This is a genomic window from Arthrobacter sp. NPDC055138, assembly GCF_053607305.1.
In genome coordinates this window covers 492,936-597,243 of sequence record NZ_JBSGTH010000001.1, presented here as the reverse complement: position 1 = coordinate 597,243, position 104,308 = coordinate 492,936, and the positions used below count along the sequence as shown (strand labels likewise).

102 protein-coding genes and 1 pseudogene are annotated in these 104,308 nt (G+C 66.0%); 52 read left to right on the top strand and 51 right to left on the bottom strand.

What is annotated here, in order from left to right; genetic code table 11:
- The first annotated feature begins 196 nt into the window (after nt 1–196).
- From ACWF5H_RS02890 to ACWF5H_RS02880, 3 genes are all read left to right on the top strand, one after another.
- Nucleotides 197–1,798 carry an aldehyde dehydrogenase (NADP(+)) gene (locus ACWF5H_RS02890; RefSeq protein ID WP_452034722.1) on the top strand — a complete coding sequence of 534 codons (1,602 nt, stop codon included), beginning with the start codon at nt 197–199 and terminating at the stop codon, nt 1,796–1,798.
- A gap of 3 nt (nt 1,799–1,801) precedes the next feature.
- Nucleotides 1,802–3,130 carry an enolase C-terminal domain-like protein gene (locus ACWF5H_RS02885; RefSeq protein ID WP_452034721.1) on the top strand — a complete coding sequence of 443 codons (1,329 nt, stop codon included), beginning with the start codon at nt 1,802–1,804 and terminating at the stop codon, nt 3,128–3,130.
- A gap of 120 nt (nt 3,131–3,250) precedes the next feature.
- Nucleotides 3,251–4,219: an AEC family transporter gene (locus tag ACWF5H_RS02880; RefSeq protein WP_452034719.1), complete on the top strand. Its 969-nt coding sequence runs from the start codon at nt 3,251–3,253 to the stop codon at nt 4,217–4,219.
- Nucleotides 4,220–4,295: 76 nt separating this feature from the next.
- Here the strand turns inward: ACWF5H_RS02880 and ACWF5H_RS02875 are convergent, their stop codons facing one another.
- Nucleotides 4,296–5,858, bottom strand: coding sequence for an ABC transporter substrate-binding protein (locus tag ACWF5H_RS02875; RefSeq protein ID WP_452034717.1), 1,563 nt, complete (start codon nt 5,856–5,858; stop codon nt 4,296–4,298).
- Nucleotides 5,859–5,975: 117 nt separating this feature from the next.
- Between ACWF5H_RS02875 and ACWF5H_RS02870 the strand changes: the two genes are divergently transcribed.
- Nucleotides 5,976–6,698, top strand: coding sequence for a GntR family transcriptional regulator (locus ACWF5H_RS02870; RefSeq protein ID WP_452034715.1), 723 nt, complete (start codon nt 5,976–5,978; stop codon nt 6,696–6,698).
- On the opposite strand, the gene ACWF5H_RS02865 is transcribed toward ACWF5H_RS02870, so the two are convergent.
- The 4 genes from ACWF5H_RS02865 to ACWF5H_RS02850 form a co-directional block, all read right to left on the bottom strand.
- On the bottom strand, nt 6,665–7,432 hold the full coding sequence (locus tag ACWF5H_RS02865; protein ID WP_452034714.1) for a ribonuclease activity regulator RraA: 768 nt from the start codon (nt 7,430–7,432) through the stop codon (nt 6,665–6,667). The genes ACWF5H_RS02870 and ACWF5H_RS02865 overlap by 34 nt on opposite strands.
- Before the next feature lie 120 nt (nt 7,433–7,552).
- Nucleotides 7,553–7,858, bottom strand: a complete 306-nt coding sequence (locus ACWF5H_RS02860; protein ID WP_452034712.1) for a hypothetical protein — start codon at nt 7,856–7,858, stop codon at nt 7,553–7,555.
- Between the two features lie 61 nt (nt 7,859–7,919).
- A complete protein-coding gene (locus ACWF5H_RS02855) occupies nt 7,920–8,240 on the bottom strand; it encodes a DUF3040 domain-containing protein (RefSeq protein WP_452034710.1) in 321 nt (106 codons plus the stop codon).
- 386 nt (nt 8,241–8,626) lie between these two features.
- Nucleotides 8,627–10,117, bottom strand: a complete 1,491-nt coding sequence (locus ACWF5H_RS02850; RefSeq protein WP_452034708.1) for a CitMHS family transporter — start codon at nt 10,115–10,117, stop codon at nt 8,627–8,629.
- A gap of 163 nt (nt 10,118–10,280) precedes the next feature.
- Here ACWF5H_RS02850 and ACWF5H_RS02845 point away from each other — a divergent pair, with 163 nt between their 5' ends.
- From ACWF5H_RS02845 to ACWF5H_RS02815, 7 genes are all read left to right on the top strand, one after another.
- Nucleotides 10,281–12,167 carry a sensor histidine kinase gene (locus ACWF5H_RS02845; protein ID WP_452034707.1) on the top strand — a complete coding sequence of 629 codons (1,887 nt, stop codon included), beginning with the start codon at nt 10,281–10,283 and terminating at the stop codon, nt 12,165–12,167.
- Nucleotides 12,160–12,816: a response regulator gene (locus ACWF5H_RS02840; protein ID WP_364652078.1), complete on the top strand. Its 657-nt coding sequence runs from the start codon at nt 12,160–12,162 to the stop codon at nt 12,814–12,816. Before ACWF5H_RS02845 ends, ACWF5H_RS02840 begins: the two co-directional genes overlap by 8 nt.
- A 101-nt stretch (nt 12,817–12,917) precedes the next feature.
- Nucleotides 12,918–13,559, top strand: coding sequence for a trimeric intracellular cation channel family protein (locus ACWF5H_RS02835; protein ID WP_452034705.1), 642 nt, complete (start codon nt 12,918–12,920; stop codon nt 13,557–13,559).
- Between the two features lie 11 nt (nt 13,560–13,570).
- Nucleotides 13,571–14,527 (top strand): Lrp/AsnC family transcriptional regulator, encoded by a 957-nt coding sequence (locus ACWF5H_RS02830; protein WP_452034703.1) that lies wholly within the window; start codon nt 13,571–13,573, stop codon nt 14,525–14,527.
- Between the two features lie 171 nt (nt 14,528–14,698).
- Entirely contained in the window at nt 14,699–15,463 is a 765-nt protein-coding gene (locus tag ACWF5H_RS02825) for a DUF5058 family protein (protein ID WP_452034701.1), read from the top strand.
- Between the two features lie 27 nt (nt 15,464–15,490).
- A complete protein-coding gene (locus ACWF5H_RS02820; RefSeq protein WP_452034700.1) occupies nt 15,491–16,216 on the top strand; it encodes a hypothetical protein in 726 nt (241 codons plus the stop codon).
- 43 nt (nt 16,217–16,259) lie between these two features.
- Nucleotides 16,260–17,510, top strand: coding sequence for an amidohydrolase (locus ACWF5H_RS02815; protein ID WP_452034698.1), 1,251 nt, complete (start codon nt 16,260–16,262; stop codon nt 17,508–17,510).
- Nucleotides 17,511–17,529: 19 nt separating this feature from the next.
- Here the strand turns inward: ACWF5H_RS02815 and ACWF5H_RS02810 are convergent, their stop codons facing one another.
- Nucleotides 17,530–18,627: a Gfo/Idh/MocA family protein gene (locus ACWF5H_RS02810; RefSeq protein WP_452034697.1), complete on the bottom strand. Its 1,098-nt coding sequence runs from the start codon at nt 18,625–18,627 to the stop codon at nt 17,530–17,532.
- An 86-nt stretch (nt 18,628–18,713) separates the two neighbouring features.
- Nucleotides 18,714–19,505 (bottom strand): IclR family transcriptional regulator, encoded by a 792-nt coding sequence (locus tag ACWF5H_RS02805; RefSeq protein ID WP_452034696.1) that lies wholly within the window; start codon nt 19,503–19,505, stop codon nt 18,714–18,716.
- 237 nt (nt 19,506–19,742) lie between these two features.
- Here ACWF5H_RS02805 and ACWF5H_RS02800 point away from each other — a divergent pair, with 237 nt between their 5' ends.
- The 3 genes from ACWF5H_RS02800 to ACWF5H_RS02790 are packed head-to-tail and all read left to right on the top strand — an operon-like array spanning nt 19,743 to nt 22,375.
- Nucleotides 19,743–20,459 carry a CoA transferase subunit A gene (locus ACWF5H_RS02800; RefSeq protein WP_452034694.1) on the top strand — a complete coding sequence of 239 codons (717 nt, stop codon included), beginning with the start codon at nt 19,743–19,745 and terminating at the stop codon, nt 20,457–20,459.
- Between the two features lie 24 nt (nt 20,460–20,483).
- Complete coding sequence (locus ACWF5H_RS02795; RefSeq protein WP_452034693.1) at nt 20,484–21,188, top strand: CoA transferase subunit B; 705 nt, start codon at nt 20,484–20,486, stop codon at nt 21,186–21,188.
- On the top strand, nt 21,185–22,375 hold the full coding sequence (locus ACWF5H_RS02790; protein WP_452034691.1) for an acetyl-CoA acetyltransferase: 1,191 nt from the start codon (nt 21,185–21,187) through the stop codon (nt 22,373–22,375). The genes ACWF5H_RS02795 and ACWF5H_RS02790 overlap by 4 nt, the downstream gene beginning before the upstream one ends.
- Nucleotides 22,376–22,489: 114 nt before the next feature.
- Here the strand turns inward: ACWF5H_RS02790 and ACWF5H_RS02785 are convergent, their stop codons facing one another.
- The 4 genes from ACWF5H_RS02785 to ACWF5H_RS02770 form a co-directional block, all read right to left on the bottom strand.
- Nucleotides 22,490–22,966, bottom strand: coding sequence for a DUF1990 family protein (locus ACWF5H_RS02785; RefSeq protein WP_452034689.1), 477 nt, complete (start codon nt 22,964–22,966; stop codon nt 22,490–22,492).
- Between the two features lie 96 nt (nt 22,967–23,062).
- Nucleotides 23,063–23,719: a uracil-DNA glycosylase gene (locus ACWF5H_RS02780; RefSeq protein WP_452034688.1), complete on the bottom strand. Its 657-nt coding sequence runs from the start codon at nt 23,717–23,719 to the stop codon at nt 23,063–23,065.
- A 347-nt stretch (nt 23,720–24,066) separates the two neighbouring features.
- Nucleotides 24,067–24,669 carry a biotin transporter BioY gene (locus tag ACWF5H_RS02775; RefSeq protein ID WP_452034686.1) on the bottom strand — a complete coding sequence of 201 codons (603 nt, stop codon included), beginning with the start codon at nt 24,667–24,669 and terminating at the stop codon, nt 24,067–24,069.
- A gap of 108 nt (nt 24,670–24,777) precedes the next feature.
- Entirely contained in the window at nt 24,778–25,764 is a 987-nt protein-coding gene (locus ACWF5H_RS02770) for an LLM class flavin-dependent oxidoreductase (protein WP_364652091.1), read from the bottom strand.
- 197 nt (nt 25,765–25,961) lie between these two features.
- Here ACWF5H_RS02770 and ACWF5H_RS02765 point away from each other — a divergent pair, with 197 nt between their 5' ends.
- The gene (locus ACWF5H_RS02765; protein WP_452034685.1) at nt 25,962–26,609 is read left to right on the top strand and encodes an SAM-dependent methyltransferase; all 648 of its coding nucleotides are present in this window, start codon (nt 25,962–25,964) and stop codon (nt 26,607–26,609) included.
- Between the two features lie 55 nt (nt 26,610–26,664).
- Here the strand turns inward: ACWF5H_RS02765 and ACWF5H_RS02760 are convergent, their stop codons facing one another.
- Together ACWF5H_RS02760 and ACWF5H_RS02755 are read right to left on the bottom strand one after the other, a co-directional pair.
- A complete protein-coding gene (locus ACWF5H_RS02760) occupies nt 26,665–26,853 on the bottom strand; it encodes a DUF1918 domain-containing protein (protein WP_364652093.1) in 189 nt (62 codons plus the stop codon).
- Nucleotides 26,854–26,908: 55 nt separating this feature from the next.
- Entirely contained in the window at nt 26,909–27,460 is a 552-nt protein-coding gene (locus tag ACWF5H_RS02755) for an acyl-CoA thioesterase (protein WP_452034684.1), read from the bottom strand.
- A 124-nt stretch (nt 27,461–27,584) separates the two neighbouring features.
- Between ACWF5H_RS02755 and ACWF5H_RS02750 the strand changes: the two genes are divergently transcribed.
- Both ACWF5H_RS02750 and ACWF5H_RS02745 read left to right on the top strand, forming a co-directional pair.
- Nucleotides 27,585–28,373: an IclR family transcriptional regulator gene (locus tag ACWF5H_RS02750; protein WP_452035330.1), complete on the top strand. Its 789-nt coding sequence runs from the start codon at nt 27,585–27,587 to the stop codon at nt 28,371–28,373.
- A 111-nt stretch (nt 28,374–28,484) separates the two neighbouring features.
- Nucleotides 28,485–30,404 (top strand): FAD-binding monooxygenase, encoded by a 1,920-nt coding sequence (locus ACWF5H_RS02745; protein WP_452034683.1) that lies wholly within the window; start codon nt 28,485–28,487, stop codon nt 30,402–30,404.
- Nucleotides 30,405–30,495: 91 nt separating this feature from the next.
- Here the strand turns inward: ACWF5H_RS02745 and ACWF5H_RS02740 are convergent, their stop codons facing one another.
- Both ACWF5H_RS02740 and ACWF5H_RS02735 read right to left on the bottom strand, forming a co-directional pair.
- The gene (locus tag ACWF5H_RS02740) at nt 30,496–31,725 is read right to left on the bottom strand and encodes a M14 family zinc carboxypeptidase (protein WP_452034681.1); all 1,230 of its coding nucleotides are present in this window, start codon (nt 31,723–31,725) and stop codon (nt 30,496–30,498) included.
- A 272-nt stretch (nt 31,726–31,997) separates the two neighbouring features.
- Complete coding sequence (locus tag ACWF5H_RS02735; protein WP_452034680.1) at nt 31,998–33,782, bottom strand: BCCT family transporter; 1,785 nt, start codon at nt 33,780–33,782, stop codon at nt 31,998–32,000.
- Between the two features lie 73 nt (nt 33,783–33,855).
- Here ACWF5H_RS02735 and ACWF5H_RS02730 point away from each other — a divergent pair, with 73 nt between their 5' ends.
- Nucleotides 33,856–34,479 carry a cob(I)yrinic acid a,c-diamide adenosyltransferase gene (locus ACWF5H_RS02730; RefSeq protein WP_452034678.1) on the top strand — a complete coding sequence of 208 codons (624 nt, stop codon included), beginning with the start codon at nt 33,856–33,858 and terminating at the stop codon, nt 34,477–34,479.
- A 66-nt stretch (nt 34,480–34,545) separates the two neighbouring features.
- Nucleotides 34,546–35,337, top strand: coding sequence for an IclR family transcriptional regulator (locus ACWF5H_RS02725; protein ID WP_452034677.1), 792 nt, complete (start codon nt 34,546–34,548; stop codon nt 35,335–35,337).
- Between the two features lie 78 nt (nt 35,338–35,415).
- Here the strand turns inward: ACWF5H_RS02725 and ACWF5H_RS02720 are convergent, their stop codons facing one another.
- Nucleotides 35,416–37,455 carry an ABC transporter ATP-binding protein gene (locus ACWF5H_RS02720; RefSeq protein WP_452034676.1) on the bottom strand — a complete coding sequence of 680 codons (2,040 nt, stop codon included), beginning with the start codon at nt 37,453–37,455 and terminating at the stop codon, nt 35,416–35,418.
- Nucleotides 37,452–39,185 (bottom strand): ABC transporter ATP-binding protein, encoded by a 1,734-nt coding sequence (locus tag ACWF5H_RS02715; RefSeq protein WP_452034674.1) that lies wholly within the window; start codon nt 39,183–39,185, stop codon nt 37,452–37,454. Before ACWF5H_RS02715 ends, ACWF5H_RS02720 begins: the two co-directional genes overlap by 4 nt.
- Nucleotides 39,186–39,405: 220 nt before the next feature.
- On the opposite strand from ACWF5H_RS02715, the gene putP reads away from it, so the two are divergent.
- A complete protein-coding gene (gene putP, locus ACWF5H_RS02710) occupies nt 39,406–40,917 on the top strand; it encodes a sodium/proline symporter PutP (RefSeq protein ID WP_452034673.1) in 1,512 nt (503 codons plus the stop codon).
- Nucleotides 40,918–41,044: 127 nt separating this feature from the next.
- On the opposite strand, the gene ACWF5H_RS02705 is transcribed toward putP, so the two are convergent.
- Nucleotides 41,045–41,335, bottom strand: coding sequence for a DUF1540 domain-containing protein (locus tag ACWF5H_RS02705; RefSeq protein WP_364652102.1), 291 nt, complete (start codon nt 41,333–41,335; stop codon nt 41,045–41,047).
- A 239-nt stretch (nt 41,336–41,574) separates the two neighbouring features.
- Here ACWF5H_RS02705 and ligM point away from each other — a divergent pair, with 239 nt between their 5' ends.
- Nucleotides 41,575–42,981, top strand: coding sequence for a vanillate/3-O-methylgallate O-demethylase (gene ligM, locus ACWF5H_RS02700; RefSeq protein WP_364652103.1), 1,407 nt, complete (start codon nt 41,575–41,577; stop codon nt 42,979–42,981).
- Nucleotides 42,982–43,070: 89 nt separating this feature from the next.
- Here ligM and ACWF5H_RS02695 read toward each other — a convergent pair whose 3' ends face one another.
- Both ACWF5H_RS02695 and ACWF5H_RS02690 read right to left on the bottom strand, forming a co-directional pair.
- The gene (locus ACWF5H_RS02695) at nt 43,071–43,370 is read right to left on the bottom strand and encodes a hypothetical protein (RefSeq protein WP_452034671.1); all 300 of its coding nucleotides are present in this window, start codon (nt 43,368–43,370) and stop codon (nt 43,071–43,073) included.
- A 262-nt stretch (nt 43,371–43,632) separates the two neighbouring features.
- Entirely contained in the window at nt 43,633–44,499 is an 867-nt protein-coding gene (locus tag ACWF5H_RS02690; protein WP_452034670.1) for a methylenetetrahydrofolate reductase, read from the bottom strand.
- 159 nt (nt 44,500–44,658) lie between these two features.
- On the opposite strand from ACWF5H_RS02690, the gene ACWF5H_RS02685 reads away from it, so the two are divergent.
- Nucleotides 44,659–45,966 carry an MFS transporter gene (locus tag ACWF5H_RS02685; protein WP_452034669.1) on the top strand — a complete coding sequence of 436 codons (1,308 nt, stop codon included), beginning with the start codon at nt 44,659–44,661 and terminating at the stop codon, nt 45,964–45,966.
- Nucleotides 45,967–46,182: 216 nt separating this feature from the next.
- On the top strand, nt 46,183–46,926 hold the full coding sequence (locus ACWF5H_RS02680) for a maleylpyruvate isomerase family mycothiol-dependent enzyme (RefSeq protein ID WP_452034667.1): 744 nt from the start codon (nt 46,183–46,185) through the stop codon (nt 46,924–46,926).
- A 95-nt stretch (nt 46,927–47,021) separates the two neighbouring features.
- Here ACWF5H_RS02680 and ACWF5H_RS02675 read toward each other — a convergent pair whose 3' ends face one another.
- Nucleotides 47,022–48,035, bottom strand: coding sequence for a PDR/VanB family oxidoreductase (locus tag ACWF5H_RS02675; RefSeq protein ID WP_452034666.1), 1,014 nt, complete (start codon nt 48,033–48,035; stop codon nt 47,022–47,024).
- Between the two features lie 20 nt (nt 48,036–48,055).
- Nucleotides 48,056–49,162 carry an aromatic ring-hydroxylating dioxygenase subunit alpha gene (locus tag ACWF5H_RS02670; protein ID WP_452034664.1) on the bottom strand — a complete coding sequence of 369 codons (1,107 nt, stop codon included), beginning with the start codon at nt 49,160–49,162 and terminating at the stop codon, nt 48,056–48,058.
- A 179-nt stretch (nt 49,163–49,341) separates the two neighbouring features.
- On the opposite strand from ACWF5H_RS02670, the gene ACWF5H_RS02665 reads away from it, so the two are divergent.
- A complete protein-coding gene (locus tag ACWF5H_RS02665; RefSeq protein WP_452034662.1) occupies nt 49,342–49,956 on the top strand; it encodes a PadR family transcriptional regulator in 615 nt (204 codons plus the stop codon).
- Between the two features lie 89 nt (nt 49,957–50,045).
- Here ACWF5H_RS02665 and ACWF5H_RS02660 read toward each other — a convergent pair whose 3' ends face one another.
- The 8 genes from ACWF5H_RS02660 to ACWF5H_RS02625 all read right to left on the bottom strand — a co-directional run bounded on the left by ACWF5H_RS02660 (nt 50,046) and on the right by ACWF5H_RS02625 (nt 58,847).
- Nucleotides 50,046–51,623, bottom strand: coding sequence for an acyl-CoA synthetase (locus ACWF5H_RS02660; RefSeq protein ID WP_452034660.1), 1,578 nt, complete (start codon nt 51,621–51,623; stop codon nt 50,046–50,048).
- Nucleotides 51,624–51,835: 212 nt separating this feature from the next.
- Nucleotides 51,836–52,828 carry an ABC transporter substrate-binding protein gene (locus ACWF5H_RS02655; protein WP_452034659.1) on the bottom strand — a complete coding sequence of 331 codons (993 nt, stop codon included), beginning with the start codon at nt 52,826–52,828 and terminating at the stop codon, nt 51,836–51,838.
- A gap of 104 nt (nt 52,829–52,932) precedes the next feature.
- Nucleotides 52,933–53,928, bottom strand: coding sequence for an ABC transporter substrate-binding protein (locus ACWF5H_RS02650; RefSeq protein WP_452034658.1), 996 nt, complete (start codon nt 53,926–53,928; stop codon nt 52,933–52,935).
- Nucleotides 53,929–54,135: 207 nt separating this feature from the next.
- Nucleotides 54,136–55,131, bottom strand: coding sequence for an ABC transporter substrate-binding protein (locus ACWF5H_RS02645; protein WP_452034657.1), 996 nt, complete (start codon nt 55,129–55,131; stop codon nt 54,136–54,138).
- Between the two features lie 181 nt (nt 55,132–55,312).
- The gene (locus ACWF5H_RS02640) at nt 55,313–55,768 is read right to left on the bottom strand and encodes a MaoC family dehydratase (RefSeq protein ID WP_364652115.1); all 456 of its coding nucleotides are present in this window, start codon (nt 55,766–55,768) and stop codon (nt 55,313–55,315) included.
- 33 nt (nt 55,769–55,801) lie between these two features.
- Complete coding sequence (locus ACWF5H_RS02635) at nt 55,802–56,980, bottom strand: acyl-CoA dehydrogenase family protein (RefSeq protein ID WP_452034655.1); 1,179 nt, start codon at nt 56,978–56,980, stop codon at nt 55,802–55,804.
- A 29-nt stretch (nt 56,981–57,009) separates the two neighbouring features.
- Nucleotides 57,010–57,912 carry an amidohydrolase family protein gene (locus ACWF5H_RS02630; RefSeq protein WP_452034654.1) on the bottom strand — a complete coding sequence of 301 codons (903 nt, stop codon included), beginning with the start codon at nt 57,910–57,912 and terminating at the stop codon, nt 57,010–57,012.
- Nucleotides 57,913–57,914: 2 nt separating this feature from the next.
- On the bottom strand, nt 57,915–58,847 hold the full coding sequence (locus tag ACWF5H_RS02625) for an SDR family NAD(P)-dependent oxidoreductase (protein WP_452034653.1): 933 nt from the start codon (nt 58,845–58,847) through the stop codon (nt 57,915–57,917).
- A gap of 122 nt (nt 58,848–58,969) precedes the next feature.
- Between ACWF5H_RS02625 and ACWF5H_RS02620 the strand changes: the two genes are divergently transcribed.
- Entirely contained in the window at nt 58,970–59,458 is a 489-nt protein-coding gene (locus ACWF5H_RS02620; RefSeq protein WP_452034652.1) for a MarR family winged helix-turn-helix transcriptional regulator, read from the top strand.
- Between the two features lie 266 nt (nt 59,459–59,724).
- Here the strand turns inward: ACWF5H_RS02620 and ACWF5H_RS02615 are convergent, their stop codons facing one another.
- The 5 genes from ACWF5H_RS02615 to ACWF5H_RS02595 all read right to left on the bottom strand — a co-directional run bounded on the left by ACWF5H_RS02615 (nt 59,725) and on the right by ACWF5H_RS02595 (nt 63,505).
- Nucleotides 59,725–60,591, bottom strand: a complete 867-nt coding sequence (locus tag ACWF5H_RS02615) for an ABC transporter ATP-binding protein (RefSeq protein ID WP_452034651.1) — start codon at nt 60,589–60,591, stop codon at nt 59,725–59,727.
- Entirely contained in the window at nt 60,581–61,354 is a 774-nt protein-coding gene (locus tag ACWF5H_RS02610) for an ABC transporter permease (protein ID WP_452034650.1), read from the bottom strand. Before ACWF5H_RS02610 ends, ACWF5H_RS02615 begins: the two co-directional genes overlap by 11 nt.
- Nucleotides 61,351–62,196, bottom strand: coding sequence for an ABC transporter permease (locus tag ACWF5H_RS02605; RefSeq protein ID WP_452034648.1), 846 nt, complete (start codon nt 62,194–62,196; stop codon nt 61,351–61,353). Before ACWF5H_RS02605 ends, ACWF5H_RS02610 begins: the two co-directional genes overlap by 4 nt.
- Nucleotides 62,197–62,450: 254 nt before the next feature.
- Nucleotides 62,451–62,690 carry a PLD nuclease N-terminal domain-containing protein gene (locus tag ACWF5H_RS02600; protein ID WP_364649526.1) on the bottom strand — a complete coding sequence of 80 codons (240 nt, stop codon included), beginning with the start codon at nt 62,688–62,690 and terminating at the stop codon, nt 62,451–62,453.
- 71 nt (nt 62,691–62,761) lie between these two features.
- Nucleotides 62,762–63,505, bottom strand: a complete 744-nt coding sequence (locus ACWF5H_RS02595) for an NUDIX hydrolase (RefSeq protein WP_452034647.1) — start codon at nt 63,503–63,505, stop codon at nt 62,762–62,764.
- A 73-nt stretch (nt 63,506–63,578) separates the two neighbouring features.
- Between ACWF5H_RS02595 and ACWF5H_RS02590 the strand changes: the two genes are divergently transcribed.
- A complete protein-coding gene (locus ACWF5H_RS02590; protein WP_452034646.1) occupies nt 63,579–64,181 on the top strand; it encodes an NAD(P)-dependent oxidoreductase in 603 nt (200 codons plus the stop codon).
- Nucleotides 64,182–64,234: 53 nt separating this feature from the next.
- Here the strand turns inward: ACWF5H_RS02590 and ACWF5H_RS02585 are convergent, their stop codons facing one another.
- Both ACWF5H_RS02585 and ACWF5H_RS02580 read right to left on the bottom strand, forming a co-directional pair.
- A complete protein-coding gene (locus ACWF5H_RS02585) occupies nt 64,235–65,278 on the bottom strand; it encodes an LLM class flavin-dependent oxidoreductase (RefSeq protein WP_452034644.1) in 1,044 nt (347 codons plus the stop codon).
- Between the two features lie 29 nt (nt 65,279–65,307).
- Entirely contained in the window at nt 65,308–65,946 is a 639-nt protein-coding gene (locus ACWF5H_RS02580; protein WP_452034642.1) for an NADPH-dependent F420 reductase, read from the bottom strand.
- A 106-nt stretch (nt 65,947–66,052) separates the two neighbouring features.
- Here ACWF5H_RS02580 and ACWF5H_RS02575 point away from each other — a divergent pair, with 106 nt between their 5' ends.
- The 4 genes from ACWF5H_RS02575 to ACWF5H_RS02560 all read left to right on the top strand — a co-directional run bounded on the left by ACWF5H_RS02575 (nt 66,053) and on the right by ACWF5H_RS02560 (nt 68,260).
- Nucleotides 66,053–66,559 (top strand): MarR family winged helix-turn-helix transcriptional regulator, encoded by a 507-nt coding sequence (locus ACWF5H_RS02575; protein ID WP_452034640.1) that lies wholly within the window; start codon nt 66,053–66,055, stop codon nt 66,557–66,559.
- Nucleotides 66,560–66,568: 9 nt separating this feature from the next.
- Nucleotides 66,569–66,862 carry a DUF503 domain-containing protein gene (locus ACWF5H_RS02570; protein ID WP_353918177.1) on the top strand — a complete coding sequence of 98 codons (294 nt, stop codon included), beginning with the start codon at nt 66,569–66,571 and terminating at the stop codon, nt 66,860–66,862.
- 105 nt (nt 66,863–66,967) lie between these two features.
- A complete protein-coding gene (locus tag ACWF5H_RS02565; RefSeq protein ID WP_452034639.1) occupies nt 66,968–67,399 on the top strand; it encodes a hotdog fold thioesterase in 432 nt (143 codons plus the stop codon).
- A gap of 30 nt (nt 67,400–67,429) precedes the next feature.
- Nucleotides 67,430–68,260 (top strand): aldo/keto reductase, encoded by an 831-nt coding sequence (locus ACWF5H_RS02560; RefSeq protein ID WP_452034638.1) that lies wholly within the window; start codon nt 67,430–67,432, stop codon nt 68,258–68,260.
- Between the two features lie 72 nt (nt 68,261–68,332).
- Here the strand turns inward: ACWF5H_RS02560 and ACWF5H_RS02555 are convergent, their stop codons facing one another.
- Complete coding sequence (locus ACWF5H_RS02555; protein ID WP_452034636.1) at nt 68,333–69,436, bottom strand: fatty acid desaturase family protein; 1,104 nt, start codon at nt 69,434–69,436, stop codon at nt 68,333–68,335.
- Between the two features lie 305 nt (nt 69,437–69,741).
- On the opposite strand from ACWF5H_RS02555, the gene ACWF5H_RS02550 reads away from it, so the two are divergent.
- From ACWF5H_RS02550 to ACWF5H_RS02535, 4 genes are all read left to right on the top strand, one after another.
- Nucleotides 69,742–69,948, top strand: a complete 207-nt coding sequence (locus ACWF5H_RS02550; protein ID WP_127512299.1) for a cold-shock protein — start codon at nt 69,742–69,744, stop codon at nt 69,946–69,948.
- Between the two features lie 117 nt (nt 69,949–70,065).
- Complete coding sequence (locus ACWF5H_RS02545; protein WP_452034635.1) at nt 70,066–70,773, top strand: hypothetical protein; 708 nt, start codon at nt 70,066–70,068, stop codon at nt 70,771–70,773.
- Nucleotide 70,774: 1 nt separating this feature from the next.
- Nucleotides 70,775–71,464, top strand: coding sequence for a PspA/IM30 family protein (locus ACWF5H_RS02540; protein ID WP_452034633.1), 690 nt, complete (start codon nt 70,775–70,777; stop codon nt 71,462–71,464).
- Nucleotides 71,465–71,670: 206 nt separating this feature from the next.
- Nucleotides 71,671–72,708, top strand: coding sequence for a D-2-hydroxyacid dehydrogenase (locus ACWF5H_RS02535; RefSeq protein WP_452034632.1), 1,038 nt, complete (start codon nt 71,671–71,673; stop codon nt 72,706–72,708).
- Here ACWF5H_RS02535 and xdhC read toward each other — a convergent pair.
- The 3 genes from xdhC to ACWF5H_RS02520 are packed head-to-tail and all read right to left on the bottom strand — an operon-like array spanning nt 72,705 to nt 77,397.
- On the bottom strand, nt 72,705–73,562 hold the full coding sequence (xdhC, locus tag ACWF5H_RS02530; RefSeq protein ID WP_452034631.1) for a xanthine dehydrogenase accessory protein XdhC: 858 nt from the start codon (nt 73,560–73,562) through the stop codon (nt 72,705–72,707). The genes ACWF5H_RS02535 and xdhC overlap by 4 nt on opposite strands.
- Nucleotides 73,563–73,564: 2 nt before the next feature.
- Nucleotides 73,565–75,940 carry a xanthine dehydrogenase molybdopterin binding subunit gene (gene xdhB / locus ACWF5H_RS02525; RefSeq protein WP_452034629.1) on the bottom strand — a complete coding sequence of 792 codons (2,376 nt, stop codon included), beginning with the start codon at nt 75,938–75,940 and terminating at the stop codon, nt 73,565–73,567.
- Complete coding sequence (locus ACWF5H_RS02520; protein WP_452034628.1) at nt 75,937–77,397, bottom strand: xanthine dehydrogenase small subunit; 1,461 nt, start codon at nt 77,395–77,397, stop codon at nt 75,937–75,939. The genes xdhB and ACWF5H_RS02520 overlap by 4 nt, the downstream gene beginning before the upstream one ends.
- A 255-nt stretch (nt 77,398–77,652) precedes the next feature.
- Between ACWF5H_RS02520 and ACWF5H_RS02515 the strand changes: the two genes are divergently transcribed.
- The gene (locus tag ACWF5H_RS02515; protein WP_452034627.1) at nt 77,653–78,138 is read left to right on the top strand and encodes an SRPBCC family protein; all 486 of its coding nucleotides are present in this window, start codon (nt 77,653–77,655) and stop codon (nt 78,136–78,138) included.
- Between the two features lie 13 nt (nt 78,139–78,151).
- On the opposite strand, the gene ACWF5H_RS02510 is transcribed toward ACWF5H_RS02515, so the two are convergent.
- Entirely contained in the window at nt 78,152–78,940 is a 789-nt protein-coding gene (locus tag ACWF5H_RS02510; RefSeq protein WP_452034625.1) for an IclR family transcriptional regulator, read from the bottom strand.
- 241 nt (nt 78,941–79,181) lie between these two features.
- Between ACWF5H_RS02510 and ACWF5H_RS02505 the strand changes: the two genes are divergently transcribed.
- The 9 genes from ACWF5H_RS02505 (at nt 79,182) to ACWF5H_RS02465 (ending at nt 89,689) form a co-directional block, all read left to right on the top strand.
- Nucleotides 79,182–80,582, top strand: coding sequence for an LLM class flavin-dependent oxidoreductase (locus ACWF5H_RS02505; protein ID WP_452034624.1), 1,401 nt, complete (start codon nt 79,182–79,184; stop codon nt 80,580–80,582).
- Between the two features lie 49 nt (nt 80,583–80,631).
- A complete protein-coding gene (locus ACWF5H_RS02500) occupies nt 80,632–81,954 on the top strand; it encodes a flavin monoamine oxidase family protein (protein WP_452034622.1) in 1,323 nt (440 codons plus the stop codon).
- A 9-nt stretch (nt 81,955–81,963) separates the two neighbouring features.
- A complete protein-coding gene (locus tag ACWF5H_RS02495) occupies nt 81,964–82,476 on the top strand; it encodes a flavin reductase family protein (RefSeq protein WP_452034621.1) in 513 nt (170 codons plus the stop codon).
- A 106-nt stretch (nt 82,477–82,582) separates the two neighbouring features.
- Complete coding sequence (locus tag ACWF5H_RS02490; RefSeq protein ID WP_452034619.1) at nt 82,583–83,281, top strand: dienelactone hydrolase family protein; 699 nt, start codon at nt 82,583–82,585, stop codon at nt 83,279–83,281.
- 294 nt (nt 83,282–83,575) lie between these two features.
- Nucleotides 83,576–85,171 (top strand): MFS transporter, encoded by a 1,596-nt coding sequence (locus ACWF5H_RS02485; RefSeq protein WP_452034617.1) that lies wholly within the window; start codon nt 83,576–83,578, stop codon nt 85,169–85,171.
- Between the two features lie 224 nt (nt 85,172–85,395).
- Nucleotides 85,396–86,436: a lactate/malate family dehydrogenase gene (locus tag ACWF5H_RS02480; RefSeq protein WP_452034616.1), complete on the top strand. Its 1,041-nt coding sequence runs from the start codon at nt 85,396–85,398 to the stop codon at nt 86,434–86,436.
- A gap of 34 nt (nt 86,437–86,470) precedes the next feature.
- Complete coding sequence (mdlC, locus tag ACWF5H_RS02475) at nt 86,471–88,081, top strand: benzoylformate decarboxylase (RefSeq protein WP_452034614.1); 1,611 nt, start codon at nt 86,471–86,473, stop codon at nt 88,079–88,081.
- A gap of 146 nt (nt 88,082–88,227) precedes the next feature.
- Complete coding sequence (locus tag ACWF5H_RS02470; RefSeq protein ID WP_452034613.1) at nt 88,228–89,247, top strand: squalene cyclase; 1,020 nt, start codon at nt 88,228–88,230, stop codon at nt 89,245–89,247.
- Nucleotides 89,240–89,689, top strand: coding sequence for a hypothetical protein (locus tag ACWF5H_RS02465; RefSeq protein WP_452034611.1), 450 nt, complete (start codon nt 89,240–89,242; stop codon nt 89,687–89,689). Before ACWF5H_RS02470 ends, ACWF5H_RS02465 begins: the two co-directional genes overlap by 8 nt.
- A 299-nt stretch (nt 89,690–89,988) precedes the next feature.
- Here the strand turns inward: ACWF5H_RS02465 and ACWF5H_RS02460 are convergent, their stop codons facing one another.
- Together ACWF5H_RS02460 and ACWF5H_RS02455 are read right to left on the bottom strand one after the other, a co-directional pair.
- Nucleotides 89,989–90,792, bottom strand: a complete 804-nt coding sequence (locus tag ACWF5H_RS02460) for a hypothetical protein (RefSeq protein ID WP_452034609.1) — start codon at nt 90,790–90,792, stop codon at nt 89,989–89,991.
- A gap of 17 nt (nt 90,793–90,809) precedes the next feature.
- Entirely contained in the window at nt 90,810–91,271 is a 462-nt protein-coding gene (locus ACWF5H_RS02455) for a hypothetical protein (RefSeq protein ID WP_452034608.1), read from the bottom strand.
- Nucleotides 91,272–91,468: 197 nt separating this feature from the next.
- Between ACWF5H_RS02455 and ACWF5H_RS02450 the strand changes: the two genes are divergently transcribed.
- Both ACWF5H_RS02450 and ACWF5H_RS02445 read left to right on the top strand, forming a co-directional pair.
- Nucleotides 91,469–93,034: an APC family permease gene (locus ACWF5H_RS02450; RefSeq protein ID WP_452034606.1), complete on the top strand. Its 1,566-nt coding sequence runs from the start codon at nt 91,469–91,471 to the stop codon at nt 93,032–93,034.
- A gap of 129 nt (nt 93,035–93,163) precedes the next feature.
- Nucleotides 93,164–93,535, top strand: coding sequence for a VOC family protein (locus ACWF5H_RS02445; protein ID WP_452034605.1), 372 nt, complete (start codon nt 93,164–93,166; stop codon nt 93,533–93,535).
- Between the two features lie 62 nt (nt 93,536–93,597).
- Here the strand turns inward: ACWF5H_RS02445 and ACWF5H_RS02440 are convergent, their stop codons facing one another.
- The 7 genes from ACWF5H_RS02440 to ACWF5H_RS02410 form a co-directional block, all read right to left on the bottom strand.
- The gene (locus ACWF5H_RS02440; RefSeq protein ID WP_127512273.1) at nt 93,598–93,801 is read right to left on the bottom strand and encodes a cold-shock protein; all 204 of its coding nucleotides are present in this window, start codon (nt 93,799–93,801) and stop codon (nt 93,598–93,600) included.
- A 193-nt stretch (nt 93,802–93,994) separates the two neighbouring features.
- Nucleotides 93,995–94,672 (bottom strand): hypothetical protein, encoded by a 678-nt coding sequence (locus tag ACWF5H_RS02435; RefSeq protein WP_452034604.1) that lies wholly within the window; start codon nt 94,670–94,672, stop codon nt 93,995–93,997.
- Nucleotides 94,673–95,099: 427 nt separating this feature from the next.
- The gene (locus ACWF5H_RS02430) at nt 95,100–95,459 is read right to left on the bottom strand and encodes a dihydrofolate reductase family protein (RefSeq protein ID WP_452034602.1); all 360 of its coding nucleotides are present in this window, start codon (nt 95,457–95,459) and stop codon (nt 95,100–95,102) included.
- Nucleotides 95,447–95,698 carry a hypothetical protein gene (locus tag ACWF5H_RS02425; RefSeq protein WP_452034600.1) on the bottom strand — a complete coding sequence of 84 codons (252 nt, stop codon included), beginning with the start codon at nt 95,696–95,698 and terminating at the stop codon, nt 95,447–95,449. The genes ACWF5H_RS02430 and ACWF5H_RS02425 overlap by 13 nt, the downstream gene beginning before the upstream one ends.
- A gap of 176 nt (nt 95,699–95,874) precedes the next feature.
- Nucleotides 95,875–96,381: a ferritin gene (locus tag ACWF5H_RS02420; RefSeq protein ID WP_452034599.1), complete on the bottom strand. Its 507-nt coding sequence runs from the start codon at nt 96,379–96,381 to the stop codon at nt 95,875–95,877.
- Nucleotides 96,382–96,465: 84 nt separating this feature from the next.
- Entirely contained in the window at nt 96,466–96,984 is a 519-nt protein-coding gene (locus tag ACWF5H_RS02415) for a YbaK/EbsC family protein (RefSeq protein WP_452034597.1), read from the bottom strand.
- On the bottom strand, nt 96,981–97,703 hold the full coding sequence (locus ACWF5H_RS02410) for an alpha/beta fold hydrolase (RefSeq protein WP_452034595.1): 723 nt from the start codon (nt 97,701–97,703) through the stop codon (nt 96,981–96,983). Before ACWF5H_RS02410 ends, ACWF5H_RS02415 begins: the two co-directional genes overlap by 4 nt.
- Nucleotides 97,704–97,881: 178 nt before the next feature.
- Here ACWF5H_RS02410 and ACWF5H_RS02405 point away from each other — a divergent pair, with 178 nt between their 5' ends.
- The 6 genes and pseudogenes from ACWF5H_RS02405 to ACWF5H_RS02380 form a co-directional block, all read left to right on the top strand.
- Nucleotides 97,882–98,970, top strand: coding sequence for a DNA alkylation repair protein (locus tag ACWF5H_RS02405; protein WP_452035328.1), 1,089 nt, complete (start codon nt 97,882–97,884; stop codon nt 98,968–98,970).
- Between the two features lie 252 nt (nt 98,971–99,222).
- Entirely contained in the window at nt 99,223–99,987 is a 765-nt protein-coding gene (locus tag ACWF5H_RS02400) for a glucosamine-6-phosphate deaminase (protein WP_452034593.1), read from the top strand.
- Nucleotides 99,988–100,034: 47 nt separating this feature from the next.
- Nucleotides 100,035–101,048 (top strand): LLM class flavin-dependent oxidoreductase, encoded by a 1,014-nt coding sequence (locus tag ACWF5H_RS02395; protein WP_452034591.1) that lies wholly within the window; start codon nt 100,035–100,037, stop codon nt 101,046–101,048.
- Between the two features lie 84 nt (nt 101,049–101,132).
- Nucleotides 101,133–102,314 (top strand): FAD-binding domain, encoded by a 1,182-nt coding sequence (locus ACWF5H_RS02390; protein WP_452034590.1) that lies wholly within the window; start codon nt 101,133–101,135, stop codon nt 102,312–102,314.
- A 122-nt stretch (nt 102,315–102,436) separates the two neighbouring features.
- A complete protein-coding gene (locus tag ACWF5H_RS02385; RefSeq protein WP_452034589.1) occupies nt 102,437–103,582 on the top strand; it encodes a hypothetical protein in 1,146 nt (381 codons plus the stop codon).
- A gap of 394 nt (nt 103,583–103,976) precedes the next feature.
- Nucleotides 103,977–104,308, top strand: a pseudogene (locus tag ACWF5H_RS02380) (hypothetical protein); the annotation flags it as partial.

The following is a 104,308-nucleotide window of genomic DNA, read 5'->3' as shown; positions in this document are numbered from 1 at the left end:
GAAGGACCGAAACAAGAAGGACGTTTCCGACTTGTTGGCTTGGGTGGCCGCCACGGGACCCCTCCCGGGGAACACCGTCCGACAGAACCCCGGGGTTCCGTCCCCGGAAGCGGCCGCCCGATACGGGCGCCCGCTTTCCGGCCCTCAGCCACAGCCGACCACCCGCAGCAAAGAAGCAGTAAAGAAGGAGCATCCGATGCCCACCACGCAGACAACTCTGACAGGCCATTCGATCATTGCCGGCGAATCCGTCACCGGCACCGGCGGTACCGTCAACGGCTTCGACCCTGCCAGCAACGAAGTCCTCGAACCCGCCTACAGCCTCATTGACGCAGCCCAGCTCGCCACCGCCACTGCTGCAGCCGAGGAAGCGTTCGCCTCCTTCAGCTCGCTGGATCCGGAAACTCACGCCGTCTTCCTGGAAAAAATCGCCGACAACATCGAAGCCGTCGGCGCCGAGCTGGTCGAGCGTGCGATGGCCGAAACCGGACTCCCCGCTGCCCGGCTGAACGGCGAACGCGGCCGCACCACCGGCCAGCTGCGTCTCTTTGCGTCGGTGGTGCGCCAGGGCGACCACCGCGGTGTCCGCATTGATCCCGCTCAGCCGGACCGCCAGCCGATGCCGCGCGCCGACATCCGGCAGCGCAAGGTTCCGCTGGGTCCGGTTGCCGTCTTCGGGGCGAGCAACTTCCCGCTGGCCTTCTCCACTGCCGGCGGTGACACCGCCTCGGCGCTGGCCGCCGGCTGCCCGGTGGTCTTCAAGGCCCACAACGCCCACCCTGGCACCAGCGAAATCGTCGGCCATGCCATTGCCGACGCCGTGCGCGACTCCGGCCTGCATCCCGGTGTGTTCTCGCTGATCTACGGTCCCGGTGCCAGCATCGGCCAGTCCCTGGTCTCCGACCCGGCGATCAAGGCCGTCGGCTTCACCGGCTCCCGCTCCGGCGGCACCGCTCTGGTGGCCACCGCCGCCGCACGGCCGGAACCCATCCCGGTCTACGCCGAGATGAGCTCGATCAACCCGGTCTTCTTCTTCGACGGCGCACTCAAGGGCGACCTGGACGCGCTGGCTGCGGCCTACGTCGGCTCGGTCACCGGCTCCAGCGGCCAGCTCTGCACGGCGCCGGGCCTGGTCTTCGTTCCGGCCGGCGAAACCGGAGATGCTTTCGCGGCCGCGGTGCACCGCGCGATGGCCCCGTCCGCAGGACAAACCATGCTGACCCGCGGCATCGCCGAGTCCTGGACCGCCGGCGTCGATTCCCTCGGCAAGCAGGATGGCGTGGATCTGGTGGCCCGCGGCCAGGCCGGAGCCACGCAGAACGCCCCGGCGCCGGCAGTGTTCGGCACCGATGTCCCCACGTTCCTCTCCAACGACGTGCTGCACGAGGAAATCTTCGGCGCGGCGTCGCTGATGGTCCGCTACACCTCCACGGACGACCTGCTCGCGGCCGCCAAGCGGCTGGAAGGCCAGCTGACCGCCACTCTGCACATGACCGATGAGGACCAGTCCACTGTCGCGCCACTGTTGCCGGTGCTGGAGCGCAAGGCAGGCCGCATCCTGGCCAACGGCTGGCCGACCGGCGTCGAAGTGGGACACGCCATGGTCCACGGCGGCCCCTTCCCTGCCACCTCGGATACCCGCACGACGTCGGTGGGCACCCTGGCGATCGAGCGTTTCCTCCGCCCGGTGGCGTACCAGAACATCCCGGACGCCCTGCTTCCGAAGGCCCTGCAGCAGTCCAACCCGTGGCAGCTGAACCGGCGCATCGACGGCACCATCGAAGGCGCAGGAGAGTAAAGCATGAGCAACCAACCCACCATTGCCGCCGTCGAGGTGGTCCCGGTTGCCGGGCACGACTCGATGCTGCTGAACCTCTCCGGTGCGCACGGTCCGTTCTTCACCCGGAACGTGGTCATCGTGACCGATTCCGACGGGCGTACGGGCCTGGGCGAAGTCCCCGGCGGCGAGAAAATCCGCACCACCATCGAGGATGCCGGTGCCATGATCACCGGCCGGCCGGTGGCCCGTTTCCGCAGCCTGCTGCGGGAAATCGCCGCAGCGTTCGCCGACCGCGACTCCGGCGGCCGGGGGCTGCAGACTTTCGACCTGCGCACCACCGTGCACGCCGTCACGGCCATCGAATCGGCGCTGCTGGATCTGCACGGACAGTTCCTGGGTGTCCCGGTGGCCGAACTGCTGGGCGATGGCCAGCAGCGTGATGCGGTGCCGATGCTCGGCTACCTGTTCTATGTAGGCAACCCCGACGCCACCGATCTGCCGTACCTGCGGGAGCCCAACGGGGCGGACGCCTGGGAGCGCGTGCGCCGCGAAGAGGCCATGACGCCGGAGGCCGTGGTCCGCCTGGCCGAGGCCGCACAGGCCCGCTACGGCTTCCAGGACTTCAAGCTCAAGGGCGGCGTGCAGGCCGGCGACCTGGAAGTCGACGCGGTGACCGCGCTCAAGGATCGCTTCCCGGATGCCCGCATCACGCTGGACCCGAATGGCGGCTGGCTGCTGCAGGACGCCGTCCGGCTGGGCAAGCGCATGCAGGGCGTGGTGGCGTACGCCGAAGACCCGTGCGGCGCCGAAGGCAAGTTCTCCGGCCGTGAAGTCATGGCGGAGTTCCGCCGGGCCACCGGACTGCAGACGGCCACCAACATGATCGCCACCGACTGGCGCGAAATGGCACATGCGGTGCGCACCAACGCCGTCGACATTCCGCTGGCCGATCCGCACTTCTGGACGATGGCCGGCTCCGTCCGGGTGGCGCAGTTGTGCAACGAGTTCGGCCTGACCTGGGGCTCGCACTCGAACAACCACTTCGATATCTCGCTGGCCATGTTCACCCAAGTCGGCGCGGCTGCTCCGGGCGAGATCACCGCGTTGGACACGCACTGGATCTGGCAGGACGGCCAGGGCCTGACCAAGGAGCCGTTGCTGATCCGCGACGGCGAGATCAAGGTGCCGCAGGCCCCGGGCCTGGGCGTCGAACTGGACCGCGAGCGGCTGGCCGAGGCGAACGCACTGTACCTCGAGCATGGCCTCGGCGCGCGCGACGACGCCGTCTCCATGCAGTACCTGGTTCAGGGTTGGGAATTCGATCCCAAGCGCCCCTGCCTGGTCCGCTAGGACCTTCCGCCCGCCCCGCGCACCGCGGGGCGGGCGGATTTTTCTGTTTTACCGTGTGAGGCTCTGTCCGGTCGGCCGCTTCTGGCCGGCCGGACATTGCCGTGATGTGAAGGAGGTTCCGTGGAAGGAGTCCTGCTCGGCTTCGGCGTCGTGCTGGTAATCGTGGCGGTGGGCTTCGCGGCCGCAGCCATCTTGCCGCAGAAGGCGCCGGACATGCAGCGCGGGCTCACGCCGGTGATCTTCTACATCACCAATCCGGCGCTGATGCTGGTGTTGCTCGCGGACACGGACCTGGCATCTGTGATCGGTGTGTACACCCCGATCGCGCTGATCACAGCCGCTGTTGCCGGCGCGGCCTACGCGCTGTTCAGCCGCTTCGTGCTGCGCCGTTCGGCCGCACAGACGGCCGGCGGCGCCATGGCCTCCACCTACGTGAACGCCGGGAACATCGGTGTGCCCATCGCCCTCTACGCGGTGGGCAGCGCGGACCCGGTGGTCTCGGTGCTGCTGGCCCAACTGCTGGTCATTGCGCCGATCTACCTGTCCGTCTTCGCGTGGTGCCAGCGGAAGGCCGCGGCCGCTAAGACCCGTCATCCCGACGGCGGTGCTCCCGCGACTGTCCCGCTGTGGCGCACCGTGGTGCGGTCCATCCTGAACCCCGTCACCGTTGCCACCGCCGTCGGCGCCCTGATGTCGCTGACCGGGCTGCACTTTCCGGAGGTGCTCTGGGCACCGATAGAAATGGTGGGCAACGCTTCCATTCCCCTGCTGCTGATGCTGTTCGGCATGAGCCTGTACGGGCAGAAGCCGCTAACCCAGCGGAGCCTGCGCGCAGATGTGGCACTGGGCACTGTCGTGAAGCTCATCCTGATGCCGGCCCTCGCGTGGGCGATCGGGCATTTCCTCTTCCAGCTGGACGGAGTCCCGCTGCTGGGCGTTGTGGTCATGGCCGCCTTGCCCACAGCGCAGAACGTCTTCCTGTTCGCCAGCCAGTTCAGGATGCAGTCCACCCTGGTGCGGGACATCATCTTCCTCACCTCGCTGCTCTCGCTTCCCGCAGTCCTGCTCGTCGCCCTGCTGCTGGGCTAACCTCTGGGGTCCTCCAAGAGCGATGCGGCCCGCGGTGTCGATGACACCGCGGACCGCAGGGGACTCACCCCATTTATCAGTTTGCCGGGCTGACCGCAGCCAGCCTCAGTTCGTCCCCGGTAGCGGAGTCTGGCTCGTAGTCCACACCCGCGGCCTTGGCCAGGACACCGGTCATCCGCGCGATGTAGGCGAACTGCACCACCTCGTTCCGTTCATACGCGAAGGCGTCGGCAAAGGCCCGCTGCCGCTCCTCGCCAGTCTGTGCCGAGGCCTTGGACAGGACGTCGTCGAACGCTTCCGTGCCGAACATGCTCATCTGGCCGTCGGTTGTCATATAGGAGTCGACGCTGAAGGACGCATCGCCGGCCTGGTTGCCGTGCTGGACGACCATCGCGATGGCACCCTCGTTCAGAATGAACGGACGCACTTGATACTGCAGCCCGGTAGAGGTTTCAACGACCTTGGCTTCGGCATTGAGGCCTATCTGCTTTAACTGTTCCTGCAGCACTTCGGTCAACTGGTCGATCTTCGGGAACTGCCCGCTCCGGGCAACGATGGTGATTTTCTGGTCCACTGGCACGCCGTCGGCTTTTGCTTCCGCGACCAGTTCCTTGGCCTTTTGCAGGTTGAATTCCCACGGTTCAAGATCGTCGTTGTAGCCAACGACGCCCGGCGGAATAATCTGTGAGGCCGGCTCGCTCTTGCCCGCGTAAAGGGACTGGGTGATGCCGGTCTTGTCGATGGCAAAGTTGATCGCCTGCCGGACCCGAATGTCGTCCAAGGGTGCAATATCGCCGCTGAACCGCAGCGCGACCGTCTCGTTGTTCGGATAGTCGATGCCCAGTTCTCCCGCGCCGTCGTCAGTGCTGAGGCCCATCGCAATGTCGGCTTCGTTTCCGGTGACCATCGCGGCCCGCACGGTTCCCTCCGACCGCCATTGGTACTCGGCACGTTGGTAAGCGGGTGCGCTGCCCCAATAGTCCTCGTTCCGCTGGAGCGTGATCTTGAGTCCCGCCTCCCAGCTGTCGATGGCGTAAGGGCCGGTGCCGATGGGTTCGCGGACCTTGGCCTCAGCGTCGGTCGGGGCTCCGATCTCAATGAAGGACAGGCGAAGCGGCAGAACCGGGTCCGGGTCAGGAGTGCTGACCTTGAGGGTGAGGCTGTCCACGGCCTCGACGACCAGATCCGCGTCGCCAAAGATCTGCCCTTCGACGTCACAGCTGAGATCGCCATTGACGGCGCGGTCGATCGCGAAGGCAGCCGCTTCAGCGTTGAAGGGTGTCCCGTCCTGGAAGCTGACGCCCTCGCGCAGCGTGAAGGTCCATTCCGTGTCTCCGCTTGCTTCCCAGCTGGTCGCGAGCAGCGGATGGAGTTCGCCGCTGGTCGGATCCCGCTCGATGAGTGGTTCCGTGATGTTGGACCGGACGACGACGCCGGTGGAAGCCAGCGACGAATCGCACGGCTCGAGCGTCGTCGGCTCCATCGGCAGCACCAGCCTGAGCGCCTGCCCGCCGGCGGGAGCATCAGCCGCCGAATTGGCCACGGAACATCCGGATAACGCCAGTGCTGCCGCAGCAGCGATCACGATCGGGGCACGGATCGGACCACGCCTCGTGTTGTGTGCATCAGAAGAAAACATCGTTGATTCCTTAGGAAGATGGAGATGGATATTTGAGCCGGGCGGCCGGGCCGGTCCGGAAGATCATGAGCAGTACCCGACACCTCGACTCTGGAAAGGTGAACTAAGCTGACCAGCATGACCTCGTTGCCGGACGCTGTTTCCTTGTCCCCGTTGCCCGCTATGGGGCCGGCACCGACCCGCTCCGGCCTGATCGTCGAGTCCCTGAAGAGCGCGATCTTTTCGGGCACGCTGCGCCCCGGTGAAACCCTCGTGGAACGAAGGATTGCCGACCAGTTGGGCGTTTCCAAAACCCCGGTCCGGGAAGCCCTGATCGTCCTGGAGCGGTCCGGCTTGGTGGCCACGGCTAACCGGCGCATCGAAGTGCGTCGGCTGAGCTTTGCCGATGTCCGCCATATTTACGAGCAGCGGGTCCTGCTTGAGCCGTGGGCCATCGAGGACGCAGCCCGGATCGATCCAGGCTTTACCGCCGCGCGCCAGGCCTTGGATGATGCGCGGCAACACGCCAAGGAGGGAAACACGGCGGGCCAGGCGCTGGCGAACCGCCGCTTCCACCGCGGAATGTACTCGAACTGCGAGAACGACTTCGTGGTCAAGGCCTTGGACAGCCTCCAAGACCTCACGGCCCTCGCCGTCGTCGGCGTGCTCTGGGAACGCTGGCCGCGCGGTGCTGCCGAGGCGGCCGAGCACGAGGCGATCTACGAGGCTGCACACCGAGGGGATGCCAAGGCGGCCGCCGCCATGATGCGTGACCACATCACGGCCTCCATAGACCTTGTCAGGCAGCACGAGCGCCGCTCGGATGCTCATTCCGCGGAGCGCGACAGCTTGTCCTGGTAAGCCTGGCGAACCTGCTCGTTGGGCGGATAGGTTCCGCGCAACGGCTTTCCGCCTTCAATCTGTTCCAGGATGAACTCTTCAAGGCGTTCTTGCTCCAGGGCGTCCCGGGCAACTTCCTCCGCAAGATGCCGTGGAATGCAAACGACGCCGTCCCTGTCTCCGACCATGATGTCGCCTGGGTAAATCGGCACCTCGGCACAGCCGATGGGCACCTGGACGTCAACCACATGGTGCTGCGCCAGATTGGTTGTCGGCGAGGCGCCAGCGGAGAAAGTCGGCAAGTCCAGATCCTCGAACCCTGCCATGTCCCGGAAAGAGCCGTCGGTGACAATCCCCCCGGCTCCTCTGACCTTCAGCCGCGTGGCCAGGATATGCCCCAGCGACGCCGCCCGTTTGCGCCCGCGGGAATCGACGACCAGAACTTGGCCGGGCTGCACAGCTTCGACGCCGGTGCGCTGCGGATGATCGTAGTCCTGAAAGATTTCGGGAATATCGATGTCTTCCCGCGCAGGAATGCACCGCATGGTGAAGGCTTCGCCCACCATCCGCTGACGGGAGGGATTAGAGAACGCCAGGCCCTCGAGGTACGTATTACGGTAGCCGCGGGACATCAATTGTGTGGTGATGGTGGCGGTACTGACGCGGAGCAACGCCTCCCGCACGGTGGAACTCAACGGAACGCGGATTTGCTGCTCTCCCTCTGCTGGCGCAGAAGGGACAAGGCCTAGGGACATGGGCTTCCTCTCACTCGATATCTTGGTATACCAAGATATCGAGGAGCCTAGCGCAGAAGTAGCAGGAAAGGAACGCCTCCCGGCTACCGAGCGCCGGGCCTTGCCAGAACGACCGGGCGCTCACGCAGCGCGGAGGCGCTCCCCCACAGAACGGTCCCCGAGCTCTACACCGAGGGCAAGGCGGATGCCCTCTTTCGATGCCAAGGTGTCCGCCAGATACTCCGCCAGCCCGCGTGCGGTGACCAATCGGCGATCGGCGATAATTCCGCCTTGCAACACCGCCTGCGTGCGACCGATGTCAGCAGGGGTGAAGCTGGCACCTCCGACGCCGTCTTCCACCATCAGTTCGATACTGTTGCGGAAGACCCGCTCGTCACCTATGTGTGGCGACGCCGTCAGGGTGAAAACAATCTTGCTCTGTGTCACATTTACCTCTTAAAAAAATTAGTGCGCGGCTTATTATGCAGATCGCGCCCGTTACGCTCTGCTAGCGCCTTTCCGGTTTTTCCCGGCTTTCTTCCCGCGCTGCGACCTGAGGATTTTGGAACAGTGAATTGCCGAGAACTCCGTAGGCGCCGACGGCAGCGAGAATGAACCCGACGACGGCGACTGCCAAGAACTTGGCAGCGAGCCCCACGGGCAGGACCATGATCCCCATCAGCAGCACCAGCGACAGCCAAACATGACGAGCCTTGACCGAGGTGCCACGGGATCCCGACCGCAGTCTCCGGACAAAATCAGGGTCGTCCAGGCTGAGATAGTGCTCTATGGCCTCGAGCTGTTCTTGTTCTTCAGGGGATAAGGGCATCCGCATCTCCTCACGGGCTGCACCGCCGAGAGCTTGCGTCGTCGTGGTGGTCTTAGGTGTTCGCCGCGACAAAACGGTCCCACAGAATCATCACGACGTCAGGTAGGGGTAGCCCTGCAGACCTAGGTTGATGGAAGTTTGAAAAGCAGGAATTTCACTACCTACTCGGATTGTATCCAGTGGCCTGGAATTAAGCTAATAATCGGTTCGCTGCGAGCAAATGGGGAAGCAAGAGAGTTTGTCCGTATTTATTCAATCATTCGCGGGGCATTCTTTTCGTGACCGGAAAGTGAATGCACAACAACACCCTGGCCGTTAAATGCCAACGGCACCCGGACTGGTCGAGACCAGAATCCGGGCGCCGCCGTCGATGGTGTGGTGGTGGTTCAGCCCCAGGGGATGGCACCGAGCAGGATCCCGACGGCCAGCATGACCAGCGAGACGATGGCCGCGCGCCAGAGCACCTTCTTGTGGTGGTCGCCCAGCTCCACGCTGGCCAGCGAGACCAGCAGCAGGATGGCCGGCACCAGCGGGCTCTGCATGTGCACCGGCTGGCCGGTGATCGAGGCCCGGGCCATCTCGGCGGGGGCAATGCCGAAGTGGGCGGCGGTCTCGCTGAGCACCGGCAGCACGCCGAAGTAGAACGCGTCGTTGCTCATGAAGAAGGTCATCGGGATGCTGAGCAGGCCGGTGATGACCGCCATGAACGGGCCCATGGAATCCGGAATGATGTCCACCAGCCAAGCCGCCATGGCGTCCACCATGCCGGTGCCGTTGAGCACACCGGTCAGCACGCCCGCTGCCATCACCATGGAGACGACGGCAACAATGCTTTTGCCGTGCGCAACCAGCTGGGCTGCCTGCTCCTTGACGTTCGGGAAGTTGACCACCAAGGCGATCGCGGCGCCCACCATGAAGACGTAGGCCAGCGGGACGATGTCCAGCACCAGGATCACCATGACGGCAACGGTCAGGGCCAGATTGAACCAGAACAGCTTCGGGCGCAGGGTGGAGCGGTTGGGATCCAGGGCCGAATCGGTCAGCGATCCGCCGGCGGTCTCCTCCTCGGCAGGGGCATCCAGCACAGCCACCGAGCCGCCGGCCGGGGAGGTGCCGGGAACCGGCTTGCCGGTACCGGCGCCGCGGCCTCCGCCGAAGACCGAGCCAGCGTTTCCGCGGGAGGTGCCGGCACCGCCGTCGTTGTTCTCCGCAGCTTCGGCCCACAGATCGGGCTTGCCCTTGTCCGCGGCCTTCGGGTTACCGCCGGCCAGGCGCTTGCGCTCGCTCAGGCCGAGCGTCCAGGCGAACACCATCACAATGATCATGCCGGCCAGCAGCGAGGGGATCATCGGAACGAAGACATCGGTCGGCGAGACATCAAGCGCCGCGGCAGCGCGGGCAGTCGGGCCGCCCCAGGGCACAATGTTCATGGTGCCGTTGGCCAGGCCGGCCACGCAGGTCAGCACTACCGGGCTCATGCCCAGCCGCAGGTAGATCGGCAGCATCGCGGCCGTGGTCAGAATGAAGGTGGTGGAACCATCGCCGTCCAACGAGACGACGGCGGCCAGCACCGCGGTGCCCAGCACCACCTTGGCCGGGTCATTGCCCAGGGTGCGCAGGATGAAGCGCACCAGCGGGTCGAACAGTCCGACGTCGATCATCAGGCCGAAGAAGATGATGGCGAACATCAGCAGGGCTGCTGTGGACGTCAACGACTTCATCGACTCGAGGACCATGTCGCCCAGACCAAGGCCTGCCCCGGCGAAAAGGCCGAAGATGGTGGGCACAATAATCAGGGCCAAAACGGGTGTCAGTTTCTTGGTCATGATCAGCGCCATAAAGACCGCGATCATTGCGAAGCCGAGAAATACCAGCACAGCAACTCCTTTGTTCTAACGCAGCCGGTGTGACCGGCCCTACAGACATTAGGGTGGTCCGCGTCACGGATGGCGGTTTAGCTCCCTTCAGGTGCATACTGCTTATTGCGCACGTTTTGCTCATTTAGCTCACAGTCGGCGGAAGCCGCACCCGGGAGGCACCATGGAGAACGGGGGCGGCCGCCGTCCGCGGATGGGCTTCTCCGGCCGTATGCTGCTTCTCCAGGTGTCCGTGGTGGCGGTGGTGCTGCTGCTCTCCGCCCTCGTCACGGGCTGGCTCACCTACCAGCGGCTGGGGGAAGATGCGGAGGGCCAGGCGCTTGCCGTGGCCCGCACTGTGGCGGCCTCGGATGCCGTTCGGGCCGGGACCGCTGCACTGGCTGACGCCGGGCCTGAACAGCTGTCCCGCAAAGCGCTGGCGGGCGGGCCGCTGCAGGAGTTGGCCGAAGACATCCGGCTGCGGACCGGGGCGCTGTTCGTGGTGATCACCGATGATTCCGGCCTGCGGCTGGCGCACCCCAATCCGGCGGAGCTGGGCCGGATGGTCAGCACCGACCCCTCAGAAGCGCTGGCCGGACGCGAGGTCACCGTGCAGGAACAGGGCACGCTGGGCCACTCGGCGCGCGCCAAGGTGCCCGTGTACGCCCCGGGTTCCACGTCAGTGGTGGGCGAGGTCAGCGTGGGGTTCTCCAGCGAGGACGTCCTGCAGTCCCTGGCTAGCAGCATCCTGCCCATCGCCGCTACCACCGCGGGAGCGCTTGCGTTGGGTCTGGCGGCATCGCTGCTGCTGGGCCGACGGCTCAAGCGGCTGACGCTTGGACTCGAGCCCGAGGAGATCGCCGCCCTCACCCAGGACCAGGAGGCGGTGCTGCGCGGCGTGGACGAGGGCGTCATCGGCGTTGCCGCCGACCGCCGGATCACCGTCTTCAACCGCGAAGCCAAGCGGCTGCTGGGCTTCGCCATTGATGCCGAACTGGTAGGCCAGCCGCTCGCGGGACTCCAGCTGCCGGGCCTGGCGGAATCCGGCCTGCCGGACGCGCTGGGCCAACTGCTCGATGCCGCCGACCCGCAGTCCCCGACCGTGGAACTGGTGGTCGGCTCCCGCGTGCTGATCCTCTCCGCCCGGGAGGTGCAGGCCAGCCGGACTCCCGGCCGGCGCGGCTACCGCCCCGGGACGGGCATCGGCGCGGTGGTTCAGCGCGCCCCCGAACTGGGCTGGGTGATCATGTTGCGCGACCGTACGGCGGTCCAGTCGCTGACCCGCCAGCTGGATGCGGTGGGAGCGCTGAGCACCGCGCTGCGAGCGCAGCGGCATGAGTTTGCCAACCGGCTGCATACGATTTCCGGTTTGCTGGCCACCGGGAATCCCGACCAGGCGCAGGACTACCTCACCTCGATCATGCAGACCGGTCCGCTGAACTACCCCGCCGAACAGGCCGAACTGCTGCAGGATGCGTACCTGCAGGCCTTTGTCGGGGCCAAGAGCATGGAGGCGGCCGAGCGCGGAGTGACGCTCCGGGTGGGCCCGGAAACGCTGGTCCGCGGCCGGGTCACCGATCCGCAGGACGTGACCACTGTGATCGGGAACCTAGTGGACAACGCCGTCCGGGCGGCGGTGCACGGGAGCGATCCGGACCGGTGGGTGGAGGTGGAGATCATGGACGAACTAACCGACGGCGGCGGAACGCTGCATCTGGTGGTCGCGGACTCCGGGGACGGACTGCCCGGGCTCGCCGACGGCGCGGCAGCCGACGACGGCGGCTCCGGGCTTGAGCGGATCTTCGCCGAAGGATTTTCGACGGCGGGCGGCTCCCCGAACGGGACGGCGGAAGCGTCGGCGGATGCGGGGTTGGCCGAGGCCGATCCGGTCGTCCTGCCGGACATCCACGGCCAGGGCTTCGGCTTGTCGCTGATCCGTCGGCTCGCGCGTCGCCGGGGCGGGGACGTCTGGGTGGCCGATCCAGGACGTCCGGGCGGCCCGGGGGCCGTCTTCTGTGCCCGGCTGCCGGGCACCGTCGAACCAGCATCACCAGGAGCAAACCATGACTGACTTATCGGTACTGATTGTGGACGACGACTTCCACGTGGGGCGCCTGCACGCCAGCTACGTGGATTCCGTCCCAGGATTCAGCGCGCTCGCGCCGGTCGGAACGGCGGAGCAGGCCTTGCGCACCGTGCACGGCCATGCCCCGGACCTGATGCTGCTGGACGTGTACTTGCCGGATGCGCTGGGCCTGGACCTGCTGCGCAAAGTGGACGTGGACACCATCATGCTGACCGCGGCAGCGGATGCCCCATCGGTCCGCAAGGCCCTGCGCCGCGGTGCGCTCGGTTACCTGATCAAACCGTTCACGGCCGAGGAACTGGCGCGGAAGCTGCGCGCCTACGCCCGTTACCGGCGGCTGTTGGCCGAGCAGCTTGCGGTGGACCAGGACACGGTCGACCGAGCGCTGCATGCGCTGCATCCGGCCGAGGCTGCGGTGGCTGCCCGCACCCGGTCCGCCACCGAGGCCGCCGTGCTGGAGGCGCTGGCGTCCGGGCTGCAGCGTTCGGCGGCGGAAGTGGCCCAGTCCGTCGGAGTCTCCCGGGCCACCGCGCAACGCTACCTGTCCGCCCTGGCCGACGACGGCGCGGTGGAGATCCACCTGCGCTACGGCAGCACCGGGCGGCCCGAGCACCGCTACGGCCGGGCCGGCTGACGGCGTGCGGACAACCCACCGCACCGCATCGCACCGCACCGCTGCGCCGCTGTGGCCGGGGCGCGCGCACCGCCGCATGAACGGGAGCGAAGAATGATTGGATGGCAGGCATGACCATTGGCTTGGTACTGGACCTCTTCGGCACGTTCTTCTTTGCCATGTCCGGTTGCATCCTGGCGGCCCGTCGAAAGTTCGACATTATCGGGTCGCTGTTCCTGGGCACGCTGGCAGGGCTGGGCGGCGGAATCATCCGGGACCTGATCCTGGGCACTGTCCCCAGCGCCTTCACAAATCCGCTCTACTTCGTGCCGCCGGTCCTGGCGGCGCTGTTGGTGTTCTTCCTGTTCCGCAGCGTGGAGCGGTTCCAGCGTCCGCTGTTGATCTTCGACGCCGGCGGGCTGGCCCTGTTCTGCATCACCGGAACCGTCAAAGCTCTGACTCTTGGCATGAACCCAGTTGCTTCGGCGCTGCTGGGCCTCACTACAGCCGTTGGCGGCGGAATGCTGCGCGACATCGTCGCCAACCGGGTCCCGCAATTGTTCAACCCGGATGACCTGTACGCCGTGCCGGCCATGCTGGGCTCGGCACTGGTGGTGGTGTTGTGGTCCGCCGGGATCTACGGCACGGCGGCCGCCGTGGGCGTGGCCGCCGTGGTGTTCGGACTGCGTGTGGTCTCGCTGCACTACGGCTGGCACATTCCGCACGCCGCGCCCGTGCGGTACACGGACCGGCACGGCGACTGATGGGAAGCACGATGGTTGAGTTGAGCTGGTTGGAAAAGCAGATTGTGGCTGCGCTACAAGTCGATCCGCGGGCGTCCTGGCGCACCATCGCCGCCGTGCTGCGGGAGCCGGAACGTACTGTAGCCCGGCGAGGCGGTGACCTACTGGCCTCCGGTGTTGTGGCCGTGCGCGGGATCCAGTTGAAGCCCAAACCGGTCCTCGTCGAGATGCGCTGCGCCCCGGGCACATCGCGGATGGCTGTCCAGGCGCTGTCCCAGCGCACTGATACTTCCTTCGTTTACACCATCACCGGCAGCAGCGACTGTGTTGCCGAAATACTGACTGACCGTGCCCGGCTGCATACCGCCCTCTCTGATGAGTTGCCGGCCATCGTTGGGCTCCAGCGGGTGAATACCTATCCCATCCTGCGCTACTTCAAGACTCTCCGCGCGTGGCAGCCAGGTATTCTGACCGCGGAACAGCGACGGGCGCTCCGTCCGGTCCCGCTCAACGATCCGAAGATTTTCGGTGAGCATCCTTCGCTGACGGAAACAGACGGGCAGATCGTAGCCGCCCTCTGTGAAGACGGTCGAATGTCATTTGAAGCGATCGCCAGACGCGCCGGTACTTCTGAAGCAACCGCGCGGCGAAGGACGGACTGGCTGCTGGAGACCAACTGCTTGAACCTGCGCGCTTTGGTGGAGCCCTCGTCCTTGGGACTGCCCGTGGAAGCGCTGCTCTGGATCAAAACGGCACCGGATCGACTGGAGTCGTTGGGCCGGAGACTGGCCCAACTCATGGAAGCCCGCTACGTTGCCGCGATTACCGGCGAATACCAGATTCTCGCCGACGTGACGGTGGCCAGCAATGAGGCGCTGTACGACTTCACCAGCAGCAGCGACTGGACGGTCGACGTTGCCGAGCTGAGCACGTCGCTACTGCTGGATGCACGAAAACGTGGCGGGCGGCTCAACCCGGTCTTGTCTTAGGTCCCGTCCGGACGACGCTTTTCGCCACCGGGCCGCCTTGACGGCTGCCCGGTGACGGATTTGGCCAGAAAAGTGACCGTTTCCTTCACGTCTTGCACCGGTATGGCTGAAACAAGCAAGGTTGGTCCATCCTGTCCTAGCTTTTGAGACGTGCATCACGCCGGAGGAAACATGTTGACCCATTTGGTACCGACCGCCGCCGGCGGCGGCAGCTCGACGGATGTGCTGGCTTTAGCCAACATGCCGCTTCTGTGGATCTGCGCGGCCGGCGTCTTTGCCGTCATCGCCGTGCAGTCTGTCATCTACATGAAGGCCGTACGCAAGGCTGCGCCTGCGGCAGGCATCACGCAGGAGGAACTGAAGGTCTCGTTCCGCTCCGGCGCCATTGCCGCCATCGGTCCGTCGCTCGCCGTCGCACTCGTGGCCGTTGCCCTGCTGGCCGTCTTCGGGACGCCGGCGGTGCTGGTGCGGATCGGCTTGATTGGGTCGGCTGCCTACGAGACCGGCGCAGCGAGCATCGCCATTGGAACCACCGGAGCCGAGCTGGGCGGCGCTGGCTACACCCAGAACGCCTTCGCCATTGCCTTCTTTGCCATGAGCTTGGGCGGTGCCATGTGGATGTTGGCCACCCTAATCCTGACGCCACTGATGAAGCGAGGCGGCAGCAGGCTCGCCAAGACCAGCCCGGTGGCGATGGCAATCGTTCCTACCGCCGCCCTGCTCGGCGCCTTCGTCTCGCTGAGCATTGCCGAGGTGCCCAAGTCGCTAGTGCACGTGGTCGCCCTACTCACGGCCGCAGCTGTCATGGGGCTCTGCGCCGTGATCGGCCGGTCCCCCAAGCGAGCATGGCTTCGCGAATGGAGCCTAGGCTTCGCCATCGTGGCTGCTCTTGCGGTCGCCTACGTTGTCCACACCGCCGGCATGCCCGCGGCCTGACCAGACCCGACGCGAGAAGGAACCGAAATGTCTTCACCTGTTGTTGCCACAATTCCGGAAGCCGCCGCAGGGCTGGCCGAATTCGACCGCACTACGTCCCGCTGGGGACGATTGACCATGCTCGCCGGATTGCTGGTGTCGCTCGCGGGTCCGCTCTACCTGGTGTTCTTCGCTGACCTGGACGTGACCGCCGCCCAGCTGTGGACGGCCTTCGGAGCAGTGGCCGCGGTGTTCATGATGATCTGGCTGGTAGAGCCCATCACCTACTTCCCGATCCTGGGTCCGGCCGCAATGTACCAGGCGTTTATGATCGGCAACATCTCCAGCAAGCTGCTGCCCTCGGCGCTGGTAGCCCAGAACCGGATCGGTGCCAAACCCGGCACGCCTCGCGGCGACTTCGCAGCCGTCGCCGCCATCTGCGGAGCGGCGGCCCTTCACTTGCTCTCGCTGGCCGTTTTCGTCGGTCTGCTGGGTACGTGGTTGATCAGCATCATTCCCGTCGACGTGATCGACGTGGTCCGGCTGTACATCCTGCCCTCGGTGCTGGGTGCCGTTGTGGTGCAGGCGATCATCTCCGTCAAGCAGCCGCGGATCACCGCTGTGGCTGTGGCTGTCTCACTGCTGGTTCAGTTCGTCCTGGTGCCGCTGGTTCCCGGCACAGCCTTCCTCGCCACGGGAATCGCAGTCATGGCCACTATCGCGGTCTCGTGGCTGGTCCGAGATCGCATGCCGCAGCCCGCCGTCGAGCACTGACCCGCCCCAAAGACCCCACGCCCACGCGATCCACCGGAGAGACATGACAGACATACTCGCATCCCAGTCCACCCCTCAAGCCACCCTCGCCTTAACCGGCGAAACCCAGGCGGAGATGCACGACCTCTACAAGCACCTGCACGCGCACCCGGAGCTCTCGATGCAGGAGCACAACACCGCTGAACTGATCGAGCAACGCTTGGCAGGACTGGGCGTCGAACACTTCCGCTGCGGCGGAACGGGTGTGGTGGGCATCCTGCGCAACGGCCCCGGCCCCATCGTCGGCTTCCGGGCGGACACCGACGGGCTTCCCATCCAGGAAGACACCGGTCTGGATTACGCCAGCACCGCCACCGGCACCCTGCCGGACGGAACAGTCGTGCCGGTGATGCACGGCTGCGGGCACGACACCCATGTTGCGGTGCTGCTGACCGTGGCGGGCCTGTTCGCCGAAGCGCGCAGTGCCTGGTCGGGCACGTTGATCCTGATCTTCCAGCCGGGCGAGGAAACCGGGGCCGGCGCGGCGGCCATGGTGGCCGACGGCCTGTGGGAGCGCGCGCCGCAGCCGGAGATCATATTTGGCCAGCACGTGATGCCCGGTCCGGCGGGAACGTTGTCTCTCTCGGTGGGCAGCGCGATGGCGATGGCGGACTCGCTCAAGGTCACGGTCCGCGGCCGCCAGTCCCATGGGTCACAGCCGCAGGATTCGATCGATCCGATAGTTTTGGGCGCCCATATGGTGGTCCGGCTGCAGACCATCGTCGCTCGCGAACTGGACCCGCGGAAGTCCGCCGTCGTGACGGTGGGAACGTTCCAATCCGGACTCAAAGAAAACATCATCCCGGCCGCGGCGGAATTTACGTTGAACATTCGGACTTTCGACGACGATGTGCGCGCCCAAGTGCTGGCATCGGTTCGCCGCATCATCGCTGCCGAGGCCGTAGCCTCCGGCGCCCCGGAGCCGCAGGTCGAGGAGCTCTACACCTTTCCAGCCTGCTACAACGACCCGGACGAAGCTCAGACACTGGCCGCCGTCTTCGGCGAAGCACTCGGCGAGGAGGCTGTGTCGGTACAGCCTGCGCTGATGGGAAGCGAAGACTTCGGGCATCTAGGCGCGGCCATCGGGGTCCCATCGGTGTTCTGGATGTTCGGGGGCCATCCGGCTGAGGTGCTGGACGGTCCCGGTCCGGTGCCGATGAACCATTCGCCGTTCTTCGGACCGGCCATGGAACCGACGTTGTCCACGGGAGTCAACGCGGCGGTCACGGCGCTGCTCTCGCGGCTCGCGGCCTGAGCTGGGTCGGCCGCCCGAATCAGCTGCCCGGATTCCTATCCCGGTTTTGCCGGTGGATCTCCTCGATGATGCGGATGGCCGCAAGGGCATCCGCCGGCTCCACCGGAACCGGGGTGCCGTCGTTGATGGCCGCGGCCAATTGCCGGTAGAAGTCCGGGTAGGCGCCTCGCTCGGACGGAATCCTGCGGGTGTCCCCCGGCGTGCCCAAGCTGCCCCAGCGCTCTTCGGGTTCCACACCATAACCGTCCGTCCCGGGCACCGCACCGGCATTGAGTGCCGCCTCCTGGCCGTCCGTCCCCCAGGAGGTGAAGGCCGCGGCCGAGCCAAGGACGTGGAACCGCGGTGCGGCCAGTGCGGAGATCAGATTCATGGATAGCCGCGAGCGCACACCGGATTCGTGCAGCAGCGAGACAAACGCGTCCTCGTCCGCTCCGGATCCGGCCGCGGCCCCCGACGCTGGTTCGGCCGCGCCTCGGGCGGACGCAGTGTGGCGGGCGGTCTCGCCGTAGACCGTGGCGGCCGGACCGAAGAGCGTGAGCGCCTGGTCGATCAGGTGCACACCCAGATCGAAGAGTATCCCGCCGCCCTCAGCGACGCCCGACGTCTCCTTCCACGCCCGCAGCCCCTCCGGCTTCCACCGCTCAAAGCGTGATTCGAAGGTGTACACCCGGCCCAGTGCGCCGTCGTCGATGAGTTTCTTCAGGGTGAGAAAATCCGCGTCCCAGCGGCGGTTCTGGTACACCGAAAGCACCACGCCGGACTGCCGGGTCTTGGCGATCAGGTCCTCGCCCTGGGCGGAAACCGGGACGAAGGGCTTGTCCACCACCACGTGCATCCCGCAGTTAATCGCCGCCTCGGCGAGCGCGTAATGGCTGCTGGGCGGGGTGCTGACCACCACCAGGTCCAGCAGCTCCGGGGCCGCGAACAGTTCGTCCGCCGTCGCCTCGATCCGTGCGTCGGGGTGTGCGGCTGCTGCCTGCGCCGCCCGCTCTGGACTGGAGGTCACGATGGCATCCAGCGAATAGTCCTCGGAAGCTTCCAGGAACGGCGCATGGAAGACCCGGCCGGAGAGGCCAAAGCCAATCACGGCGGTGCGCAGCGGCCGATGTGCGGCCATGGACAACTCCTCGCGTGTATCCGGGTGCCGGCCCGGGGTGGCGGCTGCGTCCGAGCCTACCGGGTGGCCTCCCGACTGCTCCCGAGCTACCGGCCGGCCTGCGGCTGCTCGCGCAGCTTCTGCGTGAGCTTGTGCGCTTCCTCCAGCAGCAGCTTGCCTAGGAACTCCTGCCTGTCCGGGCGGAAGCGCTGCTCGATGCCGGTCAGCGACAGCGCCCAGGCCGGCTGGCCTTGCCGGTCAAAGACGGCGGCGCCCATCCCCCAGCTGCCCTCCAGGATCAGTCCGGGATTGACCGTGTAGCCGCGCTCCCGGGTCGCCGCCAAGTTGCGGCGGATCTGTTCCGGCGCATGGGCCGGGCCGAACCGCTGCAGCCGGGCACCGCCGTCGTCAAGCAGCCGGTCAATCTCCTCGGCCTCCAGGAACGCCATGATGGCCAGCCCCGCGGAGGCAATGCCCAACGGGAAGCGGACGCCTTCGTGCAGCACGAACGAGCGCACCGGGAAGCTTCCCTCCACCCGGACCAGGCAGACCGTCTCGTCGCCGCGGCGGATGGAAAGGAACGCGCTCTCGCCGGTCTCGTCCGCCAAGCGTTGCAGGCTCGGCCGGGCCAGGTCTTCGATGGCGAACCGGCTGGCGGCCACCGAGCCGAGTACGTAGAGCTCCGGCCCCAGCTGCCAACTGCCGGTTTCGGCATGGTGGTCCAGCAGCCCCTCGGCGGCCAGCGAGTTCAGCAGCCGGTAGACCGTGGGCCGGGTCAGGCCGGACGCCTGCACAATGTCGCCGAGGGCGGCCCCGGTCTCCGGCGCGCGGCCCACGATCCGCAGCAGCCTGGCCACCCGGCTAACCACCTGGGCGCCTTGCACTTGCTTGTCCGGCATCAGGTTCCTTTCTCGGCCAGCGGACGCCCGCCAGCAGCCTTTTCACTGCATCAATCCACAATGTGGACAGTCTATCCGACCGCGTCCACAGTATGAATAGGCATCTGGAGCCATCGTTGACGTGGCCGGCGAAACACCTTTAGGCTGCCGGGTAGAAGCTGTCCACAAGATGGACAGCCGAGCAGGAACCGGTGTACCCCCCCCGCAGGGGAAAGCACTCAACGAGGAGGAAAGCAGATGTCCAAACTGACCGCAGGACCCGCCGCCGCGCTGGCAGGCGTGCTGCATGACGGCATGACCATTGCGGTGGGAGGGTTCGGGCTCTCCGGCATCCCCGCGGACCTGATCGACGCGGTGCGTGATTCCGGCGTCAAGGACCTGACCGTGGTGTCCAACAACATGGGCATCGACGGCAAGGGCCTGGGCGTGCTGATCGAAGCCGGGCAGGTGCGCAAGGTGCTGGCCTCCTACGTGGGCGAGAACAAGCTGTTCGCCCAGCAGTTCCTGGCCGGCACCTTGGAGGTCGAGTTCAACCCGCAGGGCACCCTCGCCGAACGCCTCCGCGCCGGCGGGGCCGGCATCGCGGCCTTCTACACCAAGACCGGCGTCGGCACAGTGATCGCCGAGGGGAAGCCGCATCAGGAGTTCGACGGCGAGCTCTACGTGCAGGAACGCGGCATCGTGGCCGACCTGTCGCTGGTCCACGCGCACACCGCTGACACCGACGGCAACCTGATCTACCGCCACACCGCCCGCAACTTCAACCCGGTGGTGGCCACTGCCGGCCGCGTCACCATTGCCGAGGCCGAGGTGATCGTGGAACCGGGCCAGTTGGACCCGAACCACATCGTCACCCCGAGCGTGTACGTGCAGCGGCTGGTGCAGGCATCCGACCGCGTCAAGGACATCGAACAGCGCACCGTCCGCCCCCGCCCCGCCGCCGTCGGCGCCTGAGAACAACCCCTGAAGGAGAGAACCATGGCCTGGACACGAGATGAAATGGCGGCCATCGCCGCCAGCGAACTGAACGACGGCGACTACGTCAACCTGGGCATCGGCATTCCCACGCTGGTGGCCAACAACCTGCCCGACGGCGTGCGGGTAGTGCTGCAGAGCGAGAACGGGTTGCTGGGCATGGGCCCGTTCCCCTACGACGGCGACGAGGACGCGGATCTGATCAACGCCGGCAAGCAGACCGTCACGGTGCTGCCCGGCGGCTCCATCTTCGACTCGTCCACCAGCTTCGGCATGATCCGCGGCGGCCATGTGAAGATCGCCGTGCTGGGCGCCATGCAGGTCTCCGCCGCCGGCGACCTGGCCAACTGGACCATCCCCGGCAAGATGGTCAAGGGCATGGGCGGCGCAATGGACCTAGTGGCCGGCACCCCGCGCGTGCTGGTGCTGACCGAGCACGTGGCCAAGGACGGCACCCCCAAGATCGTCAACGAATGCTCGCTACCGCTGACCGGCGTGCGGGTGGTGGACCGGATCATCACGGATCTGGCGGTCTTTGATATTGAGAACGACGGCGATGCCCCCTCGCTGCGCCTGGTCCGCCTTGCGCCGGGGGTCACCGTGGCAGAGGTGCGGGAGAAGACCGAGCCGGACTTCGCCGTCGCGCCCGAACTGGACGAGGATCCGGAGACCGCTCTGGAAGCCGCACTGGAAGGAACGCACCGATGAGCCTGCAGGAACAGTTCGGCAAGGACATCCTGCTCACCGGCTGGGGGCACTCCCCGTTCGGCAAGCTGGCGGATGAGACGCTGGAGTCGCTGATTGTTGGCGTGGCCCGGGATGCCATTGCCAACGCCGGGCTGGAGCCGGGGCAGATCGACGAGGTCTACCTGGGCCAGTTCAACTCCGGCATGGTGCCACTGGGCTTCGCGTCCTCGCTGGCGCTGCAGGTCTCCGATGAGCTAGCCAACGTGCCGGCCACCCGGGTGGAGAACGCCTGCGCATCCGGCTCGGCCGCGGTGCAGCAGGGCGCCAAGTCGCTGCTGGCCGGCACCGCGCGCAACGTGCTGGTGATCGGTGCGGAGAAGATGACCCACGCCGGTGCCGACGTTGTCGGTGCCGCCCTGCTCGGCGCCGATTACGAGGCGGCCGGCAAGCCGAGCTCCACCGGCTTCGCCGGGCTGTTTGCCGAAACCGCCAAGCACTACCAAAAGCGCTTCGGCGACGTGGGCGACGTGCTCGGCTCGATCGCGGCGAAGAACCACCGCAACGGCGTGGCCAACCCCTACGCCCAGCTGCGCAAGGACCTGGGCGAGGAGTTCTGCCAGACCGTCTCGGACAAGAACCCGGTGGTCGCCGAGCCGCTGCGCCGGACCGACTGCTCGCCGGTCTCGGACGGCGCCGCCGCGGTAGTGCTCAGCACGGAAGCGCCGCGTTCCGGGGCCGCGACGGCTGCGGTGCGGCTGGCCGGATTCGGCCAGGCCAACGACTTCATGCCGGCCGAGAAGCGCGATCCCACGGCCTTCGCGGGCAGCCGGGCTGCCTGGCAGCGTGCGCTGGGCATGGCCGGTGTCGACTTGGCGGACCTGGACCTGGCCGAGGTACATGACTGCTTCACCATCGCCGAACTGATCATGTACGAGGTCATGGGACTCACTGCTGCCGGCGAGGGCCGCCGGGCCATCGAGGAGGGCATGGTGTACCGCGACGGCAAGCTGCCGGTAAACCTGTCCGGCGGGCTCAAGGCCAAGGGGCACCCGGTCGGCGCCACCGGCGTCTCGCAGCACGTGGTCACCGCCATGCAGCTCTCCGGCACGGCCGGGGACATGCAGCTGGCGGGTGCCCGGCGCGCGGCCGTGCACAACATGGGCGGGCTGGCGATCGCCAACTACGTCAGCGTGCTCGAAGCCGTCTAGCCGACCGCCAGCTGCCGGTCCACCACCCATCGACTGCACCGATCCGACCCTTCCGGAATGTCCGGGAGGGCCGGATTGGTGCAGTCGATCGTGTTTTCAATGCGCCCGTTGTACTTAACCCAGCGCGCGCAGATACCGCCTGCGGGCAAAGCGCTGCGCGATCTGAAGCAGTGGGTAGAGAGTCCGCCATGGCTGTTGCGGCGCTGCCCGGGTCAGCGAGCGCACCGTGAACTGCACTTCCCCGCCGCCGTCGCGGTGCACGATGAACGCTTCCTCACCGTTGACGGGATGACCCGGAAGGGTGCGGTAGGCGAACCCAACCCGGTCCGCGGTTTTAACGACGGCCACCACTTCAACCGGCTCCTCGATGCTCACGCCGAGCAGGCTGGCCGTAATGAGAACCTTCTCTCCTTGGCGCACCGGCCCCCTTGAGTCCACCGAAAACCCGCTCTCAGTTTTCACCTTCCAGCGCAGCACGTCCCTGGCGGCCCGTTCCCACAGGTCATCCCCGCTGCCCAGGACGGATGAAGCTTCCGTGCGCCGGAAGGCCGGGTCGGACGGTGGCCACGCCGGAAGCTGCGGGCTGGTCATTCCGGGCTCCGGACTGGTCATGCCGCGGCCTCCGGGCCGGTCGCTACGCAAGGTCCGGTCCGGTTATGCCGCGCATCCGCGCAGTCGTACTCGCAGTCACTGGTTCCTCCGGATGCCGCCGTTATCCAGCAGGTCCTGCAGGCCCTGCCGAAAGAGTTCCTTGCCGCCGTGGGCGGGGTGGCGGATCTTGGGCACTTGCAGTCCGCTGGCGGTCACGCTCCGGTGCCCGATGTTCCCCACCGCGACGACTGAGTCGATACCGAACAGCCGGACCAGGTCCTGCCAGAAGATCGTGCCGGCCGCGATCTCCGGCGCCGACGGCGTACGGTTGGACTGCGGGCGCCCGGCCTGGTGCGGATGGAACGGATAGGCACTCCACAGCAGCGGCAGGATGTCCAGTTCGGCCAGCACGGTCCACATCACCGTGGCGGTGGGCTCGGCCGGCACGGTCAGCACCTCCGGGGGCATCACGTACCCGTTGTCCGGCCCGAACATGCCGAAAGGATCGTTGCCGGAAATCAGCGCCTTATTGGTGAACGGGACGCCGGTGACGGTCATGCCGCGGTAGCCCGGGGCCTCCCCCACCAGCAGGACGCTGGGCCGGCGTTCCAGCATCTGCTCGAAGTAGCGGGTGATGTTATGCCTGCGGGCCGCGTTCTCAGGCAGCTCGGTGGAGAAGAAGTTGCGGCTCGCAGGCCCGGCTCTGAAACTCCCCAGCCGTTCCACGAACTGCCGGATCCCCTGCTCCGTCATCGATGCCGTCCCATCATGCTTCGAGCCTAGCTTCGCGGTGGGCGCCGATCGAACGGACACAACGAGTGGTGAGAAGACGGCATCCCTGAAGGGCAAAGATGCCACCTTCTCACCACTCGTTGTAGGGAGGTGGGTTTGCGCGCGTGGGGAGGTGGGTTTGCGCGCGTGGGGATGTGGAGTTTGCACGCGTGCATTAGCGCGGCTACAACTGGGTCTCGCCGCGCACACAACAGCCGCGCACACAGCAAACGCCGGCACCCACGGCGAGGAAGAATCCCCACCCGGGCACCGGCGTCGTGCTGTGAAGTTGTCAGGATGCGGCGGGCGCGAAGCCTGCCGCCCAGCCGCTAGGCGCGGGAGGAATCCTTGGGCAGCCGGGCTGCCAGCTTCCATGCCGCGGGCATGGCGGCAGCAGCGATCAGGGACTTCACGATGCCGCCGATGATGAACGGGTACAGGCCCCACTCGAGCGTCTGCTGCAGGTCGGCGCCCAGCGAGATGGACAGCCAGGCCATGCCGAAGACGAAGGTGATCACGGTGCCTGCGAAGAAGGAGACCGTGGCGCCCAGGAACTTCTTGTCCCAGTTGCGCTTGGCCAGCCAGCCGGTCAAGCCCGCGGCCGCAACAAAGCCCACGAGGTAGCCGCCGGTCGGGCCGACGGCAGCGGCCAGACCGGAAGAAGCGTCGGAGAACACCGGCATGCCGGCGACACCGGCCACCCAGTACAGCGCCATCGCCAGCATCCCGCGGACCGGGCCGAGGGTGCTGCCCACCAGCAGCACGGCCAGGGTCTGGCCGGTGATCGGGACCGGCCACAGCGGCACGGCCAGCTGCGCCATCACGGCGGTCAGGCCGGCGCCGCCGATAACCAGGGCGGTGTTGGTCAGGGCGGTGCTGGGGACGAGGGCATCGGCCAGAACACCCTGGCGTGCGACGACGGCTGTACTCATGTTTGCTCCTTCTCGAGGGGTCTATCCCTGCGATACTCCGGATCCGGATTTGGCACCACTGTACCGGCAGCCCCGAACGGCATCACGGTTTGTGGCGCAGATTACGGCTCAGGCGGCAATGCCTCGGGCCTGCGCGGTCAGCTCCAGGGCGCGCAGCCGCTGCGCGACGGTCGGGGCCTGGAACGCGACGATCAGCTCGTCGGCACCGGCGTGCTTGGCAAATCCCTCCAGGTACTCCGTCACGGCATCGGGCGTGCCGACGGCCGAGTACTTGACCATCTGCTCCACGTGCTGGCCCTGCGGCGAGTCCAGGATCAGGTCGGCTTCCTCGTCCGTGAACTTCCGGTCGCGGCCGAACAGCAGCGAGACCCGGCTGCGCCGGACAATCCGGAACTGCTCCTGCGCCTCCTCGTTGGTGTCCGCGGCGATGGCGTTCACGCCGGCGATCACGTATGGTTCGGCGAGCTGCTCGGAGGGCTGGAATTCGCGGCGGTAGGCGGCCACGGCATCCTGCAGCGCGTTCGGCGCGAAGTGTGAGGCGAACGAGTACGGCAGCCCCAGCGCGGCCGCCAGCTTGGCGCCGAACAGCGAGGAGCCCAGGATGTACAGCGGCACGTTGCTGCCCTTGCCCGGAGTCGCGTCCACGCCCTTGATCCGGGTTTCTCCGGTGAGGTAGCCCTGCAGTTCCAGCACGTCCTGCGGGAACGAATCTGCGCTCATCGGATCGCGGCGCAGCGCGCGCAGCGTGTTCTGGTCGCTGCCCGGTGCGCGCCCCAGACCCAGATCGATCCGGCCCGGGTGCAGCGCCTCCAGCGTGCCGAACTGCTCGGCGATGGTCAGCGGGGCATGGTTGGGCAGCATGATCCCGCCGGCGCCCAGCCGGATGGTGCTGGTGTGCGCGGCAACGTGGGCGATCAGCACGCTGGTGGCGGAGGACGCGATCGAGGCCATGTTGTGGTGCTCGGCGTACCAGACCCGCCGGTAGCCCAGTTCCTCGGCCCGCTGCGCCAGCGCCACGCTGCCGGCCAGGCTTTCGCCCACGGTTTCGTTCGTTCCGATGGTTGCCAGGTCAAGGATGGACAGAGGTACGTTCACGCCGGCAGGCCTTTCGTTGCGGGATGACCCACGGTAGTTGCCGCGGGCACACGTCCGGCATAACGACGGCGGTGCCCGCCTTATTTCTTCCCCTCCCCCTCGGCGGGTCGTGGCTGGCGGCCGGACCGTCGCCGTCGTGCGGATGAAGCGGCCGAGGCGTTCTGCGCGGAGCGTTCCCCGGCGTAAAGTCTGAACGCATGGAACACAGCCATCATGGCCAGGCGGAGGATCCCGACCAGTTCTGGGAGTCCTTTTACGCCGAGCGGGACCAGATCTGGAGCGGCCGGCCCAACGCCATGGTGGTCCGCGAGCTCTCCGGCCTGCGCCCCGGCACAGCCCTGGAACTGGGATGTGGCGAGGGCGCTGATGCCATCTGGCTCGCCGAACAGGGCTGGCAGGTCACCGGCCTGGACATGTCGGGACTCGCATTGCGGCGGGCGGCCCGGCACGCCGAGGAAGCCGGGGTGGCGGACCGGATTCAATGGCGCCGGCAGGACCTGGCCGGCTGGGAAGCCTCCGAGCAGTACGATCTGGTCTGCGCGCAGTTCCTCCACTCACCGGTCGAGCTGCCGCGGAACGCGATCCTCGCAGCGGGAGCCCGCGCCGTCTCCCCCGGCGGTGAGCTGCTGATTGTCGGCCACAAATCGTTTCCGCCGTGGTCGCGGCATCCTGAGCCGGAGGAAGCGCTGCCCACCGCAGCCGAACTCGCCGCTGAACTTGGGCTCGACGGTCCGGGCTGGACCCTGGAGACGGTGGACTCGGTGGAGCGCGCCGTCACTGGACCGGACGGCGACAGCGGCACGGTGACGGACAGCGTCCTGCGCGCGCGCCGGCTGGTTGATTAGCCGGCAGCGCGTTTCTCACCGGGTGGCGCGCGCTGGCGAGCCTGCCCGGCAGCGCTTATCCGGCAGCGTGCTCGATGCTGCAGTCGGTGCCTGGGAAAACCACGCTCTCGTGTCCGTCGTCGAATCTGACGAAGTAAGGCGGGGCGCCGCCGGCGCCGCGGACCTCGATGACTTCACCGTGCCGGTCCGAGGATTCCACCGTCTTTCCCCTGATGACGATGCGGTCTCCGGGTGCTGCGATCATGACCGCTCACCTCCCTCCCCCATAGCGTAGGGCAACGAGGTGCCGCCGACCAGAGTCAGCGCATCCAGCGGTGCGGAGCGGGACGCCGGGTGCTGGGCAGTGCGTTGTTCTCCCGCCATTCATGCAGCCACTCGGGCAGCACCAGCTCGGCCGGCGGTTCCTGGCCGGTCGCTGCGAAGATCTCCTCGTTAGCAACCGGCCCCTGCTTGGACACCAGCCGGGTGGCAATGTAGGCGCGGGCATAGATCTCGCCGCCGGATACCATGCGCTGCTCAAAATAGATGGCCCGGTCGTCGAAGCCGATGATCCGCGTTTCAATGCTGTACCGCTGGCCGAGCGTGAGCGACTTGCGGAAGGCTATGGTCTCCGCACTGACCACCGGTGACCAGCCCTTGCGGCGGAAGACGTCCCAGACACCGGCGCGTACCATCAGCTCGAAGCGCCCAAGGTCCATCAGCGAGAAGTACATCCCGTTGTTGACGTGCAGGGCAATGTCGATGTCGGTAGGCAGCACCCGCAAGGGCAGGGTCGACGAATTCCAAATTCCCAGCGCGGGCCGGCGGCGCGCCGTGACAAGCAGCAACAGCGTACGGAAGATCAGGTGCATTCCGTCATGCTACCCGCTGGTAACTTAGCTGCCCAGCGCCAGTGTCGGTCGCTTGTGACGACGGGCCTGCGGGCGGCTGTGCCCATGCTACGTACTCCCGGACTAAACTTCTGCTGTGCAGAACATGAACATCGTGAAGAAGCCCGGCTACGCTGTGGACTCCGTCGACCGGGCGCTGCAGCTGATCATGCTTCTCCAGGAGCGGGAGTGGCTGCGGATCACCGACGCGGCCAACGCACTGGACGTGGCCCCGTCCACCGCCCACCGGCTCATGGCCATGCTGGTGTACCGGGGTTTTGCCTTGCAGGATGACCAGCGGCGCTACTGCGCCGGGCCGACCCTGCGAACCGACCCCGCCGCCGACCCTGCCCGGAGCGCCGCCGCGATCGCCCGCCCACATCTTGAGTCGCTGGCGCTCTCCGTACACGAAACGGTGAACCTCGTTGAGCGGGTCGGTGTCACCGCCCGCTACCTGTTCACGGCCGAAGGCCCTCAGTTGCTCCGGGTCGGCAACCGCACCGGCACGGTTCTTCCGGCACACCTCTCCTCCGGCGGCAAGGCCATCCTGGCCACACTGCCGGAGCCGTCGGTCGCGCAGCTCTACACCGGCCGGCAGGCGCAAAAAACCGGCGGCAGCCTCGCAGCGGCGGAGCTGGAGGGCCTGCAGCGCGAGCTGGCGGCAGCGCGGAAGCGGGGTTACGCCGTCAACCTCGGACGCACCGAAGCGGACCTCGCGGCGGTCGGCGCACCGCTGGCCACAACGGATCGGCCCGCAGCCCTGGCCGTATCGATCAGCTCGCCGTTGTCCCGCGGCGGAGATATCCAGAAACCGCAGGTCATCCAGGCCCTCCATGCCACCTGCGAAGCAGTGTTGGCCGACCTTCAAGCGGAAGGCGCGCTGCCCTCCCCATGACATTCTGCTGGCCAGAATCTCTTGGCTGATGCGTGGCGCCGATCACTACCATGTGGTGCAACGCGACCAACGCAGCCCGAAGACGAGGGCCAACCAACCAGCAGGAGCATCATGCAGTTTTATCTCGACGGCTATCATCCAGGCGACCCCGAACTACGGCCGGCCGCGGAAGGCCGCCCGGACAGCCAGGGCGGAATGCCGGACGAGGTGGATGTCCTGGTGGTCGGTACCGGACCGGCGGGGGTAGTGCTGGCCGCCCAACTGGCCGAGTTCCCGGGAATCACCACGCGCGTGGTGGAACGGCGGGAAGGCCCGCTGGCGCTGGGGCAGGCCGACGGCGTGGCCTGCCGGACGGTCGAAATGTTCAACGCCTTCGGCCTGGCCGAGCGCCTGGTCCGCGAAGGGTACTGGGTCAACGAAACCGTGTTCTGGCGGCCGGATGATCAGGACCGTTCACGGATCGTCCGCAGCGGCAGAGTCCAGGACGTTGCGGAGGGGTTGTCCGAGTACCCGCACGTGATCGTCAACCAGGCCCGGATGCAGGACTATCTGCTGGAGCACATGCGCAAGTCCCCCACTCGGCTGGAACCGGACTACGGCTTGGAAGTCACCGGCGTCGAGGTCGAAGGATCGGGCGACTACCCGGTCAGGGTCACCATGCGCCGGACCAACGGCGAGGAACCGTCGGAAGAGGTTACCGTCCGCGCCAAGTACGTGGTGGGTTGCGACGGCGCCCGCAGCTCGGTCCGGCGGTCGATCGGTTTGGAACTGCGCGGCGACGCCCGCAACCATGCCTGGGGCGTGGCTGACGTCCTGGCCGTCACCGACTTTCCGGATGTCCGCTTCAAGGCTGCCATCCAGTCGGCGCAGGATGGCAACATCCTGCTGATCCCGCGCGAAGGCGGCTACCTGATCCGCCTCTACGTGGACCTCGGCGATCTTGATCCGGCCGATCGCGAGGCCCGGCAGCGGTTCACCTCGGACATGATCATCGAGGCGGCGCAGCGGATCCTGCACCCGTACACGCTGGAGGTCAAGGACATCGCCTGGTGGTCCGTCTACGAGGTGGGCCAGCGCATCACCGACAGGTTCGACGACGTCGTACCTGAAGAGCGCGGCCAGCGCACCCCGCGCGTCTTCATTGCCGGCGACGCCTGCCACACGCACAGCGCGAAGGCGGGCCAGGGCATGAACGTCTCGATGCAGGACGGCTTCAATCTGGGTTGGAAGCTCGCTGCCGTCTTGGAAGGCCGCAGCCCCGAGTCCCTGCTGGATACGTACTCGGGCGAGCGCCACGCCGTGGCCCAGGAACTGATCGACTTCGACATCCGCTGGTCCAAGACCGTGAGCTCCCGCCCGAAGGACCCGAACCGGCCCGACGACGAAGGTCTGGAGCCGGCCGAGCTGGAGCGGCAGTTTGTTGAGGCCGGCCGCTTTACTGCTGGCTTCGCCACCGATTACACGCCGTCGATGATCACCGGTGCGGACACCCATAAGCATCTGGCCAAGGGTTTCCCGATCGGCCAGCGGTTCTACTCCGCCCCGGTTGTCCGGCTGGCCGACGCCAAACCGGTGGGCTTGGGCCACACCGCCCAGGCGGACGGCCGCTGGCGGATCTACGCCTTTGCCGACTCCGCCCACCCCGGTGCGGCAGACTCCCGGTTGGCCGAACTGTGCCGCTTCCTGGCAGAGTCCGAAGACTCGCCGGTCCGGCGCTACACCCCGGCCGGCGCCGACGCCGACGCCGTCTTCGATGTCCGCGCCGTCTTCCAGCAGGGCCACCGGGAACTGGACGCCAACGACGTGCCACCTTTCCTGTTCCCGCAGAAGGCCCCGTTTGGCCTGAAGGACTACGAGAAGGTCTTCACTCCGGACCAGAAGTCCGGGGAAGACATCTTCGATCTGCGCGGCATCGACCGCCAGCAGGGCGCCATGGTGGTGGTCCGCCCGGACCAGTACGTCGCCCACGTGCTGCCGCTCGACGCGTACCAGGAACTCTCGGACTTCTTCGCCGGCGTCCTGCAGGAGTAAGGGGGAACCGACTACAAGCGGCGGCGGACACATACCCGCAGGTTCCGTGTCCGCCGCCATCAATGTTGTCGCTGCTTAAAGCTCATAGTGCTCAGTCGGCAGAGTTGTCCCAGCCGTAATCCGGGTACTCGAAAAAGTCGTCGCCGTCGAGCGTATCTACCTCGCCGGTGGCCATTGAATCAATGAGCGACTCCAGACCGGTCTGGACCGTCTTAACCAGCATGCCCTTCATCTTCTGGCCGAATGTATTCGACTGGCCTCGAACCTCAAAGAGAACTGTGGCCGAACCGTTCATCGCAAACGCGGAGCGGCCCTGCCCGGCGTATTCACGTTCCTCCGGGTGAAGATAGCGGCCTACAGCGGCCAGCGGCGACTGGGAACCGTAGCTGTCCTTGATCCCGTCTGCCACCGCCAAGGCATACCGCCTGGACTTATCTTGATCAAGCAGCGGCCACTCCTCCTTGTAGGCAGCACCATCGTTGACACCCAGCGGCGGGTAATCCAAGGCCACGGAAATGTGTTTGCCGTCCTGTTCGCCTCCCGTCTGAACGTTACAGGGGCCCATGTGGTGTAGATCGACGACGGCGTCTACTTCGCCGAATTCGGACCGCAGGTCAACATAGACGTCCCTGATGGCCTGGGATTCCGGAGCGAGGAAGAAGCCCGCATCGACCTGACGTCCCGGCATGTCTTCCGGCTGCGGCACATAATCGAGGTCCGGGTTGAAGTCCCGGTTCAAGTCAAAGCCGGGTAGGTCTGTGCCGCCGTCGCCCGTCCGGTAGTACCAGGCAGGGACGGACCCTTCAAGCTGCGGATGCAGGCGCTCCACTTCGTCCCAAGACAGCACGTTGGTGCGGCGATTCAGTTCACCGCCATCTGGGTTCACCATGGGCATGGCAATTAGGGTGACTTCTTCCAGTGTCCGCTGGGTCTCAGCATCATTGCTGGAGCCTAGCTTCTCGACGATCGCCAGAAGCGCTTCGGTTCCGGTCCGCTCATTGCCATGAACGGCGCTTTGGATGAGCAGCACACGATCGCCGCTGCCGACACGGGCGGTATAGAGGTCGCGGCCGAGAGAGGACTGGCCCACCACATCCACTTCCACGCGGCCCTCGCTTTTCTGTTCAATACGATCAAGCCGGGACCCGAGCTCCTCATAGCTGGTCCACCCGCTGAACTGCGGGGAGTCCGATGTCTTGCATATTCCGTGGCCCGGCGCGTTGGACTTCACTGGTGCCGCTCCAGCCGGGACGGCGGTGACCACTGTGCATACCAACGCCGCTGCGCCAATGGCGCCGAATAATCTGCTGGGATTGTTCACTGGTTCTCCTGTGGCGAGTGATTGAGACAAGTCAACCGTTTACCCAGAAGCGGCGGTGGTCAAGAGCCATCAGTCCGTTTCGGCACGAGAGCAGCGAAGTAGCGGGGCGGCCCCTGTCGACGGACATGACGCGCTGTTGACAATCCGCAGTACATAACCGCAAGCCAAGGCCCGGAATTGCTCGTCGGCTTTCACGTCTGGGGCCTATCAACCGCGGAGAACAACGGAGCGGGGCCGGCGAACATTCGCCGGCCCCGCCCTTCTTGGTTTAGCTACGGATGGTGTCCGTGTTTCTTTCCGTCGCCGATGTCTTCGGGAAGGCCGCCGGCAGGATGGTTCGGCCCACCCGAACCATTCGTGAACCGCGGCTCTTCCGCCTCGACCACATTCATTTCCGACGTCGTCGTGGGCACCGCAAACGGCACGTTGCTTGGCACACTGACGGCGCCGCGCACCGGCCCCAGGCGCCGCTGCCGCAATGGATCTCGGCGCAGGTCCACGTACAGCGACACGCACAAGCCGATGATGATCAGCACGAAAGGCGTCGAGGCCAGAATGGTGAACGTCTGCAGCGCGTCCAGTCCGCCAACGAACAACAGCACAGCCGCCACCGTGCCGGTGAGAACGCCCCAGAGGATGACCAGCGGCGTCCACGGATCCTTGCGGCCGCGGGAGGACAGCGTCCCGAGCACCACGGCACCGGCGTCGGCGCCGCTGACAAAGAACACCGCAGTCAGCACCATCACGATGATGGCCGCGCCGATGAAGAACGGATAGTGCTGCAGCACGGCGAAGAAGGCGGCCGCCTCGTTTCCGGCCCCGGCAATGTCTTCCCCGCCCAGTTGCAGGTTGATGCCGGCGCCGCCGAAGATGGAGAACCAGATCACGCTTACTGCGGTGGGGACCAGCAGCACGCCCAGGACGAATTCCTTGATCGTCCGGCCGCGGGAGATCTTGGCAATGAACGTGCCAACGAAGGGCGTCCAGGAAATCCACCAGGCCCAGTAGAAGATGGTCCAGTTGGACAACCATTCGGTGCCGCCGAAAACGGCCGAGTGGAAGCTCATGGGCACCAGGTTGGCCAGGTAGTCACCGATCGAGGCGGGTATCAGGTCAAGGATGAAGACGGTGGGCCCGACGACGAACACAAACAGCAGCAGGACAAAGGCCAGCACCATATTGGTGTTGCTCAGCCATTTGATGCCCCGGGAGACGCCGCTCGCGGCCGAAATTACCACGCCCACGGTCAGCACGCAGATGATCAAAATGGGGGCGGCCGCTCCCGGATTTTCGTCGAACTGGCCCGTCCGCAGCAGCGACAGGCCGGCGGCGATCTGCAGTGCACCCAGGCCCAATGATGTCGCCGAACCGAACTTCGTGCAGATGATGGCCAGGATATCGATCGGCTTGCCCCAGCCCTTTTTCTCGATCCGTTCCCTGCCGAAGAGCGCCTGGAAGGGAGAGCTCATCAGGTTGCCCCGGCCCATCCGGTAGGTGGAATAAGCAAGCGCCAGACCCACCACCGAGTAGATGGCCCACGGATGCAGGCCCCAGTGGAAGAGCGTGTAGGCCATCGCGTTGTTCGCCGCCTCGGGCGATCCCGGGGCAGCATCAACGAAGGGGGGCGGCGAGGCCAGATGCGTGACCGGCTCATAGACACCAAAGAACATCAGGCCGATGCCCATGCCCGCGCTGAACATCATGGAAATCCAGGACAACGTGGAGAACTCGGTCGACTCGCCCTCGCGCGAGAGCGGGATATTTCCATACCGGCCAAAGGCGAGCACCAGCGCAAACGCCACGAAGCCTGTGGCTCCGAGGATGAACAGCCAGCCGAAGGTGCTGGTCACCCAGCCGAGAACGGCTCCGGCGACTTCGGTAACCTGCTCCGTAGCGAAAATGCCCAGCAGGCAGACGGCGACAATGATGCCGCCCGAAACGAAGAAAACCGTCTTGTCGACGGTCTTCCAGCCCCGCCGCCCGTCGTCCGATTCCTCGGAGACAGTCGGCAAGGGGCCAGTGTATTCGTTGCTCATCATGGTCCTCACTATTGTCACCGGTTGTGCCTTGCGCAGCCCGGGCTTCCTGTGGCTCTTCGATGTCAAACGTCCCGTAAGTATAGTTGCAGGCATGAATGAACGTGGCGAATCAGCAGCGGACGACCAGACGGCAACCGATCATTATGGAGACTCCGGACGCACCGTTTTCGGCAGCCACGGCGAAGTGTCCAAGAACGATCTGAGGGTGGTCGCGCACGCCGAGGTGGATGCCGCCAACGCCGCCGTGGCAGTGGCCATGGCGGGCGGCGGGCTGCCCGCCGAGGTCAATGCGATGCTGGTCAGCGTGCAGAACGACCTGTTCGACCTGATGGCCGACCTGCTGGTGCCGTACCACAGCAACCTCCCCGTAGACGCGCGGATCATCCCCGAGCATGCGGAGCGGCTGGAACGCGCCATCGAACACTTCAGGCAGGAAGCCGACGATCTCAGCGGCATGCTTCTTCCCGGCGGAACACTCTCCGCCGCACTGCTCTACCAGGCCCGTACCGCGGTGCGCCGGGCCGAACGAACGGTCTGGGCCGCACTGGACGAACACGGCGATGTGGTCAACCGCGAGACCGGACGCTACCTCAACCGGCTGTCGGGCCTGCTGTTCGTGATGGGCCGGGCGGCGAACGCCGAACACGGCGACGTGATGTGGGTTCCGGAGTCCTCCGTGCTGGGGGTACTCGAGGACCGCCCGGACACGGACTGACGGCACCGCTACGTACGGTGTAACCGACATCACGGTCAGGAGGTGCCCCGGGTATCCTCTCCAGTGATGACCATCACCAGCGAGCCCGCTCTCCGAGCCGGCACCGAGCCGTCCGTGCGCACCTTGGCGCGCGGACTGTCCGTGCTGAGCGTGTTCGACGACGGCAATCCGTCCATGCGGGCCGCCGATGTTGCGGCACGTGCCGGGCTGAACAGGGCGGCCACTGCCAGAGTGCTGCGGACGCTGGTCCATCTGGGCTATGTGCGCTGCCACGAGGAAAAATTCGCGCTGACCCATCAGGCCTTGGAGCTAGGCTACGGCTATCTGTCCGGCTCCCCCTTGGTGCTGGCCTCCCGGCAAGGCGTCGAATGGCTGACGGCCGAATTCGAGGAACCGTGCACCGCCGGCGTGCTGGCGGACGGCGACGTCATCTGCATCGCAGCCACCCGGGTTCCCGGCATGATCCGGGCCGGGCTGACCGTTGGCGCACGCATTCCGGCCCATGCATCCTCGATGGGCAAGGTCTTGATGGCCGGACTCGGCGAGGATGCATTCCGCGCTGTCCTGGACGGCGGCCAGTTCAGCCGGCTGACCGAGCAGACCATCGACAGCACCGAACGCTTCCGACTGGAGATCGAGCAGGTCCGCCGGCAAGGCTACGCGGTCAACGACAGCGAACTGCAGTCCGGCCACCGCACCGTTTCCGTGCCGGTCAGGGACGCCGCCGGAGTGGTGATCGCCGCCGTCGGCGTCAACATGCTGGCCACCCCGGACACCCTGCAGGCGGCGACCGCCGCCCATCTTCCGCCGCTCCGCCGTGCCGCCGAGCGGATCGCCGAAGGCTGCACACCCGTTTAACGCCGCGACGGCGGCGCCGAGGGTGGGATGCGAATCCTCACCCAGGCACCGCCGTCGTTATTCCCGTGGTTCAGCCGATCAGGGCACCGGATCCGCTGCCGCCGCGAACTGGGACATGTAGAGCCGGTAGTACGGTCCTTCGGCGGCCAGCAGCGCGGCGTGGTTGCCCTGCTCCACGATCTTGCCCTCCTCCATCACCAGGATCACGTCCGCGTCCCGGATGGTGGAGAGCCGGTGCGCAATCACAAAACTGGTCCGGTCGGAGCGCAGCGCGGCCATCGCATGCTGGACCAGCAGCTCGGTGCGCGTGTCCACCGAGCTGGTGGCCTCGTCCAGGATCAGCAGCGACGGGTTGGCCAGGAACGCCCGGGCAATGGTGATCAGCTGCTTCTCACCTGCGGAGACGTTGTTGCCTTCTTCGTCGAGGACGGTGTCATAGCCGTCCGGCAGCGCCCGCACAAAACGGTCCACGTAGGTGGCCTTGGCCGCTGCCATGACCTCTTCCTCGGTGGCATCCAGGTTGCCGTAGCGGATGTTGTCGAAGATGGAGCCGCCGAACAGCCAGGCATCCTGCAGCACCATGCCCACCTTGGACCGCAGTTCGGCCCGGCTGAGCGCGGTGATGTCCACACCGTCCAGCGTGATCCGGCCGGCGTCCAGCTCGTAGAACCGCATCACCAGGTTCACCAGCGTGGTCTTGCCCGCGCCCGTCGGCCCCACGATGGCCACTGTTTGCCCCGGGGCCGCCGAGAAGGAGAGGTCCTCGATCAGCGGCTTGTCCGCCGTGTAGCTGAAGCTGACGTTGTGGAACTCCACGTGCCCGTCGGTCTTGGCCGGCAGCGTCTCGGTGGCCGTGTCCGGTTCCTGCTCCTCGGCGTCGAGCAGTTCGAACACCCGCTCCGCGGAGGCAACGCCGGACTGCAGCATGTTGGCCATGCCCGCCATCTGGCTCAACGGCTGGTTGAATTCGCGCGAGTACTGGATGAACGCGGTGGCGTCGCCCAGGGTCATCGACCCCGACGCCACCCGCAGGCCGCCGACCACGGCGATGCCCACGTAGCTCAGGTAGGAGATGAACTGCATCACCGGCATGATCATGCCGGAGACGAACTGCGCACCGAACGAGGCCTTGAACAGTTCCTCGTTCTTCTCGTCGAACTGTTCCACCGACTGCTGCTCACGGCCGAAGGCGCGGACCAGATCGTGGCCGCTGAACGACTCCTCGATGTGGCCGTTCAGCGCACCGGTGTGCTTCCACTGCGCGGTGAACAGCTTCTGGCTGCGGGTGCCGATGATCCCGGCGCCAACGGCGGAGAGCGGCAGCGCGATCAGCGCGATCAGGGCCAGCTGCCAGGAGACGATGAACATCATGATGGTGATGCCCAGCAGGCTCAGCGCGGACATGATCAGCTGCGCGAAGGCCTGCTGCAGTGCCTGCTGGATATTGTCGACGTCGTTGGTCACCCGGGAGAGCATGTCGCCGCGTTGGCGGGTGTCGAAATAGTTCAGCGGCAGCCGGTTCAGCTTGGCTTCCACGTCCCGGCGGAGGCCGAAGACCACCCGCATCACAATCCGGTTCAGCAGCCAGCCCTGCAGCCACATGAACAGCGACGAGACCACGTACATCCCCAGCACCAGCAGGATCAGGTTGCCCAGCAATTGGAAGTCGATGCCCACGCCGGGCACCAGTTCCATCCCGGAGAGCAGGTCCGCGAACTGGTCCTGGCCCTGCGCGCGCAGCCCGGCAATGACTTCTTCCTGGCTGGCCCCGGCCGGCAGGTTCATGCCGATGGCGCCGTTGAAGATGACGTCCATGGCGTTGCCCAGCACCTTGGGCGCAATCACGTTCAGCACCACGGCCACCAGCACCATGGCCAGCACCAGGGCGATGCTGGCTTTCTCCGGCTTCAGCAGGCCGAACAGACGCTTGGCGGACGGCCAGAAATGCTGTGCCTTGCGGGCCGGGGTCCCGGTCATGAAGTCTTGGTCGGCCTCGCCGGGCTGGAACTGCTCCTCCAGGACCTCGGCCTCGGCCTCCGCGGCAGCCGCCGGGGTGGGAGCTGTTACCGGGTCCGGCCCGGTGGCCAGCTCGGACTGGGTTTCTTTGTCCGGGCTCATGCCACTTCCTCCACCGCGGTCTGCGAATCAACGATTTCCTGGTAGGTTTCGGAGCTTTCCAGCAGTTCCTCATGGGTGCCGCTGGCAACGATCTGGCCGTGTTCCATCACCAGGATCTGGTCCGCCTCGATGATCGTGGCCACGCGCTGGGCCACGATGATCACGGTCGCGTCCCTGATGGTTCCCTTCAACGCGGCCCGCAGTCTGGCGTCGGTTGCCACGTCGAGCGCGGAGAATGAGTCGTCGAAGAGGTAGACCTTGGGCTTGGCCACCAGCGCCCGGGCAATACACAGCCGCTGCCGCTGCCCGCCGGAGACGTTGGTGCCGCCCTGCGAGACGGCTGACTCGAGCCCATGGTCCTTGGCGCGGACGAAGCCCTCGCCCTGAGCCACGCGCAACGCTTCCCAGAGCTCATCGTCCGTGGCGTCCGGATTGCCGAAGCGCAGGTTGTGGGCCACCGAGCCGGAGAACAGGTACGGCCGCTGCGGCACCAGGGCAACCCGGTCGGTGATGTCGGTGCGGGCCATCCGGGTGACCGGAACGCCGTCGATCAGCACGTCGCCGCTGCCGGCGTCGATGAGGCGCGGCAGCATGCTGATCAGCGTGCTCTTGCCGGCGCCGGTACTGCCAATGATCGCCGTCGTCTGGCCGGGCCGGGCGGTGAAGCTGACATCTCGCAGCACCGGCACTTCGGCGCCGGGATAGGCGAAGGTCACGTTGCGGAACTCGACCACTCCGGCGGGCTCGCGCGCCGTCTCCGGTTCGGTGGGTTCATGCACCGAGGGTTCGACGTCGAGCACCTCGCCGATGCGTTCGGCACAGACCGAGGCGCGCGGGATCATCATCGCCATGAAGGTACCCATCATCACCGCCATCAGGATCTGCAGCAGGTACTGCAGGAAGGCTGTCAGCGCGCCGACCTGAATGTCCCCGGCGTCCACGCGCAGGCCGCCGAACCACAACACGGCGGCAGTGGCCAGATGCAGGATCATGCCGATCGAGGGGAACATCAGCACGAACAGGTTGCCAACCGAGACCGAGACGTCGGTCAGTTCACGGTTGGCCTTCTCGAAGCGCTTGGCCTCGTACGGCTCGCGGACGAACGCCCGGACCACGCGGATGCCGGTGATCTGCTCGCGGAGCACGCCGTTGATGCCATCGATTTTCTGCTGCATGCTGCGGAACAGTGGCATCAGCTTCCAGACCAGCAGGCCAACCACCACGAACAGCAGCGGCACCGAGACCCACACCAGCCAGGACAACTGCAGGTCTTCGCGGACCGCCATGATGATGCCGCCCACGCACATGATGGGAGCCATCACCATGAAGTTCAGGCCCATCAGCACCAGCATCTGCACCTGCTGCACATCGTTGGTGCCGCGGGTGATCAGGCTGGGAGCGCCAAACTGACCCACCTCGCGGGCAGAAAACCCGGTGACCTTGTGGAAGATGCCGCGGCGCAGGTCGCGGCCCACCGCCATCGCCGCCTTGGAGCCGAAGTACACGCCGGCGATCGCCGCGGCCACCTGGACAAAGCTGACGGTCAGCATCACGCCGCCGGTGCTCCAGATGTAGTCGGTATCGCCGCGGGCAACGCCCTGGTCGATGATCTGGGCATTAAGGCTGGGCAGATACAGCGCGGCGATGGTGGCAATCAGCTGCAGCACCACCACCGCAAACACGAAGGGAAGATAGGGGCGGCCATAATGGCGGATTAAACGGAGCAGCATCTGGATGTGACGCAACTTTCGGGCAAAAGGGTTGAAGTGAGGCCAGATAGAGGCTACACCTTTTCACTGGTTGGCGAAACTCAATCGGAGGGGTATTTCCGGCCAGAGTTGAAACGATTTAGCCCGAAAACAAGCCGCGACGCCCCCTGTGGCTGGCCTCATATGTACGCGCACTGGAATACTGAGCCGCACCAAACCGCTACTTGGGGAGGACCCAATCTTGGACGACCAGATTTTCCAGATCATCGCCATGCTGATTTATATGGCAGGCATGCTGGCCATCGGATGGTGGGCGTACCGGCGCACCAGCGATCTTGACGACTACATGTTGGCCGGCCGCGGCCTCAAGCCCGGCGTGGCAGCTTTAAGTGCCGGTGCCTCGGATATGTCGGGCTGGCTGCTGATGGGGCTGCCCGGCGCGCTCTACGTCGGCGGTCTGTTCGAGGCATGGATTGCCATCGGCCTGACCATTGGCGCCTGGCTCAACTGGAAGTTCGTGGCCCCGCGGCTGCGTTCCTACACCGAGGTATCCAACGACTCGATCACGGTGCCCAGCTTCCTGGAGAACCGGCTGAAGGACCGGTCGCACCTGCTGCGGGTGGTCTCCGGCGTGATCATCTTGGTGTTCTTCACCTTCTACGTCTCCTCCGGAATGGTGGCCGGCGGCATCTTCTTCGAGTCATCGTTCGGCTCTACCTATGAGATCGGCATGCTGGTGGTTGGCGGCGTCACGGTGCTGTACACCATGTTCGGAGGCTTCCTCGGCGCGAGCTACACCGACGTCGCCCAGGGCCTGCTGATGTTCGCCGCCCTGCTGCTGGTGCCGATTGTCGGCGTCTTCGCCACCGGCGGCCTCGGCGCCACCATCGAATCGATCCAGCAGGTGGACCCGAACCACCTGAGCCTGTTCACCGGCGGTGCCGTCGCCGGCATCTCGGCGGCCGCGTGGGGGCTGGGTTACTTTGGACAGCCGCACATCATTGTCCGCTTCATGGCGCTGCGCACGCCCGGCGAGGCGAAAGCCGCCCGCCGGATCGGCATCGGCTGGATGCTGCTGACTGTGCTGGGTGCCGTCGCCACGGCACTGGTGGGCGTGGCCTACTTCCAGCAGAATCCCGGCATGACCCTCACGGACGCCAAGTCGGCCGAGTCGGTCTTCCTGGACCTGTCCCAGATCCTGTTCCACCCGTTCGTGGCAGGTTTCGTGCTGGCGGCCGTGCTGGCGGCGATCATGAGCACCGTCTCCTCGCAGCTGATCGTCTGCTCCTCGGCCCTGGTGGAAGATCTGTACAAGATCTTCGCGCGCAGACAGGCGTCGGCGCAGACGCAGGTGATGCTCGGCCGGATGGGCGTCCTGGTGGTCTCCATGGTGGCGGGCATCCTGGCTTGGGCCCGCAACGACACCATCCTGGGCCTGGTGGCATTCGCCTGGGCAGGCTTTGGGGCCTCGTTCGGCCCGACCATCATCCTGTCCCTGTTCTGGCGGAAGCTCACTGTGGCCGGCGCACTCTCCGGCATGGTGGCCGGTGCGGTCACGGTCTTCGTCTGGGGCACGTCGGCGCTGTCCGACACCATGTACGAGATTGTTCCGGGCTTCATCCTCAACGTGGTCGTCGCCGTCGTCGTCAGTCTCCTGACGCACAAGCCCTCACCGGAGATCGAGGCGGAGTTCAACGAAGCCGTCCACCGGGTCCATGCGGCGGAAGCTCCGGTGCTTGCCGCGGGGCGCTGACCCGCCGCGGGCCATCCGCACAGGTGCTCCTTCCGACGTCGTGCTTTCCGACGCCGGAAGGGGCACCTTCCGCGTTTAAGCTCACCCACACCTTCCGCGCCGGATGGCCGGGCCGCCAGCCGGCGGCCTACCGGTGCGCGTAGGTCAGGCAGTCTGCGTTGTCGGCGCCGGGACCCACGTGGACCGCGGGAGCCTGGCACATCAGGTGGTCATTGTGCGTGCATTCAGCGCGCTGGCAAGCGCCCACTCCGGCCAAAACCTTGGGCAAGCCGCCGTGCGTTCCGGTGTCAATAAACGTGGCGCAGGCTGCGTGGTTTTCGCCGCCGGCAACGGTGATGGCCCCGGCATTGCATTCTGTGTGGTCGTTGAAAGAGCAGTTGGTGACGCTGCAATCGGTGACGTGAGCTGTTGCGGTCATGGCGGTTCCTCCACGCTTCTGCCGCCCCGGATGGGCGTCCTGGACAAACTGGCTCACCGCCCACGTTATGCCTGTTGGAGTCAATCAAAAAGGCAGGTTTTTGTTCCCTATTTCCCGGCCAGCAGATTTTGCCCGGGGACAAACCGTCGACATAACTACCTCCATAGTTATATGGTCGAGGTGTCTTGGGGTTGTGCAGTGCATCACAATCCGGCCGCCATCGAGGAGGACAAGTACCCATGAGCGCAAAGAATCTCCAGGAAGTCCTGGACCAATCCGGCAACACCGTAGAGATGCTGCGGAACTCGCAGCTGGGCGCCTACATCTACCCCGTCGTCGCCCCTGAATTTACCAACTGGCGTAGCGAACAGCGCGCCTGGCGTGAGAGCGCCGTGCTGTTCGACCAGTCGCACCATATGGACAACCTGTTCATCAAGGGCAAGGACGCCCTCAAGCTGATTTCGGACACCGCCATCAACTCGGTGGCCAACTTCCCCGTCAATAAGGCCAAGCAGTACGTTCCCACCACACCGGCCGGACACGTGATCGGCGACGGCATCCTCTTCCACGAGGCCGAGGGCGAGTACGTATACGTGGGCCGCTCCCCTGCCGCCAACTGGCTGATCTACCACGGTGAAACCGGCGGCTATGACGTGGACATCGAGGTGGACCGCCGGTCGCCGTCGCGGCCCATGGGCCAGCCGGTGAAGCGCAAGTACTGGCGTTTCCAGATCCAGGGCCCGAACGCCTGGAAGATCATCGAGAAGGTCAATGGCGGCCCGGTGGAGCAGCTGAAGTTCTTCAACATGGACCATATGGAGGTGGCAGGCCGCCAGGTCCACACGCTGCGCCACGGCATGGCCGGCGCGCCGGGGCTGGAGATCTGGGGGCCGTATGAGACCTACGACCAGATCCGCGACACCATCCTGGAGGCCGGCCAGGAGTTCGACATGCTCGCCGTCGGCTCCCGCGCCTACCCGTCCAACACCCTGGAATCCGGCTGGATCCCGTCCCCGCTGCCGGCCATCTACACCGGCGAAGAGCTGCGCCCCTACCGCGAGTGGCTCGGCGCCGACAGCTACGAGGCGGTCAACGCCGTGGCGGGCAGCTTTGTCTCGGACAAGATCGAGGACTACTACCTGAACCCGTGGGAGCTTGGCTACGGACACATGGTGAAGTTCGACCACGACTTCATCGGCCGCGAGGCACTCGAAAAAATCGACCCGGCAACGCAGCGCAAGAAGGTCACGCTCGAGTGGAACGCCGAGGACCTGGCCAAGATCTTCGCCTCGCTCTTCGACGCTGACGGCACGTCGTACAAGTACTTCGACCTGCCGCTGGCCAACTACGGTTCGTCGAACTACGATTCCGTGCTGGACGCCGCCGGCGAGACGATCGGCCTGTCCATGTTCACCGGCTACTCCGCGAACGAGAAGAAGGGCCTGTCCCTGGCCACCGTGGACGCGGACGTGCCGGAGGGCACCGAAGTCACCGTGGTGTGGGGCGAACCCGACGGCGGCACGCGCAAGACCACTGTGGAGCCGCACCAGCAGCTCAACGTGCGCGCCATCGTCAGCCCGGTGCCGTACTCCTCGGCGGTCCGACAGGACTACCCGGGCGGCTGGCGCTCCGGCAAGCAGGCCTGATGTCCGGCTGCCCCTAAAGGGCACGACGACGAACGGCGGGGAGGGTGCCCGATGGCATCCTCCCCGCCGCTTCCGTTAAAGCCAGCCCGTCAGTCGCCATCTTCCGGCAGGACCGTCTCTTCGACGTACCGCTCGCCCGACTCCGTCTCGCCGATGCTGTAGTGCTGTTCCATGTGCCTAATGGCGGCGGCGTCCTCGGGTCCAGGCTCGCTGACAGGGTCATCAATGGCGGTTCGATCGGCATCGCCGTAGACGTTGGCCAGACCCTGTTTGGCATCAGGGGGTATTTCACCCGGCGCCAGCACTTCTTCATCACGCGCCGTTTCGCCCGGAGTCTCGTCACGGTCCCTGCGGTCGTCTCGGTCCGGATTGCTGATGTTCTCGCTCATGGAGCTCCTCCCGTCAGGCGCCGGTGCGCCCTATTCTCACCTAATCACAGAGCCGTCGCGTGCAACAGGGCCGCCAGACGGCCTTCGCCGTATCCCGGGGCCTGCGCCGGCGTCCGTTCGCTCCCATGCCTCAAGAGCCCGGCGAAGCATTCGCCCTAGTCAGAGCGGAGTAAGCATTTTGAAACTTGGGACGTTACTCCTATAGGTGGGAGCGAAGGCCCGCGGCCACTAGCCCGCGAACACTCGGCGCCGGCCGACCCCGTTACCGTCCGCCGCGGAAGTCCTCCACCCATTCAGCCGTGGCCTTCATTCCGCCGAAGGTGTAGAAGTGCAGCTTCACCGTGCCGTGGACGGACGGGTCATAGCGGCTGGCGAATTCCTCCAGAAACTTGTCCGGCCCGGCGGCCCCCAGCAGGTTGGTCAGCGAGAAGCCGTACTTGTGCACAATGCCGGCCGAGGAGGCCACACCGAAGCGCTTGGCATAATTCAGCAGCCGCTTGACCCCGGCAGGTCCCGGAACGCCAATCCGCACCGGCGCATTGATCCCGCGGCGCCGGACCTCTGCCAGCCACTCGAACACCGGATCGGCGTCGAAGCCGAACTGGGTGATTATGACCGTATCCAGGTTCTGCTGCTGCAATTCGGCGTATTTGCCCTCCAGCGCCGCCCACAACACGTCGTCGGAAATATCCGGATGGCCCTCCGGGTAGCCGCTGATGCCCACTCGGTGGATCCCGTATTTGGGCAGCAACCCGCTGCGGATAACCTCCAGCGAGTCTGCAAAGGGGCCCATCGGTTCGGCCGGGTCCCCGCCCACCACAAAAACATCATCGGGGGCAGCGTCGGCGGACAAGGCCTGCAGGAAATCCTCCAATTCGGCCTGGGACGCCAACCGCCGGGCGGACACATGCGGCACCGGCACGAAGCCGTGCCGCTTCACCGCAGCGGCCGCGGAAACCCGCATGGGGAGGTCCTCGTTCCCTAGGAACGTCACGTTGATCAGCGTGCCCGGAGGAATCGCGCCGGCCGCGTCTTCCAATGCCGGGACGTCCTTACCGGTCATCTCCAGCGAGAAGTCGTCGAGCAACGCACGGGCGGCGTCCGATGCAGCGCGTTTCGGGTCGGCCATGATCCAAGTCCTTCCACCGGTGACGCCGGTCACTCCTGCCCGGCCTGCTGCGAGTCTAGCCGCAAAACCACTACGGATATAGAGGGTTGGGAGTGATTTGCTTTTCTCAATCACTGGGCGGATACTAATTTGGCCTTCCCTTCTATCTCAGGAATCACCATGTCCACGCTCCGAGTGCTGAGGCCCTTCGCCCACCGCAACTACCGGCTCCTTATTTCGGCCCTGGCCATCTCGATTTTCGGCACGGGCATGTGGGCTGTGGCCATGGTTTACCAGGTCATCGCGCTGGGCGGCGGCCCCATCCAGCTCTCGCTCGTAGCCACCTGCTCCAGCATCGGCCTGCTGGCCTTCGTGCTGATTGGCGGCATCGCCGCCGACCGGCTTCCGCGCCGGCGCCTGATCATCAGCGTTGAGGCCGCCAACCTGGTGGCCATCGCTGCCGTGACGCTGCTGGCCTGGACCGGGCTGCTGCAGCTCTGGCACCTGGCCGCGGCCGCTTTCCTGCTGGGCGTGGGCGCAGCCTTCTTCTTCCCCGCCTACTCGGCCATCCTGCCCAGGATCCTGCCAGCCGAGGACCTGCTGGCAGCCAACGGCATGGAAGGCACCATGCGCCCGCTGCTGCAGCAGGCCGCGGGCCCTGCCGTGGCGGGAATGGTCGTCGCCTCCTTCTCACCAGGGGCGGCCATCGGCTGGATCTCGCTGTGCCATCTGGCCGCGCTGGTCATCCTGAACTTCCTGGGCCAGGAACTGGTTCCGGATCAGGGAACGGCTGCGTCCGTCTCCGCCGAGGATGCGCCCCCGGCCAAGCGCAGGTCCGTGCTGGCCGACCTGCGCGAGGGCGTGTCCTACACGCTGACGACTCCCTGGCTGCTGTGGACGCTGCTGTGGGCCGTGGTGAGCGTGCTCATTTTCATCGGCCCCATCGAGGTGCTGCTGCCCTTCGCCGTCGTCGACCAACTGGGCGGGGATTCGAGGACCTTCGGATTCCTGCTCGGCATCTACGGCATCGGCGGCGCGGTGGGTGCCCTGATCACCGCGTCCTTGCGGCTGCCCCGGCGCTACCTCACCGTGATGCTGCTGTGCTGGGGAGCCGGCGCCCTGCCCATCGCGGTCATTGGCTTCACCGACAGCTTCTGGGTGATGGCCGTGGCGCTGTTCGTGGTCGGGGCAACCGGCAGCGCGGGACAGGTGATCTGGGGAACGTTGCTGCAGCGCAGGGTGCCGCCGCACCTGCTCGGCCGCATTTCCAGCCTGGATTTCTTCGTCTCGCTGGCCCTGATGCCGGTGTCCATGGCGCTGGCCGGGCCGGTTGGCGAAGTGGTGCCGATCTGGCTGATCTTCCTGCTGGTGGGCCTGGCCCTGCCGCTGCTGGCGGTGCTGGCGCTGACCTTCGGCGGCATGCTGAAGGACGAGGTCGATCACCCGCTGGAACGCAAACTGGAACCGGCGGAGCCGGCCAGCGCTTAGCGGCACACCACAGCACCTGACGACGACGGCGGCGCCCCCTGGGTGCCGCCGTTGCCCTCGGCGGCACAGGCACCCTCTGCTGCCCCCGAGCACGTGGTCCGCTGAGCGCTAGGCTGGACAGCAAGGAACAGGATCTTCCCGGAAACTAGTGGAAACCGCACCGCCAGTCGCCGGCCCGTGCGAGCGGGCCGCGCCGCCACCCTTGCAGGAGGAACGATGGTTGCACGCCAGGACGTCACCCAGGATCCGGAGCTCATGGTCGCGCTGCTCACCGCCCGCCGCGGCACCGCCTTCTTCGGCCGCAAACTGAACGAGCTCTCCGACGACGAACTCGACGCGCCCTCGCTGCTGCCGGGCTGGACCCGCCGACATGTCATCGCCCATGTCGGCTACAACGCCCGCGCACTCGCACGATTGATGGACTGGGCCAACACCGGCGTGGAAACGCCGATGTACTCTTCGCGCCAGGCCCGGAACGAAGAAATCGATCATGGCGCCATGCTCTCCCCCGCCGCATTGCGTGACCTCTACGAACAGGCCGCCAACCACCTCGACGTTGCGTGGCGGGACACACCGCAAGAAGCGTGGGGACATGAGGTCAAAGCCGCCCAGGGCCGCACCGTCCCGGCCTCCGAAACCGTGTGGTGGCGGACCCGCGAAGTCTGGATTCACGCCGTCGACCTCGACAACGGCGCCAGCTTCGGCGACATGCCCGCCGACCTCCTCGAGCGTCTGCTCCGGGACATCACCGAAGCCTGGCACCACCGCGGCGACGACCAAGACCTGCGACTGGAAGTCCTGGACTCAGGCGGCGTCACGCATCTGGGCGACACCGCGGCCGTCGACCCGGTCATTGTCACCGGCAGCCTGGCTGATATCACCGCCTGGGCTGCCGGCCGGTCAACTCGCGGCATCAGCTCCAACAGGACGGACGTGCCCCCAGCACCGCGTTGGATCTAAGTGGGCGGCGGTGGCCGTCCGGCCGGGATCTCCACGCAGGCGCAAGCGCCCGGTTGTCGACCAAGCGAAGCGCGTGGAGACACGAGCACCGGTGGTTAGGACACGTCGATGGTGACGACGGCCGGGCCGCGGCCGGGGGCGGCGTCGGACTGTGCTCCGGTGCCTGAGGTGACGGCCCGGGAGACACAGCAGCACATCTTTTCCGCTGCGTGCTGCTGGCGTTCGCTGTAGAAGACGTCCCGGTGGTCAATAGCGCCGTCTAGGTCCAGGACACGGACCTCGCAGAGTCCGCATTCGCCCTTGCGGCAATCGAACATCATGTCCGCGCCGGCTTCTTCGAGGGCCTCGAGCATGGAGCGCCCCTGACCCACCGTGGCCTCTATGCCGAGCCGCGGAATCCTCACCACGAACTCCTCTGGGTCGTACCAGCCGCTGTTGCCGAAAGTCTCGTAGCGCAGATTCGCTACCGGCAGTTCGCGTTCCGTCCAGGCCCGGCGGACCGCGTCCATTAGCCGGATCGGCCCGCACATGTACAGCTCGGTATCCATGTCCGCTCCAGCCACCAGTTCGCCCACCTGCAGCGATGAGCCTTCATCGTCCACGTGGACCTGCAGCCGCTCCCCGTGCTCCTCGCGCAGCCGGTTCAAGTAGGCCATCGCCTCGCGGCTGCGGCCGACATAGACCACCCGGTAGTCGGCCTTCACGGCCTTGAGCACGCGGGCCATGTTGAGCATCGCGGTAACACCGATGCCGCCGGCCAACAGGATGTACCGCTCGGCCCCCACTCGCAGCGGAAAATTCTGCAGCGGCTGTGTGATCTCCAGCGTGTCGCCGGCCACCAGCGTGTGCATGAATTCCGATCCGCCCCGGGAAGTCGGGGCCTTCAGAACGCTCAGCGCCAGCCGGCGTCCGCCGTCGGCCGAGTCCACGATGGAGTAGGAGCGCTTGTCCTCCTGGCCGCCAATCCGCACCTTCAGGTCGATATGCGATCCCGGCTCTGCGGTCTTCGGCAGGGCCGGCTCCAGCACGATCCGCCGGATGCCGGCCGCCACGTCCTGCACTTCCACTACCGTGGCGTGCTGCCAGACTTCTACGTTTGTTGCTGCCATGTTGCCGCCTGCACCTTCCTTCAGCGGCCGGCCGGGACGGCGGAAGCCATCCGGCCTTCGGCCACCATCATCCGCTCGATCAGCCGGCGCACCCACATGCCACCGGCGTCGATGTTGAGGTTGTAGAACTCGTAGTCCGGATTGGCGTCGATGGCTTCCTGTTGCGCCTTGAGCATCTCCTCGTCCTCGCCGAACACGCCGTGCACACCGTCGCGCAGCTGCGTGGTGATCAGCTGGCTGTCCAACCGGTAGTTGCGCATGAAAGCCCAGAAATAGTGGCAGGACCTGTCGGTTTCCGGCGAGATCGTGTTCATCACGAAACCGTTCACGCCCTGACTGCGGTCTCCCTCCGGCGCGCCGGTGCCGGCCTTGGCCACGCCGACGTCGATGCAGATGGTGGACGGGGCCTGGAAGGTGATGATCTGCCAGCGGTCAACCTTGCCCTCGTAGCCGGGAAACTTGTCCCGCATGTTCTTCAGCCAGAACGGCGGTGCGTCAATGTTGTGCATCCAGCGCGTCACGGTGACGGTGTTGCCTTCATGCGAAACCACGAAGTCGGACTCGCTGAGCTCCTCCTGCCCAATGGACGACGAGTGTACGAACTCTTCGTGGGTCAGGTCCATCAAGTTGTCCAGCACCAACTGGTAATTGCAGTCCGCATGGATGGTCTCGCCGTCGCCCGCCCACTCGGGCGAGTCCATCTGGTGCATGTCCGGGACCAGATCCGGATCGGCCTGTGTCGGGTCGCCCAGCCACACCCAGACGTACCGGTGGCGCTCCACCACCGGAAAGGACGGAACCGTGGCCGAGGGGTTGATGGTCTCCTGCGCCGGCATCGAGACGCACCGCCCGGCCGAGTTGTAGACGATGCCGTGGTACGGGCACTGGATCCCATCCTTGCCCATGGTCTTACCCATGGAGAGCGGCGCCAGCCGGTGCCAGCAGGCGTCGGCAAGAGCCACGGCCTTGCCGTCCTCCGTGCGGTACAGCGCCAGCGGGCGGTTGGCGATCCGCCGGGCCATTGGCTTGCGGGTGACCTCATGGTCCCAGCCCGCCACGTACCACGCGTTCATCGGGTGGCCCATGACCTTGTGGGTGGTTGAACTGGCAGTCTGCACAGCAGTCACAGTGGATTCCTTCCGGTAGCGCGAGCCGACATCCCCAGCGGCGCTGGCTCAGTTATATTTGCCGATGGCGGCCCGGACTCCGGACCGACCAACTAACTATGCACATAGATAGTGGCGTGAGTCTCAGACTATCGATGGATATAGTGATTGGCAACACAGTCGACAGGAAAGTTGGATCCATGAGTCTCCGCTACGCCCTGCTGGCGCTGCTCAGCGTGGAACCCATGACCGGCTACGACCTCTACAAGGAATTCGAAGCCTCCGTGGGGCACGTGTGGCACGCTCCGGACTCACAGATCTACCCGGAACTGCGGCGGATGGAAAAGGAAGGCCTGCTCGACGGCGAGGAGGTCACCTGGGGCCAGCGCGGCAAGAAGCGCCGGTACCACATCACCGAGGCCGGCGTGAAGGCGTTCCGGGACTGGATGAACACCACCCTTGAGTACACCCGGGTGCGGGATCCAGCGCACCTGAAGGCCGCCTACCTTGAATGGGCCGAGCCCGAGGCAGCGCGCGAGCAGATGCGCGCGCACATTGAGCACCACACCGGCCTGCGCCAGCAATGGGAGCAGCGGATCCGCGAGATCGACCAGGACCGCAGCGAAATGCTCAATCGCCGCCTGGCCGGCACGCCGGAAGCCGACCGTGACCGGGTGAAGGCCTTCAAGCGCTTCACGTATGAAGGCCTGGTGGCCCGGGCCGACCAGGAGATCACCTGGGCCCAGCACGGGCTGGCGCTGATCGACGAACTCTACACCAACCGGCCAGGCACCCGGCAGGCCGCCAAGAAGTAGCCCGGCGCCCGGTTCCGGAAGAGCCAGAGCCGGGCACCGCCGTCGTCAGCCAACACAGGAACTGGCCGCGGCATCCGGCCAGACGCCGGCTAGTTGGAGTATTCCTTGCGAAGGTCGGCCTTGCGGATCTTGCCGCTGGCGGTCCGCGGCAGGTCCTCCACAATCACCACCGACTTGGGGATCTTGTAGCGGGCCAACCGCCCGTCCAGGTGCTGCTGGATGTCTTCGGCGGTTACCGCAAAGCCTTCGCGGACGGTCACCACAGCGCGCGGGACCTCGCCCCACTTCTCGTCCGGAATGCCGATCACGGCCGCACTGCTGACCGCCTCCAGTTCCAGGATGACCTGCTCCACCTCGGCCGGATAGATGTTCTCGCCGCCGGAGATGATCATGTCCTTGAGCCGGTCGGAAATGAACAGGAAGCCGTCCTCGTCCACGTAGCCCATGTCGCCGGACTTGAACCAGACGCCGTCGGCATAGCTTTCGGCGGTGGCATCGGGCCGGTTCCAGTACTCGTGGATCACGTTGGGGCCGGAAATCTGGATCTCGCCCACCTCGCGCGCCGGCAGCACGTCACCCATCGGGTCGGCAATCCGGATGTCGGTGAAGAAATGCGGAAGTCCGGCGGACCCTGCCTTGGGGCGCGACTTCTCCGCTGCCAGAGTGGTGGCGCCGGGCGCCGTTTCGGTCATGCCGTAGCCGTTGGTGAAGGACAACCCGCGGGCCTCGTAGGCCTCCAGCACGCGCATCGGCACCGCGGAGCCGCCGCAGGTCAGTTTGTTGAGCGAACTGATGTCGGTCTTGTCCCAGTCGGGGTGCTCGCACAGCAGTTGGTAGGTGGTGGGCACACCGCTGATGCTGGTGGCTTTGTACTTCTCGATCAACATCAGGGTCCGGCCGGGTTCGAACTTCGGCTCAAGCACCACCGTGGCACCCTTGAGCAGGGTCGGCAGCACACCCATGCCCAGTGATGCCACGTGGAACATCGGCGCGATCATCAGCGCCACGTCGGTGCTGGCCATGTCGAAATCCACCAGCACGTTGATGCTGTTCCAGGTCATGTTGCCGTGCGTGAGCAGCGCGCCCTTCGGCCGGCCGGTGGTGCCGGAGGTGTAAAGGATCATGGCCGGGTCATCGAGGGAGACCGCCACGTCCCGGCGCTCCTCGCTGCCGGATCCAATGACCTCTTCCAACAGCTCGACGGCGGTGCCCTGCCCGCCTGCCTCGGCCGCGCTTCCGGCGGGGTTGCCATTCCCGGTCCCGGCCGGGCCGTCCTCCACCACCATCCGGTGGCTGATGCCCAGCAGCGAGCTGCCGCGCACGGCGAGCGGCTCCAAGGTGCGCGCATGGATGAGGATACGACTGCCGGAATCCTGCAGGGCGAACTGGACCTCGGGCGGGGCCAAGCGGGTGTTCAGCGGAACGAAAATTGCGCCCAAGGTGCCGCAGGCAAAGAAAGTCTCAAGGAAGGCCGGGTGGTTCTCACCCAAGTAGGCCACCCGGTCGCCCGGGGCGATGCCGCGGTCCGCCAGCGCATTCGCCAGCCGGTCGACGCGCTCGGCAAATTCGCCATAGCTCAGCTCGCCGGCGGTGCTGATGATCGCGGTCTTGGCCGCGGACTTCATGCGGCGCTTGTGGATCCAGGCACCGAGCCCCTGATTCTGCATCGTTCAAACCCTTTCGACGTACCCGGTGCCCGGGCTTCTCAGCGGAGCCGCGGTGAACCACATCACAACAGCTCCCACTCAACCTAATGCGCTTTAGTTGAAAAAGTCAATAGTTGAGAATGTGGTCCCACTGTGGCCGGGAGCCGTGCCCGCAGAGACCAATGATGCCCCTTCCGCCAGGGAAGGGGCATCATCGGCGCTTGGTGCGGGTGCTACTGCTGTGGCAGCAGTGCCGCCATGTCCGGAAGCTTGTCGATCAGCCCGTTTTTCAGCGAGATGTCGGCAATCTCCTCGATCGAGTCGGCGTTCACTTCCTGCGGGAACTTCGGCAGGGTCAGCTTCTCAATCACCGCCGGGTCCAGCTTGGTGTACGTGGGCAGGATCTCGCGCACCTTGTCAGGATTCTCGTCGGCAAAGGCCAGCGACTTCTTCATGGCGCGGACAAACGCTTCGGTGACTTCCGGCTTCTCCTGCACGTTCTTGTCCGAGGTGAAGTAGGTCGCCACGGTCAGGTCCTCGACGGGATACGCATAGTTGGAGAAGACCGGCACGGCGCCGTCGCCTGCCACAATCGTCGCGAACGGCTCGACGGCGGCAATCGCGTCCACCTGGTCGTTCGCCAAGGCCGCCGGCATGTCCGGGAACGGCATTTCCACGAAGTTCAGGTTGGACGAATCTCCGCCGGACTGCTCCACGGCCTCCCGGATGGTGGAATCGCTGATGTTGTTGAGCGTGTTGACACCGATCCGCTTGCCCACGAGGTCGGGAATGTCCTTGATGTCGCTGTCCGGCTTCACCATAACGGCGGCGAAGTCCTTATCCCGATTGCCGGTGGTGGCGACACCGTTGGCCACCATCTTCATGTCCAGACCCTTGGATCGGGCGATGACCAGCGACGTGACGTTGCTGAAGCCGAAGTCCATCTGGCCGCTGGTGATGGCCGGAATAATGGCCGCACCGCCCTGCGCCAAGGTCAATTCCAGGTCCAGCCCCTCCTCTTCGAAGAAGCCCTCCTCTTTGCCCAGGTAGATCGGCGCCACGTCCACAATGGGGATGACCCCGACGTTGATTTTTGTCATTCCGCCGGTCGCTTCGCCGCCGCCCGCGGGAGCCGATTCCTCGCCGCCACCCGACGGGCTTCCACCGCCGCACGCCGTCAACGCCAGCACCGCCGCCAGTGCCACTGCTGCCCTGATTTTCTTCACGGGTTCCCTCTCCATCACTCCAGAATGCACGGATGTGCCCCAGGTCACTCATAGTATCTACGTCCATAGTGGTAGGCGTCAACGAAGCATCCGGATTGTTATCATCACTGGCTTTCCGGCGGCAGCAACGCGTCGAGATCCACTGTGTTGTCGACGGTGCCGTACTTCAGCACGGCATCCGCGAGCGTCTGGGCGGCGTCGCGGTCGAATTTCGGGTCGAAGCGCGGCAGCACAATTTCCTCCAGCAGCGCCGGGTCGGTCTTGGTGTAGGTGCCGATGACCTTCCGAACCTCGTCCGGGTTTTCTTGGGCATAGTTCATCGACTTGGTCATGGCCGCGGTGAATTTCTCCACCAGTTCCGCATCCTGCTTGATCTTGTCCGCGGAGGTGAAGTAGCCGCCGATATCCAAATTCGGATGGGTTTCACGGTACGGCCAGGACACCACCCGCGCGCCGCTCTTGATGGCGGAGGTCAGGAACGGTTCCAAGATGAGCGCGGCATCCACCTGGCCGTTCTCCACGGCGGCCAGCGCGTCCGGGAAGGCGACTTCGACGAACTTCAGACTGGAACCGTCGCCGCCCGCCTTGTCCACCGCGGTCCGGATGGTGGTGTCGCCGATGTTGGCCAGGTTATTGGAGGAGACCGTCTTGCCTTCCAGATCGGTGACCGATTTGATGTCCGAATCCTTCGCCACCACGACGCCGGCAAAGTCGACGTCGTCTTCATCAGAGGCACGGGTTCCGTTAACCACGTATTTCAAATCCAGCCCCTGGTCGCGGGCCACCATCAGCGAGACGGTGTTGCCGAAGGCAAAGTCGAAGCTGCCGCTCACCACGCCCGGGACGGAGACGGCGCCGCCGGTGGTGTTCTCGATGGTCAGGTCGAGTCCTTCCTCTTCGAAGAACCCCTTGGCCTTGCCGAGGTGGAGCGGTGCCACGTCGCCGATCGGAATCGCACCCACCTTTACCGCGGTCATCCCCTCGGCCGGTGAAGCCCCCGCGTCGGTTGCAGCCGGCCCCCCGGACGGCGACCCACCGCCGCAGGCGGCCAAGGTTGCCGCGAAGGCGGCGGCACAGACCATGGTGACAAGTCGCTTCATGTTGCACTCCCTCGTGTCGTTTCACCCGTTGCTTGGGAGTCTAGGCAGCGGCCCTCCGGCAGGCCACCGTACGGGTTCGCCAGCCCGGATAATCGGAGCGATTTCCCCCAAAGGGCCGCCCGGACCTGCCCTCGCCGCCCGGCACCACACGCCGCAGGGGCGGCCCCCGGAATACCGGAAACCGCCCCTGCTCAATACTGGGTCGAACTAGTTCACAACCATGGCCGGAACGTCCGGCTGGTTGTCCACGTACTTGTACTTGACCATCAGCTCGCCCATGTCGCTGAGCACCTGGCTGCGCACCTCGCCGTCGAACACCTCCATCTTGAGGTTCTTGGCCACCTCTTCCGGCATGCCCATGAAGTCCGGCAGGACGGCGCGCACGCCGTCGTTGTCGGCATCGGCGCCCTTCAGGGTTTCGGTCACCGCAGCTTTGAAGTCCGCCACGATCTCAGGGTTCTGCTCCGCGTAGCTGCCGCTGGTGAAGGTCACCATGGTGGGCAGGCCCGGCAGAGTCTTCTGGTTCGGGTAGCCCAACAGCTTGTAGTCTTCGTTGGCCAGCGCCTTGGACTGGAACGGCTCCGGAACCCAGATGGCGTCCACGTTGCCGCGTTCCAACTGGGCTTCCATATCCGGGAACGGCATCTCGCTGAACTTCAGCTTGGACGGATCAGCCCCGTCCTTAGCCGCCGACTCCATGATGGTCAGGTCACCCTGGGTCTTGAGGGTGTTGACGGCGGTGGTCTTGCCGGCCAGGTCGGCGAAGCTCTCGATCCCCGAGTCGGCCTTGACGATCACGGCGTTGTTGTCCTCGCCTTCGGCCCGGGAAGCGCTGTAGCCCGAGACGATCTTCATATCCAGGCCCTTGTCCACCGCGGTCATCACCGACAGCGGGTTGCCCACCGCGAAGTTCATCGTTCCGGTGGAAACGGCCGGCAGCATCGCCGCACCGCCCTGTCCGGTCTGGAGCTCGACGTCGAGCCCGTGCTTCTCAAAGATGCCTTCGTCGATGCCGTACTGCACGGCGCCGGACGGTGCGATCGGCAACACGCCCACGGTGATCTTGGTCAGACCGCTGTCGGCACCGCCGGACTGCGCAGCCGGGGCTTCGCTGGATCCGGACGGAGAGCCGGCTCCGCAGCCGGTCAGTGCCATGGCGGCAATCGCGCCGCCGGCCAACAATTTGGCCAAGTGCTTCTTCATGAATCGCTCCTTGGATCCGTGGTGCCGTCCCCCGACCCTCGGAGGCTGACTGTGACCAGCACCACAGCTAATTACAACGTAGATGCAATAGTTGAATAAATCAATAGTTGTTGTCTGTTTGTGATCCGAATGGACCCCGGCCCTGAGGCCGAGGTCCGTTCAGTCCTGTTGTGGCAGCGGCTTAGACGTAGAAGCGTGCCAGGAACTCGGCGATGACCGCGGGACGTTCCTCGCCCTCGATCTCGATGGTGTTGTTGGTCTTGATCTGCACGCCGCCCTTGACCTCGGTGACCTCGGCGATGGTGGAGTGCAGGCGGACCTTGGCGCCGACCTTGACCGGATTGGTGAACCGCACCCGGTCCAGTCCGTAGTTGACCTTGGTCTTGACGCCTTCGACGTCGAAGAGTTCGCTCCACAGCGGGATGACCAGGGACAAGGTCAGGAAGCCGTGCGCGATCGGCGCGCCGAAGGGGCCCTCTTTGGCCTTCTCCACGTCGGTATGGATCCACTGGTGGTCATCGGTAGCGTCCGCGAAGGTGTTGATCTGGTCCTGGGTGATCTCGCGGTAGTCGGTGTAGCCGAGGTCCTTGCCGACCAGGCCGGGCAGATCTTCGAAGTTGACGACGGTGTTGCTCATGGTTGCTCCTTGGGAAAGTGTTGTTGATTTTCTCTAGCGGAATGCGCCGGTGCCGGTGATGGCCCGCCCGACAATCAGGGCGTTGATCTCGTGCGTGCCCTCGTAGGAATAGACGGCCTCCGCGTCGGCGTGGAAGCGCGCCACATCGGTGTCCAGTGTGATGCCGTTGCCTCCGACCACCTCGCGCGCCAGGGCGACGGTCTCGCGCATCCGGGCGCTGCAGAACATCTTGGCCAAGGCGGAATTCTCGTCCTTGTAGATGCCCTCCTCCTGCTGCTGGGTCAGCCGCACCGCCATGCCGAGCGACGCCGTGACGTTCCCGAGCATGGTGGCGAGCTTCTCCTGGACCAGCTGGAAGCCGGCCAGCGGCTTGCCGAACTGCTTCCGCTCCTTGACGTAGCGCAACGCCGCCTCGTAGGCCCCGGCCTGCACGCCGGTGGCGATCCACGCGACGTCCGAGCGCATGTTCCGCAGCAGTGAGGCCACGTCCGCGAACGAGTTCACATTCTGCAGCCGGGCCGAGTCCGGGACGCGCACGCCGGCCAGCTTGATGTCCGCGTTCTGCATCATCCGCAGCGACGTCTTGCGCAGGATTTTGGAAAGCTCGACGCCGGGGGCATCGGTCGGCACCAAGAAGCACTTGACCTGGCCGTCGGCTTGGTCGCGGGCGAAGATGGCCAGCACGTCAGCGGTCACGGCACCGCCGATCCAGCGCTTGGCGCCGTCGATAACCCACTCGTCGCCGTCGCGCCGGGCGCTGGTTTCCAGCCCGCCGGCGACGTCCGAACCATGCTCCGGTTCGGTCAGCGCGAAGACGCCCTTGAATTCGAAGCTGCGGATCTTCGGGTCCAGCTCGGCCGCCTGCTCGGCGCTGCCGCCCAGGTTGACCGCGGTGCGGAACAGCCCGGACTGTGCGTTGTAGAAGGTGGCAACCGACGCGTCGGTCCGGGCGAGCTCGAAGTTGCGGAAGCCCTCGTATAGCCCGGACGGCTTGGCGCCGCCTTCGGTCAGTTCCGCCGGAGCCATCAGGTCCAGGTCGTAGAGCGGCTGGGCAATCTGGTACGGGAATTCGCCCTGCTCCCAGTAGTCGCCCAGCAGCGGGTGGACCTGATCCTCAAGCACCGTGCGCAGCCGGCCGAGCACGCTGCGTTCGGCATCGGTCAGCAGCGATGCGTAGCCGTACTGGTCGGACGGGTAGAACTGTTCGGCCATGGACACGGTCCTTTCTTCGGCGACGGCGCTCATCGCTGCGCCCCGCCCAGCCCCAGCAGGCGCACGGCGTTGTCCTTGAGGATCTTCGGACGCACCTCGTCCTTCAACGGCAGGTCCGCGAAGGCACCCAGCCACTTCTGCGGGGTGATCAGCGGGTAATCGGTGCCGAAGAGCACCTTGTCCTGCAGCACCGAGTTGGACAGCTTCACCAGCGACTCCGGGAAGTACTTGGGCGACCAGCCGGACAGGTCGATGAACACGTTCGACTTGTGCGTGGCGATCGAGTTGGCCTCGTCCTGCCACGGCACCGACGGGTGCGCCATGATGATCTGGAACTCGGGGAAGTCCGCGGCGATCTCGTCCAGCAGCAGCGGATTGGAGTAGCCCAGCTTGATCCCGGACCCTCCGGGCGTGCCGGCACCCATGCCGTTCTGGCCGGTGTGGAAGACCGCCGGCAGGCCGAGCGATTGCAGCGCCTCCCACAGCGGGTAGTACCGTTCGTCGGACGGATTGAACCCCTGCAAGCTCGGGTGGAACTTGAACCCGCGGACCCCATAGTCCTCGACCAGCTGTTTGGCCCGGTCGATCGCCTCGGCGCCGGTGAGCGGATCGACCGAGCCGAACGGGATCAGCACGTCGTTGTTCCGGGCGGCGCCCTCGGCAATGTCCTCGATGCTGTTCGGCTCGTGCTTCAACCGGGTCCGGGCATCCACCGTGAACACCACGGCCGCCATGTTGAGCTCCCGGTAGGTCGCCGCGATCGCGTCCAGCGACGGCGTGCGTTCCTCGGCCTTGAAGTACTTGCTCGAGGCGTCCATCAGTTCCTGCGGCAGCGAGACGTGCCCGTGGCCGTCGATCTCGATATGCACATGCATGTCGATCGCGGTCAGCGAGGCGACATCCAGGCCCAGTTCGTAGCGTGTGGGTGCCATGGCTACTTCGCCGCCGGCGCGGGCTGCAGTTCGGCCGGCAGATCGGGGAATTCCTCACCCACGCTTTGCAGCCGGCCGCCGAACAGGTCCTCAAAGCGCTCATTCAGCGCTTCGTAGCTCCAGCCGCCGTCCAGGAACTCGGTGGCCACGGCCTCCGGGTGGGACCACAGCTGCAGCCGATCGCCGCCCACGCCGATCGCCTGGCCGGTCACCTTGGCGGCCGCATCGGAGGCGAGGTAGGCAACCAGGCCGGCAACGTCGTCGGCCGTGCCAAAGCCCAGGTCCTTGCGGAAGAAGTCCGGCATGGCCTCGCCGCGCTCGTCCGCCTCGACGGCCTTCTGGAAGAACGGAACGGTCTTGGTCATGGCCGTGGCTGCCACCGGGATGATGGCGTTGGCGGTGACGCCGGCCTTCTTCATTTCCAGCGCCCAGGTGCGGACCATGCCCACAATGCCGGCCTTCGCGGCGGCGTAGTTGGTCTGGCCGAAGTTGCCGCGCTGGCCGGTGGGCGAGCCGATGGTGATGATCCGGCCGGCCACGCCGTTCTCCTTGAAGTAGGCGTAGGCCTCGCGGACGCAGGTGAAGGTGCCGCGCAGGTGCACGTTGATGACCAGGTCGAAGTCCTCGTCCGTCATCTTCAGCAGCGACTTGTCCCGCAGCACGCCGGCGTTGGTGACCAGGATGTCCAGCCCGCCGAAGGTCTCGACGGCGGTGCTCACCAGCTGCTTGGCGGTTTCGGTGGAGCCCACCGGAGCGACGACGGCGGTGGCCTTGCCGCCGGCCGCGGTGATGCTGGCGACGGCCTGCTCGGCCACCTGTGCGTCAACATCATTGATCACGACGGCGGCGCCCTGGCGGGCGAGCTCCTGGGCGTAGGCCAGGCCGAGGCCGCGGCCGCTTCCGGTAACAATGGCTACTTTTCCGGCCAGTGACATTTGATGCTCCTTGTTCCTGCCCCAGAGGGGTGCATTGGTTTATGCTGGTCTGAAACCAATGACAACCCATATGATTGAAAAAGTCAATCATATTTTCCGGTCTCAAGATGTAGCGAGGGAACATGCCCGCACCAACCACGGCCGAGGCGACCACCTCCAGCCAGCCCACGGCAGGAAACGGCGTCGAGCGGCTGTACGCCACGGACCTGGCCAGCGAGATCGAATTCCTCACCGCGCGGGCGCGGTCGCTAGGCTCCGGCCGCGCGAACAACATGCTGGCCGAGCTTGATTTGAAGGTGCGGTCCTACTCAGTCCTCTCGCTGGCCTGCAGCGGACAGAACCCGTCGCAGCGTGAACTGGCGGACTTCCTCAGTCTGGACCCCAGCCAGATTGTCGCCTTGGTGGACCAACTGGAGAAGCGCGGAGCCGTGACGCGGGAAGCCGATCCGCGCGACCGCCGGTCCAAGGTCATCGCACCCACGGCAGCGGGCCGCCGGCTCTACAAGCGGGCCGAGGCAATCGTCCGCCAGGCGTCCGACCACTCCCTGGCCCAGCTGAACGACCAGGAGCGCGAGACGCTGCGCGACCTGCTCCGCCGCATCGCTTTCTAGCCCGCGCGGCGGACGCCCCCTCCCCCTCCCCGCGCCCGAACACCCTCCCCCTTTCTCCAGACACCCCTCTCCGAACCCTCGCTGAGCTCCACCCCCATCGACTGTTCAGATAACGCCCTTTTCAGCGCTGAGAAGGGCGTTATCTGAGCAGTCGATTTCAGTACGGGCAGGGGTCCGGCGAGGAAGCGGTGGGGCGCGGCTTAAACAACGGACGCCGGCCACCTCCATGAAGGAAGTGGCCGGCGTCCGGCGGTTCGGGTGCTTGCCTAGCTTGCGCCGCCGGCCTGGGAGGCGGCGGCGGCGGGGCGGTGGCCCTGCTTGGCCCGCTGGATCTGCTCGTACACGTGGTGGCGCAGCTCGGTGAACCGCGGCAGGGCGCGGGTGTTGAGCTGGTCGCGCTCGTCCGGCAGGTCAATTTCCAGGTCTTCCTGGACCACGGTCGGCGAGGAGGACAGGATGATCACGCGCTGGCCCAGGTACACCGATTCGTCGATGTCATGGGTGACGAAGAGGACGGTCACGCCGAGCTTCTTCCAGACCGTACGGATCAGGTCCTCCAGGTCGGCGCGGGTCTGCGCATCGACCGCGGCGAACGGCTCGTCCATCAACAGCACCTCGGGCTGGTAGGCCACCGCGCGGGCGATCGCCACGCGCTGCTGCATACCGCCGGAGAGCTGCCACGGGTAGGACTGCGGCACGTGGTCCAGGCCCACGGCCTCCAGCGCCTCGTCCACCAGCTTGTCCCGCTCGGCCTTGCCCATGCCAGCATTCTTCAGCGGCAGCTCCACGTTCTCGCGCACCCGCATCCACGGGAACAGCGAGCGGCCGTATTCCTGGAACACCACCGCCATCTTCTTCGGCGGCCCGGTCACCCGGGCCCCGTCCAGCAGCACCTCGCCCTCGGTCGGGGCCAGCAGGCCGGAGATGCACTTGAGCAAGGTGGTCTTGCCCGAACCGGACGGGCCCACCAGGCAGGCCAGCTCCCCGGCCTTCAAGTCGAAGGTCAGGTTGCGCACCGCCTCGATGTCGCCGCCGTCGGTGTGATAGACCTTCTTGACGCCGCGGACCGAGAGCATCGCCTGCCCCTCGGGCAGGGTCCTGCCGGTCGAAACGGGAGTGGTTTCAGGCTGCATTTTCTACCTCTCGCAGGCCGTGGTACCAGCGCAGGATCCTGCGCTCGGTCCATTGGAAGATGAATGACATGGCAACACCGATCAGGCCCAGCACCACGATGCCGGACCACATCTCCGGAATCGCAAAGGAACGCTGGAACTGCACGATGGTAAAGCCCAGCCCCGAGGACGAGGCGAACATTTCGGAAATGACCATCAGGATCAAACCGATCGACAGGCACTGGCGGACACCGGCCATGATCTGCGGGCCGGCCGAGGGCAGCACCAGGTAACGCACCCGGGCCCAACCGCCGATCCCGTAGGTGTGCGCCGAGTCGGAGAGCACCGAGTCAATCGCCCGCACGCCCTCGATGGTGTTCAGCAGCACCGGCCAGATGCAGCCGGAGATGATGACCACAATCTTCATCGAGTCGGTGATGCCCATCAGCAGCATCAGCACCGGGATCAGCACCGGCGGCGGGATCGCCCGGAAGAACTCCAGCACCGGCTCAGTGAAGTCACGCAGCCACTTGATCGAACCGATCAGCAGGCCGGCGGCAATACCGAGCACGATCGCGGCCACCACGCCGATCAGCAACCGGCCGATCGAGGGCAACACGTCGGAGACAATCCGCTCACCGAACCAGGTCTCGGCGAACGCTTCCGACAGGGTTGCCGGGGTCGGGACGAAGAAGTTCGTCGTGCCCAGCGTGGAGGCCCACCAGATCAGGACAAGGATGACCGGCAGAGCCAGCCCGTAGGCAAAGCCTTTCAGGATTTTCATGCGATCACCTCGGAACGGATCGATTCGTGCCAGGACAACGTCTTGCGCTCAATGAAGCGCATCAGCAGGTTGATCAGCACGCCGATCAAACCGGTGGCCAACACCAGCGCATACATGCCGGAAATCGCTCCACCGGACTGCGCCAGCGCGATTTCCCGGCCCAGCCCCGGCGAACCGATCACCAGTTCGGCCGTGATCGCCAGGATCAGCGCCACCGCGGCCGCAAGCCGCACACCGGTCATCAGGTACGGCAACGCGGTGGGGAACACCACGTAGCGGACCCGGGCGAACCGGCCCAGGCCGTAGGACTTCGCGGTCTGCATCGCCACGTTGTCCACGTCGGCCACCCCGTAGAGCACCTGGATGAAGACCTGCCAGAACGAGGCGTACACAATCAGCATCAGTGAAGACTCGATCTTCACGCCGAACAGCAGCACGGCCAACGGAATCAACGCCACCGACGGAATCGGGCGCAGGAACTCCACCGTGGAGTTAGTCACCTTCCGCAGGAAGTTGGACGAACCGATGATGAACCCAAGCACCACCGCCAGCAGCACTGCCATCAACAGACCGAGCAACCACGCCAGCATGGTCTCGCCCACGGCCAACCAGAAAGCGGTGAGCCCGAAGTCGTTGAACAGCATCGCGATGACCTCGGACGCCGGCGGCAAGAACCGCGCCTCGACAATCCCCACCCGCGGCACCAGTTCCCACACCAGCAAGAACGCAAGAATTCCGGTCACGCCCAGCAGCTGCTTGGTGGGCCGCTTCCTCGCCGGGCGTTTACGCGAACGGCTGGCCGCGGCGCCCTGGCTGTCCGTTGTCACCGCCGGAGCGCTCATGACAGCAGCTCATCCCGGTGCGGCGCTTTATTCAGCGCACATTTCATTTCCACTCCTTCTGCCCCGAGGAGAACGGGGATTCAGACCACGCTTGTTCGCTGACCGAACACGCGTTCACTATTTCAAGTGTGGTCGATGCCACTCAGTGACGTCAAACACTCTAAGGCATCGTTACGCAGCCGAAACCACAAGACAGTGTTTGACACTGTTTGAGACAGAAGAATTGAAATAATCAACGGATTGTGGTTGGAGATTCAGCGCTTTCGGCCGAAGATGAAGTAGGCCGCGGGTCCGATGAAGTTGAGGAACGACGCCGCGAACCACGCCGGCTTCGGTCCGTTGACCAGAGCCGCCGGGCGCTTCTTCAGGTCCCTCAGCGCGGCGGTCTGCAGGGCAATCTGCACCGCGGCCGTCGCGGCAACACGCAGTTTCTGGCCCCCGCTCAGATCCTTGAAGGACTTTTTCTTGGTGGCCCTCTTCAATGCGTTCCTCATGGCGGTCTCCCGGTCTATTCAGGCAGCAGGTGCCAACAGTCTAGGCGCGCACCGGCAGACGGAGTAGGGGGTCAGTGGTCCCGTTCGTACCGCCACGGCAGCGAACCCGTGGAGAGCCGGTGCCTGGCCCCGGCCGAAGCGGCCGCGCCGGGGCCCGGGTAAGCATCGTCGCCCGCCCAGACGATGGCATGGCCGGTGTCCGGATCCTCGATCATGTAGCTCTCAAAATCGAACGGCTGCGCCCCGCGGGCCGCCTCCAAAGCGTCGGCCACGGTGCCGAATCCGCTCAGTTCGTGCAGCGTGACCCAAGTCGGCGGGACCAGTTGCATGCTGCCGGACTGGTGCAGGCTGAGCGCTTCCCGTGGCGACAGCCACGAGTAGCCGGCCAGCTCGGCGTCGTTCAGTTGGACCTCACCAACCGGCGCTGCCGCCACGAAGAACCATGTCTGGAAGCGGCGAACCAGGCTGTGCCGGGGCACCCAGTTGGACAGATGCACCAGCTCCTGCCCGGAGATCCGCAGCCCGGTCTCTTCAAACGTCTCACGGACGCCCGCATTCCTCGCTGCCGCCAACTGCTGGGCAAGGTCATTGACGACGGCGGTGCCCGCCGCCGCGGGCCCGCCGGCTTCCGCTTCGGCCGCCACGTAGTCCTCCGGGTCAACCTTGCCGCCGGGGAATACCCAGGCCCCGGCGAAGGTTCCCTTGCCAGGCCGTTCCAGCATCAGGACCTCGAGTCCGTCCGCACTGTCGCGCAACAAAACGACCGTTGCCGCCAGCTCCGCCTGGTTCGCCTGACTGTCCACCGCATTGTCCACGTCCCCTAGCTTAGGTCCGTGGCCGAAATGGTTGGTTCCAGTCGACCGCTTTACCCCACGAGAGGACTTCCAGATGAAGATTGCCGTCTACGGCGCCACCGGCATGGTCGGCAGCCAGATCACCGCAGAGGCACTGCGCCGCGACCATCACGTCACCGCGATTTCGCGCAGCGGCACCGCGATGGACGGCGCCACGGCCTTGGCTGCGGAGCTGTCCGATGTGAAGACCTACAAGCAGATTGCCGGCGAGCATGACGTCGTCGTCCTTTCCATCCCGCCGTCGCGCACCGGAGAATCCCACGCGCCGTTCGTGGACGCGCACGAGGCGATCTCAGAGACCCTCATTCCGGCACGGCTGTTCGTGGTGGGCGGCGCCGGTGCCACCGAAGTGGACGGCGTGCAGCTGAAGGACCTGCCCGGCTTCCCGGAGGACTACAAGCCTGAGGCCACCACCATGGCTGAAGTTTTGGAACTGTACCGCTCCGCGTCCGGCCTGGAGTGGACCATGCTGGCCCCCGCGCCGCAGATCGCCCCCGGCGAGCGCACCGGCAGCTACAAGCTGGGCGCCGACTCCCCTGCCGGCGAGAGCGTCTCCACGCAGGACTTTGCGATGGCTGTGCTGGACGAGCTGGAGAACCCGCAGCATGAAAACCGCCGTTTCACGGTAGCCAACTAGGAACCCCCGTGGCCAGGGCGCAGGCACTCTTCAGTGCCAGCGCCCTGGCCCGCCTACTTCAGGGAGAGCAGCCGTTTGACCCGGGGCTTCACCTCGGTGGCCAGCAGCGTGATGGATTCGAGCAGGTGTTCGTGCGGCAGCCCGCCGATGTCGGTCTGCAGGAAGTGCCGCATGTGACCTAGATGGCCGTGCAGGTGGACGATGCGCTCGGCCACTTCGTCCGGGCCGCCCACGTAGTAGGCGCCCGGGGCATCTGCCTGGGCCAGGAAGGCACGCTTGTCCGGCGCCGGCCAGCCGCGCAGCCGACCCATTTCCACATTGAGGTTGTGCCAGCCCGGGTAGAACCGGTCGAGGGCCTCCTGCTTGGTCGGTGCCACCAGGCCCAGGGCCGCCACGGACACCTTGATCTCCGGACCCGCATGGCCCGCCTGGGCGGCGCTGCGCCGGTACAGCTCGGCCAGCGGCGCGAACCGGTGCGGGGCGCCGCCGATGATCCCGTAGGAGATGGGCAGCCCCAGCTGGCCGGCCCGGGCCGAAGAACCGGCGTTGCCTCCGGTGGCCAGCCAGATGGGCAGCCGGCCGGCGGCGGGGCGCGGCACCACGGCCAAATCCGCGATGGCCGGCCGCCGGGAGCCGTTCCAGCTCACTTCGGGCGCGGGGCTGTTGTTGATGGTCATCAGCAGGTCCAGCTTCTGCGCATAGAGCTCGTCGTAGTCGCCCAGGTCGTAGCCGAAGAGCGGGAAGGTTTCGACCGACGAGCCGCGGCCCGCGGTGATTTCGATCCGGCCGCCGCCGGAGATCGCGTCGGCGGTGGCGAACTGCTGGAAGACGCGGACGGGGTCGTCGGTGGAAATGATGCTGGCGGCGCTGCCGAGCTTGATCTGCTTCGTCGCGGCCGCGGCTGCTGCCACGATGGCACCGGGTGAGGACGCGGGCATGCTGGTGGTGTGGTGTTCGCCGATCCCGAAGTAGTCCAGGCCGGCGCCATCGGCGTGGACGATCGCCTCGAAGAGATTGCGTACCGCCTCGGACGTGGCGCGCTGCGAGCCGTCCGGATTCAGCTGCGTGTCGCCGAAGCTGTAGGCACCGATTTCCATGCTGTTTCCTGTTCTGCCCGCTGACGTCGTCAGGGAAGGGCTGGTTGGCTTACCTCGGCCAAGAGGCCGCGGAGCTGCTCGGCGGTGTGGGCCGCGTTGAAGATGTCGGTCCCGGGCTGGAAGAGGCGGCCGGCGGACAGCGGGCCGGCATCGATCGGGTCGTAGCCAAGCCGGTCGATGAATCCGGCGACCAGGGCCTTGGCGTCGTCGTCATCCGAGGCCAGCGCCAGGGCCCGGCGATCGGCGGAGCCGGATTCACGGCCGTCCACTTCAAGCTCTCGATAACCAATGTGGTTCAGCGATTTCACCAGCCGCGCGCCGGCCAGGAACTCCTGAATGACCTCGCTGCTGCCGCGTCCGTCGTCGTCGAAGTCGGCAATCGCACCGTCGGTCTGCGCCCAGTAATTCATCGCATCGACGACGATCCTGCCCGCCAACAGGTCCGGACTCAGCGTGCGGTACTTGTGCAGCGGGACTGCCGCGACGACGAGGTCCGCCGCCGCTGCTTCGGCCGCATCAACAGCTTCCGCTCCCGGCGTGATGATCTCAGCCAGCAAGGCGATCTCGGCTGCCGGCTTGGCCGTGGCGATCTTCACCCGGTAGCCGGCTTTGAGCGCCTGCCGGGCCACGGCGGTGCCCACCCGTCCCGCTCCCAGAATGCCAATCACGCCAAGCTCCACGTCAACTCCCGTTGCGAAAAAATATGTTGCTGGACAGACTATATTCCCAACAGATTATCTGCGCAACTTCGTGTAACCGGTTATGATGTGTGGCATGACAGGAGCACCCGCAGCGGCCGCCGACCGGACGCACGACCAGATCCCCGGCGATCTCGGCTGGAACCTGGGCATGGTGCTGCGCGGCTATCAGTCCCGTTTCGAGGAAGCGGTCGCGGACATGCCCGAGGGGATCCGCGGGTACCAGGTCCTCTCCGCCGTAGTCCACCGGGATCCACCGAACCAGCAGGCGCTGGGCGCCCATCTGGCCATCGACCGAACGGTATTGACGTACCTCCTGGACAAACTGGTGGCTGCCCGGCTGGTGGAACGCGTCCCCGCGGCCAACGACCGGCGCGCGCGGAAGATCGTCCCGACCGGACAGGGCCGCACGGTGCTCTCGCGCTACGAGGTCCGCGTGGCCGCTGCCGAGCAGAGCCTGCTTTCGGGCCTGGCCGCGGACGAGGTTGCCCAGTTGTCCGGACTTATTCGGCGGCTGGCCATGGAAATCCACCGCGCGCAGCCCAACTCCAACCCGTGCGAAGCGATGGACCACCTGCCCTAGACTCGTCCCATGTGGATCGGCTGGATTGAGTTCGACCTGCTCCTGGGCGACGTACATTCGCTGAAGGAAAAACGCTCCGTGCTGCGGCCGATCATCGCCGAGGTGCGGAAGCGGTTCGATGTTTCCGTGGCCGAGGTCGGCCAGCAAAGCCTTTACCGGCGGGCGGAGGTGGGCATCGGTCTGGTCGGCGCCGACCGGGCCCATGTGGTGCAGGTGTTGGACACGGCCGAAAACTACATCGCCTACCGGCCCGGCGTCGACCTGCTCAGCACCCGGCGGAAGGTCCTCTCCAGCGAGGACTGATGTCCGGCGGCGGGGGCGCCCGGCGGCCGCCGGGAGCGTTGTCCGCGACGGATCTTGGTAGCGTGGGTCACGCCAATGATCCAAGCCACGTCCGGGAGGCCCCCGTTGACCACCCCCGCCGCCAACGCGCAGTTTGCCACGGTCGAGGACCTTGTCCGCCACCGTTACGCGTCCGACAAAGCATCGCAGCACCTCGGCATTGAGGTGCTCGAGGCCGAAGAGGGCCGCGTGGTCATGGCCATGCCTGTCCAGGACTACATGCTGAACGGCCACCACATTCTGCACGGCGGATACTTGTTCACCTTGGGCGACACCTGCTTCGCGTTTGTATGCGAGTCGCTGGGCCGCCCGTCCGTGTCCCGGCAGGCCGAAATCACCTACATCGCCCCCGGTGCCGCGGGGTCACGACTGGTCGCCACCGGCGTCGAGCGCACCCGCTTTGGCCGCAACAACATTGTGGATATCTCCATCCATGACCAGGACGGGCAGCATCTGGCCGAACTGCGCGTCTTCGGCGTGCTGGTCCCGAAGAAGTAGTTCCACATCCCCCGCACGAAGGAGCATTCCATGATCACTGTGCCCACGATCGACCTCAACAACGGCGTCGCCATCCCGCAGCTTGGCTTCGGCGTTTTCCAGGTGCCGCCGGCCGAAACGCAGCAGGCGGTGGAAGCTGCCCTGGAAGCGGGCTACCGCCACATCGACACGGCCGCGGCGTACCGGAACGAGTCCGGCGTCGGCGCTGCCATCAAGGCCAGCGGGATCGCCCGTGAAGACCTGTTCATCACCACCAAGCTCCGCAACGGCGAACAGGCCGACGCCCGCCTGGCCTTCGACAACAGCCTGCGCGAACTCGGCCTGGACTTCGTTGACCTCTATCTGATCCACTGGCCGGTGCCCTCGCAGAACCTGTACGTGCAGGCTTGGCAGACGCTCGAAGGGATCTACACCGAAGGCCTCAGCCGGGCCATCGGCGTTTCCAACTTCCTGTCCGAGCACCTGGAGACCCTGCTGGCGGCCGGAGGCACGGTGCCGGCGGTGAACCAGATCGAGATCCACCCGACCTTCCAGCAGCGCGAAGTGGCGGCACTCAGCCGCAAGCACGGCATCGCCGTCGAAGCCTACAGCCCGCTGGGCCAGGGCGCCGATCTGGAGAGCCGGACGGTCACCGCCATCGCCGCAAAATATTTGGCGACCCCGGCCCAGGTGGTGCTCGCCTGGCATCTGGCCAATGGCACCATCGTGATCCCCAAATCCGCCAATCCGGACCGGATAGCGAAGAACCTGGCCGCAGCACGGCTCACCCTCGACGCGGACGATCTGGCCGCCATCACGGCGCTCGACGCCGGCGGCCGCGTGGGCGCCGATCCGGCCACGGCCGCTTTCACCCAGCTCTAGAAACGACGGTTGCCGGTGTCCGAAATGGACACCGGCAACCGGGCGAAGCTGGTGGGCGCTGGCGGCTGAGCGCTAGAGCCGGCGGTACTCGGCCACCATCGGGCAGTCGAACGGATCCCTGGCGGAGAGTCCCACCTTGTTCAGGTACTGGACCACAATTCCGTAGGACTTGGGCAGCGACGTTTCCGTGTAAGGGATCTTGTGGGTGGCGCAGTATTCGCGCACGATCTCGGCGGCCTTGGCCAGATTGGGCCGCGGCATGCTGGGGAAGAGGTGGTGCTCCACCTGGTAGTTCAGCCCGCCCATGAAGGCGTTGATGGAGCCGCTTCCCAGCCGGGTGCGGCCGATGATGTTGCGGCTGGTCAGGACCTGGCGGCTGAGGAAGTCCACCTTGGAGTCCTTGGGGATCAACGGCATGCCCTTGTGGTTCGGCGCGAAGGACGCACCCATGTAGACGCCGAAGACGGCCAGCTGCACCCCGATGAAGGCGAACGCCATGCCGGTGGGCAGGAAGATAAAGATCGCGGCGATATAGAGGGACAGCCTGGCGAAGAGGATGGACAGTTCCCGCTTACGGCCCTTGACTTGGCCGCGGGCAAACAACGACTTGATCGATGTGGCGTGCAGGTTGAGGCCCTCGAGCATCAGCAGCGGGAAGAAAAGGTAGCCCTGGCGGCGGGTGAACCAAGCCATCAGGCCCTTGCGCTCGGCAGCCTGCTCCGGCAGGAAAGAGATGGTGTCCTGTTCGATGTCCGGATCTTTGCCAATGGTATTCGGGTTGCCGTGATGGCGGCTGTGCTTGTTCATCCACCACTGGAAGCTAATGCCCACCACGGCGTTGGCCAAGAACCTGCCGGCACGGTCATTGGCGGGACCTGACTCGAAGACCTGACGGTGGGCCGCCTCGTGGGCTAGGAACGCCAACTGCGTGAACAGGATCCCGAGCGCTGCGGCAATCAGCAGCTGGAACCAGCTGTGGCCCAACAACACGAACCCGGTCACCGCGCCGCCGAGCCCCAGCACCAGCGCCGCAAAGAGGCTGATGTAGAAGCCGCGGCGCTTCCTGAGCAGGCCGGCGTCCCGCACCGTGTTCAAAAGCTGGGAGTAGCCGGTGGCTGCCGACGAACCACGCTTGCTGCGCGTGGAGGTTGCGGGTGGAGATACAGATATGCTCATGCGGCCTTCGGTCGATCGGGTCCGACTTCCCAGCCGCTTCAGTAGGGTGGTTACCCCGTAGATGAAGATCACTCTACGTTGCCTTGCTGAACGCGCGCTGAACGCAGCGCGGCGTGGTAGTGCCATTCGGCATCCCGGCCGCTATCCTGTACAGTGAATCTTGTAGTTGTTGTGTTGCGCATTTGATTTTTAGCAACAGGCCCTTCACCGAAGGGTTTGTGCTTCTCTGAACGGCGGACGAAAAAACACCGCTGCAAGCGATTCGTGAAGTCCGCGGATCGTGAATTACTCGGAGGAGTACAAAAATGGCAACTGGAACCGTCAAGTGGTTTAACTCTGAAAAGGGCTTCGGCTTCATCGCTCCGGACGACGGCTCGGCCGACGTCTTCGCTCACTACTCGGCTATCGAGAACAGCGGCGGATACCGCGAACTGCGTGAAGACCAGAAGGTCGAATTCGAAACCGTGCAGGGCCCCAAGGGCCTGCAGGCTGCAAACATCCGCGGCCTCTAAGACGGCAGCGGCAACGCCGCACTAGTCTTCCAATGGAGCCGGTTCCCGCAAGGGAACCGGCTCCATTGTTTTCCCTCCTACTGGCAGCAACCGGGCTTTCGGGGGCAAACTGTAGGCATGAGCATGATGCCAGCGACCGCCAGTTCCGGATCCTTCCTGGCCGACATGGTCCTGCAGATCCTCTTGTTCACCGGCATCACCATGCTGTGCGTCGGTACTGCCGCCGCCGTGGGCCTGTGGCTGGTGATCCGCCGGATCCGGCGCTCGCGCAGGCTCCGGTACGGACTGCGCTCGGGTGCCCTGACCGTGCGCAGCTACACCAAGGACGACGCCGGCCGCCGCCTTGCGCGGCAACGGCTCGGTCTGCAGCGCTCGGCCGAAGCGACGCGGCGCGCCTTGGCAGCCGCGTTCGCGGAGAGGCGCTTCGTCGGCGAACTGCCGCTGGTGGCGGACCGACTGCATGTCGCATCCCGGTCGCTCGATGAACAACTGAAGCTGGCCGAAGGAGAGCCAGAGCCGGGAGTGAAGCGCTCCCTGACCGCCAGCCTGGACCCCCGGGTCCAGCAGCTGAACCGGCTCTCCGGCGAACTGCGGCAGAATCTGATGGAAGCCGGCTATTCCGCCGATGCCGAACAGTTGGAACTGGCGGGCAGGCATCTGTCCCGCGAGATCGAGGCGCTGCACGCGTGGTCTTCGGCCTACCGCGGCACATCCGGCAGCCACGGCAGTTACAGCCCCACTGCCCCGCTTCGCGGCTGGCTGGACGTCCAGCCGCGCCGCCGGCCCGCCCCGGCGCAGCGCCGGCCCAACCCCACCAGGAGCTAATGTGTCCATCAAACGCCGCATCGGACGCATTATCCGTGCCAACCGCACAGCCAAAGAGGCACCGGTGGACCCTCTGGCCACCATCGCGGCCAGCCAGCAACAACAGTTTGAGGCGGTGGACCAAGCCCGCCGCAGCGTTGCCGACATCGCCGCCGACTGCCGGCGGATCGAGTTGTTGCTGGACGAGGCCAAGGCAGAGCAGTCGTACTGCGACCGCTACGCCGAAGACTCCGTAGCCAGGGGCGACGACGACGGTGCCCGCGAGGCCCTGCACCGCAGCATCACCGCGTCAAAGCGGGTGCAAGCCCTCTCCCGCCAGTATGAACGCATGGCTGAACAGTGGCGCCAACTGAACGGCGAGCTGGGCCGACTGTCTCTGCGGATCGATGAAAGCCGGATGCAGTTCCAGACCCTTCAGGCCCGCCACAGCGTGGCCCAGGCTACGCTCGGCATGCAGCAGGCCGCATCGGCTGCCGCCGGCAGCGCCACCGACATGCAGTCGGCTGCCCGGGACGCCGAGCGGGAGACCCGGCGGATCGAGGCCGAGGCCGCCGCCCGGAATGAAATCGCCTGGTCGGACCCGGACTCGCCCCAGGTACAGGCCGCCTTCGAATGGCTGGAGGCGAGCGCAGAAGTCGAGGGCCAGCTGGGAGAACTCAAGACCAAGGGCAACCAGCCGCCCCGCACCTGAAACTTTGGCTGGTGGCACAGCATTTGGCAGTCCTGTCCTTGGCGGCACGGACAGCGGATACCCTGCGACTCCTGCCCGCAGAATCTGCCAACAGCAACCCTCCGGGCCTCGAGCCCGGCATCCTCGGGACGCATCGGAACCGCCGGCTCCTCTAGGATGGTCACTGCCCACCGGGGCCAGGGCGGCGCGGCGACGGAAAGATGGAGATGGCTGGAATGCACGAGACCTTGACGGAACGCCAAGCCCGCGAGCCCAGCGGCGCGGAGACCCGGGCCGCGGCGGGCAAACCGGTGGTCGTCGTCCTGTACAAGGACAGCCTCCCGCCGGGGATGGCGGACGTGGAAGCTGCCGCCGAGGTACGATATGCCACCGCGGACCAACTGGCCGAGGCTCTCGATGGGGCGCAGGTGCTGTTGCTCTGGGACTTCTTCTCCGCGGCGCTGGAAGATGCTTGGTCTGCCGCCGGCTCGCTGGAATGGATCCATGTGGCCGCCGCCGGTGTGGACAAGCTCCTGTTCGAGGACCTGCGGGAATCCGGGGTGCTGGTGACCAATGCCCGCGGGATCTTCGACCGGCCGATGGCCGAATTCGTGCTCGCCGTGATGCTGGCCTTCGCCAAGAACCTGCCCGGCCTGCTGTCCCTGCAGCGTCAGCGGACCTGGCAGCATCGGGAAACCGAGCGGCTCGAATCCAGCCGCGTGCTGATCGTCGGCACCGGGGCCATCGGCCGCGAGATCGCCCGCGTCCTCAAGGCTGTGGGCCTGCGCGTTTCCGGGGCCGGGCGCACGGCACGCAGCGGTGATCCCGATTTTGGCGAGGTCTACGCCTCGTCCGAACTGGCCGCCGTGGTCGAGGGCTTTGACTGGGTGGTGATGGTGGCACCGCTGACCGCGCAGACCCGGCATCTGGTCGACGCGCCCGTGCTGAAGGCCATGAAGCCCACCGCACGGCTGATCAACGTGGGCCGCGGCGCCAGCGTGGATACCGAGGCGCTGGTGGAGGCGCTGCAGGCCGTTGACATCGCCGGAGCCGCCCTGGACGTGTTCGAAGTCGAGCCGTTGGCGTCCGACCACCCGTTGTGGGCGATGGACAACGTGATGATCTCCCCGCACCTGAGCGGCGACTCCCGGGGCTGGCTGCCGCAGCTCGCCGGCCAGTTCGCGGACAACTTCGGCCGCTACCTCCGGCAGCAGCCGCTGGAGAACGTGATCGACAAGAAGCTGGGCTTCGCCGCACCGTCCTAAACGTTTGCCGCGGGGGCGCTGGGATTCTGCCGCTGCTCGCGGAGGGCCGGCCCGGAATCCTCCGGAACGGCGCCGCCGAGCCTGCCGAGCAGTTCCGCCGCGACCGAAACCGCGATGGCTGCCGGGGCTTTGCCGCCGACGCCGGGCAGGCCGATCGGACAGCGGATGGAGTCCACGTCCTCATGCCCTTCCGCGCGCAGCCGCTGGCGGAACCGGGCCCATTTTGCCGTCGAGCCGATCAGGCCAAGGTCCAGGCCGCCCCGGCGCAGCGCGGCGTCGCACAGCAGGAAATCCTCGGCGTGGTCGTGGGTCATGATGTAGACCTGCGAACCGGCCGGCAAAGCCTGCAGCACGGTCTCCGGTGCCGGGGTGTGGTGGACCGTGACCGCGGCGCTGCCCGCGGTCACGTCGGCCAGCCGGAGCGGATCGAGCTGCCCGTCCCGGCTGTCGATCAGGTGCAGCCGCAAGCGCAGCCGGGAGAGGATCCTGGCCAGCTCAAACCCCACGTGCCCGACGCCGAAGATGGCCACCACCGGATCATGGCACAGCGGTTCCAGCAGGACCTGCACTTCGCCGCCGCAGCACTGGCGTCCGTGCTGGTTCGTCGCGCGCTCGTTGAGCGCAAACGTCAGGGTTTCGGGCGCGCCGGACGCCTCGGCGATCATCCGGCGGGCGCGGTCGATCACCTCGGCTTCCAGGTTGCCGCCGCCGATGCTGTCCCACAGGGCGTCCGCGGCGATGACCATCTTGGCGCCGGCCTCGCGCGGTGCATGGCCTCGCACGGAGACCACGGTGGCGAGTACGCCGGGGCGTCCGTCGTCGCGCAGATTCTGCACCGCAGCCAGCCAGTCCACCGTCAGCCCGCTCCCGATGCGGCCGGCGTCGTCGCGGGTACTGCGCGCCCGGCGGCGGCCCGGGCCTCCTGCACAGCCCAAAAGACAGCTTCCGGCGTCGCCGGGCTGGGCAGCTCGAGCGGACGGCCCGCCGGCCCGAAGGCAGCAGCGGCGGCGCGCAGGGCTTCGCGCACGCTGAAGGCAAGCATCAACGGTGGCTCCCCCACTGCCTTGGACCCGTACACCACACCGCTTTCGGTGGCCCGTTCATACAGGTGGACGTTGAACTCCTCGGGCATCTCGGAGAAGCTGGGGATCTTGTAGGTACTGGCTGCCTGCGTGGCCAGCCGGCCCCGGCCGGGCCCCGCGCTCGTGTCCCAGCGCAGTTCCTCCAAGGTCAGCCAGCCGGCTCCTTGGACGAAAGCGCCTTCGATCTGGCCCTGGTCGATCAGCGGGGACAGGCTGTCGCCGACGTCGTGCACAATGTCGGTGCGCAGGAACCGGTAGGCCCCGGTGAAGCCGTCCACCTCCACCTCGGAGACTGCGGCGCCGTAGGAGAAGTACTTGAAGGGCTCCCCCTGCATGGTGGCGGCGTCCCAATGGATGCCCTCGGTCCGGTAGAAACCGGCTGCGAAGAGCGGCGTGCGCTGGAAGTAGGCCGTGTGCGCCAGTTCGGCAAAGGACAGGCTCTCGGTTGAGCCCAGACCGGTGACGCGGCCGTCGACGAAGCGCACGTTGTAGGGCTGGGTGTTGAGCTTGCGGGCGGCGACTTCGGCCAGTTGCTCGCGGATCTGCTCGCAAGCGTGCTTCACTGCCCCACCGTTGAGATCGGCGCCCGAACTCGCTGCCGTGGCGGAGGTGTTGGGCACCTTGTCCGTACGCGTCGGGGCCAGCCGCACGAAGTCCAGCGGCACGCCCAGGGCGGTGGCGGCCACTTGGCGCATTTTGGTGTGCAGGCCTTGGCCCATCTCCGTGCCGCCGTGGTTGACCAGCACCGAGCCGTCCTTGTAGACGTGGACCAGCGCCCCGGCCTGGTTGAAGGCGGTGAAGTTGAAGGAGATGCCGAACTTCACCGGCGTCATCGCCAGCCCGCGTTTGGTGTGCTCGTGGGTGGCGTTGAACTGCTCCACCGCTTCCCGGCGCCGCTCGACGTCCGCCCGCACTGACAGCTGGGACCAGATGTCGTGCAGCCGTTCGGCGTGCCGGACCGGCTGGCCGTACGGGGTGCTCTGGCCAGGCGCGTACAAGTTGCGGCGCCGCAGCTCGGCCGGTTCGATGCCCAGTGCGGGAGCGCACCGGCCCAGGATGTCCTCGATGACCAGCATGCCCTGCGGCCCGCCGAATCCGCGGAACGCCGTCTGCGAGGTTTTGTTGGTCTTGGCGATCCGGCCCTGGACCTCGACGTCGGGGATAAAGTAGGCGTTGTCGATGTGGCAGAGCGCGCGGGCCAGGACCGGCTCGGACAGATCCAGGCTCCACCCGCCGTCGGACGTGATGGTGGCGCGCAGCGCGAGGAGGAGTCCGTCGTCGTCGAAGCCCACTTCCCAGCGCGCGTGCATCGGATGCCGCTTGCCGGTCAGGGTGATGTCCTGGGTGCGATTCAGGCGCAGTCGGACCGGCCGCCCGGTGAGCACGGCGCCGAGCGCGGCGACGGCGGCCAGCCCATGCGGCTGCATCTCCTTGCCGCCGAACCCGCCGCCCATCCGCAGGCACTGGACGGTGACCTCGCTGTTGGACAGGCCCAGCACGTGGGCGACGATCTCCTGGGTCTCCGAGGGGTGCTGGGTGGAGGACTGGACGAAGACCTGCCCGGACTCGTCAACATGGGCCAGCGAGGCGTGGGTCTCCAGGTAAAAGTGCTCTTGGCCGCCGAACTCGAACGTGCCGCTGAACCGGCGTGGCGCGTGCTTCAGCCCGGCCTCGGCGTCGCCGCGGGCCACCACGGGCTGGTTTCCCTGGTAGCTGGCCGCGTCGATGGCCTCGGTGAGGGTCAGCAGCGACGGCAGCTCCTCGTAGTCCACCTCCACGGCCTCCGCCCCCAGCCGCGCGGCCTCGGCGGTTTCACCCAGCACCCAGCACACGGCGTGGCCGTAATACATCACCTCGTGCGGGAAGAGCGGTTCGTCGTCCTTGGCGCCGGCGTCGTTGACGCCGGGAACGTCATCGGCTGTGAGGACCCTGACCACGCCAGGGATGGCCGACGCCGGCTTGGTGCGCAGCGCGGTCACGTAAGCGTGGGCGTGGGGTGCCTGCACGGGCCATGCATGCAGGCATCCGCGCATCCGCCCGACCAGATCGTCCGTGTACAGGGCCGTTCCGGTCACGTGCAGCGCCGCGCTTTCGTGCGACACCGGCTGGCCAACAGCGGGATTGTCGGGCCGGTCGGCAAGCGAGGTCACCGGATCACCTCCAGCTCCGGCGCGCTCTCGGCGTAGAAGCGCAGCATCGCCTGCTCCAGCATCGCGGTGCGGTAGCGGGCGCTGGCCCGGTGGTCATCCATCGGCGTGCCTTCGCCGGCCATGATGCCGGCGGCTTCCGCCGCGCTCTCCGCGGTCAGTTCCGTGCCGGTCAGCGCGTCCTCGGTGGCCCTGGCCCGCAGCGGGGTCGCGGCAACGCCGCCCAGCCCAATCTTCACATCGGTCAGCACGGCGCCGTCGAACCGGGCCGCGAAGGCGACCGCCACGGAGGAGATATCGTCATAGCGCCGCTTGGCCACCTTGTGGAAGGCGGTGCTCGAAGCCTGCGGCAGCGGCACCCGGACGGCGCGGATGATCTCGTCCGGTTCCCGCACGGTCTGGCGGTAGCCGGTGAAGTAGTCGGCGAGCGCCACCGACCGATCGCCGCGTTTTGAGGTCAGCAGCAAGGTGGCGTCGAGGGCGAGCAGGACCGGCGCGGCGTCGCCGATGGGCGATCCGGTCCCGAGGTTCCCCCCGAGCGTGGCACTGTTCCGGATCAGCCGGGAAGCGAACTGCGGGAAAAGTTTGCTCAGCAGCGGCACCCGCCCGCCCAGTCCCTGCTCCACTTCGGTGAGCGTGAGGGCAGCCCCGATGTCCACGTAGTCGGCTCCCATGTTGAGACCGCGAAGCTCCTGCAGCCGGTCTATGGCCAGCACCAACCGCGGGCGGCTGTGCCGCAGGTTGCGCTCCACCCCGACGTCGGTGGCTCCGGCCACCAGGACGGCGTCGGGATCCTGCTCCCACCGGTCAAGGAGTTCCTGCAGCGTCCCGGGACGGAGGAATTCCGCGCCTTCGGAAACGAACCGCGTCAGCCGGACGGCCGGCGCTGGCGCCTCCCTCCGGACGGCCAGCGGATCCCCGTCGGCCGGCGCAGCGAGCGCGTAGGCGGCGTCGCGGATGGGCCGGTAGCCGGTGCAGCGGCACAGGTTTCCGCTCAGCGCGTGCAGGTCGAAACCGTTGGGTCCATGGTCCGGCGCCGGTTCGCCGGCAGCGGCGGGCCGCCGGTCCGGACGGTAGTACTCGGCCGCCATGGCGCAGACGAAGCCGGGCGTGCAGTAGCCGCATTGGGAGCCCCCGCGGTCCGCCATTTCGCGCTGCACCGGGTGGAGCTCCTCGGTGCTGCAGGCTCCCGGAGCCTGTCCGAGCCCTTCGGAGGTGATGACTTCCCCGCCGTCGAACGCCAGCGCCGCCGGCAGGCAGGAGTTGACCGCGGTCCAGCGGGTGCGGTCCGGCCCGTCGGCGCGCGCCACCAGCACGGCGCAGGCGCCGCATTCCCCTTCGGCGCAGCCCTCCTTGGCCCCAGTCAGGCCCTGGCCGCGCAGCCAGTCAAGCAAGCTGACCTGCGGACCGGCGGCCAACACCCGCGGCACACCGTTGACCTTCACCTCATGCGGCTCCATTGCCTCACGCCCCTCCGCCGTCGGAACACGGGCTGGATCTCAGCAGTCCCCGGTCGGCTCGTCGCCGTAACTGCCCATGATAAAACGTCACGACCTGCATTGGAATGGTTGCCCTGAAACCCAATTCAGGGCACGACGGCGATCGCCTGCTCCGGCGGGTTCGCCGAGTTCCGTTCCGTGGCAGATGGGGGACGCGGCTGCTACCGTCGGAGCCAATCACAGCCCCGAAGACCATTACCGTGCAAAGGCAGGACCATGGACGAGAACGCTCAAAGGGTGGACCGGGGCAGCCTGCAGATCGACGCGCCGCCGGCAACGGTCTACCGCGCGCTGACCGACCCGAACAGCCTCGAAAGGTGGCTGCCGCCGGAGGGCATGGTGGCCCGCGTGGAGCACTTCACGCCGGGGGTCGGCGGCGGTTTCCGCATGGTCCTCACCTACCTGGACGCCTCCGGCCACGGCAAAACCTCCGAGACGACTGACGTCACCAACGTCGAATTCGTCGACCTGGTCCCGTACGAGAAAATCGTGCAGCAGGTCAGATTCACGTCCGACGACGCCGGCTTCGCCGGAACGATGACCATGACGTGGGAGCTGCAGGCGCAACCGTCGGGCACCTTGGTGAGTGTTGCCGCCACCAATGTGCCGCCGGGCATCTCCGTCGCCGATCATGAAGCCGGGCTGGCCTCGTCGTTGGCGAACCTAGCCGCCCACGTCGAGCAAGGGACCGGCACACAGTAGCCCTGCCGCCGGGCTAGCCGAGGGCCTTGGCGATTTTCTCGGCGGTAGTGTGCAGGTGCTCCACGATGCTGGGCAGGCGGCCGGACTTCATCCGCTGGTCCGGCCCTGTCGCGGTGAGTCCGCCGAGGAGGAATCCGTCGGCATCCCGGACGGCGACGGCCACGGCAAACAGGCCCTCCTCGAGTTCGTTGTCGAGCACGGAGTACCCGTTCCGCCGGACTTCGTGGATCTCCTGCAGCAGGACACCGCGGTCGGTGATGGTCTGCCGGGTGATCGGAGTCAGCGTTTCGGGCAGCAGCTGGATGATCTTCTCGTCGTCCAGATCGGCTAGCAAAATTTTCCCTGTCGCACTCGCATACAGCGGGTATTGGCGGTGCACATACAGCTGCGAAACGCTGAGAATCCTCGACGCAGAGGCCTCGGCGATGAGGTCATACTCCGTGGCGCTCTTGTTCAGAGCGAACGTGACGGTTTCGTTGATCTCCTGGGCGAACCGTTCAAGGATCGGCTGCACCTTCGCACCCACGCCGGCCGTCGGGTCGGCCAGCCGGCCGAGCCGCGCCATTTCCCAGCCGAGGGTGTAGTTGTTGTCGGACCGGTCGACGAACCCGACCTGCTCCATGCTCAACAGCAGCCGGAACGCCGTGGGGCGGGTCAGGCCGACGTTCTGGGCGAGTTCGGTGACGGTGATTCCCTGGGGGTGTCGGCCCAGCTCGCGCAACAGCGTCATCGCCTTGACCACGGACTTGTTGGTGAGGTCCGGCGCGTCAACGCTTTCGGCGTTCGATTCTGTTTCCGGCATGGTCAGGCATTCCTCTCGGCCGTGCGGGCCGTGTTGTGACGGTCGTTACCACCCTATGTCGCAAACAGGCCGCCGCCCCCGCCCGATCCTTGAACGTTGCGTTCGAATCACCGCTCACCCCTGCCTCCGGCAAAGCGGATCACCATTGACACTACCGTCACGCGTCGCTAAATTGAACGTCACGTTCAGAAATTGAACATACAGCCTCCTCTTTTCAACGGTGCAAGGAAGTGTCGCTGCCATGAAAGACCAGCCCCTGAGCCTCTTCGCCTTCGATACCAACTCCCCGGCCCACCTCACTGCGGGCTCGTGGCGCCACGAGGCGGACCAGGGCCACCGCTACAAGGACTTGGCGTACTGGAAGGACCTCGCCCGGATGCTTGAAGCCGCCGGGTTCGACGGGATCTTCCTCGCCGACACCATCGGCTACCACGACGTGTACGACGGCCGGCCGGACGCGGCGCTGCGCGATGCCGCCCAGTTCCCCATCAACGATCCGATGCTGCTGATCAGCGGGATGGCGGCCGTGACCGAGAGGCTCACCTTCGGCGTCACGTCCTCGCTGACCTACGAGCCGCCGTACTTGATGGCGCGGCGCTTCAGCACGCTGGACCACCTGACCGGCGGCCGCGTGGGCTGGAATATCGTCACTTCGTATTCGGAGTCCGCGGCCCGCAATCTGGGGATGTCGCAGCAACTTGAACACGACGAGCGCTACGAGTTGGCCGAAGAGTACATGGAGGTCCTGTACAAGCTGTGGGAGCAGTCCTGGGAGCCCGGCGCCGTCGTGCGCGACGCAAAGGGTGCCACCTTCGTCGATCCGGCCCGCGTCCACCCCATCCAGCACAGCGGCAAGTACTTCTCCGTCCCGGGCATGCATCTGTGCGAACCTTCCCCGCAAAGAACTCCCGTGCTGTTCCAGGCAGGCTCTTCCCCGCGCGGAATGGCCTTCGCCGGGCGCCACGCCGAGGCCGTATTCATCAACGCGGTCTCGGTGGAGCAGGCCCGCCGCGGCGTCGAGAAGATCCGGCAGGCCGCCGTCGAAAACGGCCGCGATCCCTACGACATCAAGGTGGTGGTCCTGCTGACGGTCGTCGTCGCGCCCACCGATGCAGAGGCCCAGGCCCTGCACCAGCAAGCCAGCTCCAACGTCAGCCTCGAGGGCGCGCTGGCCCGGTTCGCCGGCTGGACCGGCATCGACCTGTCAGCCGCCGATCTGGACGCGCCGCTGCAGCACGTCAAGACCCGCGGCGTGCAGTCGATCGTGGATATGTTCTCCAAGGCGGATCCGGACCGTGAGTGGACGCCGCGCGCCGTCGCCGAGTTCCTCGGGATCGGCGGCACCGGAAGCACCATCGTGGGCTCGCCCGGCGCTGTCGCCGCCGAGCTCAGGCGCTGGCGAGACCAGGCGGACGTGGACGGCATCAATCTCAGCTACACCACCAAGCCCGACAGCTGGCAGCGGTTCATCGAGCATGCCCTGCCCGAACTGCGCCGCCAAGGACTCGCCGCAGCAGCCCCCGAGACCACCGACGCGCAGCTGACCCTGCGCGAAAAGCTGTACGGCCCCGGGCATCAGTACACCCTGCCGGGACATCCGGCCACCAGGCATCGCGCGGCCGCCGTCGCCATCGCTTCCTAAACCAGCCCAGACACGACCAGACGAACCCACGAAGCAGGAGAAACTCCACATGACTGAAACAACCGATGTGGTCGTTGTCGGCGCCGGATTCGCCGGACTGATCACGGCCCGCGAGCTGACGCGCCAGGGCCTGAACGTCGTCGTCTTGGAGGCCCGGGACCGGATCGGCGGCCGCACCTGGACCGACCACCGGCTCGGCCACGACCTGGAGATGGGAGGCACCTGGCTGCACTGGACGCAGCCGCATTCCTGGGCCGAGGTCACCCGCTACGGATTGGAAGTGACGCGCGGCCCCCGCTCCGAGGAGACCTTCTGGTTGGCCGGCCGGCAGGTGCGCCGCGGCAACCTCGAGGACTTCATGGAGCTCATCGACCCGGGCATGACCCGCCTGCTCGAAGACACCATGAAGTGGATCCCCCGCCCGGACATGCCCCTCGCGGCGCCCGGGATCGAGGACGTCGACCAGTTCAACCTGCAGGAGATGCTCGACAAACTGGACTTGTCCGTGGACGAGCGCAATGCCAACGAAGCGGCCTGGGTCGGTCACTTCAACGCCCCGCTGGAAAGATGCGCCTACACCAACGCCCTCCGCTGGACGGCTGCGACGGCCGGCTCCTGGCATCTGATGCACGAGGCCTCGGCCATCTTCCGGCTCGCGGGCGGCACCCGCAGCCTGGTCGACGCCGTCGCCCGCGACTCGGGGGCCGCTATCCGGCTTGACTCCCCCGTCTCCTCCATTGAGCACGACGCCGAGTCCGCCGTGGTCAGCTACGGCGCAGGACGCACCATCTCCGCATCCCGCGTGGTCCTCACGGTCCCGCAGAACACCCTGCACCAGCTCGACGTCGCACCCGCGCTGCCGGAGGGAAAGATCCGTCCGAGCATTGAGAAAACAGCGTCGCAGGGAGTCAAAGCCTGGATCCGGGTCCGCGGCCCGATCAAGCCGTTCTTCGCCTACTCCTCCCAGCACCACCCGCTCTCGGTGGTGCGCACGGAATTCGTCAGCGATACCGACGCCGTGCTGGTCGCGTTCGGCGCCGATGCCACACGGATCGACGTGAACGACATCCAGGCCGTCCGCAGCGCGCTTCAGGTCTGGCGCAATGACCTGGAGGTGCTGGAGACCACCGGCCACGACTGGATGGCGGATCGGTACTCGCAGGAAACGTGGCTGATCCAGCAGCCGGGCCAGCTGACCCGGTACCTCACCGCTCAGCAGCAAAACACCGGCGTGCTCTACTTCGCCAGCAGCGACTACGCCAACATCTGGGCCGGCTTCATCGACGGCGCCATCGAAAGTGGCCTGCGCGCCGCGCGGGAGGTCCAGGCCAGCATCACCACAGCCACCGCAGAACTCACCCCCACGACCTAAGGAAGAGCCATGAGCCTCGCGGCCGTCACCCCGGCAATCCAGCCCGATCAATACCGCGCCGTCATGCGCCGCTTCCCCACCGGCGTCGCGGCGATCTGCGCCGCCGATCCGGCCACCGGCAGACCCTGCGGCCTGATCGTGGGAACATTCCAGGCGCTCTCGCTGGACCCGGCGCTGGTCACCTTCAGCATCGCCCGCACGTCCACCAGTTGGCCGAAGATCCGCCGCTCGGTCATGTTCAGCGTCAACCTGCTCGCCGACGGACAGCAGCCGGTCTGCAAAGCTCTCGCGGGCAAGGCCGAGGACAAGTTTGCGGCCATCGAGTGGAAACACTCCGCATACGGCACCCCGCACATCGCCGGCTCCCTGGGCTGGATCGACTGCACCATCCAGCAGGAGCTCGACGGCGGCGACCACGTCCTGATCATTGCCAAAGTGCTGGAGATGACGGCCGACGACGGCGACCCCCTGGTCTTCCACGGCGGCCGGCTCGGCGGCTTCCGCGAAAGCACCGCAGCCTGACGCTGGACCAAGGTCTTCGCTTGAGGCACCGGGGTCCGCCGCGAGACAACTCCGGTGCCTGTCCCTAGACTGATGCCGTATACCCCGAGCGATCAGGAGTAGGACTTTGGCGGAAAACCCGACCTTTCAGAATGTCACCTTCGAGTCCGCAGGCGGCGAGGCCCACGGCTATCTGTCCCTGCCGGAGTCCGGATCCGGCCCCGGCGTGATTGTCATCCAGGAGTGGTGGGGCCTGGTGGACCACATCCGAGACGTCGCCGACCGGCTGGCGGCCGAGGGCTTCGTAGCGCTGGCTCCGGACCTGTTCGGCGGCCGCATAGCCCACGACGGCAAGGAAGCGGCGCAGATGATGTCCAAGCTGCCCGAGGCCGAAGGCGCGCGCCTGCTGGCCGGAGCCGTGGACTACCTGCTGGCCCACGAGGCCGTCACCAGTTCCACCGTGGGCGCCATCGGCTTCTGCATGGGCGGCGGTTTTGTCCTCGCACTGGCCGCGCAGCAGGGCGAACGGATCAGCGCCGCCGTGCCGTTCTACGGCGTGGGCCAGGCCGTCCCCAAGTCCTACGAAGGTGTCCGCGCCGCCATCCAGGGCCATTACGGCGAGCAGGACACGTCCTACCCGGTGGAGAAGGCCAAGGCACAAGAGGAGCAGATCCGCCGCGAATCCGGCACGGAAGTGAACTACTACTTCTACGACGCCCCGCATGCCTTCCACAACGACGAAAATCCGCAGGGCAACTACCGGCCCGAGGCGGCCAAGCTGGCTTGGAGCCGCGCGGTGGAGTTCCTCAAGGACAAGGTGAAGTAGCCTCTACAGTCCAAAAGGTACGACGTCGGTGCGGCACCGACGTCGTGCCTTCGCTTCCTCCGGACTAGTCCGGGACCGGCCATGTTCCGGCGGGTCCGCGCAGGTGCCGTCGCCCGGATGCCGTCTGCTGAGACAGGACTCCGCACCACAGGCCTTTCGCTTTCCGGCCGGTTATGGTTTCATGTGCTCGTGCAGGACAGCGCGCACCCTGGCGGCTACCGCTAGGGGCGACGCCAGAGGAGGCGACATGTCCGCCACTAGTCTGAAACCCGCGGGCCGCCCAGGCGGCCACCGATGAGCGCGCCGACCGGTGGTGGCACGCGAGCGGAGCCGTTCAACGGCCGGCTGGCTCTGTTGCTGGCCATGGCGATGTTCGTGCTCGTCGTCGACACCTCGATCATGAACGTCTCAATCTCTGCAGTGGTGAGGGACATTGACACGACGGTCAGCGGCCTCCAGTCGGCGATTGCACTGGAAGCGCTCGTTTCCGCCGCGTTCATCCTCATCGGCGGCAAGATGGGCGACCTGTTCGGGCGCAAGCGCGCCTACGTGATCGGGCTCGCTTGCTATGCCATCGGCGCGGTGGCGATGACGCTGGCCCAGAGCCTGCTCGTGATCATCATCTTCTGGGCGCTCATCGGCGGGCTGGGGGCTTCGCTCCTTCTTCCGTCCATGCAGTCCCTCATCCATGGCAATTTCGAGGGAGCGGCCCAGAAACGGACCTATGCCTTGGTCGGAGCCTCGGCTGCGATCGCCGCGGCCGTCGGGCCCCTGCTCGGCGGCTTCATCACCACGTTCCTCTCATGGCGTGTTGCCTTCCTGCTCGAAGTTCTGATCATCGCGATCGTTCTATCCGGCATCAAACTCGTCCGCGACGTTCCGTACACGGGGCCGCGGGAGTTCGACGTCATCGGATCCATTCTTTCCTTCGTAGGAATGGGCGGAATAGTGCTCGGCATCCTGGTCTGGCAGGAAGGCGGCGAAGCAGTGGGCGCAATCATTGCCGTCGGTGCTGTCGCGCTGGGCGGCCTGGTCTACTGGCTCGTGCGGCGCAAGCGCCGCGACAAGCCGACGCTGCTGGACCCGAACCTGTTCCAATCGAAGGCCTTTCGTTTTGGTGCCACCGGCCAAATGCTCCAGCAGATCGCCCTGGGCGGCACGATGATCGTGCTGCCGATCTACCTCCAGATGGTGCTCGAATACAATGCCCTGCAGGCAGGGTTGTCGATCGCCCCGCTCTCGCTGACCATGTTCGCGATCGCCATGCTCGCAGGAAAAAAGGCTGCGACGCGACGCCCAGCCGGCCTCATCAGGTGGGGCTTCCTGATCCTGACAGTGGGCCTGTTGGTGCTCGTGCCCCTGGTGCCGCGCGCGGACTCCGGTTGGTGGCTCCTGCTCCCACTGGTGATCGCGGGATGCGGTCTGGGACTGCTGGTTTCCCAGCTCAACGATTACACCTTGTCCCCGATTTCGGACGAGCGGGTCAGCGAGGCCGCGGGTGTGAACTCCGCCGCGGGATCGTTCGGCCTGTCATTCGGTCTCGCCTTTGCCGGCGCGATCATGCTGGCGTCGCTCTCGATCATCTTCACCAGCATGGCGACGTCGAGCACGGTACTCGCGCCCGACGAACAGCAGCAGGTCGCGCAGGTGCTGGAAGATGATGCCCAAGTACTGAGCAACACGCAACTCGAGGAACTCCTCGCCGGCCAACCGGAGGACGTTCAGGACGAGATCATCCGCATCAACACGGATGCCCGGCCCATCGCACTGCAAATCGCGCTCTTCATCCCGATACTCGCCGGCCTCGCCGGCCTGGCCAACTCCTTCCGCATGGTGAAGCTCCCCGATTCCAAGCGCTCCGGCGCGGGGGAAGGCACACTCCTGGGCTGAGCCTCCGCGCGAGGGTGCGACAGGCCGCCCTGAGCACCGGGCGCCGGATGATCTCCTCTACGCTCCCCTTGAGATCCGGCAGCAGCTTGCGCCGGGATCGCCCTGTCAGAAAACGGCGGCTGGCTGCAACCCAGGCTCGGACGTGGGTATGCTGCACAAGACCCTGGGTATTGACGATCAGTTCCTTGGATCGATCAGTTCCTCCTCAACGGGAAGAAGAGCCTGTGAAAGCTGAGACCAATCCGCCGGGTGCCGGGCAAAGCGCGGCCGAAGGTCAGCCGTGGCCCCGCAGCATCGCCGTGATCGGTGCTGCCGGACTCATCGGGTCGGGCGTGGTGTACCAACTCGCACTGGCAGGTGTCGGCAGCACGATCCAGTTGGTCGACGTCAAAGAGAACGTCGCGCGCGCCCATGCCATCGACATCTCCGAGGCCCAGGTCCTGGCCGGTGTCGGGGCACCGCAACTGAGCGTTGTTAATCCAGCCGCTGCCGACTCCTTTGACGAAGTTGACGTGGTCATCGTGGCCGCGTCGGCCCCGGAGGTGCCTGGCGGGGACCGGCGCGACTTCTTGGCCGCGAATCTGCGGTTGCTCAGGTTGCTGGCCCCCACAATTGAGAAGCTCTCGGGCGAGGACGGCGTAGTCCTGTTGCTGTCCAACCCGGTCGACGTCCTGGCCGATTGCCTGCACCGGATCACCGCCATCAGCCCGGACCGGATACTGGGCTACAGCATCAACGACTCTGTGCGGTTCCAAGCCGCGGTAGCCAGGGAACTCGGAATAGAACCGCATCGGATCCGCGCCCAGGTCCTGGGCGAGCATGGCAATGGACAGGTGCCATGCTTCAGTTCCCTGCTGGTTGACGGGGCACCGGTAGCCCTGTCCGCTACCCAGCAGGAACACATCCGCGAGGATATCGATGGCTGGTTCCAGCGCTGGTCTGCGCTGGAACCAGGCCGGAGTTCAGGCTGGACCACCCCACTCGGTGTGGTCCGCATGATCGGCATGATGGCCCGCGGCGAAACCTTTCCCGCAGCCGCGTGGACCGCTGGAGCTCAAGGCCTCGCTGAAGCCTTCATCGCCCTGCCGGTAACGATGAGCTCCGGAAGGGCCAAGCTGACCGAGTGGCAGGGCTCCGCCGAGGAGCAGGCGGCCCTCGTCAAAGCCGCGGCGTCCGTGCGGGAGGCAGCCGCCCTCAACCTGACGCAAGATTATTCGCAAGAACTCTCACAAGAGCCGGGCCGCCCCGGCCAACCAACGCAGTAATTGCAAACAACAAAAAGACTAGGAAGGCATACCAGTGGCCAGCACAAAGAAGACGGTACTGGAGACGACCTTGGATGTGTTCCGTGCGCACGGCATGACCACCATCTTCGGCAACCCCGGGTCCAACGAACTCCCGTTCCTCGCCGGCCTGACCGATGAATTCGACTTCATCCTGGGACTACACGAGCAGGTGGTGGTGGGGATGGCCGAGGGCTACGCCCGCGCCACCGGCAGGCCCGCGCTGGTGAACCTGCACGCCGCCTCCGGGTCGGGCAACGCCATGGGCGCACTGACCAACGCGCACTACGGACACATCCCGATGGTCATCTTGGCCGGACAGCAGGTCCGCCGCACCGTGGGCCAGGAGACGATGCTGGCCAGTGCCGACGCCTCGATCCTGCCGGCCCCGCTGGTCAAGTACTCGCACGAACCGCTGGCCGCCGCGGACGTTCCGCGCACGCTCTCCCAGGCCGTGTTCGAGACCTCCGCCCAGCCGCGCGGGCCGGTCTACGTCTCGGTCCCGCTCGATGACTGGGCGGAATCAGCCCTCGACGACGACGTCCTGCTCACCGAGCGGTCGATGGTCACCGCCGGCGGCCTCACCGATGCCTTAGCGCAGGAACTCATCGCGGCAGTCGACGGCGCGAAAAGGCTCGCGCTTGTCGTCGGCCCGCAGGTGGACGCCGCCGCCGTCGATGATCCCAGCGTGTTCGATGCCGTCGTGGCGCTGGCGGAGAAAACGGATGCCTCCGTCTTCGTCGCCCCGTCGCCCTCGCGCGGCCCCTTCCCCACCACCCACCCGAACTTTGAAGGCGTCATCGTCCCGGGCATCCAGTCCGTGCGCGACCGCCTCGCCGGCCACGACGTGGTCCTGGTTCTCGGTGCCGCCGTCTTCCGCTATCACCGCTGGGAGCCGAGCAACTACCTGGAGGCCGGGACCCAGGTCATCCAGCTGACCCAAGACCCCCGCGAGGCGACCCGCGCGCCGTTCGGCCGGTCCGTCGTCGCCGATGTGGCAGGCGCGGCGAAGGCGCTGGCCCAAGGCGTGAAGGACCGGGGCCAGCGGCGCGGCGAGCCCGGCAGCCGGGAGCTGCCGGCGGCCAAGACCTCCCCGGACGGCATGACCGGCACGGAAATTCTCGAAGTGCTGAACGCCCACGTCAATGACACGGTCGCCTACGTCAACGAGACCACCACGCTGGACCTGGACTACCTGGAGCGCATCGCCCTCGACCGGCCGGGCATGTACAACTTCCCGGCGTCGGGCGGCCTGGGCTTCGGCCTGCCGGTGGCGGTCGGCATGTCCCTCGGCGCTCCCGGAAAGACCATCGTGGCCACCGTGGGCGACGGCTCCGCGAACTACGGCATCACGGCGCTGTACACCGCAGCCCAGCGGCAGACCCGGACTGTGTTCGTCATCGTCAACAACTCCAGCTACGGCGCCCTCGCCGGCTTCGCCCAGCGGATGGGTGTGCCGGACGTGCCAGGCCTCAAGCTCGGCGGCATCGATTTCGTCTCCATCGCCGAGGGCTACGGGGTGCCCGCCGAGCGCACCAGCACCCGCGAAGAGTTCGACGCGGCCTACCAGAAGGCGCTGCAAGCCACCGGCCCGGTGCTGATCGACGCGCAAGTAGTCGGCGGCTGATTCCGAACAGCGCCCGGCGCGCTCGAGAGGACGACGTCGGTGCCCGTCCGGGTGCCGACGTCGTCCTTGTGGTTTCCCCACCGTTCCTGCCGCCCGCGGCTCCCGGCCGGTGTTGTTCGGTCCGGTCGGCCGCTACTCTGTTCCCCATGGACCCCGAGACGGTGCCGCTCGACTGGATGCTCGACTCCGACCCGGCCTTGCGCTGGCAGGTCGAACGGGACCTCGCGCACGCGCCGCCCCGGCAGTGGACGGCGACCAGGGCCCGCGTGGCAACCGAGGGCTTCGGGGCGCAGCTGCTGGCGCATCAGGACCCCGATGGCCAGTGGGCCGGGGGTGCTTACTTCCCGGCCGACTTCAACTTCGATGGCCCGGAAGCCGCCGACGACGCCGGGCAGCCGTGGACGGCCACCACCTGGACGCTGAACACGCTGCGCGATTGGGGTCTCGACGCGGCCGCACTCGACGGCACCGCCGAACGGCTCGCCGCCCACAGCCGCTGGGAGTATGACAACCTGCCCTACTGGGACGGCGAAGTGGACTGCTGCATCAACGCGTTCACGCTCGCCAACGGCGCCTGGCTCGGCGCCGATGTCAGCGGAATTGCCAACTGGTTCGTTGAGCATCAGCTGCCCGACGGCGGTTGGAACTGCCAGTGGGTCGAGGGTTCCATCCGCTCCTCGTTCCATTCCACCCTCAACACGCTGGAAGGGCTGCTGTATTACGAGTCCGCCACCGGCGGATCGGACGAACTTCGCGCCACCCGTCACACCGGCGAGAACTACCTGCTGGAACGCCGCCTGCTCTACCGCAAGTCCACCGGAGAAATCGTCGGCCCGTGGGCCACCCACTTCGCCTACCCGTTCCGGTTTGTCCACAGTGCGCTGCACGCCGCGGACTATTTCAGGTCTTCCTATCTGAACGACGGCGGCGCACCCGACTCCAGGCTCGCCGATGCGGTGGAAGTGATCCGCTCCGCCCGCCGGCCCGACGGGACGTGGCTGCAGGAACGACGCCACCCCGGACGCGTCTGGTTCGAGGTCGATGTGCCGCCCGGCGAACCGTCCAAATGGCTCACCTTCTACGGCACCCGAATCTTGGCGTGGTGGGACCACCACAGTGAACTGCCGGCATCACGGGATGCCGAGGGACGAGGAGATCATGGATGACGCACAGAACCGCCAGGACCTGACTCGGCAAATCGACCAGCGGCGTGATGACATCAGGGCCTTTCTCCGCCACGCGCGTCCCCGACGCAACCGGCTGACCACCGTCAGCATCGTCTCCAGCGCCGTCGTCGCCGCGTTGACGGCCGGACCGGGGTTCGGCCAGGACAGTTTCAACGCAGCCGTGGCCAGCGTTTTCTCGCTCTCCAACCCTGCCATCGTCTGGCAGGTCATCTGCATCCTGGCTTCGCTCCTCTCCCTCGTCGCTGCCATAGCGTCCAGCCTTGCCAACTCGCGCAACAGCGCCGACCAGATCTCCACGGCAGAATCGGCCAGCGCACAGCTCGACGGGCTGCTGACCGCCTTGAAGTACGGTGAACTGCCGCTCGGCGATGCCGCCCGGCTCTATCAGGAGTACAGCTCGAAGGCAGCCTTCATCGACTAGCCGCCTTCGATCACGATGCACTGCGGGCAACCCTCAGCCGCAGTCGCCGCCACCACCGCCGCCTCCGGCGTCTCCACCGTAGGCCGTGGCTCCAAAGCCTGCCGTGCTTGCTGCGTCCGTGTTCACGGGAGCCCGGGAACTCCTACTCCTTCCCGACCGGCGGTCAGCGCGGGCACCGAGAACCACCCAGGCGATGCACGCCGCACAAAGGACGGCGAATATGATGGCAAATTCCATGCCTGTCTCCTGTCGTTGAGCTCGGAGTACGAGCGGGATTGAGGTGTGGGCAACAGTGCTGCTCAGGGACTCACCAGCAGGTTCTTGTGCAGCTGGCGCCAGCCTCCAGCCAGTTCGTTGCTAGCGTCGTAGTCATCGACCACGAGCTTCGCCTTCACGCCAGCGGCGCTCAGTTCCGTGCTGGGAACACGACCGCAGCTGGCAGATGGTATGTCGGTGGCCAGGTTCTCCACCACCAAACAGATATCGCCCTTATCCGGTGCGTTCGGTATGGCGGCGTAGAACGCGTGATCGTCGTCCTTGACCAGCAGCCGCGCGCTGTCTGCCTTCACACCGAAGAGATGCTTGGCGTCGCCGGTCAAAGTGTCGGCCGGCTCTTCCGGAGCCTCGAGAGCAACCAGCCGGGGCTGCGGATCATCCAGGCCGCGCACCAACAGGTTGGGGTGCAAGTAGCGCCAGCCTTGGGCCAAGTCCTTACTTGCCTCATAGCCGTTGAAGGCCAGCTTCGCTTCAAGAAAGCCGGAAGTTCCGTCAACCCCCCAGCCTACGTAGGAGGTGGCGGAGTCGCCGCATCCAACAGCTTCGCTCGTCCCCTCCTGAATGACCACGCACAGGCTGGCGCCGCCGCTGCTCTCGGAGCTGCCCGCCAGCGGCACCAAGGAGTAGAACCTGTAACCGCCTTCCTCCGCCAGTAGCTGCTTGTTGGAAGATTGGACGGCCCCGTTCCCGGAATCGACTGCGGGGGCGTCGATCAAATCGGCCGAGGCTCCCGGATTCGACGGCTCGGACCTTGCTCCACTGGTGCAGCCTGCCAGCACCAGGAGTACGGCGGCACCGGCCGTCAGTTTGATCAGTGTGCGCATCATGTCCCTGTCTGTGAGTACTATCGCTTCACTGCGTACTTGGCGCCGAGATTCTCGGCGAGGTCTTCCAGCTTCGTATTCCTTTGCGGATCCTCAACGCCGATTGCCACTTCCGCCACGTCCGCAACAAACCAGTTCTGGCCCTCCACGAGGTAAACCGAGCCGGGGTTGCCCGCCGCGGCCGCATACAATGCGTACACGTTGTCGTAGGCTTCCTGGCTGTCGAACCAGAGAACTTCAACCGTCTTTGTACACAACACCGCTTCGCCAGTTGGCCCACCCGACAGCGGGTGCTTGGTCGGCGGATCGCCCACATCGGCCGCGCAGCCCAACACCGCGTCGACGGCCTGGTACGCGTCATCCAGCGACGCGAATTCCGGCAACTCCTGGCCGGCAGCACCTTCGCTACCGCAGGCGGAGACGATTCCAAGGAGCCCGAGTACGGCCACCGCATAGAAGTGGTTCCCCGGGTGCTTTCTCACGCGCTTCGCCCTTCTTCGTGGCAATGTTTGTCTCAGGCTAGCCGCGGGTCCACAGGTACGCGAGGGTATTCGAGGTTGCGAAGCAATAACTTCCTAAATGAGACGAGCCATCAGGGCCGGGGCTGCGGGCTGTCCGCCCCGCTCTGGCCAGCAAAAAAGAGCTATCCGTGACAGGCCATCCTGAGAATACTGGTCCCATGAGCCTCTTTCGGACCAAGTCAATCGAACAGTCCATGGCGGATTCGGCGGAGCCGGGACGGGAGCTTAAACGCACCCTGAGCACCTTCGACCTCATGATCCTCGGCGTAGCGGTTGCCGTCGGGGCCGGCATCTTCTCCGTCGGGGCGAAGGCAGCGGGCAGCTTTGCCGGCCCTGCCGTGACCTTGTCATTCGTTCTGGCGGCCGTCACCTGCGCGCTGGCCATCATGTGCTACGCCGAGTTCGCTTCGGCCATTCCAGTGGCAGGGAGCGCCTATACCTACACCTACGCGACCTTGGGCGAGCTGCTGGCGTGGATCATCGGCTGGGACCTGATCTTGGAGCTGTTCACCGCCGGGGCTGTTATCGCCAAGTACTGGGGGATCTATCTCAGCAATGTTTTCCTGCTCTTCGGCATGGATGTCCCCTCCACCGTCAGTGTCTTCGGCCTTGAGCTGACCTGGGGCCCGCTGCTGATCGTTGCCATCTTCACCACGCTCTTGGTGCTCGGCACCGAGCTTTCGGCCCGGGTAAATAACGTTTTTACCATCATCAAAGTGGCCATTGTCCTGTTCGTGATCGTCATCGGTTTCATGTACGTGCGGGCGGAGAACTACACGCCGTTCGTACCAGATCCGGTTCCCACCGCGAGCACCGGAGGGAGCGTCTGGACCCAGTCGCTGTTCTCCTTCCTCAGCGGTGCTGAGCCTCAGCAGTACGGTGTGCTGGGCATTCTGGCAGGCGCGGCGCTGGTGTTTTTCGCCTTTATCGGTTTCGACGTCGTTGCGACCAGCGCGGAAGAGGTGCGCAACCCGCAGAAGACGCTTCCGCGGGGCATCTTCGGTGGCCTGGCCATCGTGACCGTCCTGTACATCCTGGTTGCCCTGGCCCTGACGGGAATGGTCTCCTATAAGGATCTTGCGCAGGCTGATGAGGCCTCCCTTGCCACCGCGTTCATCGACGTCGGGGCAGACTGGGCCGCGCAGGTCATCTCGGTCGGCATCCTGATCGGGCTCACCACCGTCATCATGGTCCTGCTGATGGGCCTCGCCCGGGTTGCCTTCGCGATGAGCCGCGACGGCCTGCTGCCGCGCTGGCTGAGCCACACCACCGAGCATCAGAAGACGCCGGCCAGGGTGCAAATCCTGTCTGGAGCCTTGGTTGCCCTGGTCGCAGGCTTCACCAATGTGGACGTGCTGGAAGAGATGATCAACATCGGCACCCTCTCCGCCTTCATCCTGGTGAGCATCGGCGTCGTCGTGCTGCGAAAGAAGCGGCCGGATCTGCCGCGGGCCTACCGCGTGCCGGGCTCGCCGGTGGTTCCGATCCTTGCCGCGGTGCTGTGTTTCTGGCTGATGCTGAACTTGACCACGCTCACCTGGCTGCGCTTCGCGGGTTGGCTGGTCATCGGCCTGGCCATCTACTTCCTGTACGGCCGCAGACATTCGCGGCTGAACCATCCGGAGTTGATCCCGGTGGAACACGAGCGCGAGGAACACCACCGGCTGGACCACGAGCAGCGCGTCCGTGAACGAAAGGAACACCGGCACCCGCCGGAGCCGTAGCCGGTCAGGCAGCAAGGGATGACCGGCTCCTTGCCGCCACCCCATCGACTCGTCCCGATTCGTCACCGGCCCCGCTGACCCGCGGCTATCATCGGAAGGAATTCATCAGCCTGCAGAGTGGAGTAGCCCATGGAACTCGGCGCCTTTTCGATCAGCCTCGCCGTTAAGGACATCGCGGCTTCCGCTGCGTTCTACAAGAAGCTCGGTTTTAGCGATCACGGCGGTGATATCACGCAGAACTGGTTGATCCTGAAGAACGGCGAGACGGTCATCGGACTCTTCCAGGGCATGTTCGAGAAGAACGCGTTGACCTTCAATCCGGGCTGGAACCAGAACGCGGAGGCGCTCGACTCGTTCACGGACGTGCGTGGACTCCAGCGGGAGCTGAAAGCGGAGGGCGTGGAATTCCTGTCGGAAGCCGACGAGGAAACGGCCGGTCCCGCGAGCTTCATGCTGCTGGACCCGGACGGCAACCCGATCATCGTTGACCAACACGTCTAAGCACCGTTCCACGACTGCGCCCCCGGACCACAGGGATCCGGGGGCGCAGTTCGTTAGGGTCGTTAGAGCGTGCGGATGTTCTCGGCTTGTAGGCCCTTCGGGCCTTGAACCACGTCGAATTCCACCCGCTGGTTTTCCTCCAGGGAACGGTAGCCGCCAGAAGAGATGGCCGAAAAGTGCGCGAACACGTCCGGTCCATCGTCATCCTGGCTAATGAAGCCGAAACCTTTTTCGGCGTTGAACCACTTGACGGTGCCTGTTGCCATGCTGATTATCCTTCTTGGGCGCACCGCCGGCTCCCGGTCGGGAACCTATCCCCGCAGGCGTCCACCTCCAACCTAAGGGCCTCGAACACCGGCGGCAAGACCCCAGTGGACCTCAATGGAAGCAGCACACCAAGTCAAGCCGGCGTCGACCGCGTTCATCGGGCAAGCTGGAGCCTGTTCGGAGGGCAATAGCCTACTTTGTGACTTTCAGGGTCTGCTTGTAAGTCTTGGTCTTCACTTTCGACCATACCTTTTTCGTCTCCGAGACAGACTTGGTCTTGTAGACCTTCCGTTCCAGCGGGTAAACGTCGGTCGAGAATTTCGCCCCGATTATGGGGCGGACGAGCGGCCCATCCGGGAAAGAATCCCCCCAGAGGTTAGTGCCGGCCCAATCCATCCAAATGTTCTCTTCGGTGTAGGGGAAGTAGCCGGCGCGTGCCTCATACACACCGTCAAAATTCCCGGTGCATTCGAGAAACATTAGTTCAACCTCGAACCCCTCAAGGAAGTGGGTTTCCACATCAGCGACTTGGCAGTTCATACGGACAAGCTTGCTGCCGTCGGAAACCAGCGTCCGCTTCTTGGTCTTTTTACCCGTCGGCTTATCGACCCAGGTCCTGTACTTCGCGGTCGTAGTCACGGAGTACTTACCAGGTTTAAGCGACGCGGTAGAGGCATTCCTCGCTACTGTCTTTGCTCCTCGCTTCACTGTGAGCTTGGCCGAATCCAGTTTCGTCTTGCCGCTAGCCTTTACCGAAGGCTTGATGGTCGCCTTGCCTGACTTTTTGGAAACCTTCGTGGTTTTCAGCTTTTTGATGGTTATGCCCGAAGAAGACGCGGATTTGGCCTGAACCGACGTTAAGGTTGGCACAGGGGCAGCCACCGCGGGCAACGAACTCGCTGCTACAAGACCTAGCGAAAAGCACAATGCCAAAAAGCACGCAGCTATGCGACGAACCATAATTCCCCCTATTTGAATCCCGATGTGAGCATGCAAAGCATATACGTGAGCCGGAGCACAAGTAAAAACTGGAAGCATCCCAGCAATTGTCCTAATGCACTGCGCATCGACGATCGACATTCGAATGTTTCGCACCAAACGACCAACGTCGGCATCAGCTGAGGATTCGGGATGCCATCGCGTGGCCCCGAAGTTTCGATAACGCGAGCTAGAGATGGTCGCTGGAAAACTCGTCTTCTAGATCCGGGCCTGAGAAGGGTGCCAAGATATCGGACCATGGGCACGCTTTTAGGTGGTGACGACTGAACCCATCGGCAGCGGCCGCGGACAAGCGGGTTCAGCCGGCGTCGGAGCGCCTGTAGATATTGATCAGGATTCCGGATGGCAAGGCGCGGGACTCGGCCAGGCTGAACCTGCTGAGCGGGAACCCGTCGCCGAACAGCTTCTTGCCGGCGCCCAGCACCAGCGGGTAGACAACCAGCCGGTACTCGTCGATCAGGTCGTGGTCGGCCAGCGCCCTGATCAGCTGCGTACTCCCCCATACGCGGATCTCGCCGCCCGGCTCGGAACGCAGCTGCTGCACTGCGGCCGGCACGTCGGGGCCCAGGAGCTGCGAGTTCTTCCAGCCGGGATCGGTCAGCGTGCGCGATGCAACGTACTTGGGGATGCGGTTGTATCTGCGGGTCAGCTCCCCCAACAGGCCTTCGGCATTCTCGTCCCATACGCCCCCCAGGAGCCAGCGAAGATTTCGTACGTCTTGCGGCCCAGCAGCAGCGCCTCGGTCCTGCTCTCCCACTCGCTGACAATGTCCCCATCGTCGTAACCTGCCTGCCAGCCGCCGTGCTCGAAACCGCCTTCGCGGTCCTCGTCCGGTCCGCCGCCGGCCTGGACCACGCCGTCCAAAGTGATGAACGCCTGCACCACAACCGTACTCATGCTCGATTCTCCTGGTCTGCTCCGGGCTCGGCCCCTCGCCGAGCAGCTTGAGCCCGAGTCGACCCGGGAATGGGCACCTTGTCAAGGGTCCTGCCCCACCCAAGGGGCGACGTCGGCGCCCAGGTGAGCACCGACGTCGTCCTTTGCGTTGTGGTTGAGGCGGCGAGCCTCCGGCGTTAGCTGTCTTCGGCGGCCTTGCGGGAGCCGAGCTGCTCGTCCAGGCGGAGCAGGCCGGGGCCGTCGTCGTTGACCAGCTTGACGCGGCCGATGATCTCGCCGACGGTGGCTTCTTCTTCGAGCTGTTCCTCGACGAACCAGTTGAGCAGCGGGATGGAGTCGATGTCGCCCTCCTGCTGCGCCAGCCGGTACAGGTCGCGGATGGATTCGGAGACCTTTTTCTCGTGCGCAAGCGAGGCTTCGAACGCCTGCAGCACGGTCCCGGCGGACACCATGGGAGCGGTGATCGCCTGGATCTTCGGGTGCGCGCCGCGGTCCATCATGTGGTCGATGAACTTGTTGGCGTGGACAACCTCTTCCTCGGCTTGGGCCCGGAACCAGCCGGCGATGCCGGGCAGGTCGACCGCATCCATTTCAATGGCGAGCTGGCGGTAGACCACGGAGGCCTGAAGTTCCAGCGTGACCTGGTCGTTAAACGCTTCTGCAAGTTTTCCTGTGAGTCCCATGCTTCCCAGATTATGTGCCGGTTTGTATCACCGCCACCAAGGTAAGGCAAGCCAAGATAAGGGGAGCCTGCGCTATCCGTGCGCTCAGCTACCGGTGGCGGGGACGGGCACGGCGGGCTTGGCCAGTCCCTCAACAACGACGGCGGTGGGCAGCTTGGCCAGTTCCTGCGGCTTGAGCAGCAGCTTGCTGGTGCGGTTGCCGCCGCCCATCACCACGCGCTCCCGCTGCAGCACCGCCGCATCGATGTAGACGGTGTGGCCCGAGGTGCCGATGGCGGTCACGCCGCCGATCTCCATCCCGGTTACCGCTTGGGTGGTTTCCGCATCGGCGAAGGAGGCGCGTTTGACTCCCAGCAACTCGCGGACCGCCTTGTTCACGTCCAGCCGGGTGGTTCCCAGCACAACGCAGACTGCGTATTTGGCAGGCTCCACTTTTTTGGACGTCACCAGGATGGTGTTCGCAGACTGGTCCAGGGAGAAGCCGTAATGGTCGCAGAACGCAGCGGTGTCCGCCAGGTCCGGATCGCAGGCCAAAACCTCATAGGACATGCCGTGCTCGGCGAGCGCCGCCGCAACCGCGGGCAGCAGGGCGGCATCGCTCATGATGCCTGCGTTGCCCCCGCCGTCTTGGTGACCGCGGCCAGAATGGCCTCGCCCAGTTCGGCCGGCTTGGTGAATTGCGGCCAGTGGCCGGTGGGGAGATGGACGTATTCCACATCCTTGATACTGGTCAGTTCCACCATCTGCGGGGCACCTGAGTCGATCCAGCCCTGCAGCTGTTCCGGTGTGAACTCGCACGTGATGATCGTGGCCGGGACGTTGAATCGCCGCTCATCGGAGAGATGCTGCGGGTCTTGGGCCACGCCCCGCGGCTGCGGAATGGCGCGGGCCCGGAACGCAGCCCGGAGGCCCTCGTCCAGATCGGTCAGGTCCTCGTCGCCAAAGAGGCTCCAGTCCGGCAGCGGCACCTCGTCCCCTTCGGCGGGCAGCTCGTCGTTAATCACGCCGCCCTCACCCAGCGGGCCGCTGTCCACGTAGATGGCGCGAAGGATGCGGTCCGGACGCTGGTCCACCACGCCGTGGATGATGGCTCCGCCGCCGGAATGTCCCACCAGGATCACCGGCCCGCCCAGCTCGTCCACGGCTTTCAGCGTGGCATCGATGTGGTCCCGCAGGCCGATGCCCGCCCGCGGCGCCTCCATGGACTCCAGCCCGGGCAGCGTCAGGGGATAGACCCGATGCCCTGCGGCTTCCAGCGGCGGAGTCACCTCCGACCACGACGACGCGTCCAACCAAAATCCGGGTACCAAGATGATGTCCATGTCTGGTGACTCTAGTGCCCGGACAGTGGCCCGGGACACCCTTCGGGCCGAATTCAGGACAGCTGCCGTCCTAAGGACTGCGCTACCGGCGGGCTGCGGCCGGGTGGCGCCGCCGGGGAGCCATAGGCTGGGTTGTGACAGTATCGCTGAGCCGACCCGGAGGACCGCATTGGGGATCATGAACGACCTGCTGGGTCCGTCGGCGGTGGCGCAACTGCGCACTTCGTTGGCTGTGGCTGCCGACCAGCCTGCGTGGCCGGCTCTCGGGAGGGCCAGCGACCGGCTTGAACCGCTGGCCCTGCGGGCCCGGGCCGGCCTGCTGGCAGCGGCGCTGATCGACGATCTGGATGCTGGCTACGAGCGGGCCGCCGCGGTTTTCCGCACCGCCCTGGCCGATGACGGCTTCACCGGCTGGCTTTTGTGGCCGGTCGGCGAAGCCGCAGTGACTCTGGCGCTGCAGGATGGAGGCCAGCGGGCCTTCGATGACGCGTTGGCCCTGCTCGCGGAACTGACTCCGCGGATGAGCAGCGAGTTCGCCATCCGGCGGCTGCTCATCCAGGACCTGGACCAAGCCCTGGGGGTGATCCGCGGCTGGACGGCGCATCCGGACGAACACGTCCGGCGGCTGGCCAACGAAGGCACTCGGCCGTATCTTCCTTGGGCTGTCCGCGTACCCGGCATCGTCGCCCGACCGTCGGCGACGCTGCCGATCCTCGACGAGCTGTACCTGGATGAGAGCGAGACCGTCCGGCGCTCGGTGGCCAACCATCTGAACGACATTTCCCGGCATGCTCCGGCCGAAACGGTGGCCGCCGCCCAGCGCTGGAGCACGACGGCGGGCGACCGCGCGGCCTGGGTGGTCCGGCACGGGCTGCGCACCCTGGTGAAGAAGGCCGATCCCGGCGCCCTCGCCACGCTGGGCTTCACCTCCGGCGCCGTGGCGGTGTCCGCTCCCCAACTGGACCAGAGCATCGTCCGCCTGCCCGGGGAACTGGGCTTCGCCGTCGAGCTTCGCAATGAAGCAGTGGTGCCGGCGCGCGTTGCGGTGGACTACGTGGTGCACTACGTCAAGGCCAACGGCTCGCTGGCCCCGAAGGTGTTCAAGCTGGCGGTGGCCGATCTGGCGCCGGGCGAGATGCGCCGATTCCGCAAATCACACGGCTTCCGGCAGATGACCACGCGCGTGCATTATCCCGGCCGTCACTTGGTCCAGGTCGAGGCCAACGGAACCCTGTCTCCCCAGGCGGGCTTCGACGTCGTGACCTGACGGCGGGCGGCGGGCAGACCTGCCCGGGTTCGCTGAGCGCATGATCCGGTACTGATCGCGGTGCCCGGCCGCCACCATTCGATAACCTTTCTGCAACCTCTTTTTGTTATGCCAGCGGATAAACCGCCTCCGGCAGATGCGACAAGTACCGATGAAGGAACGTGTCATGAACTTTGACCTGCCCACGCCCCCGCCAACGGGCGCCGCCCAACGCCCCCTCCGCACCGGACTGGCGAAACTGACGGGGCTCCCATGAGCGCCACGGTCGATCAGCAACGCAAGCTGCGCATTTCGCACCACAACGCCGCGGAGATCGGGACCGTGGCCGCTGACCTGGTCGCCGGGCTGGTCGAAGACGTGCCCGGGGCCGTCATCGGGCTGGCCACTGGGTCCTCCCCGCTGCCGCTCTATCAAACCTTGGCCCGCCGCCGGCTGGACCTGTCTGCTGTCCGTTGGTTCGCGCTGGACGAATACATCGGGCTGCCCGCAGGCCATCCCGAGAGTTACGCCGCGGTCATCGAACGCGAAGTGATCACGCCGCTGGGCCTCGACCCCGCTGCGGTTCTGCTGCCGGACGCCGGCCGGCCGGATGTGGATCGGGCGGCCGCTGACTACGAGGCGGCCATCGCCTCCGCCGGCGGCATCGACCTGCAGATCCTGGGCATCGGCCACAACGGCCACCTTGCCTTCAACGAGCCCGGTTCAGCCTTGGATTCACGCACCCGGGTGGAGGTGCTGACCCAAAGCACGCGCCAAGCCAATGCGCGTTTCTTCGACCGCCTCGACGACGTCCCCACCCGGTGCATCACCCAGGGCCTCGGCACCATCCTCGCCGCCAAGCGGTTGCTGCTGCTGGTCCAGGGCCGGGACAAGGCCGAGGCGCTCTGCGAGGCCCTGACCGGCCCGGTCCACCCGGACTGCCCGGCTTCCGTGCTCCAACTGCACCCGGACGTCACCGTCCTCACCGATCCGGAGGCGGCCTCGCTGCTGCCGGCCGGGGCCGCAGCGGCGTCATGAATGTGCGGCCGCCGGAATAGCCACCGGCTGGCCCTGTTGTGACTGGTATGCAGCTTCCGTCGATTCCCGTCTCCATTCTGGACCGCGCCAATGCCCGCGCAGGCAGTTCGGCGGCCGATGCCCTGGCTGCCACCGTCCGGCGGGCGCAGCACGCCGAACAACAGGGCTACCACCGGTTCTGGGTGGCCGAGCATCACGGCGTGCCCGGGATCGCCGGTTCCGCCCCGACGGTTTTGATGGCCGCGGTGGCCGCGCAGACCAATCGGATCCGCGTCGGCTCCGGCGGAGTGATGCTGCCCAACCACCAGCCGTTGGTCGTGGCCGAGCAGGCCGCCACCCTGCAGGCGCTCTTCCCCGGCCGGATCGACCTCGGCATCGGCCGCTCCGTGGGCTTCACGCCCGCGGTGCGTTCGGCGCTGCGGCAGGACAAGGACGCCGCGGACCGCTTCGCGGAGGACCTGACCGAGCTGCTGTCCTACCTCGGCGGCACCGCCGCCATCACGGCCCGCCCGTACGACGGCGGCGCAACGCCGCCTTTTGTGCTGGCCACCGGCAGAGGCGCGGAGATCGCTGCCAAGGCGGGCCTCGCCGTCGTTGTTGGGGGTCCCGCCTTCACCGGGCGCAGGCCGGAATTGGCCCGCGGCGTGCTGGAGCGGTACCGGAAGAACTTCCGGCCCTCCGCTTATTACGCGCAGCCGTACGTGATCGCTTCGGCGAATGTGGCGGTGGCCGACTCGGCCGAAGCCGCGCGGGAACTGTTGCTGCCCGAGGCATGGGCGATGGCGCAGTCCCGCACCCGCGGGGAGTTCCCGCCGCTCGAATCGGCGGACTCCATTCGGGCCTTGTCGATGCCGGAGCGGCAGCAGGCTCTCGTATCCGAGACCCTGGGCGCCGCGGTGCACGGGACCCCGGACCAGGTGGCTGACCGGCTCGGCCTGCTGCTGGAGGCCGCCGATGCCGACGAACTCATGGTCACCACCAACACCTTCGACGCTGCCGCCCTCGCCGGCAACGACCGACGCTTGGCGGCCCTCTTCGGGCTGGCCGGCCGGACTCCCTGACCGGAAGTTTGCAGGCCTTCCGGGGGACGGCGGCCGCGCACTAGTCTGGGACCGTTCGGGGAACCATGGTTGAGGGCGGCGGGCATGCGGGTGCTGATCGTCGGGGCTGGGATCGCGGGTCCCACGCTCGCCTACTGGCTGCGGCGTGCCGGACACGAGCCGACTCTTGTTGAGCACGCTGCCCGGCTGCGGCGGGGCGGCTACCTAGTGGACTTTTGGGGATCCGGGTTCGAGGTGGCCGACCGGATGGGCATCGTCCCGCGGCTGATGGCCGACGGCTATCGGGTCCGCGAACTGCGCGAGGTGTCCGTCGCCGGCCGGCGGGTCGCTCATCTGGATCCGCGCAACGTCATCGGCGGTGCCGGTGGCCGGTATGTCAGCGTCGGCCGCTCCGACCTGTCGGCTGCGCTCTACGACGCGCTGGCCGGCCGGGTGGAAACGATCTTCGGCGACACTATCCAGGCGCTCGACGACGACGGCGGGCGCGTGCGCGTGGAGTTTGCCCGCGGCGCTCCCCGCGAATTCGACCTCGTCATCGGCGCCGATGGCCTGCACTCCCGGGTCCGGTCGCTGGCTTTCGGGCCCGAGGAGGAGTTCGAGCGCTACCTCGGCATCACGGTGGCCGCCTTCGACGTGGACGGCTACGGTCCGCGTGACGAGCTGGTCGCGGTGACGCACACCGAGGTGGGCGTGCAGGCGCTCCGCTTTTCGCTGCGCGACGGCGCGACAATGTTCTGCTTCACCTTTCGCTATGACGGGCACGTGCCGGTGGAGGATGTGGCGGCCCAGCAGGAGCTGCTCCGCACTCGCCTGCGGGGCGTCGGCTGGGAAGTTTCGGAGATATTGCGGCGGATGCCCGAGGCCCGGACCTTCTACCTTGATCGGGCAAGCCAGATCCGGATGCCGGCGTGGTCGCGCGGCAGGGTGGCGCTGATTGGCGACGCCGCCGCGTGTCCGTCGTTATTGGCCGGCCAAGGGTCCGCTCTCGCGATGGTGGAGGCCTACGTCTTGGCTGCCGAGCTGCAGAGACCGGGAGCCGGGCATGCGGCGGCGTTCGCTTCGTACGAGCGACGGTTGGCATCGCTGGTACGTGTGAAGCAGGATGCGGCGATCGGCCTAGGCGCAGCGTTCGCACCACGCAACAGCGGACAGTTGCTGCTGCGCAACACCGTGCTAGGCCTGATGGGAATCCCGCTGATCGCCAAGCTCGCGATGGGACGGAGTCTGCGCGACCCGATCGAGCTTCCTCCTTGGCCGCGAGATTGATTCCCCGTGTTGCGCCGTGGAACCGCTTTGGGCCGCTAGAATCCGATTGCGATGAGTCGTAGCCTGCCCCGTCCGGATGACTCTACGCACCGTTCTTGGTAAAGCATCCGGAAGAAGAGGCCATGTCCGCACGCCTGCTCGTCGCCCTTGCATCGGCCGCCACCGCGGTTGGCCTCATGGTCTTTGCCGGACAGCCGGCCGCTGCTGCGGGACCCGTGACGATTCCTGCCGCCCCAGCCTACGAGGCGCCCGTCCTCTACGGATCTTCCTTGGACAGCTACCGCTGGGAGCCGTCCAAAAAGTTCACGGTCTGGCATGGTCCGGGGTCCTCCGGATACCGGATCGCGCTGCAGAAGAAGAGCGGAACTAGCTGGAAGACGGTCGCCTCCAAGGCGCCGGGCGAGCAAGGTGAGACAACGCTCGGCTACAAGATGGCCAAAGAGGGCACCGTACAGTTGCGCATCGCGGCGACCGAGGGCAGCAGAACGCTTTCCGCGAGCCAGGCCCAGAAGGTCATCTGGAAGCGTGACCGCTCGGCCATTCACCACCGCTACTCGAACTACACCAAGCCCTTCGCCGAGGCCGAAGGCACGGTGGCCGCGGGCGACCAAGCCCGGCACGGGGTCTACGTCTGGACCGGCAGATCTGCCCGGACCGGCTCGTTGCAAATGCGCAAGGACGGCGAATGGGTCACCGTGCAGAAGCTCTCTTGGAAGAAGAAGAGCAGCGGCACGCCGCCCCTGGCCATTGCGAAGACCCCGAAGACGAAGTCCACCGTCACTCGGAAATATCGGATTGTTGTGAACGCGTCGGCATACGAAAGAGGCTGGACCTCCAAAACCGGTACCGTCCGTCACGAGAACCCGCGCAGCTACACCGGGTACCGCAAGCTTTCCTATGACTATATGAAGAAGTACTGCCCCAACCAGATCATCACTGTGAAGAAGGGCGGGTCAGCCAGCACCGCCCACTCCGGCTCGTTCCGGATTGAAATGGCACCGGGATACCAGGGCAGCCAGCACAAGGCGATCGCCCTGCACGAGTGCGCGCACATCATCACCTTCCGCCTCTATGGCCACAGTCTGGACGCGATGGACAGGCGGTTGAACAAGATCTTCAAGTCCAGCAACGGCGTCGAGATGGTGGCCGACTGCATGGCCTACAGGATGGGCGCCGATCGAAATGCTGCGGTCAACTGGTACACGCAAGACTGCAAGGGAACCCGCGGAACGGCTGCTAAGAACATCTTGGCCGGCAAGAAACCCTGACCGTCCGGCGCGCAAGTCCTGGTGCAGCCCGCCCTGCCCCGGAGCCGCAGCGCGCCTCCGGATGCTCCACAAAGGCGGCCGCACAAGCGCCGTAACGCCTCCTTCGGCTACATTGCCGCATTTGCCGGCCGACGAGAACAGGCAGCCTGATGCCGTCCGCGAGATAGCCGGGTTCCAGCCGGACCTCATTTTGCGACTGCCCCCGGGAGCTCCGGGTGACCAATGCAGAGGCCTCGATATGTGCAAGGGGCAGGGTGGCACAGATAGGGCCCCATGTCCGGATCGTTAAGCACGATCGACCCTCAATTTGCCGAAATTTCATCTTTGTTTGCGACTGCCCGAAGAGCGATGTAACGGTTAAACCGCAACATTCCCACAAAGAATTGGAGCAAGAATGACGTTTCGAATTGCCAAGACCGGCCGGCTCGCAGCAGCTGTGGTTACCGCAGGAGTGGTGACCACTGCAGGAGCAGGAATCGCGTCGGCCGCCGAGGATCCGACCGCTGCACAAGCAGGAGTCACTTCGGCCGTCAACGAAACGCAAGACTCGTTGGTGTCCATCACTGCCGAGAATGTGTACATCTCGCCAAACCTGATTGTCGCCAATCAGCTCCCACCGGTTGAAGAAGCACCCGCCGAGGACGCGCTCGAGGCGCCGGTTGAGGATGCGCCGATGGAAGAGCTGCCCGTGACACCGGTTGATGAGGCTCCCGTCGAGGAAGCACC

Excerpts from the sequence above, each read along its gene's own strand:
- ACWF5H_RS02685 (WP_452034669.1), top strand. The coding sequence starts at position 44,659 with ATGTCCACGCTCCGAGTGCTGAGGCCCTTCGCCCACCGCAACTACCGG.
- ACWF5H_RS02485 (WP_452034617.1), top strand. The coding sequence starts at position 83,576 with ATGAGCGCGCCGACCGGTGGTGGCACGCGAGCGGAGCCGTTCAACGGC.
- ACWF5H_RS02605 (WP_452034648.1), bottom strand. The coding sequence starts at position 62,196 with ATGAGCGCTCCGGCGGTGACAACGGACAGCCAGGGCGCCGCGGCCAGC.
- ACWF5H_RS02425 (WP_452034600.1), bottom strand. The coding sequence starts at position 95,698 with ATGAGTACGGTTGTGGTGCAGGCGTTCATCACTTTGGACGGCGTGGTC.
- ACWF5H_RS02405 (WP_452035328.1), top strand. The coding sequence starts at position 97,882 with ATGAACGACCTGCTGGGTCCGTCGGCGGTGGCGCAACTGCGCACTTCG.
- ACWF5H_RS02760 (WP_364652093.1), bottom strand. The coding sequence starts at position 26,853 with ATGATCGCAGCACCCGGAGACCGCATCGTCATCAGGGGAAAGACGGTG.
- ACWF5H_RS02835 (WP_452034705.1), top strand. The coding sequence starts at position 12,918 with ATGGCAGGCATGACCATTGGCTTGGTACTGGACCTCTTCGGCACGTTC.
- ACWF5H_RS02820 (WP_452034700.1), top strand. The coding sequence starts at position 15,491 with ATGTCTTCACCTGTTGTTGCCACAATTCCGGAAGCCGCCGCAGGGCTG.
- ACWF5H_RS02450 (WP_452034606.1), top strand. The coding sequence starts at position 91,469 with ATGAGCCTCTTTCGGACCAAGTCAATCGAACAGTCCATGGCGGATTCG.
- ACWF5H_RS02890 (WP_452034722.1), top strand. The coding sequence starts at position 197 with ATGCCCACCACGCAGACAACTCTGACAGGCCATTCGATCATTGCCGGC.
- ACWF5H_RS02395 (WP_452034591.1), top strand. The coding sequence starts at position 100,035 with ATGCAGCTTCCGTCGATTCCCGTCTCCATTCTGGACCGCGCCAATGCC.
- ligM (WP_364652103.1), top strand. The coding sequence starts at position 41,575 with ATGAGCGCAAAGAATCTCCAGGAAGTCCTGGACCAATCCGGCAACACC.
- ACWF5H_RS02635 (WP_452034655.1), bottom strand. The coding sequence starts at position 56,980 with ATGGCCGAACAGTTCTACCCGTCCGACCAGTACGGCTACGCATCGCTG.
- ACWF5H_RS02875 (WP_452034717.1), bottom strand. The coding sequence starts at position 5,858 with ATGTTTTCTTCTGATGCACACAACACGAGGCGTGGTCCGATCCGTGCC.
- ACWF5H_RS02440 (WP_127512273.1), bottom strand. The coding sequence starts at position 93,801 with ATGGCAACAGGCACCGTCAAGTGGTTCAACGCCGAAAAAGGTTTCGGC.
- ACWF5H_RS02470 (WP_452034613.1), top strand. The coding sequence starts at position 88,228 with ATGGACCCCGAGACGGTGCCGCTCGACTGGATGCTCGACTCCGACCCG.
- ACWF5H_RS02840 (WP_364652078.1), top strand. The coding sequence starts at position 12,160 with ATGACTGACTTATCGGTACTGATTGTGGACGACGACTTCCACGTGGGG.
- ACWF5H_RS02545 (WP_452034635.1), top strand. The coding sequence starts at position 70,066 with ATGAGCATGATGCCAGCGACCGCCAGTTCCGGATCCTTCCTGGCCGAC.
- ACWF5H_RS02570 (WP_353918177.1), top strand. The coding sequence starts at position 66,569 with ATGTGGATCGGCTGGATTGAGTTCGACCTGCTCCTGGGCGACGTACAT.
- ACWF5H_RS02745 (WP_452034683.1), top strand. The coding sequence starts at position 28,485 with ATGCAGTTTTATCTCGACGGCTATCATCCAGGCGACCCCGAACTACGG.
- ACWF5H_RS02585 (WP_452034644.1), bottom strand. The coding sequence starts at position 65,278 with ATGGAAATCGGTGCCTACAGCTTCGGCGACACGCAGCTGAATCCGGAC.
- ACWF5H_RS02500 (WP_452034622.1), top strand. The coding sequence starts at position 80,632 with ATGACTGAAACAACCGATGTGGTCGTTGTCGGCGCCGGATTCGCCGGA.
- ACWF5H_RS02555 (WP_452034636.1), bottom strand. The coding sequence starts at position 69,436 with ATGAGCATATCTGTATCTCCACCCGCAACCTCCACGCGCAGCAAGCGT.
- ACWF5H_RS02845 (WP_452034707.1), top strand. The coding sequence starts at position 10,281 with ATGGAGAACGGGGGCGGCCGCCGTCCGCGGATGGGCTTCTCCGGCCGT.
- ACWF5H_RS02695 (WP_452034671.1), bottom strand. The coding sequence starts at position 43,370 with ATGAGCGAGAACATCAGCAATCCGGACCGAGACGACCGCAGGGACCGT.
- ACWF5H_RS02460 (WP_452034609.1), bottom strand. The coding sequence starts at position 90,792 with ATGATGCGCACACTGATCAAACTGACGGCCGGTGCCGCCGTACTCCTG.
- ACWF5H_RS02390 (WP_452034590.1), top strand. The coding sequence starts at position 101,133 with ATGCGGGTGCTGATCGTCGGGGCTGGGATCGCGGGTCCCACGCTCGCC.
- ACWF5H_RS02660 (WP_452034660.1), bottom strand. The coding sequence starts at position 51,623 with ATGCAGAATCAGGGGCTCGGTGCCTGGATCCACAAGCGCCGCATGAAG.
- ACWF5H_RS02675 (WP_452034666.1), bottom strand. The coding sequence starts at position 48,035 with ATGGCAGCAACAAACGTAGAAGTCTGGCAGCACGCCACGGTAGTGGAA.
- ACWF5H_RS02750 (WP_452035330.1), top strand. The coding sequence starts at position 27,585 with ATGAACATCGTGAAGAAGCCCGGCTACGCTGTGGACTCCGTCGACCGG.
- ACWF5H_RS02640 (WP_364652115.1), bottom strand. The coding sequence starts at position 55,768 with ATGAGCAACACCGTCGTCAACTTCGAAGATCTGCCCGGCCTGGTCGGC.
- ACWF5H_RS02785 (WP_452034689.1), bottom strand. The coding sequence starts at position 22,966 with ATGACCAGCCCGCAGCTTCCGGCGTGGCCACCGTCCGACCCGGCCTTC.
- ACWF5H_RS02515 (WP_452034627.1), top strand. The coding sequence starts at position 77,653 with ATGGACGAGAACGCTCAAAGGGTGGACCGGGGCAGCCTGCAGATCGAC.
- ACWF5H_RS02680 (WP_452034667.1), top strand. The coding sequence starts at position 46,183 with ATGGTTGCACGCCAGGACGTCACCCAGGATCCGGAGCTCATGGTCGCG.
- ACWF5H_RS02400 (WP_452034593.1), top strand. The coding sequence starts at position 99,223 with ATGAGCGCCACGGTCGATCAGCAACGCAAGCTGCGCATTTCGCACCAC.
- ACWF5H_RS02575 (WP_452034640.1), top strand. The coding sequence starts at position 66,053 with ATGACAGGAGCACCCGCAGCGGCCGCCGACCGGACGCACGACCAGATC.
- ACWF5H_RS02420 (WP_452034599.1), bottom strand. The coding sequence starts at position 96,381 with ATGGGACTCACAGGAAAACTTGCAGAAGCGTTTAACGACCAGGTCACG.
- ACWF5H_RS02560 (WP_452034638.1), top strand. The coding sequence starts at position 67,430 with ATGATCACTGTGCCCACGATCGACCTCAACAACGGCGTCGCCATCCCG.
- ACWF5H_RS02505 (WP_452034624.1), top strand. The coding sequence starts at position 79,182 with ATGAAAGACCAGCCCCTGAGCCTCTTCGCCTTCGATACCAACTCCCCG.
- ACWF5H_RS02715 (WP_452034674.1), bottom strand. The coding sequence starts at position 39,185 with ATGCTGCTCCGTTTAATCCGCCATTATGGCCGCCCCTATCTTCCCTTC.
- ACWF5H_RS02510 (WP_452034625.1), bottom strand. The coding sequence starts at position 78,940 with ATGCCGGAAACAGAATCGAACGCCGAAAGCGTTGACGCGCCGGACCTC.
- ACWF5H_RS02690 (WP_452034670.1), bottom strand. The coding sequence starts at position 44,499 with ATGGCCGACCCGAAACGCGCTGCATCGGACGCCGCCCGTGCGTTGCTC.
- ACWF5H_RS02730 (WP_452034678.1), top strand. The coding sequence starts at position 33,856 with ATGAATGAACGTGGCGAATCAGCAGCGGACGACCAGACGGCAACCGAT.
- ACWF5H_RS02870 (WP_452034715.1), top strand. The coding sequence starts at position 5,976 with ATGACCTCGTTGCCGGACGCTGTTTCCTTGTCCCCGTTGCCCGCTATG.
- ACWF5H_RS02725 (WP_452034677.1), top strand. The coding sequence starts at position 34,546 with ATGACCATCACCAGCGAGCCCGCTCTCCGAGCCGGCACCGAGCCGTCC.
- ACWF5H_RS02810 (WP_452034697.1), bottom strand. The coding sequence starts at position 18,627 with ATGGCCGCACATCGGCCGCTGCGCACCGCCGTGATTGGCTTTGGCCTC.
- ACWF5H_RS02650 (WP_452034658.1), bottom strand. The coding sequence starts at position 53,928 with ATGAAGCGACTTGTCACCATGGTCTGTGCCGCCGCCTTCGCGGCAACC.
- ACWF5H_RS02615 (WP_452034651.1), bottom strand. The coding sequence starts at position 60,591 with ATGCAGCCTGAAACCACTCCCGTTTCGACCGGCAGGACCCTGCCCGAG.
- ACWF5H_RS02790 (WP_452034691.1), top strand. The coding sequence starts at position 21,185 with ATGAGCCTGCAGGAACAGTTCGGCAAGGACATCCTGCTCACCGGCTGG.
- ACWF5H_RS02385 (WP_452034589.1), top strand. The coding sequence starts at position 102,437 with ATGTCCGCACGCCTGCTCGTCGCCCTTGCATCGGCCGCCACCGCGGTT.
- ACWF5H_RS02550 (WP_127512299.1), top strand. The coding sequence starts at position 69,742 with ATGGCAACTGGAACCGTCAAGTGGTTTAACTCTGAAAAGGGCTTCGGC.
- ACWF5H_RS02600 (WP_364649526.1), bottom strand. The coding sequence starts at position 62,690 with ATGAGGAACGCATTGAAGAGGGCCACCAAGAAAAAGTCCTTCAAGGAT.
- ACWF5H_RS02865 (WP_452034714.1), bottom strand. The coding sequence starts at position 7,432 with ATGTCCCTAGGCCTTGTCCCTTCTGCGCCAGCAGAGGGAGAGCAGCAA.
- ACWF5H_RS02815 (WP_452034698.1), top strand. The coding sequence starts at position 16,260 with ATGACAGACATACTCGCATCCCAGTCCACCCCTCAAGCCACCCTCGCC.
- ACWF5H_RS02535 (WP_452034632.1), top strand. The coding sequence starts at position 71,671 with ATGGCTGGAATGCACGAGACCTTGACGGAACGCCAAGCCCGCGAGCCC.
- ACWF5H_RS02805 (WP_452034696.1), bottom strand. The coding sequence starts at position 19,505 with ATGCCGGACAAGCAAGTGCAAGGCGCCCAGGTGGTTAGCCGGGTGGCC.
- ACWF5H_RS02780 (WP_452034688.1), bottom strand. The coding sequence starts at position 23,719 with ATGACGGAGCAGGGGATCCGGCAGTTCGTGGAACGGCTGGGGAGTTTC.
- ACWF5H_RS02610 (WP_452034650.1), bottom strand. The coding sequence starts at position 61,354 with ATGAAAATCCTGAAAGGCTTTGCCTACGGGCTGGCTCTGCCGGTCATC.
- ACWF5H_RS02620 (WP_452034652.1), top strand. The coding sequence starts at position 58,970 with ATGCCCGCACCAACCACGGCCGAGGCGACCACCTCCAGCCAGCCCACG.
- ACWF5H_RS02625 (WP_452034653.1), bottom strand. The coding sequence starts at position 58,847 with ATGTCACTGGCCGGAAAAGTAGCCATTGTTACCGGAAGCGGCCGCGGC.
- ACWF5H_RS02630 (WP_452034654.1), bottom strand. The coding sequence starts at position 57,912 with ATGGCACCCACACGCTACGAACTGGGCCTGGATGTCGCCTCGCTGACC.
- ACWF5H_RS02775 (WP_452034686.1), bottom strand. The coding sequence starts at position 24,669 with ATGAGTACAGCCGTCGTCGCACGCCAGGGTGTTCTGGCCGATGCCCTC.
- ACWF5H_RS02830 (WP_452034703.1), top strand. The coding sequence starts at position 13,571 with ATGGTTGAGTTGAGCTGGTTGGAAAAGCAGATTGTGGCTGCGCTACAA.
- ACWF5H_RS02590 (WP_452034646.1), top strand. The coding sequence starts at position 63,579 with ATGAAGATTGCCGTCTACGGCGCCACCGGCATGGTCGGCAGCCAGATC.
- ACWF5H_RS02410 (WP_452034595.1), bottom strand. The coding sequence starts at position 97,703 with ATGGACATCATCTTGGTACCCGGATTTTGGTTGGACGCGTCGTCGTGG.
- ACWF5H_RS02645 (WP_452034657.1), bottom strand. The coding sequence starts at position 55,131 with ATGAAGAAGCACTTGGCCAAATTGTTGGCCGGCGGCGCGATTGCCGCC.
- ACWF5H_RS02520 (WP_452034628.1), bottom strand. The coding sequence starts at position 77,397 with ATGGAGCCGCATGAGGTGAAGGTCAACGGTGTGCCGCGGGTGTTGGCC.
- ACWF5H_RS02825 (WP_452034701.1), top strand. The coding sequence starts at position 14,699 with ATGTTGACCCATTTGGTACCGACCGCCGCCGGCGGCGGCAGCTCGACG.
- ACWF5H_RS02720 (WP_452034676.1), bottom strand. The coding sequence starts at position 37,455 with ATGAGCCCGGACAAAGAAACCCAGTCCGAGCTGGCCACCGGGCCGGAC.
- ACWF5H_RS02800 (WP_452034694.1), top strand. The coding sequence starts at position 19,743 with ATGTCCAAACTGACCGCAGGACCCGCCGCCGCGCTGGCAGGCGTGCTG.
- ACWF5H_RS02415 (WP_452034597.1), bottom strand. The coding sequence starts at position 96,984 with ATGAGCGATGCCGCCCTGCTGCCCGCGGTTGCGGCGGCGCTCGCCGAG.
- ACWF5H_RS02795 (WP_452034693.1), top strand. The coding sequence starts at position 20,484 with ATGGCCTGGACACGAGATGAAATGGCGGCCATCGCCGCCAGCGAACTG.
- ACWF5H_RS02495 (WP_452034621.1), top strand. The coding sequence starts at position 81,964 with ATGAGCCTCGCGGCCGTCACCCCGGCAATCCAGCCCGATCAATACCGC.
- ACWF5H_RS02665 (WP_452034662.1), top strand. The coding sequence starts at position 49,342 with ATGAGTCTCCGCTACGCCCTGCTGGCGCTGCTCAGCGTGGAACCCATG.
- ACWF5H_RS02445 (WP_452034605.1), top strand. The coding sequence starts at position 93,164 with ATGGAACTCGGCGCCTTTTCGATCAGCCTCGCCGTTAAGGACATCGCG.
- ACWF5H_RS02755 (WP_452034684.1), bottom strand. The coding sequence starts at position 27,460 with ATGCACCTGATCTTCCGTACGCTGTTGCTGCTTGTCACGGCGCGCCGC.
- ACWF5H_RS02465 (WP_452034611.1), top strand. The coding sequence starts at position 89,240 with ATGGATGACGCACAGAACCGCCAGGACCTGACTCGGCAAATCGACCAG.
- ACWF5H_RS02765 (WP_452034685.1), top strand. The coding sequence starts at position 25,962 with ATGGAACACAGCCATCATGGCCAGGCGGAGGATCCCGACCAGTTCTGG.
- ACWF5H_RS02885 (WP_452034721.1), top strand. The coding sequence starts at position 1,802 with ATGAGCAACCAACCCACCATTGCCGCCGTCGAGGTGGTCCCGGTTGCC.
- ACWF5H_RS02705 (WP_364652102.1), bottom strand. The coding sequence starts at position 41,335 with ATGACCGCAACAGCTCACGTCACCGATTGCAGCGTCACCAACTGCTCT.
- ACWF5H_RS02855 (WP_452034710.1), bottom strand. The coding sequence starts at position 8,240 with ATGCCCTTATCCCCTGAAGAACAAGAACAGCTCGAGGCCATAGAGCAC.